This is a genomic window from Streptomyces sp. NBC_00536, from assembly GCF_036346295.1.
Lineage (GTDB): Bacteria > Actinomycetota > Actinomycetes > Streptomycetales > Streptomycetaceae > Streptomyces.
This window is the reverse complement of record NZ_CP107819.1, coordinates 1205131-1320473: the sequence shown is the minus strand read 5'-3', so window position 1 is coordinate 1320473 and position 115343 is coordinate 1205131. Positions and strand designations below refer to the sequence as shown.

General features: G+C 73.2%; 85 protein-coding genes and 2 pseudogenes (2 of these 87 only partly in view). 32 read left to right on the top strand and 55 right to left on the bottom strand.

The features are described 5' to 3' along the window. The 6 genes from OHS33_RS05465 to OHS33_RS05440 all read right to left on the bottom strand — a co-directional run. Positions 1-498: the 5' portion of a lysophospholipid acyltransferase family protein gene (locus tag OHS33_RS05465; RefSeq protein ID WP_330329238.1), read on the bottom strand. Its footprint begins 213 nt before the window's first position; the window shows 498 of its 711 coding nt (coding positions 1-498); it begins with the start codon at positions 496-498; the stop codon falls past the left edge of the window. A 48-nt stretch (positions 499-546) separates the two neighbouring features. Continuing rightward, positions 547-705, bottom strand: a complete 159-nt coding sequence (locus OHS33_RS05460) for a hypothetical protein (RefSeq protein WP_330329237.1) — start codon at positions 703-705, stop codon at positions 547-549. 32 nt (positions 706-737) lie between these two features. Then, entirely contained in the window at positions 738-1694 is a 957-nt protein-coding gene (locus OHS33_RS05455; protein ID WP_330329236.1) for a cytochrome c oxidase assembly protein, read from the bottom strand. Between the two features lie 91 nt (positions 1695-1785). Beyond that, positions 1786-2814 (bottom strand): 6-phosphofructokinase, encoded by a 1029-nt coding sequence (locus OHS33_RS05450; RefSeq protein WP_330329235.1) that lies wholly within the window; start codon positions 2812-2814, stop codon positions 1786-1788. A 190-nt stretch (positions 2815-3004) separates the two neighbouring features. Next, the gene (locus OHS33_RS05445) at positions 3005-3733 is read right to left on the bottom strand and encodes a type 1 glutamine amidotransferase (RefSeq protein WP_330329234.1); all 729 of its coding nucleotides are present in this window, start codon (positions 3731-3733) and stop codon (positions 3005-3007) included. Between the two features lie 20 nt (positions 3734-3753). Then, positions 3754-4992: a MurT ligase domain-containing protein gene (locus tag OHS33_RS05440; RefSeq protein WP_330329233.1), complete on the bottom strand. Its 1239-nt coding sequence runs from the start codon at positions 4990-4992 to the stop codon at positions 3754-3756. Positions 4993-5105: 113 nt separating this feature from the next. Here OHS33_RS05440 and def point away from each other — a divergent pair, with 113 nt between their 5' ends. Further along, positions 5106-5645 carry a peptide deformylase gene (def, locus tag OHS33_RS05435; RefSeq protein ID WP_330329232.1) on the top strand — a complete coding sequence of 180 codons (540 nt, stop codon included), beginning with the start codon at positions 5106-5108 and terminating at the stop codon, positions 5643-5645. Between the two features lie 31 nt (positions 5646-5676). Here the strand turns inward: def and OHS33_RS05430 are convergent, their stop codons facing one another. Continuing rightward, a complete protein-coding gene (locus OHS33_RS05430) occupies positions 5677-6333 on the bottom strand; it encodes a TetR family transcriptional regulator (RefSeq protein WP_330329231.1) in 657 nt (218 codons plus the stop codon). A 228-nt stretch (positions 6334-6561) separates the two neighbouring features. On the opposite strand from OHS33_RS05430, the gene OHS33_RS05425 reads away from it, so the two are divergent. Continuing rightward, positions 6562-7791 (top strand): acyl-CoA dehydrogenase family protein, encoded by a 1230-nt coding sequence (locus OHS33_RS05425; RefSeq protein WP_330329230.1) that lies wholly within the window; start codon positions 6562-6564, stop codon positions 7789-7791. A 428-nt stretch (positions 7792-8219) separates the two neighbouring features. Beyond that, on the top strand, positions 8220-8405 hold the full coding sequence (locus tag OHS33_RS05420) for a DUF5999 family protein (protein WP_330329229.1): 186 nt from the start codon (positions 8220-8222) through the stop codon (positions 8403-8405). A 170-nt stretch (positions 8406-8575) separates the two neighbouring features. On the opposite strand, the gene OHS33_RS05415 is transcribed toward OHS33_RS05420, so the two are convergent. Next, positions 8576-10600: an ATP-binding protein gene (locus OHS33_RS05415; RefSeq protein ID WP_330329228.1), complete on the bottom strand. Its 2025-nt coding sequence runs from the start codon at positions 10598-10600 to the stop codon at positions 8576-8578. 155 nt (positions 10601-10755) lie between these two features. Further along, complete coding sequence (locus OHS33_RS05410; RefSeq protein ID WP_330329227.1) at positions 10756-11736, bottom strand: fibronectin type III domain-containing protein; 981 nt, start codon at positions 11734-11736, stop codon at positions 10756-10758. Between the two features lie 238 nt (positions 11737-11974). Between OHS33_RS05410 and OHS33_RS05405 the strand changes: the two genes are divergently transcribed. Together OHS33_RS05405 and OHS33_RS05400 are read left to right on the top strand one after the other, a co-directional pair. Next, a complete protein-coding gene (locus OHS33_RS05405) occupies positions 11975-12169 on the top strand; it encodes a hypothetical protein (RefSeq protein ID WP_330329226.1) in 195 nt (64 codons plus the stop codon). 144 nt (positions 12170-12313) lie between these two features. Next, on the top strand, positions 12314-13882 hold the full coding sequence (locus OHS33_RS05400) for a hypothetical protein (protein WP_330329225.1): 1569 nt from the start codon (positions 12314-12316) through the stop codon (positions 13880-13882). Between the two features lie 155 nt (positions 13883-14037). Here the strand turns inward: OHS33_RS05400 and OHS33_RS05395 are convergent, their stop codons facing one another. Both OHS33_RS05395 and OHS33_RS05390 read right to left on the bottom strand, forming a co-directional pair. Then, positions 14038-14709: a cytochrome b/b6 domain-containing protein gene (locus tag OHS33_RS05395; protein ID WP_330329224.1), complete on the bottom strand. Its 672-nt coding sequence runs from the start codon at positions 14707-14709 to the stop codon at positions 14038-14040. Further along, positions 14693-15358 (bottom strand): molybdopterin-dependent oxidoreductase, encoded by a 666-nt coding sequence (locus tag OHS33_RS05390; protein ID WP_330334914.1) that lies wholly within the window; start codon positions 15356-15358, stop codon positions 14693-14695. The genes OHS33_RS05395 and OHS33_RS05390 overlap by 17 nt, the downstream gene beginning before the upstream one ends. A gap of 231 nt (positions 15359-15589) precedes the next feature. Between OHS33_RS05390 and OHS33_RS05385 the strand changes: the two genes are divergently transcribed. After that, positions 15590-16789: an MFS transporter gene (locus tag OHS33_RS05385; protein ID WP_330329223.1), complete on the top strand. Its 1200-nt coding sequence runs from the start codon at positions 15590-15592 to the stop codon at positions 16787-16789. Positions 16790-16813: 24 nt separating this feature from the next. Here the strand turns inward: OHS33_RS05385 and OHS33_RS05380 are convergent, their stop codons facing one another. After that, complete coding sequence (locus OHS33_RS05380) at positions 16814-17419, bottom strand: mycothiol-dependent nitroreductase Rv2466c family protein (RefSeq protein WP_330329222.1); 606 nt, start codon at positions 17417-17419, stop codon at positions 16814-16816. Between the two features lie 297 nt (positions 17420-17716). On the opposite strand from OHS33_RS05380, the gene OHS33_RS05375 reads away from it, so the two are divergent. Genes OHS33_RS05375 through OHS33_RS05350 form a run of 6 tightly spaced genes read left to right on the top strand, consistent with a single transcriptional unit; the run spans position 17717 to position 23182 of the window. Further along, positions 17717-19297: a sensor histidine kinase gene (locus OHS33_RS05375; protein ID WP_330329221.1), complete on the top strand. Its 1581-nt coding sequence runs from the start codon at positions 17717-17719 to the stop codon at positions 19295-19297. Next, the gene (locus tag OHS33_RS05370) at positions 19294-19695 is read left to right on the top strand and encodes a roadblock/LC7 domain-containing protein (RefSeq protein ID WP_330329220.1); all 402 of its coding nucleotides are present in this window, start codon (positions 19294-19296) and stop codon (positions 19693-19695) included. The genes OHS33_RS05375 and OHS33_RS05370 overlap by 4 nt, the downstream gene beginning before the upstream one ends. Continuing rightward, positions 19692-20054: a DUF742 domain-containing protein gene (locus OHS33_RS05365; protein WP_330329219.1), complete on the top strand. Its 363-nt coding sequence runs from the start codon at positions 19692-19694 to the stop codon at positions 20052-20054. The genes OHS33_RS05370 and OHS33_RS05365 overlap by 4 nt, the downstream gene beginning before the upstream one ends. Beyond that, positions 20035-20718 carry a GTP-binding protein gene (locus OHS33_RS05360; protein WP_330329218.1) on the top strand — a complete coding sequence of 228 codons (684 nt, stop codon included), beginning with the start codon at positions 20035-20037 and terminating at the stop codon, positions 20716-20718. Before OHS33_RS05365 ends, OHS33_RS05360 begins: the two co-directional genes overlap by 20 nt. After that, complete coding sequence (locus tag OHS33_RS05355) at positions 20715-21944, top strand: cytochrome P450 (protein WP_330329217.1); 1230 nt, start codon at positions 20715-20717, stop codon at positions 21942-21944. Before OHS33_RS05360 ends, OHS33_RS05355 begins: the two co-directional genes overlap by 4 nt. Beyond that, complete coding sequence (locus OHS33_RS05350) at positions 21941-23182, top strand: cytochrome P450 family protein (RefSeq protein ID WP_330329216.1); 1242 nt, start codon at positions 21941-21943, stop codon at positions 23180-23182. Before OHS33_RS05355 ends, OHS33_RS05350 begins: the two co-directional genes overlap by 4 nt. Before the next feature lie 52 nt (positions 23183-23234). Here OHS33_RS05350 and OHS33_RS05345 read toward each other — a convergent pair whose 3' ends face one another. Genes OHS33_RS05345 through OHS33_RS05335 form a run of 3 tightly spaced genes read right to left on the bottom strand, consistent with a single transcriptional unit; the run spans position 23235 to position 27009 of the window. Continuing rightward, positions 23235-24434, bottom strand: coding sequence for an ATP-grasp domain-containing protein (locus tag OHS33_RS05345; RefSeq protein ID WP_330329215.1), 1200 nt, complete (start codon positions 24432-24434; stop codon positions 23235-23237). Continuing rightward, positions 24431-25723 carry an MFS transporter gene (locus tag OHS33_RS05340; RefSeq protein ID WP_330329214.1) on the bottom strand — a complete coding sequence of 431 codons (1293 nt, stop codon included), beginning with the start codon at positions 25721-25723 and terminating at the stop codon, positions 24431-24433. The genes OHS33_RS05345 and OHS33_RS05340 overlap by 4 nt, the downstream gene beginning before the upstream one ends. Then, positions 25720-27009, bottom strand: a complete 1290-nt coding sequence (locus OHS33_RS05335; RefSeq protein WP_330329213.1) for an ATP-grasp domain-containing protein — start codon at positions 27007-27009, stop codon at positions 25720-25722. The genes OHS33_RS05340 and OHS33_RS05335 overlap by 4 nt, the downstream gene beginning before the upstream one ends. 270 nt (positions 27010-27279) lie before the next feature. Between OHS33_RS05335 and OHS33_RS05330 the strand changes: the two genes are divergently transcribed. Beyond that, the gene (locus OHS33_RS05330; RefSeq protein WP_330329212.1) at positions 27280-27555 is read left to right on the top strand and encodes a GlsB/YeaQ/YmgE family stress response membrane protein; all 276 of its coding nucleotides are present in this window, start codon (positions 27280-27282) and stop codon (positions 27553-27555) included. A 35-nt stretch (positions 27556-27590) separates the two neighbouring features. Here OHS33_RS05330 and OHS33_RS05325 read toward each other — a convergent pair whose 3' ends face one another. Both OHS33_RS05325 and OHS33_RS05320 read right to left on the bottom strand, forming a co-directional pair. Next, positions 27591-27998: a helix-turn-helix transcriptional regulator gene (locus tag OHS33_RS05325; protein WP_330329211.1), complete on the bottom strand. Its 408-nt coding sequence runs from the start codon at positions 27996-27998 to the stop codon at positions 27591-27593. Further along, positions 27995-28621, bottom strand: coding sequence for a helix-turn-helix transcriptional regulator (locus tag OHS33_RS05320; RefSeq protein ID WP_330329210.1), 627 nt, complete (start codon positions 28619-28621; stop codon positions 27995-27997). The genes OHS33_RS05325 and OHS33_RS05320 overlap by 4 nt, the downstream gene beginning before the upstream one ends. Before the next feature lie 353 nt (positions 28622-28974). On the opposite strand from OHS33_RS05320, the gene OHS33_RS05315 reads away from it, so the two are divergent. The 3 genes from OHS33_RS05315 (at position 28975) to OHS33_RS05305 (ending at position 35542) form a co-directional block, all read left to right on the top strand. Then, positions 28975-32250 (top strand): type 2 lanthipeptide synthetase LanM family protein, encoded by a 3276-nt coding sequence (locus OHS33_RS05315; RefSeq protein WP_330329209.1) that lies wholly within the window; start codon positions 28975-28977, stop codon positions 32248-32250. 59 nt (positions 32251-32309) lie between these two features. Beyond that, positions 32310-32528 (top strand): hypothetical protein, encoded by a 219-nt coding sequence (locus OHS33_RS05310; protein ID WP_330329208.1) that lies wholly within the window; start codon positions 32310-32312, stop codon positions 32526-32528. A gap of 83 nt (positions 32529-32611) precedes the next feature. Beyond that, positions 32612-35542: a helix-turn-helix transcriptional regulator gene (locus OHS33_RS05305; RefSeq protein ID WP_330329207.1), complete on the top strand. Its 2931-nt coding sequence runs from the start codon at positions 32612-32614 to the stop codon at positions 35540-35542. A 44-nt stretch (positions 35543-35586) separates the two neighbouring features. Here the strand turns inward: OHS33_RS05305 and OHS33_RS05300 are convergent, their stop codons facing one another. The 9 genes from OHS33_RS05300 to OHS33_RS05260 all read right to left on the bottom strand — a co-directional run bounded on the left by OHS33_RS05300 (position 35587) and on the right by OHS33_RS05260 (position 59482). Next, positions 35587-36843: an MFS transporter gene (locus OHS33_RS05300; protein ID WP_330329206.1), complete on the bottom strand. Its 1257-nt coding sequence runs from the start codon at positions 36841-36843 to the stop codon at positions 35587-35589. A 60-nt stretch (positions 36844-36903) separates the two neighbouring features. Continuing rightward, positions 36904-38205 carry a cytochrome P450 gene (locus OHS33_RS05295; RefSeq protein WP_330329205.1) on the bottom strand — a complete coding sequence of 434 codons (1302 nt, stop codon included), beginning with the start codon at positions 38203-38205 and terminating at the stop codon, positions 36904-36906. After that, positions 38202-45551 (bottom strand): amino acid adenylation domain-containing protein, encoded by a 7350-nt coding sequence (locus OHS33_RS05290; protein ID WP_330329204.1) that lies wholly within the window; start codon positions 45549-45551, stop codon positions 38202-38204. The genes OHS33_RS05295 and OHS33_RS05290 overlap by 4 nt, the downstream gene beginning before the upstream one ends. Before the next feature lie 22 nt (positions 45552-45573). Then, the gene (locus OHS33_RS05285; RefSeq protein WP_330329203.1) at positions 45574-51861 is read right to left on the bottom strand and encodes an amino acid adenylation domain-containing protein; all 6288 of its coding nucleotides are present in this window, start codon (positions 51859-51861) and stop codon (positions 45574-45576) included. Between the two features lie 183 nt (positions 51862-52044). Continuing rightward, positions 52045-54411, bottom strand: a complete 2367-nt coding sequence (locus OHS33_RS05280; RefSeq protein WP_330329202.1) for a lantibiotic dehydratase — start codon at positions 54409-54411, stop codon at positions 52045-52047. Between the two features lie 10 nt (positions 54412-54421). Further along, positions 54422-54685 carry an acyl carrier protein gene (locus tag OHS33_RS05275; RefSeq protein ID WP_330329201.1) on the bottom strand — a complete coding sequence of 88 codons (264 nt, stop codon included), beginning with the start codon at positions 54683-54685 and terminating at the stop codon, positions 54422-54424. Further along, positions 54682-55653, bottom strand: a complete 972-nt coding sequence (locus OHS33_RS05270) for a threonine ammonia-lyase (protein ID WP_330329200.1) — start codon at positions 55651-55653, stop codon at positions 54682-54684. Before OHS33_RS05270 ends, OHS33_RS05275 begins: the two co-directional genes overlap by 4 nt. Continuing rightward, positions 55650-57155 (bottom strand): amino acid adenylation domain-containing protein, encoded by a 1506-nt coding sequence (locus tag OHS33_RS05265; protein ID WP_330329199.1) that lies wholly within the window; start codon positions 57153-57155, stop codon positions 55650-55652. The genes OHS33_RS05270 and OHS33_RS05265 overlap by 4 nt, the downstream gene beginning before the upstream one ends. Continuing rightward, on the bottom strand, positions 57155-59482 hold the full coding sequence (locus OHS33_RS05260) for a lantibiotic dehydratase (RefSeq protein WP_330329198.1): 2328 nt from the start codon (positions 59480-59482) through the stop codon (positions 57155-57157). Before OHS33_RS05260 ends, OHS33_RS05265 begins: the two co-directional genes overlap by 1 nt. Positions 59483-59698: 216 nt before the next feature. On the opposite strand from OHS33_RS05260, the gene OHS33_RS05255 reads away from it, so the two are divergent. Continuing rightward, positions 59699-59917: an MbtH family protein gene (locus OHS33_RS05255; RefSeq protein ID WP_330329197.1), complete on the top strand. Its 219-nt coding sequence runs from the start codon at positions 59699-59701 to the stop codon at positions 59915-59917. 90 nt (positions 59918-60007) lie between these two features. Here the strand turns inward: OHS33_RS05255 and OHS33_RS05250 are convergent, their stop codons facing one another. After that, the gene (locus OHS33_RS05250; protein ID WP_330334913.1) at positions 60008-63505 is read right to left on the bottom strand and encodes a M28 family peptidase; all 3498 of its coding nucleotides are present in this window, start codon (positions 63503-63505) and stop codon (positions 60008-60010) included. Between the two features lie 273 nt (positions 63506-63778). On the opposite strand from OHS33_RS05250, the gene OHS33_RS05245 reads away from it, so the two are divergent. The 3 genes from OHS33_RS05245 to OHS33_RS05235 all read left to right on the top strand — a co-directional run bounded on the left by OHS33_RS05245 (position 63779) and on the right by OHS33_RS05235 (position 67326). After that, on the top strand, positions 63779-64738 hold the full coding sequence (locus OHS33_RS05245) for a LysR family transcriptional regulator (protein ID WP_330329196.1): 960 nt from the start codon (positions 63779-63781) through the stop codon (positions 64736-64738). A gap of 369 nt (positions 64739-65107) precedes the next feature. After that, positions 65108-66973, top strand: coding sequence for an ALF repeat-containing protein (locus OHS33_RS05240; RefSeq protein ID WP_330329195.1), 1866 nt, complete (start codon positions 65108-65110; stop codon positions 66971-66973). After that, positions 66970-67326 (top strand): hypothetical protein, encoded by a 357-nt coding sequence (locus tag OHS33_RS05235; RefSeq protein ID WP_330329194.1) that lies wholly within the window; start codon positions 66970-66972, stop codon positions 67324-67326. The genes OHS33_RS05240 and OHS33_RS05235 overlap by 4 nt, the downstream gene beginning before the upstream one ends. 78 nt (positions 67327-67404) lie before the next feature. On the opposite strand, the gene OHS33_RS05230 is transcribed toward OHS33_RS05235, so the two are convergent. Together OHS33_RS05230 and OHS33_RS05225 are read right to left on the bottom strand one after the other, a co-directional pair. Beyond that, positions 67405-68004 carry a TetR/AcrR family transcriptional regulator gene (locus tag OHS33_RS05230; protein ID WP_330329193.1) on the bottom strand — a complete coding sequence of 200 codons (600 nt, stop codon included), beginning with the start codon at positions 68002-68004 and terminating at the stop codon, positions 67405-67407. 77 nt (positions 68005-68081) lie between these two features. After that, a complete protein-coding gene (locus OHS33_RS05225; protein ID WP_330329192.1) occupies positions 68082-70148 on the bottom strand; it encodes a galactose-binding domain-containing protein in 2067 nt (688 codons plus the stop codon). A gap of 353 nt (positions 70149-70501) precedes the next feature. On the opposite strand from OHS33_RS05225, the gene OHS33_RS05220 reads away from it, so the two are divergent. Beyond that, on the top strand, positions 70502-71611 hold the full coding sequence (locus OHS33_RS05220) for a mechanosensitive ion channel family protein (protein WP_330329191.1): 1110 nt from the start codon (positions 70502-70504) through the stop codon (positions 71609-71611). A 25-nt stretch (positions 71612-71636) separates the two neighbouring features. Here OHS33_RS05220 and OHS33_RS05215 read toward each other — a convergent pair whose 3' ends face one another. The 3 genes from OHS33_RS05215 to dacB form a co-directional block, all read right to left on the bottom strand. Beyond that, complete coding sequence (locus tag OHS33_RS05215; protein WP_330329190.1) at positions 71637-72689, bottom strand: polyprenyl synthetase family protein; 1053 nt, start codon at positions 72687-72689, stop codon at positions 71637-71639. Positions 72690-72778: 89 nt separating this feature from the next. Continuing rightward, on the bottom strand, positions 72779-73846 hold the full coding sequence (locus OHS33_RS05210; RefSeq protein ID WP_330329189.1) for a tetratricopeptide repeat protein: 1068 nt from the start codon (positions 73844-73846) through the stop codon (positions 72779-72781). Between the two features lie 200 nt (positions 73847-74046). Beyond that, positions 74047-75702 carry a D-alanyl-D-alanine carboxypeptidase/D-alanyl-D-alanine endopeptidase gene (gene dacB, locus OHS33_RS05205; RefSeq protein ID WP_330329188.1) on the bottom strand — a complete coding sequence of 552 codons (1656 nt, stop codon included), beginning with the start codon at positions 75700-75702 and terminating at the stop codon, positions 74047-74049. Positions 75703-75914: 212 nt separating this feature from the next. Here dacB and OHS33_RS05200 point away from each other — a divergent pair, with 212 nt between their 5' ends. Next, positions 75915-77732, top strand: a complete 1818-nt coding sequence (locus tag OHS33_RS05200) for an ABC transporter ATP-binding protein (RefSeq protein WP_330329187.1) — start codon at positions 75915-75917, stop codon at positions 77730-77732. Positions 77733-77761: 29 nt separating this feature from the next. Here OHS33_RS05200 and OHS33_RS05195 read toward each other — a convergent pair whose 3' ends face one another. Then, complete coding sequence (locus OHS33_RS05195; RefSeq protein WP_443065231.1) at positions 77762-78700, bottom strand: DUF5829 family protein; 939 nt, start codon at positions 78698-78700, stop codon at positions 77762-77764. A gap of 198 nt (positions 78701-78898) precedes the next feature. Between OHS33_RS05195 and OHS33_RS05190 the strand changes: the two genes are divergently transcribed. After that, positions 78899-80455, top strand: coding sequence for a CBS domain-containing protein (locus OHS33_RS05190; protein ID WP_330329186.1), 1557 nt, complete (start codon positions 78899-78901; stop codon positions 80453-80455). A gap of 75 nt (positions 80456-80530) precedes the next feature. On the opposite strand, the gene OHS33_RS05185 is transcribed toward OHS33_RS05190, so the two are convergent. The 4 genes and pseudogenes from OHS33_RS05185 to OHS33_RS05170 all read right to left on the bottom strand — a co-directional run bounded on the left by OHS33_RS05185 (position 80531) and on the right by OHS33_RS05170 (position 85903). After that, entirely contained in the window at positions 80531-81778 is a 1248-nt protein-coding gene (locus OHS33_RS05185) for an MFS transporter (RefSeq protein ID WP_330329185.1), read from the bottom strand. Continuing rightward, positions 81765-83504, bottom strand: a complete 1740-nt coding sequence (locus tag OHS33_RS05180; RefSeq protein ID WP_330334911.1) for a condensation domain-containing protein — start codon at positions 83502-83504, stop codon at positions 81765-81767. The genes OHS33_RS05185 and OHS33_RS05180 overlap by 14 nt, the downstream gene beginning before the upstream one ends. Beyond that, positions 83490-84797: pseudogene (locus OHS33_RS05175) on the bottom strand (DUF6271 family protein); the annotation flags it as partial. The pseudogene OHS33_RS05175 and the gene OHS33_RS05180, both read right to left, overlap by 15 nt. Next, positions 84779-85903, bottom strand: a complete 1125-nt coding sequence (locus OHS33_RS05170) for a phytanoyl-CoA dioxygenase family protein (RefSeq protein WP_330329184.1) — start codon at positions 85901-85903, stop codon at positions 84779-84781. The gene OHS33_RS05170 and the pseudogene OHS33_RS05175, both read right to left, overlap by 19 nt. A 333-nt stretch (positions 85904-86236) precedes the next feature. Between OHS33_RS05170 and OHS33_RS05165 the strand changes: the two genes are divergently transcribed. The 3 genes from OHS33_RS05165 to OHS33_RS05155 all read left to right on the top strand — a co-directional run bounded on the left by OHS33_RS05165 (position 86237) and on the right by OHS33_RS05155 (position 88053). Then, entirely contained in the window at positions 86237-87094 is an 858-nt protein-coding gene (locus OHS33_RS05165; RefSeq protein ID WP_330329183.1) for an aminoacyl--tRNA ligase-related protein, read from the top strand. Between the two features lie 78 nt (positions 87095-87172). Next, positions 87173-87430: an acyl carrier protein gene (locus tag OHS33_RS05160; protein ID WP_330329182.1), complete on the top strand. Its 258-nt coding sequence runs from the start codon at positions 87173-87175 to the stop codon at positions 87428-87430. Further along, on the top strand, positions 87427-88053 hold the full coding sequence (locus OHS33_RS05155; protein WP_330329181.1) for a 4'-phosphopantetheinyl transferase family protein: 627 nt from the start codon (positions 87427-87429) through the stop codon (positions 88051-88053). The genes OHS33_RS05160 and OHS33_RS05155 overlap by 4 nt, the downstream gene beginning before the upstream one ends. Before the next feature lie 18 nt (positions 88054-88071). On the opposite strand, the gene lysA is transcribed toward OHS33_RS05155, so the two are convergent. Together lysA and OHS33_RS05145 are read right to left on the bottom strand one after the other, a co-directional pair. After that, a complete protein-coding gene (lysA, locus tag OHS33_RS05150) occupies positions 88072-89406 on the bottom strand; it encodes a diaminopimelate decarboxylase (protein WP_330329180.1) in 1335 nt (444 codons plus the stop codon). 12 nt (positions 89407-89418) lie between these two features. After that, positions 89419-89787, bottom strand: a complete 369-nt coding sequence (locus OHS33_RS05145) for an SAV_915 family protein (RefSeq protein WP_330329179.1) — start codon at positions 89785-89787, stop codon at positions 89419-89421. A 313-nt stretch (positions 89788-90100) separates the two neighbouring features. On the opposite strand from OHS33_RS05145, the gene OHS33_RS05140 reads away from it, so the two are divergent. Next, complete coding sequence (locus OHS33_RS05140) at positions 90101-90628, top strand: universal stress protein (RefSeq protein WP_330329178.1); 528 nt, start codon at positions 90101-90103, stop codon at positions 90626-90628. Positions 90629-90646: 18 nt separating this feature from the next. On the opposite strand, the gene OHS33_RS05135 is transcribed toward OHS33_RS05140, so the two are convergent. Continuing rightward, positions 90647-91705: a hypothetical protein gene (locus tag OHS33_RS05135; RefSeq protein ID WP_330329177.1), complete on the bottom strand. Its 1059-nt coding sequence runs from the start codon at positions 91703-91705 to the stop codon at positions 90647-90649. A 143-nt stretch (positions 91706-91848) separates the two neighbouring features. Between OHS33_RS05135 and recQ the strand changes: the two genes are divergently transcribed. The 5 genes and pseudogenes from recQ to OHS33_RS05110 all read left to right on the top strand — a co-directional run bounded on the left by recQ (position 91849) and on the right by OHS33_RS05110 (position 97786). Then, positions 91849-93900 carry a DNA helicase RecQ gene (gene recQ, locus OHS33_RS05130; RefSeq protein ID WP_330329176.1) on the top strand — a complete coding sequence of 684 codons (2052 nt, stop codon included), beginning with the start codon at positions 91849-91851 and terminating at the stop codon, positions 93898-93900. A gap of 153 nt (positions 93901-94053) precedes the next feature. Further along, positions 94054-94440 (top strand): annotated as a pseudogene (locus tag OHS33_RS05125) (response regulator transcription factor); the annotation flags it as partial. Positions 94441-94538: 98 nt separating this feature from the next. Beyond that, positions 94539-95105: a PadR family transcriptional regulator gene (locus OHS33_RS05120; protein ID WP_330329175.1), complete on the top strand. Its 567-nt coding sequence runs from the start codon at positions 94539-94541 to the stop codon at positions 95103-95105. A gap of 50 nt (positions 95106-95155) precedes the next feature. After that, positions 95156-96901: an acyl-CoA dehydrogenase family protein gene (locus tag OHS33_RS05115; RefSeq protein ID WP_330329174.1), complete on the top strand. Its 1746-nt coding sequence runs from the start codon at positions 95156-95158 to the stop codon at positions 96899-96901. A 228-nt stretch (positions 96902-97129) separates the two neighbouring features. After that, complete coding sequence (locus tag OHS33_RS05110) at positions 97130-97786, top strand: phosphatase PAP2 family protein (RefSeq protein WP_330334910.1); 657 nt, start codon at positions 97130-97132, stop codon at positions 97784-97786. A 7-nt stretch (positions 97787-97793) separates the two neighbouring features. Here the strand turns inward: OHS33_RS05110 and OHS33_RS05105 are convergent, their stop codons facing one another. The 15 genes in view from OHS33_RS05105 to OHS33_RS05035 are tightly spaced (at most 42 nt apart) and all read right to left on the bottom strand, a layout consistent with a single transcriptional unit that may run on beyond the window. Continuing rightward, positions 97794-99119, bottom strand: a complete 1326-nt coding sequence (locus tag OHS33_RS05105; protein WP_330329173.1) for a glutamate-1-semialdehyde 2,1-aminomutase — start codon at positions 99117-99119, stop codon at positions 97794-97796. A 7-nt stretch (positions 99120-99126) separates the two neighbouring features. Further along, positions 99127-99678: a dTDP-4-dehydrorhamnose 3,5-epimerase family protein gene (locus tag OHS33_RS05100; RefSeq protein WP_330329172.1), complete on the bottom strand. Its 552-nt coding sequence runs from the start codon at positions 99676-99678 to the stop codon at positions 99127-99129. After that, positions 99675-100916 carry a polysaccharide pyruvyl transferase family protein gene (locus tag OHS33_RS05095; RefSeq protein WP_330329171.1) on the bottom strand — a complete coding sequence of 414 codons (1242 nt, stop codon included), beginning with the start codon at positions 100914-100916 and terminating at the stop codon, positions 99675-99677. Before OHS33_RS05095 ends, OHS33_RS05100 begins: the two co-directional genes overlap by 4 nt. Beyond that, positions 100913-101860 carry a glycosyltransferase family 2 protein gene (locus OHS33_RS05090; RefSeq protein ID WP_330329170.1) on the bottom strand — a complete coding sequence of 316 codons (948 nt, stop codon included), beginning with the start codon at positions 101858-101860 and terminating at the stop codon, positions 100913-100915. Before OHS33_RS05090 ends, OHS33_RS05095 begins: the two co-directional genes overlap by 4 nt. 7 nt (positions 101861-101867) lie before the next feature. After that, entirely contained in the window at positions 101868-103175 is a 1308-nt protein-coding gene (locus OHS33_RS05085; protein ID WP_443065229.1) for a hypothetical protein, read from the bottom strand. 5 nt (positions 103176-103180) lie between these two features. After that, complete coding sequence (locus tag OHS33_RS05080) at positions 103181-104455, bottom strand: DUF4910 domain-containing protein (protein WP_443065228.1); 1275 nt, start codon at positions 104453-104455, stop codon at positions 103181-103183. Then, the gene (locus OHS33_RS05075; protein WP_330329168.1) at positions 104452-105477 is read right to left on the bottom strand and encodes an NAD-dependent epimerase/dehydratase family protein; all 1026 of its coding nucleotides are present in this window, start codon (positions 105475-105477) and stop codon (positions 104452-104454) included. The genes OHS33_RS05080 and OHS33_RS05075 overlap by 4 nt, the downstream gene beginning before the upstream one ends. Before the next feature lie 3 nt (positions 105478-105480). Further along, positions 105481-106134, bottom strand: coding sequence for a PIG-L deacetylase family protein (locus OHS33_RS05070; protein ID WP_330329167.1), 654 nt, complete (start codon positions 106132-106134; stop codon positions 105481-105483). Next, complete coding sequence (locus OHS33_RS05065; protein WP_330329166.1) at positions 106131-106928, bottom strand: glucose-1-phosphate cytidylyltransferase; 798 nt, start codon at positions 106926-106928, stop codon at positions 106131-106133. The genes OHS33_RS05070 and OHS33_RS05065 overlap by 4 nt, the downstream gene beginning before the upstream one ends. Before the next feature lie 4 nt (positions 106929-106932). Next, positions 106933-108177, bottom strand: coding sequence for a class I SAM-dependent methyltransferase (locus OHS33_RS05060; protein WP_330329165.1), 1245 nt, complete (start codon positions 108175-108177; stop codon positions 106933-106935). Next, positions 108177-109448 carry a glycosyltransferase gene (locus OHS33_RS05055; protein WP_330329164.1) on the bottom strand — a complete coding sequence of 424 codons (1272 nt, stop codon included), beginning with the start codon at positions 109446-109448 and terminating at the stop codon, positions 108177-108179. The genes OHS33_RS05060 and OHS33_RS05055 overlap by 1 nt, the downstream gene beginning before the upstream one ends. Before the next feature lie 2 nt (positions 109449-109450). Then, complete coding sequence (locus OHS33_RS05050) at positions 109451-110689, bottom strand: O-antigen ligase domain-containing protein (RefSeq protein WP_330329163.1); 1239 nt, start codon at positions 110687-110689, stop codon at positions 109451-109453. 1 nt (position 110690) lies between these two features. Then, a complete protein-coding gene (locus OHS33_RS05045) occupies positions 110691-112178 on the bottom strand; it encodes a right-handed parallel beta-helix repeat-containing protein (protein WP_443065416.1) in 1488 nt (495 codons plus the stop codon). A 42-nt stretch (positions 112179-112220) separates the two neighbouring features. Continuing rightward, a complete protein-coding gene (locus OHS33_RS05040) occupies positions 112221-114173 on the bottom strand; it encodes a heparinase II/III family protein (protein ID WP_330329161.1) in 1953 nt (650 codons plus the stop codon). Continuing rightward, positions 114170-115343 carry the 3' portion of a bi-domain-containing oxidoreductase gene (locus tag OHS33_RS05035; protein ID WP_330329160.1) on the bottom strand. 1028 nt of this gene lie beyond the right edge of the window, so the window shows 1174 of its 2202 coding nt (coding positions 1029-2202); the start codon falls outside the window, past its right edge — the gene reads right to left on this strand; it ends in the stop codon at positions 114170-114172. The genes OHS33_RS05040 and OHS33_RS05035 overlap by 4 nt, the downstream gene beginning before the upstream one ends.

Genomic DNA, 115343 nt, shown 5'->3' with positions numbered 1-115343 from the left:
CTTCGGGATCTTCTGTCCCGGCGGCTGGATCTCGAAGGTGCCGACCATCGCGCAGGGCACGACGGGCACCCGGGCGCCGAGCGCCATCGCGGCCACCCCGACCTTCCCCTTGTACAGCCGCCCGTCGTGCGAGCGGGTGCCCTCCGGGTAGATGCCCAGCAGCTCGCCCCGGGCCAGTACCCCGAGCCCCTCGCGCAGGGCCGCCTGACCCGCGTCCTTGCCGGTGCGGTCGACCGGGATCTGTCCCGCGCTGCGGAAGAAGGCGGCGGTGAGCCGCCCCTTGAGCCCGGGCCCGGTGAAGTACTCGGCCTTCGCGAGGAAGGTGATCCGCCGCCGCAGGATCGCGGGCATCAGGAAGTGGTCCGAGAAGGACAGGTGATTGCCCGCGACGATGGCGGCACCCTCGGACGGAACGTGCTCGATGCCCTCGATCCGCGGCCGGAACAGCAGCCGCAGCAGCGGTCCGAGGAGTACGTGCTTGAGCAGGTGGTAGAACATCCGGCCGCTCCCGTCGACGCCCCGTGGTGACCGCCATCCTACGGACGGTCAGCTGCTGCGGGAGGCGGCCATCCCCGCGGTGAGCAGACCCAGTACGACCCACCCGAACCACAGCCAGCCGTTACTGCCGAGGGCCACCGAATACGCGGCCACCGCCACCAGCGCGGCACAGGTGAGCACGGCCATCGCCTTCACAGATCCGGTCATGCCCCATGGTGGCGCGCCCGGGTGCCCCGGCGCTACTGTCCACGCGCTTGGAGCGAGGCCAGATATGCGTTGTATTCCGCCAGCTCCTTGTCGCCGTCCCGGTCGGCGGCGCGGTCGGAGCGCTTCGCCGCCCGCTGTTCGGAGTGGTACCACTGGTAGACCAGCGCGATCAGGACGAGCACCGAGGGGATCTCGCTGAAGGCCCAGGCGATACCGCCGCCCCACTGCTGGTCGAGCAGCGGGTCGACGCCGAGGCTCGCGGCCGGGTGGTCGTACGTCTTGATCATCGGCTCGCTCGCCATCATCAGCGCGATGCCGAAGAAGGCGTGGAAGGGCATGCCCGCGAAGAGTTCCAGCATCCGCATCACATAGCCGGGGCGGTGCGGCCCCGGGTCCACGCCCATGATCGGCCAGAAGAAGATCAGGCCGACGGCGAGGAAGTGCACCATCATCGCGATGTGCCCGGTCCTGGACTCCATCAGGAAGTCGAAGAGCGGGGTGAAGTACAGGCCGTAGAGGCTGGCGATGAACATGGGGATGGTGAACACCGGGTGGGTGATCACCTTCATGTAGCGGCTGTGCAGGAGCATCAGCAGCAGCTCGCGCGGCCCCTTGTGGCCGCGGGCGGCCGGGGGCAGGGCGCGCAGGGCCAGCGTCACCGGCGCCCCGAGCAGCAGCAGGATCGGGGTCAGCATGCTGATGACCATGTGCTGGATCATGTGCACGCTGAACATGACCATGCCGTAGTCGTTCAGCTTGGTGCACATCACCAGCATCACGGTGAGCACGCCGATGGTGAAGGCGATGCTCCGGCCCACGGGCCAGGAGTCGCCGCGCCCGCGCAGCCGCAGGACGCCCCAGAGGTAGAGGCCGAGCCCGAGCAGCGAGCCGATGAGGAAGAAGGCGTCGAACGAGAACTCCAGCCCGCGCCCGAGGGTGAACGGCGGCAGGTCGCCCATATCCATGCCGTCGTGCGCGAGATGGTTCATGCGTGTACTCCCTTGACTGCGGTGCCCCACCACAGTAGTGCCGCCCCCGGACGCCGATGCGTCCGGGGGCGGTGTCAGAAGGGGGGAAACATCACAGAACGGTCTCCGCCTCCGCGTACCGCTCGGCCGGGACCGTCTTCAGCGTCTGGGTGGCCTCGCCCAGCGGGACCATCACGATGTCCGTGCCGCGCAGGGCGGTCAGCATGCCGAACTCGCCCCGGTGGGCGGCCTCCACCGCGTGCCAGCCGAAGCGGGTGGCGAGCACCCGGTCGTACGCGGTCGGCGTGCCGCCGCGCTGGACGTGACCCAGGATCACCGGACGAGCCTCCTTGCCGAGGCGGTCCTCCAGCTCGACCGCGAGCCGGTTGCCGATGCCGGCGAACCGCTCGTGGCCGTAGATGTCGGTGCCGCCCTGCTCGAAGGACATGGAGGAGCCCTCCGCGGGCTTGGCGCCCTCCGCGACCACGACGATCGCGAACCGCTTGCCCGCCGAGAACCGCTCGCCGACGATGGCCGTCAGCTCCTCGATGTCGAAGGGGCGCTCCGGGACGACGATCGCGTGGGCGCCCGCGGCCATGCCCGAGTGCAGGGCGATCCAGCCGGTGTGCCGGCCCATCACCTCGACCACCATCACGCGCTGGTGCGACTCGGCGGTGGTCTTCAGCCGGTCGAGGGCCTCGGTGGCCACGCCCACGGCCGTGTCGAACCCGAAGGTGACGTCGGTCGAGGCGATGTCGTTGTCGATGGTCTTCGGTACGCCGACGATCGGCAGCCCGGCCTCGGACAGCAGGTGCGCCGCCTTGAGCGTGCCCTCGCCGCCGATCGGGATGATCGCGTCGAGCCCGAGGTCCGCGACGTGGCCGCGGGCCGTCTCGACGCCGCCGCGCAGGTGCGCGGGCTGTACCCGGGAGGAGCCCAGGATGGTGCCGCCGCGGGCCAGGATGCCGCTGACGGCGTCCAGGTCCAGCTTGCGGTAGTCGCCCTCCAGCAGGCCCTTCCAGCCGTCCAGGAACCCGATGACCTCGTCACCGTGGTCGACGACGGCGCGGTGTACGACGGAGCGGATGACGGCATTCAGGCCGGGGCAGTCGCCTCCGGAAGTGAGCACACCAATGCGCATGGCAGGCAGGACCTTTGCAACGTGGGCCGACGACCGGACCACGTCGTCCGGTTGGAACTACGGCCACCCTACAAGTCGATGCCCGCCGGACTGAACCATCCTCCACATGCTGGTCAGATCAGTCGTACGAACGCACGTCGGCCCGGATCTCCCAAGGGAAATCCGGGCCAACGCGTGGTGTCCGGGGTCGCTACGCGGGCTGCGTCGCCGACGCGATGCGCTCCGCGCGCAGCGCCTCGTACCACCGGTCGTCGACCGGCGGCAGCGCGTTCACGTCGAGGGCCAGCTTCAGCAGCAGGTCCGCGATGAGCGGGTTGCGGGCCATGACCGGGCCGTGCATGTACGTACCGAAGACGGTGTCGTTGTACGCGCCCTCCGTGCCGTCTCCCGTGCCGTTGCCGCGGCCCATGCTGACCCGGGCGAACGGGCGGGCGGTCGGGCCGAGGTGGGTGACGCCCTGGTGGTTCTCGAAGCCCGTCAGCTGCGGCAGACCGAGCCGCGGGTCGATGTCCCCGAGGACGTCGCCCACGCAGCGCTCGCCCTCACCGCGCACGGTGACCACGTCCAGCAGGCCGAGGCCCTGCTGGCGCTCGCCCATGTCGTTGACGAACTCCTGGCCGAGGATCTGGTAGCCGGCGCAGACGGAGAAGACGATCGCCCCGTTCGAGACGGCACGCTCCAGACCGCCGTCGCGCAGCAGCCGGTCCGCGGCCAGCCGCTGGGGCCGGTCCTCGCCGCCGCCGATGAGGTAGATGTCACCGGAGGTCGGGATCGGCTGGTCGCTGCGCACGTCCACGCGCTGGACGTCCAGTCCGCGCAGGCGCGCCCGGCGCTCCACCACGAGGGCGTTGCCCTGGTCTCCGTACGTGCTCAGCAGGTCGGGGTAGACCCACACCAGACGCAGGCTGTTGTCGCTCATGCTCTTGTCCTTTATGGGTACTAGTTGCCGACGCGGCGGCGCACGTCCTGGAAGGCGGTGTAGTTGGCGATCAGCTCGATCTGGCCCGGCGGCGCCAGCTGCACGGCCTCGTCGAGGGTCTCGCAGACGCGGAAGTCCAGACCCGCGACCTCCAGACGGACCGCGAGGTCGAGCTTGCGGTCGCCGATCACGAAGATCGGGTGACCGGCCAGACGCGGGTAGTCCACGTCCCACAGCCAGGAGGTGTCGGTGCCGTCGGCGCCGCGCGCATTGACCGAAAGGATCACCGGCGTGGGCGGCGGGTCGATCAGGGAAAACGTTTCGAGCCAGCCCGCCGGGTTCTTCGCGAGCAGCAGGCGCAGCTCACGGCCCTGGAAGGAGACCACGTCGTAGCGGCCGGCCACCGCCTGCACCTGGTACATGCGCTCCAGGGCGACCTGCGGGGGCACCCCGAAGACGGCGGCGACCGCGGCCGAGGTGGCGGCGTTCGCCTTGTTGGCGCGGCCCGGCAGCTGGAGGTGGATCGGCCAGGCGCTGCCGTGCGGGTCGAGCACGTGGTCGCCGCTGAGCACCCAGGTGGGGGTGGGACGGCGGAAGCCGCACTCGCCGCAGTACCAGTCGTCGCCCGGGCGCTGCATCACGCCGCCGCAGGCGGGGCACGACCAGGCGTCGTCCTTCCACTCCTGGCCGGCCGCGACCCACACCACGTTCTGCGAGGAGGACGCGGACCACACGATCAGGGGGTCGTCGCAGTTCGCGACGATGACCGCCTTGGACCCCGAGAGGCCCTCGCGCCACTTCTCCGCGAGCATGCGGGTCTCGGCGGCGCGGTCCAGCTGGTCGCGGCTGAGGTTCAGGAGCGCGATCACCTTCGGCGTCACGTCCCGGGCCACGCCCGCGAGGTACTTCTCGTCGACCTCGATGACGCCGTACTTGGCGTCGCTGCCGCCCGCCAGCGCCGAGGTGATGCCCGCGGGCATGTTGGCGCCCAGCGCGTTGGACACCACGGGGCCGCTGGCGCGCAGGGCCTCCGCGATCAGCCGGGTCGTCGTCGTCTTGCCGTTCGTTGCCGACACGAGGACGACATCGAGATGCTGTGCCAGCGCGCCGAGAAGATCGGGGTCGAGCCTGAGCGCGACCTTGCCTCCGATCACCGATCCGCTTCCGCGTCCCGCGGCCCGCGACACCGCCGCCGCGGCCTTGCCCGCCGTCACGGCCAGCTTGGCCCGCGGCGAAAGCGGCTCTGTGTTGCCTGCCATCGTCCCTCGTCCTCCTTGCGTCGGTCGGCCCCAGCCTATCCAGAACCGGTGGGAGCCCTGACCGCGGCGCCCGGTGAATCGCTCATATAGTCGCTCCGCGTACCCTTATCGGCATGCGACAGCGCCCCATCCCCGGCAATTCAGGCCTCATCCGCACCATGAGCCTGCTCGGCGATCCGGTGCTCCACTCCGCCTGCGCGGAGGTCACCGACTTCGGTCCGGCCCTCGGCCGGCTGGTCGAGGACATGTTCGCCACCATGTACGCCGCGGAGGGCGTGGGCCTGGCCGCGAACCAGATCGGTGTGAACCAGCGGGTCTTCGTCTACGACTGCCCCGACGACGAGGACGTCCGCCACGTCGGCCACGTCGTGAACCCGCGCCTCGTCGAGGCCGACGGCCTGGAGCTGATCGGCCCCGAGGGCTGCCTGTCGCTGCCCGGCCTGGAGGCCGGGACGGTCCGCTTCGACCACGCCGTGGTCGAAGGGGTCACCTCGGACGGCGCTCCGGTGAGGATCTCCGGCACCGGGTTCTTCGCCCGCTGCCTCCAGCACGAGTGCGACCACCTCGACGGCGGGGTCTACGCGGACCGGGTGACCGGGCTGCGGCTGCGCCGCCTGCGCCGCGCGATCCGCCGGGCGCCCTGGTCGGCGTAGGGCTCCGTACGCTCGTACGCCCGCCCAGGGGTCAGAAGCCGGGACCGTCCGGGCGGTTGCCCGCGGTCGCCAGCCGGCCCCACAGCAGGTCGACCAGATCGCTGACCAACTCGGCCCGCTCGCAGGGCCGTTCGCCGAGCCACCAGTCCCCGGCCGCGTGCATCATGCCGACGATCCCGTGGCCCCAGACCCGGGCCAGGCGCTCCCCGCCGGGACCGAGGTCCACGCGCTCCGCGATCACCTCGGCCAGTTCCTCGCCGAGGCGGCGCAGCAGGGGCGCCGAGTGCAGGCCGACGTCGAAGCCGCGCTCGGCGGAGTGCGTGTCCTCGGCCGGGTGCATCAGGAAGCGGTAGACCTGCGGGCGCGCCTCGATGGCGGCGAGGTAGGTGTCGAGGGTGGCCTCGACCCGGCGGCGCCGCTCGGCGGGGGCGTCGAGCGCGGCGCGCAGGGAGTCGAGGAGCGCGTCGGTGTGCCGGACGGCGAGCGCCTGGTAGAGGCCCGCCTTGTCGCCGAAGTGCCGGTAGAGGATCGGCTTGGTGATGCCCGCCTCGGCCGCGATGGCGTTCATGGAGGCCCGGGGGCCGTCCCTGAGGACGACGCGGTCGGCCGCTTCGAGCAGCTCCCGCCGCCGGTGTTCGGACGATCCCTGCTGGCCGCCCGCCGGGCCGGCCTGCCGCGTGGTCTCCATGATGTGTTTCTCTCCCCGCCCTTGCGATGTGCGTGACGCCCACGCAACGTAACACTCCGCACACCCGGTCGACCGAATCGGCGGCGGCCGCGGGCGGGGCCGTGGGGCGGAAGCGGCGGTCGGCGGCGGCGGTTGACAGTGGCTACCCGCCGGTAACACACTGTGCTCACTGTTCGATGTTACCGCGAGTAACGTCTGTGTTCGACAAGCACAGCTGGAGGGGACGACATGGCGGAGTTCACCATGGACCTGAGCGACGACCAGAAGCAGGTGCGGGACTGGATCCACGGCTTCGCCGCCGACGTGATCCGCCCCGCCGCCGCGGAATGGGACGAGCGCGAAGAGACTCCCTGGCCCGTCATCCAGGAGGCCGCCAAGGTCGGCATCTACTCCCTCGACTTCTACGCCCAGCAGTTCTTCGACCCGACCGGCCTCGGCATCCCGATGGCCATGGAGGAGCTGTTCTGGGGCGACGCGGGCATCGCCCTGTCGATCGTCGGCACCGGGCTCGCCGCCATCGGCGTCGTGGCCAACGGCACCGAGGAGCAGATCGGCACCTGGATACCCCAGATGTACGGCACCCCGGACGACGTGAAGGTCGCCGCCTTCTGCTCCTCCGAGCCCGACGCGGGCTCCGACGTCGGCTCGATGCGCACCCGCGCCGTCTACGACCAGGCCAAGGACGAGTGGGTGCTCAACGGCACCAAGACCTGGGCGACCAACGGCGGCATCGCCAACGTCCACATCGTGGTCGCCGTGGTCGACCCGGAACTCGGCACCAAGGGGCACGCCTCCTTCATCGTGCCCCCGAACACCCCCGGGCTGTCCCAGGGCCAGAAGTTCAAGAAGCACGGCATCCGCGCCTCGCACACCGCCGAGGTGGTCCTGGAGGACGTCCGGATCCCCGGCTCCTGCCTGCTCGGCGGCAAGGAGAAGCTGGACGAGCGGCTCGCCAGGGCCCACGAGCGGGCGCGCAGCGGCGGCGGTGAGCGGGTGAAGAACGCGGCCATGGCCACCTTCGAGGCCTCCCGCCCCGCCGTCGGCGCCATGGCGGTCGGCACCGCGCGGGCGGCGTACGAGGTGGCCCTGGACTACGCGAAGACCCGCACCCAGTTCGGCCGCCCGATCATCGACAACCAGGGCGTGGCCTTCCAGCTCGCGGACATGCGCACCTCGATCGACGCGGCCCGGCTGCTGGTGTGGCGGGCGTCGTGGATGGCGGTCGCGGGCAAGCCGTTCACCTCCGCGGAGGGCTCGATGTCGAAGCTCTTCGCGAGCGAGGTCGCCAAGAAGGTCACCGCGCAGGCCGTGCAGATCCTCGGCGGGAACGGGTTCACCCGCGAGTACCCGGTGGAGCGGATGCACCGGGACAGCGCGATCTACACGATCTTCGAGGGCACCAGCGAGATCCAGCGCCTGGTGATCGCCCGCACCCTCTCGGACATGCCGATCCGCTAGCGCGGCGCCGCGTTCAAGAAGTGGAGCCGGACGGCGCCCGGCGCGCCGTCCGGTGGGCGCCGCCAGAGGGCCGCTTCCGTCGGATCGCCGAGTGTGACCCCCGCCACACCCGTGCGGGCCGTGAAAGCGGGTTCCGGCGCCCGTCGGCGGCGCCGCCGTGATCACCGTCCGGGTCGGCGGCACCCGCGCACCATGGCGTTCCCGGTCGGTCGGCCCGCGCCACGCCTCCGCGGCGGGCGGCGACGTCCGTCACAGGATCCGGACAACGGGCATGAGCGCATCGTAATCGGGCATACACATCCTGAACTGGACCTCGAATATGGGTTCCATCCGGGGGTGGTGATCGGTAATACTCCTCGCCACCGTGGATCGCGGAATCGACCGGTTGACCATCGGCCCTCCCGCCCCACCCTGCGATGAGGTGCGCCATGTGCTCCCACCAGCCCCCCTGCCCGACCGCTGACAGCGCCGATCACGACGCCGCCCGCACGGTCGCCTTCCACCCCGAACAGGGCTGGAGCCTGCTGTGCAACGGCGCCGTGGTCTTCGACGACACCGGTGAACTGCTCCCCGACGGCCGCACGGTGGCTCCCCGCCGGCCGGCCCTGGTCTGAGCGAGGAGGCAGCATGCGCCAGCAGCTGATCCGCAAGCCCGTCCCGAAGCCCGCCCCCCGCGACCTCGATCTGCGCACCCCGTCCGGCCGGCCACTGCCGTACTGACGCCCGCACGGGCCGTCGGCGCCCGCCGCTCGGCCGCCGATGCCCGCCCGGGGGGCATCGGCGCTCAGCCGGTGGGCGCCGCCGCGCCGCCGCGGAAGGCGTCCTCGTAGGCCTCGTCGCCGATCGCCTCCCGCGCGCGCCGCTCGCCCTCGTCCCGCAGGGCCAGCAGCGAGGGCGAGCCGCCCATCTGCGGCTGGCCGACCGTACGCCACCACGCCTGGCCGGTGCCCAGCAGCCGGGCCGCGAGTTCCCCGTCGCCCAGCCCCGCCACCGCGGCCGCCAGCACGTCCAGGCCCAGCGCGATCCCGAGCCGGTCGCCCAGCAGCCGCTTGCCCGAGAGCATCGACCGGACATGCCGGGCCGCCTCCCCGTGGTGCCCGAGCCCGAGGGCGGCCACTCCCAGGACGTAGTCGGCGTAGGCGCGCAGCCAGCGGTCGCCCAGCTCCGCGCAGGCCTCGCGCAGCCCCCGGGCCTCCTCGGCCGCCTCCTCGTACCTGCCCTGGTCGCACAGGGCGTACGAGGCCGACAGCCGGCACAGCAGCCAGCCCGGGCCGCTGGTGCGCCCGCCGTGCCCCACCCGGGCCCGCGGCCCGGCCAGCTCCAGCGCCCGCCGCGCGTCCCCGGGCATCAGCACCGACACCGAGAGCAGGTACGCGGCCCGCAGCTCCGGCTCCGGGTCCGCCAGCCGGGCCGCCGCCTCCACGCACCGCGCGCCCAGCGCCTGGGCCGTGGGCATCTCCCCCTGGAGCATCGCCGTCAGCCCGAGCGCCCAGAGCGCCTGGAAGTGGGCGGCCCCGGTGCTCGGCGCCGCCCGCAGCGCCCGCTCCAGGAAGCCGCGGCCTTCGCGGGTGTGCCCGCAGGAGAACCAGAAGAACCACAGCGACCCGGCCATCTCCAGGGCCGTCGCCCGGTCGGTGCCCAGCAGGTGCTCCAGCGCGGTGCGCAGCTGCGCGTGCTCGGCGGTCATCCTGCGGTACCAGTCGACCTGGCCGGGACCGAGCCAGCCCGCGTCGGCGGCCCGTGCGAGGGCCGCGTACCAGTGGGCGTGCCGGTCGGCGAGCGTGCGCACCTCGTCCAGCTCGGTCAGCCAGTCGTGCCCGTACTCGCGGATCGTGTCCAGCATCCGGTAGCGGGCCCCGCTGCCCCGCTCCTCGGTGCGCCGTACGACCGACTTCGCGACCAGCCCGCCCAGCACCCGCTCCACCCGGGACGGCGGCAGCGGACCGCCCGAGCACACCGCCCGGGCGGCCGTCAGGTCGAAGTCCCCCGAGAAGACCGACAATCGCGCCCACAGCAGCCGTTCCACCGGCGCGCACAGTTCGTGGCTCCAGCCGATCGCCGTCCGCATGGTCCGGTGCCGGGGCTGGAGCGCCGCCCGGGTGTCGCAGAGCACGTCGAACCGCTCGTCCAGGCGCTGCGCCATCTCCTCCAGGCTCCACAACCGCAGCCGGGCCCCGGCGAGTTCGAGCGCGAGCGGGATCCCGTCCAGGCGGCGGCAGATCTCGGCGGCGATGGTGGCCCGGCGGGGATCGGCGAAAGCCGCGGCGGTGTCCGGGGCGGCGGCCAGGGCGTGCGTGCGCAAGAGCGTGAGGGCGTCGCTGTCGGGTCCGTCGACGGGCAGCGGGCGGACCTCGACCAGCATCTCGCCGGGGGAGCCCAGCGGTTCGCGGGAGGTGACGAGCACGGTGAGGCCGGGGGCGGACTGGAGGAGTTCGCCGACGAGGTGGCGGCAGGCGGCGACCAGGTGTTCCGCGGTGTCGAGGACGAGGAGGAGCTCCTTGTCCGCCATCCACGCGCAGAGTTCCTCGTCGGGGGAGCGCGCGGAGTGGTCGCTGAGCCCGAGGGCGTGGGCGACCGTCGAGGTGAGCAGGTCCGGGTCGCGCAGCGGTGACAGCTCCACCCACCAGACGCCGTCGCGGTGCCGCGGGGGCAGGGCGCGGGCGGCGCGCAGGGCGAGGCGGGACTTGCCGACGCCGCCGACGCCGGTCAGGGTGGTCAGTCTCCGCTCGTGTAACAAGGCGCTCAGGAGCCCGAGTTCACGCTCCCGGCCGACTAAGACCGCCGTCTCCGGCGGCAGGTTGCCCAGCACGGAGGCAGAGTCTGGCCGAGGGTCGCCATCCGGCGGACCGGACTGACCGCTGTTGATCGAGTACTCACCGAACACGGATGTATTGTGCGCGATCCGCGTTCGCGGCAGAGCCGTTCGGTGAAGATCGGCCCAACGGATCGGCCGAGCGGGTCGACCTAACCGAGGGGCACCCGGCGTTCCGCGGAGAAGGAACCCCAGTTGCCGTCGGGCAGCCGGGCGCGCAGTTTCAAGGCCCAGACGGTACCGGCCGGTTCGCTGACGGCGAGCTGGTACGCGGCCCGGCCGACGGGCACCGCTCCGGCGCCGAACTGGATGACGGTCGTGGGCTGTCCGTTGACGTACAGCTGGTATTCGGCGGTCGGTTTCCCGGTGTCGGGCGGGGTCCAGGACAGCGCGACGGCCCCGGGGGAGGCGGTCGCGGTGAAGTCGGCGGGGGAGGTGACCGGGCCCTTGCCCGTGGCGGTCGCGGTGGTGACGTCCACCGGCGGGCTGTCGGGCGAGGAGTTGTCGGCCCCGTCGCGGGCGCGCACCGTGAAGGTGTAGACGGTGTCCGGCTGGAGGCCCGTCAGCCGGGTGCCGGTCTCCGTGGCACCGGCCGTGTGGATCCGTACGCCGCCCTGGTAGACGTCGTACGCCGTCACGCCCGTGTCGTCGGTGGCGGGAGCCCAGGTCAGGACGGCCGCGCGGGCCCCGTCCGGGTGGCCGGCGGCGGTCGCCGGGGCGGTCGGCGGCCGGTGGTCCTCGGCCTTGGCGGCCGGGGTGGTGACGGCGGCCGCGGCGCTGGGCGCGGAGAGGTTCCCGGCGGCGTCCTCGGCCCGCACGGTGAAGGAGTACGCGGTCAGCGGGGCGAGGCCGGTGAGGTCCACCATCGTCTTGTCGGCCGGGACCTCCCGGACCGGGGCGCCGCCCTGGAGGATCTGATACCGGGTCACCCCCTCGCGCGGGTCGGCGGATTGCCACATCACGTGCACGGAGGTGGCGCTCCCGGCCTGCGCGGTGAGCCCGGCGGGCGGTCCGGGGGGCCGGGTGTCGGGGGAGGCGCAGGCACCGAGGGCGAGGAGGGCGGCGGCGACGGCCAGGCGGCGGGCGGCCGCGGCGGTGGGGGTGACGGGGCGGCGCAAGGGGGGCGTCCTCACGGGGTGTCGGTGCGGGACCGTCCGGGTGGGGCCGGGGCGGGTGGGGGCCGCCATCGGAACCGCAAAGGTCTAGACATATATGGCACGCCCTCGGCCGGCCGGACAAGACCCCGGACACCGCGAATTGGTGGAGATCCACCGCCGTCACGCACGGTCAACACCCGTACGGCGGACACCCGTTTCACCCGGAGGCACCCCCCGCTGCGCCACCATGGCGCCGCGCACAAGGAGGTGCCCGATGGTGATTTCGCTTTCCGTGGTCGTCCTGCTCCTCGTCCTCGCGTGGATCTTCGTACGCAGCGGCGGCCTCAAGTTCTCGCACGCGCTGGTCTGTGTCCTGCTCGGCTTCTACCTGGCGAGCAGCAGCATGGCCGCGACCATCCACAACGGTCTCGCGGCCACCGCGCAGGTGGTGGCCGACCTCAAGCCCTGACAGGGCGAGGCTTGATCGACTGTTGCGCCTTCGTGAATCATCCCGCTCTGCCATGGACTCCTCGGGTCGCCCGATCTAGCGTCTGGCCGCGGCGCGATGTCAGACGAACCGTCAACAAGACCGAAGAGAACGGAGGAAGCCCGGATGTTCCGAAGAGCGCTGCACTGCGCGGTGATGCCCGTCATCGCCGTCGCCGTGGCGATGTACGGGATCTCCCCGGCCCAGGCCGACGCGATACCCCAGGCCCCCGGCCACCGCCTGGTCAGCCAGTACGACGGCAGCCCCGCGGCCGCCGTCCCGGTGCCCGGCGAAGCCCCGCCCCAGCACCCCTTCCTCGCGCCCAACGGCCGCAGCGGAATGCACGCCGACGCGGCGGGCAGCGCCACCTACCCCTGGTCCGGTCCGCTCGGCAGGAACCCGAAGGTCACCAGCGAGAAGATCGCCGCCCTCGGCGGCGAGTGCGCCACCGCCACCTTCGACTCGGGCGGCCGCCTGGTCACGGTGTGCGGCACCTTCACCGGGTTCAAGGTCAAACTGCTCGACCCCCGCACCCTGGTCACGCTTGCGGAATACCAGCTCCCGCAGCGCTCCTCGACCGTCGAGGCGATCACCTCGCTCGACTTCTCGAAGATCTTCAAGGACACCTCGGGCGGCGCGTACTTCTACCTGGACGACCAGGACCGGGCGGTGCTGGCCGACTCCCGCCAGCACATCCTGCGCCTCGCCCACGGCCAGAACCCCGACGGCAGCTGGAAGTTCACCGTCGCCGACGACTGGGACCTCACCGGACAGGTCCCGCACGACTGCGTGAGCTGGACCAACCTGTGGCCCAGCGGCACCTGCGACCCCGTCACCTCGGTGATGCCCGACTGGGACGGCCGCATCTGGTGGGTCACCCGACAGGGCCGCGTCGGCACCGTGGACCCGGCCACCGGAGCGCTGCGCTCCGTCCGGCTGGAGGGGGAGGAGATCCAGAACTCCTTCTCCGTCGCCGAGGACGGCGTCTCCATCGTCTCGGACCACGCGCTCTACAGCTTCCGCGCCACGGCCGACGGCACCCCGCAGGTGCTGTGGCGCCAGACCTACGACCGCGGTACGGGCACCAAACCCGGTTCCGTGAACCAGGGTTCGGGCACCACCCCGGACCTCTTCGGCAACGGCTACGTCGCGATCACCGACAACGCCGACGACCGGATGAACATCCTCGTCTACCGGCGCGGCGCCGACGTCCCGGCGGACCGGCGGCTCGTCTGCAAGGTCCCGGTCTTCCGCTCCGGGGCGTCCACCACCGACAACTCCCTGATCAGCTGGGGCAACAGCCTCGTCGTCGAGAACAACTACGGCTACGAGAACCTCACCACCCTGCTGTTCGGCAAGAGCGTGGTCGGCGGCGTCAGCCGGGTCGACGTCCGGCCCGACGGCAGCGGCTGCGACACGGTGTGGGAGAGCGGGATCCGCTCGCCCTCGACCGTGCCCAAGCTCTCGACGGCCAACGGGCTGCTCTACTTCTACGAGAAGGAGCCCAACATCTGGGGGATCGACGCCTGGTACCTCAGCGCCGTCGACTTCCGCACCGGCGAGCGCCGCTGGCGGCAGCTGACCGGCACCGGACCGCTCTACGACAACAACTGGGCGCCGATCACCATCGGCCCCGACGGCACGGCGTACGTCGGCGTCTTCAACGGCATCGTGGCCGTCCGGGACGGCGGCTGAGCCGGCGGCAGGGCCCGATGGGCCCGGCGGGGCGGCCCGGCGCGCGATCCGCGCCGGTCCGCCCGTCCGCCCGGTCCGCCCGTCCCCCCGGTCCGCCCGTCCGCCCGGTCCGCCCGTCTCCCCGGTCCGCCCGTCTCCCCGGTCCGCCCGTCCGCTCAGTCCTCCCGGCCGCCCGGGAGGTGCCACAGCGGGTGCTCCCGCTCGGCCCAGTACCGGTCCACGGAGCCCGTCCGCATGCCGCGCCGGGACTCCGGATCGGCCAGCGCCTTGCCCACGTGCGCGGCGAGCACCACCCCCAGGGCCAGGGCCAGCCAGTCGTGCACGAAGGTGGCCGCCGTCCGCCAGCGCAGCGGCGCGAAACCCGTCACCCACATCAGCAGCCCGGTCCCCACCATCACCAGGACCGCCCCGGCCAGCCAGCTCGCGTACACCTTCTGCCCGGCGTTGAACTTCCCGGCGGGCCGGGGGCCCAGGCGGTCCCGGCGCAGCGCCGAGCGCAGCCACACCGCGTCGTGCGGACCGAACCGGTTCAGGCGGCGCAGATCGCCCCGGAAGGCCCGCGAGAGCAGCCCCAGCAGGAACGGAGCCGCGAGCAGCAGCCCGGACCACTCGTGCACGGTGACGACGAGGCGGCGGCGGCCGACCAGTTCGGCGAGCGGGGAGAGGTAGAGGCAGGCGGCCGAGGCCACGCACAGGCCCATGAGGGCGCCCGTGGCCCGGTGCACCCAGCGCTGGGAGCGGCTGAACCGGCGTACCCGCGCGGTGGCCGCCGCCGTGGCCGTCCCCGTGGCAGGCTCGGACGGTGGGGGCTCAGACGGTAGGGGCATCGTCGCGTCCGTTCGATTTTCCGACCCAGGCGTCGACGTCGTAGCCGAGGCGTTCCCAGTACCCGGGCTCGACGTCCCGGGTCAGGGTGATGCCGGAGAGCCACTTCGCCGACTTGTAGAAGTACATGGGGGCGGCGTACAGCCGGACCGGCCCTCCGTGGCTGTGGCCCAGCGGCTGGTCCTGCATGCGCAGCGCCACCATCACGTCGTCGCGCCGGGCCTGCGGGAGGGTCAGGCTCTCGGTGTACGCGCCGTCGAAGCAGGTGAACCGGATGGCGCGGGCCTGCGGGCTGACCCCGGCCGCGTCCAGCAGCCGGTACAGCGGCACGCCCTCGAAGGGGGTGTTCGGGACCCGCCAGCCCGTCACGCACTGGACGTCGCGCACGACCCGGGTCTGCGGGAGCCTCCCGAGGTCGTCCAGGGTGTACGTGGCGGGACGCTCGACCAGGCCGTCGACGGTGAGCCGGTAGTCCTGCGGGCCTCTCTTGGGGACGGAGGAGGCCACCGAGTAGTAGCGGAACCCGCCGCCGTTGGGCAGCAGCGAGGTGATCCCGGTGGGGTCCTTGTCCGCGGTGGCCCCGAGGACGGATTCGAAGCCGCGCTGCAGGGCCGGGGCGGCGGCCAGACCCACGGCGCCCAGGCCGACCATGCCCAGGACCAGGCGGCGGCCGACGGGGGCGCCCCGGCCGTCCGGATCCGGGCGCTGCGGGGCCGGCCGCTCCGGGTCCCGTGCGTGCTGTTCTGTGCTCACCCGCCGATTCGACCACCGTCACGGGCCCGGCACCAGGGTCCGCGGCCCGCCGTCAGACTTCCGTCACACCTGGGCGCGGACCCGGCCGCGCTGCCGGGCGCTGCGCGGGCCCGCTCGTACGATGCGGTGATGATCACCGCCGCTCCGCGCCGCAGACCGGGCTACCTCGCCGCCGCGGCCGTCTTCGCGGTCGGCATGATGGGCACCACCCTGCCGACTCCGCTCTACGGGCTCTACCGCGAGGAGATCGGGTTCTCCACCTTCGTGGTGACCATCGTCTTCGCCGTCTACGCCGTCGGGGTGCTGGCGGTGCTGCTGCTCGCCGGGGACTACTCCGACCGGGCCGGGCGGCGGCCCGTGCTGCTGGCCGCGCTCGCGCTCTCGGCGGGCAGCGCCGTCTGCTTCCTGTGCGAGAACGGGCTGCCGCTGCTCTTCGCGGGGCGGCTGCTGTCCGGCTTCGCCGCCGGGCTGTTCAGCGGCACCGCGACCGCCGCCGTCATCGAACTCGCCCCGCCCGAACGCCGGGCCCGGGCCGCCTTCGCCGCCACCGCCGCCAACATGGGGGGTCTCGGCTGTGGTCCGCTGCTGGCCGGGCTGCTCGCCCAGTACGCTCCGCACCCGCTGGCGCTGCCCTTCCTGGCCCACCTCGCCCTGCTGGTGCCCGCGACGGTGGTCGTTCTGCTGCTGCCCGAGACGGTGGAGCGGCGCGAGCGCCGGGCCCGGCCGCGGCCCCAGGGCGTGCGCGTGCCGCCCGGGGCGCGGGCGGCGTTCGCGCTCTGCGCTCCGGCCGCGTTCGCGGGCTTCGCGCTGCTGGGACTGTTCACGGCGGTGGCGCCGACCTTCGTCGCGCAGACCCTGGAGGTCACCAACCACGCGGTCGCGGGCGCGATCGTCTTCTCGGTGTTCCTGGCCTCCACCCTCGGGCAACTCGCCGCGGGCCGGCTGGAAGCGGACCGCGCGCTGCCGCGCGGACGGCTGCTGCTGGTGAGCGGCCTGGTGCTGGTCGCCACCTCACTGGGCGTGGAATCGCTGCCGCTGCTCGTCGCGGGCGGCGCCGTCGCGGGGTTCGGCCAGGGCATGGCCTTCCGGGCGGCGGTGGCGACCGTATCGGCCGCGGCCCCCGCGGAGCAGCGGGGGGCCACGATCTCCGCGCTGTTCGTCATCGCCTACTGCGGGATCTCCCTGCCGGTGGTGGGCGTCGGCGCGCTCACCCTGTGGCTGGGCCTGCGCGGCGCGGGCCTGGTGTTCGCGGTCTGCGTCGCGCTCACGGCGGCGGCCGGCCGCCGCGGGGGCGACCGGCCCGCATCCGGCCCATCAGGCCCGAACTGATCCCGTCCGGCTGGAGGTCCGGCCTCAGCTGAAGTCGAGACCGCCGGTCCGGGTGCGCTTGAGCTCGAAGAAGTCGGAGTACCCGGCGAGCAGCCGGACCCCGTCGAAGACCCGTACGGCGTCCTCGCCGCGCGGGATCGAGGTCAGGACGGGACCGAAGAAGGCGGTGCCGTCGATGTGGATGGTCGGCGTGCCGACCTCCTCGCCGACCGGGTCCATGCCCTCGTGGTGGCTCTTGCGCAGGGCGTCGTCGTATTCGGTGCGCCCGGCGGCCTCGGCCAGTTCGACCGGCAGGCCGGCCTCGGCCAGCGCCTCCCGGATCAGCTCGTCCGTGGCGGACCGGTCCTGGTTGTGCAGCCGGGTGCCGAGGGCGGTGTACAGGTCGCGCAGTACGTGTTCGCCGTGCTCCTGGGCGGCGGCGATGCAGACCCGCACGGGTCCCCAGCCGGAATCCAGCAGCCTGCGGTAGCGCTCGGGCAGGTCTTCCTTGCCCTCGTTGAGCACCGACAGGCTCATGACACGGAAATTGAGGTCCAGGTCGCGCTGCTTCTCCACCTCCAGGATCCAGCGGGAGGTGATCCAGGCGAAGGGGCAGATGGGATCGAAGTAGAAATCAACTTTGTTGGTCACCCGTCCGAGACTAGAAGGCCGATGTCCCGTCCAGAAGGGCCATTGTGCCGCCGGAAGACTGGGCCAATGGCCCGTTGGTGGCCCGGACCGGACCGGGAGGGCCCCGCAGGGCACGTTTTGACGCGCGTGGTGCGCAGAAATCCGGCGACAAATCACAGCAAGTCGGGGTGAATTGGTCAGTACTTGGTGCATTTCTCACCACCGGTTGTCTCAATCGATCACCAACTCTCCTATAGTTGCCTCTCGTTGCCACAGGAACCCTCTCTTCCATTTCTGCCCGGTTTGAGGCTTTGATTGATGACGGCGTCGCCCTCCCCCCTTCGCCCCTCCGCGCTGGCCCTGCTGCTGACCGCAGCGGTCGCCGGTGCGCTCTGCACGGCGGCGGTGGCCGCGGCCCCGTCGACCGTCCGTACCCCGCTCGCCTGGTTCTCCGTCGCGGGGGTCCTGCTGCTCGGGATCGCCGCGTTCGCGGTCACCTGGACCACGCGCGCCGCCCGGCTGCTGCGCGCCCGGGTGTCCGGCCTCACCGGTGAGGTGTCCGCGCGGGACGCCGAGATCTCCCGGCTCACCGCACAGAGCGCGCGGGACGCGGCCGCCCGCACCGCCGAGCGGCAGCGGCTCACCGGTGAACACGCCGCCGAGCTGGAACGTTTCGCCAGTGCCGGAGCCGCCGAGGCGGACCGGCTGACGGCCTCTCACCTCAGCGCGCGCGAACACCTCGGCGAGCAGCTGCGCCGGGCCGAATCCGGCCGGGCCGCCGCCATGGCCGCCGCCGCCAACGCGGCGGGCCGGATGCAGGCGCTGGCCACCGGCATGCTCGCCGACCTGCGGGAGATGGAACACCGGCACGCCGACGAGGACGTGCTCGGCGACCTCCTGCACCTGGACCACCGCACCGCCCAGGCGGGCCGCCTCGCCGACTCGATCGCGGTGCTCACCGGCGCCCGGTCGGGCCGCCGTTGGGCCAAGCCGATCGTCATGGAATCGATCCTGCGCGGTGCGATGGGCCGGATCGGCAGCTACCAGCGGGTGCGGCTGCACTCCACCAGTGAGGCCGCCATCGCCGGGCACGCCGCCGAGGGCGTCATGCACGCGCTCGCCGAACTGCTCGACAACGCCGCGAACTTCTCGCCGCCGACCGCCGAGGTCCACGTGTACGTGGAAGAGGTGCCGGCCGGGATCATCATCACCGTCGAGGACAGCGGGCTGGTGATGAGCGAGGTCCAGCTGCGCCGCGCCGAACAGGCCGTCACCGCCGAATCGCTGGACCTGGCCGGGCTCTCCGGCACCCGGCTCGGCCTGGCCGTGGTGGGCCGGCTGGCCCGCAAGCACGGGCTGACGGTGTCCTTCCGCCCGTCGGCGCGCGGCGGCACCGGCGCGCTGATGATGCTCCCGCAGGAACTGATCAGCCAGGGTCCCGCGGCGAACCCGGCCGCCGAGGGCGGGGACCCGCTTCCCATCGACGCCGCCGCCACGGTCACGGCCGCCGAGGCCGCCGTGGTGACCCCGGCGGCCCCTTCCCCCGCGGAGCACGGCGGCGCCCGTACCGGCGACAGCGCCGACGCCGGGCGCGCGGGCGCCCGTACCGACCCGGAGCGCGCGGGCGACCGTACCGCCGAGGACACCGGAGACCACCCCGCCCCCGGCGAGAGCGGACTCCCGCAGCGCCGCCGCGGCCGGACCCTGGCCGCCGCCCACCCCGAGGGAGCCGGGGCCGCCGACCGGGCGGCCGCGCGCACCTCCGCCCCCGCGGACGCCTCCCGCTCGGCCGCCCGCTTCGGCAGCTTCCGCCAGGCCGTGCGCGGCGCCGCGGCCGAGCAGCCCACAGGGCCCACGCACACCCCGCACCCCCCGCACCCGGAAGGCAACACGCGATGACCACCGCCACCACCGACGAGAAGCTCGGCTGGCTCCTTGAGGGCCTCCTGGAACGCACCCCCGGCGCCCGCCACGCCCTGGTGCTCTCCCGGGACGGCCTCAAGCTCTGCCGCACCCCGGAGCTGTCCGTCGACCAGGCCGACCAGCTCGCGGCGATCGCCGCCGGGATCCAGAGCCTGTCGCACGGGGCGTCCATCGAGTTCGGCGACGGCAGCGGCGGTGTGCGCTCCGCCATGGCCGAGTTCTACGGCGGGATCCTCTTCATCGTCGAGGCGGGCGAAGGCGCGCACCTGGCGCTGGTCGCCGCCGAGGACGCGGACGCGGGCCTCGTCGGCCACAACATGTCGGAACTGGTCGAACAGCTCGGTGAGCACCTGATCGCCAGGCCGCGGGGATGAGCCGGAGCAGGCCGGGCCGGGACGACTCCCCGGACCGGCTCTACACCCTCACGGGCGGCCGCAGCCGCTCCGGCTCGGACGCCTTCGACCTGGTGACCCTGGTCATCGCCGAATGCGATCCGGTCGTGGGCATGCAGTCGGAACACGCGGCCATCCTGCGGATGTGCCAGTACCCGACGGCGGTCGTCGAGATCGCCGCCGAACTGGGCCTGCCGGTGTCGATCGTGCGGATCCTGCTCGCCGACCTGCTCGGCACCGGCAAGATCAGCGCCCGGCACCCGCGTACGGCGAACTCGGCGTACAGCCTTCCCGACCCCGACATCCTGGAGCAGGTGCTCGTTGGACTCCGCAATCTCTGACCAGCCGGTGGATCAGCGCGCACCGCGCCCGGCCCGGCAGGCCCTCGGCAGCACCGCGGACAACGGTCTCAAGATCGTCGTCGTGGGCGGCTTCGGCGTCGGGAAGACCACCATGGTCCGTTCGGTCAGCGAGATCCGTCCGCTGAACACCGAGGAGACGATGACCAAGGCGGGCGAGTCGGTCGACGACACCGGCGCGGTCGCCGCCAAGACCTCCACCACCGTCGCCTTCGACTTCGGCCGGATCACCCTCGACGCCCACAACGTGCTCTACCTGTTCGGCGCCCCCGGCCAGGAACGGTTCTGGTTCCTGTGGGACCGGCTGTTCTCCGGCACCCTCGGGGCGGTCGTCCTGGTCGACACCCGGCGGCTCGCCGACTCCTGGTACGCCATCGACCGGCTCGAACACCACGGCACCCCCTTCGTCGTGGCCTGCAACGACTTCGGCGGTCCCGCGCACACCGCGGAGCAGATCCGCGGCGCCCTCGACCTGCCGCCGCACATCCCGCTGGTGTTCTGCGACGCCCGGTCCCGCGAGTCCAGCAAGCAGGTGCTCATCACCCTCGTCCAGCACGTCCAGCACACCCACCGGCTTCACCAGCCTCAGCACGCCCAGCACCTTCAGACGGCCGACCGGCCGACGACCCCGGAGCCCACCCCGTGACCACCCCCGAGCCCCGCCCCGTCCCCCTGGGCGGCCCCCGGTTCCAGACCGACCCCACCGAGCTGTACCGGGAGATGCGCCGTGACCACGGCGCCGTCGCCCCGGTCGTCCTCGACGGAGACGTACCGGCCTGGCTGGTCCTCGGCTACCGCGAACTGCACCAGGTCACCAGCGACCCGGTGCTCTTCTCCCGCGACTCCGACCTGTGGAACCAGTGGGACCGGATCCCCGCCGACTGGCCGCTGCTCCCGATGATCGGCCGCAAGCAGCCCTCGATCCTCTACACCGTCGGCGAACGCCACCGCGAGCGGGCGGGGGTGATCTCCGACGCGCTGGAGGCCATCGACCCCTTCGAACTCAAGGGCCACGCCGAGCGGTTCGCGGACGAGCTGATCGACCGGCTCTGCGGCAAGGGCGCGTGCGACATCGTCGGCGAATACGCCATGCTGCTGCCGCTGCGCGTCCTCGCCCGGATCTACGGCTTCTCCGACGAGGAGGGCCCCGGCCTCGTCACCGCCATGAACGACATGATCAACGGGCGCGAGGGCGCCCTCGCCGGACAGCAGCACCTCGGCGGGTCCATGTACGCGCTGCTCGCCGCCAAGTCGGCGGCGCCCGGCCCCGACGTGGCCTCCCGGATGCTCGCCAACCGGGCCGGTTTCACCCTCGACGAGGTGGCCCAGGACCTCATGGTCATGATGGCCGCCGGGCACCAGCCCACCGCCGACTGGATCGGCAACACGCTGCGCCTCATGCTCACCGACGACCGGTTCGCGGCCTCCCTCGCGGGCGGCCGCCACAGCGTCGGCGAAGCCATGAACGAGGTGCTCTGGGAGGACACCCCCACCCAGAACGTGGCGGGCCGCTGGACCTCCCGGGACACCACCCTCGGCGGGTGCCGGATCGCCCGCGGCGACCTCCTCGTGCTGGGCCTGGCCGCCGCCAACTCCGACCCGCACGTGCGCACCGACGCGGGCGCGCTGACCGGCGGCAACAACGCCTTCTTCTCCTTCGGGCACGGCGAACACCGCTGCCCGTTCCCCGCGCAGGAGGTCGCCGAGGTCATCGCGCGGACCGGGATCGAGGTCCTCCTCGACCGGCTCCCCGACGTCGACCTCGCCGTCCCCGCCTCCTCGCTGGCCCGCCGCCCCTCGCCCTGGCTGCGCGGCCTGTCCGAACTGCCCGTCTCCTACACCCCTACCCCCGCCCTGGGAGCCACCCGATGACGTGCCCGATCGACCACACCGGCGCCGACGCCGCCGCGCTCAGCCTGGACCCCTTCGTGGCCGACCTCGACGCCGAGAGCGCGGCCCTGCGCGCGGCCGGGCCGCTGGTGCGCGTCGTGCTGCCGGGCGGGGTGGCCTGCTACGCGGTCACCCACCACGCCGAGGCCCGGGCGCTCCTGACGGACCCGCGGATCGTCAAGGACATCAACGCGTGGGGTGCCTGGCAGCGCGGTGAGATACCCCTGGACTGGCCGCTGATCGGGCTCGCCAACCCGGGGCGCTCGATGCTGACCGTCGACGGCGACGAGCACCGCCGGCTGCGCACCCTGGTCGCGCAGGCGCTGACCGTACGCCGGGTGGAGCGGCTGCGGACCGGCATCGAGGCGCTGACCAAGGGGATGCTGGACGAGCTCGCCGGGGTGCCGGCGGGGGAGACCGTGGACCTCAAGGCGCGCTTCGCGTACCCGCTGCCGATGAACGTGATCAGCGAACTGATGGGCGTGGACGCCGCCGATCACCCCCGGATGAAGGAGCTGTTCGAGAAGTTCTTCTCGACGCAGACCCTGCCCGAGGAGGTCCCGCAGATGATGGCGGACCTCGCCGCGCTGTTCGGCCGGATCGTGGAGTCCAAGCGGCAGAGCCCCGGCGACGACCTGACCAGCGCGCTCATCGCGGCCTCGGAGGACGGTGACCACCTCACCACCGAGGAGATCACCAACACCCTCCAGCTGATGGTCGCGGCAGGGCACGAGACCACGATCAGCCTGATCGTCAACGCGGTCGTCGCCCTGGAGACCCACCCCGAGCAGCGCGCCCTGGTGCTGGCGGGCGAGGTGCCCTGGGAGAACGTCATCGAGGAGACCCTGCGCTGGTCGACCCCGACCTCGCACGTCCTGATCCGGTTCGCCGCCGAGGACGTCGAGGTCGGGAGCGCCGTCCTGCCCAAGGGCGAGGGCCTGATCGTCTCCTTCGGCGCCATCGGCCGCGACGAGGGCCGGCACGGGGAGACGGCGGGCGTCTTCGACGTCACCCGCACCCCGAACCGGCACATCTCCTTCGGCCACGGCCCGCACGTCTGCCCCGGCGCCGCGCTCTCCCGGCTGGAGGCGGCGGTGGCCCTCCCGGCCCTGTACACGCGCTTCCCCGGGCTGCGCCTCGCCGTCGGCCGCGAGGAACTGCGCAACAAGCCGGTCGTGACCCAGAACGACCTGTTCGACCTGCCCGTCGTCCTGGGCTGACGCCGTCGCGCGTGGGCCCCCGCGAACGGGGCCCACGCGCCGTGCTCAGTGCTCAATCCGTCGCGCGTACGCTGATCCGCAGCCGCTCCGCCAGGAACTTCAGGGCGTCCTCGCGCGCGGCGGGCGAGTCGGCCTTCACCAGGATGTGGCCGAGGCGCTGGGACGAGGAGGTCAGCGGACCCACCACGTCCCCCACCCCCTTGCGCAGCCCGACCCGGACCACCGCCGGATGCGCGGCGATCTCCGGCAGGCCGTCGACCGCCGTGATCGTGCCGGGCGGGCAGGTGGGGAAGTACGTCGCCGCATACGCCTCCGGGCGCCCGCGCAGCAGATCGCCGAGCGGTTCCCCGAGCGCGAGCCGCACCACCGCCTCGTGCAGGTCGAAGCCGTACGTCAGGCTGACCGCCTCGGCCAGGAAGTCCCCGGGGGTACGGACGGCCACCTCCATCAGCACCGGACCGTCCAGCCCCACCCGGAACTCCAGGTGCACCAGCCCCGTCCGCATCCCCAGCCCCCGCAGCACTCCCGCGGTCAGCTCGTCCACCCGCGCCGCGAGCGCCGGGTCGGTGAACTCGTACCCGCAGCGGTGCGACAGCTCCACGAAGTACGGCGGGGCGGTGGTCTCCTTCTCCGTCACGTTGGCGAAGAGCACCTCGCCCTCGTGGACGAGCGCCTCCCAGCTGTACTCCGGGCCCGGCACGGCCGCCTCGACGAGGATCTTGCCCTCGCCGCCCCGGCGCACGACGATCTCCTCCGCCTCCGCGGCGCCGGTGACCAGCTCGACGCCCTCACTGCCGCCCAGGGACAGCGGCTTGACCACCACCGGCAGCCGCTCCAGCATCCACTCCCGGGCCGCGCGCAGGTCCGGGGCGAGCAGGAAGTCGGGCTGCGCGACCCCGTACGCCCCGAAACCGGTGCGCTGCAGGGCCTTGTTGCGGGAGATCACCGCGGCGTGCAGGGACGGGCCCGGCAGCCCGAGCCGCTCCTGCGCCAGCGCGCCCGCGGTCACGTTGGCCTCCGCGAAGGCGAGCACCCCGTCGGGGGCGCGGTCGGCGAGCGCCGCCGTGACCCCGGCGAACCAGGACTCGTCCAGGGAGCCCGTCACCGGGTAGTAGGTGACGTCCTCCTCGGCCGGGCCGCCCCGCATCAGCGCGGCGTTCTCCACCGCGCGGACCCGGTGCCCGAGCCGCCTCGCCGCGTCGACGTACGGCCGCCCCATCGTGCCGACGCCGACCACCAGCAGATCCTTCACGCGACTGCCCCTTCACTCGTTGCCCGGGAGATCCGGACCTCGGCCTGCTTCCGTTCCTCTTGCTGCCGTTCCTCTTGCCGGCGTTCCAGGGCCCGGGTCACCGGCGGTACGAGGACCGAGGCCAGGCAGAACACCACGCCCAGGGCGGCCCATCCGGCCGCTCCCGTCGCGATCACCACCCCGGTCACCAGCGCCGGGCCCACGATCCGCTGCCCCGAGTTGCCGAGGCTGAACACGGAGAGGTAGATCCCCCGGCGGTCCTCCGGGGCGAAGGCGTAGCTCAGGTCCCAGCCGCCCACCGCCTGCCACATCTCGCCGAAGGTCAGCGCCACACAGCCGAGCAGCAGCAGCGCCCCGGCCAGGAGCGGGGACAGTCCGTGCGCGGCCGCCAGGGCCGCACAGCACGCGGCGAGCGCGAATCCGCTCAGCCGCAGCGCCCGGGCCGCCCCGCCGGGCCGTTCCGCCCCGCGCGACACCGGCACCTGGAGGGTGATCGACAGCGCCGTGTTCACCAGGATCAGCACCGGCACGAACCCGGCGGGCACCCCGGTCGCCGTCATCGCCCACAGCGGGAGCCCCACCGACAGCAGCGTCGTGTGCAGGTTGAGCACCCCGCCCAGCCCGGCCAGGCCCAGGTAGCGCCAGTCCCGGAAGCCCCGGATCGCCGTCAGCGGCCCCACCTTGCGCTGCGCCGCGCTGGAGCGCACCAGCCGCAGCCGGCCCAGCATGACCGCCGAGGCGAGGAACGCCGCCGCGTTGCCGAGCACGATGCCCCGGTACGCCCACATGCTGTCGGCCGCGAGCAACGGCGCCGCCAGCAGCGCGCCGACCGAGAAGCCGATGTTGCGCACGGTGCGGACGATCGCCATCGTCCGCGTACGGTCGGACTCCTCGGTGGTGTCGGAGGCCACCGCCTGCGTCATCGGCTGGGTCGCCCCCTCCGCCGCGGCGAGGCAGGAGGACACCACCAGGAACCCGGCGAAGCCGTGCACGTACGCCAGTGCCACGAACCACAGGGCCCGCCACACCTGGAGCGCGATCAGCGTGCGCCGGGCCCCGATCCGGTCGCTCAGCGCCCCGATCGGGACGGTGGCCAGGAAGCCCACGAACCCGGAGACGGCCAGTCCGGCGCCGATCTGGGTGGGGGACAGGCCGACCGAGCGGATGAAGAAGACCGTGGAACCGGCGAGGAACAGGCCGGTGCCGATCGCGTTGATCAGCGAGGTCAGGGCGAAGGTCCGCCCGGCCGCCGTGGCGGGCACGTAGTCCGAGAGCGAGATCCGCCTCATCGCGCACCGCCGCCCCGCGGCGCGGTGCGCACCGAGACCAGTGCCGCGGCCCGCTCGGCGTTGCGGGCCGCGGCCGCCGCGTCCGTACCGCTCGCGATGACGTAACCCGCCCGCTCCCACGAGCTGGTGACGGCCGGGACCACGTCACCGGGCGCCACCGCGACGTGCACCTCCTCCACCCCGAAGGCGCGCCGGGCGGCCTCCACGCCCTCCACCGCCCCGACCGGGCCGACGGGCGCGATCAGGAACCGTACGGCCGCGCCCAGCACGGGCGGGCGCTGCGGGGTCGGCGCGCTGCCGTCCAGTACGCCGAGCAGCGCGGACAGGATGTCCATCCCGTAGGCGAGGTCGATGAGCGCGGTGATCCCGCCGCCGGGCAGCCGGGCCGCGCACTCCACCAGGTGCGGGCGGCCGCCGTCGAGGATCCACTCCGAGTGCAGCACGCCCGAGCGGAAGCCCGTGGCCGACACCAGGACCGCGACCGCTCCGCGCAGCGCGTCGGCCTGCGCCGCGGGCAGCGCGGCGGGCACGGTGTGCCCGGTCTCCACGGGGTGGCGGGAGTCCTGGACCATCTTGGCGGTGATGTTGGTGAAGCCGACGATGCCCTCGTGGACCACCGCCTCGACGCTCACCTCCGGCCCGTACAGGCGCTGTTCCACCAGGTAGCGGGCGGCGTCCCGGTATCCGGCGCGCAGCGAGGGCTCGTCGGCGGTGGTGGTGTGGGCCCAGGCCGCCGCGGTGTCGTCGTCCGGTCCCAGCAGGCGCACGCCGAGACTGGCCTGGCGGCCCGCGGGTTTGAGCACGCACGCCCCGCCGTACCGGGCGCGGAAGGCGTTCACGTCCTCGGGGCTCCGGGCCAGCTGCCAGGCGGGCTGGTCCAGGTCCGTACCGTCCACCGCGGCCCGCAGCCGGGCCTTGTCCCGCAGCACGCGCGCGGCCTTGGGGCCCGCGCCGGGCAGCCCCCAGGCCTCGGCGAGCGCCGCCGCGCCCACCACGCCGTACTCCACGACCGGGACGACCGCGCGCACTCCCGGGGGCCGCGGGACGGCCGCGACGATCCGGTGCGGATGCTCCTCGTCCTGGCTGGGGGCGCCGAGCAGCGCCCCCACACAGCGGTGTGTCCCGGCCAGTCCGTCGATGCCGCGCGCGGCGATCACGGAGGGCTCCTCGACAACCAGGACGGAGTTCTCGGGGAGCAGGACGTCCAGCTTGCCGAGCATCACCGGGCTGTACCCCACCAGCACGTGGGTGATGAGGGCGGAGCCGGACGGATCGGGCAGTGTCATGGGTGCCTCGCTGCGTGACGGAGGGCGCGGGACGGGGAGGGGCCGGGGCGGGTGCGTGTACATGTGCCCGGCCTGCCCGACGACTGTGCCTTTCCGGCCACTTGACGGCATAGGCCCGTCAAGGTTCGGGTCCGCGCACCTCGGTGACCTCCTCATCCGGACCGTGCGGGTCCGTGCCGGAGAACCATTTCGGCCCGCGCGGCGTCCTTCCTGGTGAGCGCGCACACCGACGGACGGGTGCGGGCAGGCGGGATAGAGGAGTGAGCGGGTATGGGGTTCGTCAGCTGGATCATTCTGGGGCTGCTGGCCGGAGGCATCGCCAAGGTCCTGCTGCCCGGGCGCGACCCGGGCGGTCTGATCGGGACCACCCTGATCGGCGTCGCCGGCGCCTTCATAGGCGGCTGGCTGTCGGCCAAGTTCCTCGACCGGCCGGTCCAGAACAATTTCTTCGACCTGGCCACCTGGGGCGCCGCGATCGCGGGCTCGCTGGTCCTGCTCATCGCCTACCGCATCCTCTTCGGCAACTCGCGCGATGCACGCAGGTAACCGGGCCGTACGGGCCGTACCCACGGCGAAGGGCTTCAGATGAGGCTGTACTGCACCGCGCAGGCCACCGCGTGCGAGCGGTTGCGGGCGTGCAGGCGGGACATCAGCTCGTAGATGACGTTCTTGACGGTGTGCTCCGAGCAGGACAGGGTGCGGGCGATCACCGCGTTGCCGTGACCCTCCGCCATCAGGGCCAGCACCGAGGTCTGGCGGGCCGTCAAATGCGGGGCGTGCGCGGGGAGTACGGGCCGGGCCGGCGGCAGCGAGGGGTGGCCGCCGAGCAGTCGGACCAGGTCCGGATAGGGCATCTCGACCGTGTCCGGGGCCGGTTCGGGGGCAGGGGCCAGGCCGGTGGCGACCTGGGCCAGCATCCGGCTCAGCCGGCCCGCCTCCAGGGCGGGCTCGCGGGCCGGGGTGCGCGTCAGTGCGGCGACGGGGCTCACAGCATGCCCGCCCGCAGCGCGTAGGCCACCGCGTGGGCGCGGTTGCGCAGCCGGAACCGCTGGGTGATGTCGTGCACGACGGTGGTCACCGTCCGCGGCGAATAGCACAGCCGTCTCGCGATCTCGCTGGTCTCGTGCCCGTCCGCGACCATCCGCAGCACGGAGCGCTCCCGGTCGCTGAGCCCGGCCGCGTCCCAGGGACCGGCCACCCCGTCGGCCGCCGCCCCCCGGGCGCCGGAGTGTTCCAGCAGCAGGTCCAGCAGGTCCGGCGGCAGCGTGCAGTCACCGCGGGAGGCGGCCCGTACGGCCCGGGCCAGGCGGACGGGGTCCGCCTCGCGGCGGCGCAGCAGCCCCCGGGCTCCGGCGGCGATCGCGTGCAGGGCGTCGGCGGGCTCCAGCTCGCCCGCCACCAGCACCACGTCCGGCCGGGACGGGGTCTCCCGGATCGAGCGCAGTACGTCGAGTTCCGTACGGCCGACCCGGTCCACGGTCATGACGACGACGCGGGGGTCGCCGCCCGGAGCGGTCAGGGACACCTCCGGACAGGCGAGCAGGGCGCTCTTGGTACCGGCTTCGAGCACCGGATCGAGTGCGACGACGTTGACAGGGACGGGTTCTCCCACCGGGTCCTCCGAAAGTCATCCGCCTACCGGGGTGTCGGACCGGCGGAAAGGGCGCTGGTCCCCAGAGTGCGGGCGGCCGCCGGGCGGGGCATCGGGCCCGGGCCCCCACATTTGTGAAGGCGCGGCGGCGCGTGTGGCGGATCTTGTGAAGGTCCCTGCCCGGATCCCCCCGCAGGGCGTGCGCGGCGGTGCGCACGAGGCCGGCGCGGGGTGCGCCCCGGGTCCACGGGGTGTCCGTACGGGGTGTGTGGGGTGTGTGTACACGGTGTGCGCGGCGGCTCTGGGGGCCGCCGCGCGGAATATGGGGGACGTGCCCCCATGTGCGGGGCGCGCGCCTCTGCGAGTTTTCTCTTGTGACTGACACCGCCACCGCCGCAGGAACCGAGGTCGGCGGCCTGACCCACTCCTGGTGGGCGCAGGCCCTGAACCTGCGGGAGCGGCTCGCCGCACCGGGTGCCCCCGCACCCGCGCGGACCGCCGCCCCCCACGCCCGGCCCGCCTCCTGGGCCCTGGGGGACCCCGAGGCCTTCGCGGCCCGGCTGGCGAGCCTGGGGGCCACCGAGGAGACCGGGTACGCCCTCGCGGCGGAGCGGTCCTGGCGGCTGGCCGCCCGCGCCGAGAAGCCGGAGTGGGCGTCGTACATCGAGCGGATCGTGGCGGCGGCGCCCGTCGGGGGGACCGGAGAGCGGACCGCGACGGCCGGGACGGCGGACGGGACCGGCGAAGAAGCGCGGGGCGCCGCGGTGTTCCTGCCCGCGCTGCGCCCGCTGACCGCGGCGGCCTGGGCGGAGACGGCCGCGCGGATCGAGCTGCCCGAGAACGAACGGGACGCGGTCCGCACCGCGTTCGAGAGCTGGCTGGGCGACCGGCTGGTCCGGCAGTCCGCCCGCACCCTGGTCAGGGAACTGCACGCGGCCCGCACCGCCGGGCAGCTGGCCGGGGAGACCTCACGGGACCGGTTCGCCGACTTCCTGGCCCGGCTCGGCACCCGCGAAGGCCTGGCCGCGCTGTTCACCGGCTACCCGGTGCTGGCCCGGATGCTGGCCCAGTCCTGCGCCCACGCCGCCGACGCGACCGCCGAACTGGTCCACCGCTACACCGCCGACCGCGCCGCGATCGTACGGAACCTGCTCGGCGGCACCGACCCGGGCCCGCTGGTCCGGATCGACCTCGGCCGCGGCGACGTCCACCAGGGCAACCGCGCCGTCGCCCTGCTGCGCTTCGCCGACGGCGCCACCGTCGTGCACAAGCCCCGCCCGCTCGACCAGCACGCCCTCCTCGACCAGGCCGTCGCCTGGACCAACGGCAAGGTGCCCGGCCTCGGACTGCGGACCCCCCGCTCGGTGCGCCGCCCCGGATACGGCTGGCTGGAGTTCATCGAGCACGGCTGGTGCGCCTCGCCCACCGAACTGGACCGCTTCTACCGCCGCCAGGGCGCGCTGCTCGCCCTGCTGTACGCGGTGGACGGCGTGGACATGCACTACGAGAACGTCATCGCCTGCCGGGACCAGCCGGTCCTGGTGGACGCCGAGACCCTGCTCCACTCCGGCCTGCCCGCCGCGGTGACCTGCGGATCCGACCCCGCGGCGACCGCCCTGTCCGCCTCCGTTTATCGCACCTGCCTGCTGCCGAGCCTGCTCATCGGCGAACACGGCGCCATGGACATCTCCGCGCTCGGCGGCGGGGACGGCGGCGCCTACCCGAGCGACGGGATGAGCTGGGAAGCCGCCGGAACCGACGAGATGCGCGTGCTGCGGGGCCGGGTCGAGACCCCGGCCGGGCAGAACCGGCCCGCGCCCCGGGACCCGGCCGCCGGCCACGGCGACCACCGGGCCGCGCTGCTCGAAGGCTTCCGCGCGGGCTACGACGCCATCGCCGGGCACCGCCACGAACTCCTCGGCGAGGACGGGCTGCTGGCCCGGTGGGCCACCAGCGCGGGCCGGCTCATCGCCCGCGCCACCCGGCTCTACACCACCCTGCTGGAGGAGTCCACGCACCCCGGCGTGCTGCGCGACGCGCTGACCCGGGACGCGCTGTTCGCCGTGCTGTGGGCCGAATCCGAGAACGACCCGGCCCGCCGGCGGCTGATCGAGGACGAGACCGCCGACCTGTGGGCCGGAGACGTGCCGATCTTCTACCACCACCCCGCGCACACCTCGGTGCGCACCTCGCGGGGCACGCACATCGAGGGGGTGCTGCCCGCGCCCAGCCTGCGGGCCGCCCTCGACAAGATCGCCGCGATGGGCGAGGTGGACCGGCACGACCAGGAGTGGATCATCTCCGCGACGCTGGCGGTGACCGGCGCCAACCTCACCGGCGGCGGCCCCCGTTCGGCGCTCGCCGGGCACCTCGCCCCCGCCGTCGTCCCCGAGCCGTCCCGGCTGCTCACCGCCGCCTGCGGGATCGCCGACGAGATCGCGGCCCGCGCGGTGCACGGCGACGGCCGGGTCAACTGGCTCGGCCTGGAACAGGTCGCCGGTGCGCACTGGGCGGTCCTGCCGATGGGCGGCGGCCTGGCCCAGGGCTACTGCGGAGTCGCCCTCTTCCTGGCCCAGCTCGGCGCCCTGACCGGCGCCGGACGCTACACCGCGCTGGCCCGGCAGGCCGCGGCCCCGCTGCCGCGGCTGCTGGCCACCCTCGCCGCCAGCCCCGCGCTGAGCGCCGCCGTGGGACCGGGCGCCCTGCACGGACTCAGCGGCATCGTCTACACGGTGGCCCGGCTGGCCGCCCTGCTGGGCGACGGTGCGGGCGACGCGGCGGGCGCCGGGGCCGACGACGGTGCGAGCGCCGGGGGCGACCCCCTCCGCGCCTGCCTGCCCGACGCGCTCACCGCCCTCGCCCTCGCCGTCGAAGCCGACCCCGACGGCCCGGCCGATCTGGCCGACGGGCTCGCCGGAGCGCTGGCCGCCACCGTCGCCGTGCACCGCCTCACCGGGATGCCCGGCGCCGCCGTCCTCGCCGGAGCCTTCGCCGACCGGCTGCTCGCCCGTGCCGAGCCGCGCCTCGCCCGGCCCGCCGGTCACGTCCCCGCGGCCCCCGGCTTCGCCCAGGGCGACGCGGGCATCGGCTGGGCCCTGCTGCGCTACGCCGCCGCCGAGACCGAGCGGGGCCCGGCGGCCGGGGCGGCGGAGCGGGCCGAGGTGTGCGCCCGTACCGGCTCCGCCCTGCTGCGCCCCGCGCTGGACGTCGCGCTGAGCCACCCCGCCGACCTCGGCTGGCACTCCGGTCTGGCGGGCACCGCGCTCGCCGCCGCCGACGCCTTCGCCCGGGCCGGGCAGCCCGTGCCGGAGGCCGAACTGACCTGGTGCGCGGCCCTGCTGAGCGATCCCGCCGAGGCGGGGGAGTCCACCGAGTCCGCCGAGTTCGGCGATCTCAGCCTGGGCCACGGCACCCTCGGCTCACTGGAGCTGCTCAGCGTCCTCGCCGGGCAGGGCCACCGCCGGGCCGCCACCGCCCTCACCCACCGCGCCGGTCAGATCCTCGGCCGCCTCGAATGCCACGGCCACCGCTGCGGCACCCCCGACCACGTTCCCTCACCCGGACTCCTCACCGGTCTCTCCGGCATCGGGTACGCCCTGCTCAGGCTGGGCTTCCCGGAGGCGGTCCCGTCCGTGTTACTCCTCGACTGATCAACTGCTGTACCGAGCACCACACTCCACGTCAGGTTCCGAGAAAGGTACTCACCACCATGCAGGAGTTCCAGGTCAACGCCACCGCCACGGACGCCACCACCGACGCGGTCGCCGAGGTCCCCGCCGGGGACCCCGCGGGCGGCATCACCCTGTCGGGCCGCAACACGGCGTGCGCGCGCGCCCGGGCGCTGGCCGGTCTCGTCCTCACCAGCGGACTCGTGGTCGCGCTGAGCCAGATCGACACCAGCGTCTCGGCCCCCAACGTCACCTGGTAGCGCCCGGAATCCGGAGGAAGGCACGGATGAAAGGCCGACTTTCGGTGCACTGCGGACCGCACACATGAACTAGATTTGCGCTCATGCGTTCCCGTACGCGGTACATCATCGGTCGTGACTCTCAACTCTTAGAGATCAAGCAGGCATTGACCGAGGCGAGGGACGGACGCGGCGGGGTCGTCTTCCTGGTCGGCGAGGCGGGGATCGGCAAGTCCCGGCTCGCCGCCGAGGCCGTGGGAATGGCCTTCACCGCCGGTATGCGGGCACTGCGGGGCCGGAGCAGCACCACCGGCCCCACAGTGCCTTTCCGGCCATTGACCGAGGCCCTGATGGCGCTGTTCCGCGGCGGTCCGCCGGGCGGCCCGTCCCTGGACGACCTGCCGCTCGGTCCCTACCGGCCCGCGCTGGGCCGGATCATCCCGGACTGGAGCAGCGACGCCCAGGACAACAGCTCGATGGTGATCCTCGGCGAGGCCGTGCTGCGGCTGCTGATCGCCACCGGCCGGGAACACGGCCAGCTCCTGCTGCTGGAGGACCTGCACGACGCGGATCCCGAGACCCTCGCGGTCGTCGAGTACCTCGTGGACAACCTCGAATACACCAATGTGGTCCTGCTGGCCACGATCCGCACCGAATCCTGCGACGCCCTCGACATGGCCGAATCGGCCCGGCGCCGCGGCGTGGGGACCGTACTCCAACTGGCCCCGCTGACCCGGCCCGAGGTCCGCTCGGTGATCGCCGCGCAGCTGGACACCGAACCGGAACTGGTCCCGGAAGCGGCCCTCGAACGCCTCTGGGACGACAGTGCGGGCAGCCCCTTCCTCGTCGAGGAACTCCTCCAGGGCATGATCGGCAGCGGCGCGCTGGTCCGCGCCGAGGACGGCTGGCGGGTCGTCGGCGACCTGCGCAGCGACGTCTCCACCGCCCTCGCGCGCGGCATCCTGCGGCGCGTCGACCGGCTGGCCCCCCAAGGGCTGACCCTGCTGTCCGCGGCCGCCGTGATCGGCCGCCGCTTCCCGCTGACCGTGCTCCAGCGGATGACCGGCATCGACGACCGCAGCCTGCTCAGCCACCTGCACGCGGGGGTCGCGGCGCAGCTCGTCGTGCACGACGAACCCGCCCCCGACTGGTACGCGTTCCGCCATTCGCTCACCGCCGAAGCCCTGCTGACCCAGCTCACGCCCACCAACCGGGCGCAGATGTCGGGCCTGGCGGCCGACGCGGTCCAGGCGCTCTACCCCGAGCTGGAAGGCGAATGGTGCCCGCTGGTCGCGGAGTTGCGCTCCCACGCGGGTGACGAGGGCGAAGCCGGGCGGCTGTTCACCGTGGCGGGGGTACGGGCCCTGTCGGCCGGTGCCATCGGCTCGGCCGTCACCCTGCTGGGCCGGGCCGAACGGCTGCTGGCGGCCAGCGGGGACGCGGCGGGCCGCACCGCCGCCCTGGAGGCCCTGCTGCCCGCGCTCGCCGAAGCCGGCGACTTCGCGCAGGCCTTCGGCTTCGCCGAGAACCTGCACACCCTCGGCGGCAGCGGCCTGAGCGCCGAGCGCCTGGCCGCGCTGCACACCCGGCTCGCCAAGGTGGCCCACACCGCCGGGCGCTGGGAGGACGGCAACCGGCAGATAGCGCAGGCCAGAGCCCTCCTCGGGGCGCACCCCGACGAGCGCAGCACCGCCTCCATCGACGTCACCGCCGCCTACCTGGCCCTGGACACCCCCGGCCCCGACCGCACCCAACTCGCCGAGAAACTCGCCTACTCGGCGCTCCAGGCCGCCGAACGGCACGGTCTGCCCACCGTGGTCTGCCAGGCCTGGGAACTGCTCGCCACCCTGGCCCGCGAGCGGGACTTCGACGAGGCCACGGCCCTGCTGGAATCGGCCCTGCACACCGCCGAACAGCACCAGCTGCCGCTCCAGCGGATGTACGCCCTCACCCGCATCGGCGGCAACAACTGGCTGACCGAGGGCAACACGGTCCCCCTGCTCGCCGCCCGCGGCGAGGCCCAGCGGCTCGGCTCCGCCACCATCGTCTACACCATCGACGGCATCATGATCCTGGACGCGGTGCTGCGCGCCGAGTTCACCGCCGCCGCGGGGGCCGCCGAGGAATGCCTGGCCGTCGTCCAGCGGCTGCGCCTCGCCCCGGCCACCCGCTACGTGCTGATGGCCCGGGCGACCCTCGCGGCCCACCAGGGCGAGCGGGCCGAGATGGAACGGGCGCTCACCGCCTTCGCCGAATGGGACGGCAGCGGCTCCCAGGAAGAGCCGCTGACCCGGGGCCTGGCCCGCGCGTTCTGCGCGCTGCTGGAGGAGGACCGGCCCGCCGCGGTCAGCGAACTGCACACCGTGGCCGACCTGGAGAGCACCAACCCCAGCACCTACTACCTCAGCGGCCGCTACGGCATCGGGCTGCTCCTGGACGTGCTCTCCGGCGCGGCCGGCCGCGGCCCGTACGAGGAGATCGCCGCCACCGCCCCCGGCCGGATGCGCTGGAACCGGCAGTTCGTGCACTTCGCGGGCGCCGTCCTGCTCGGCCGGGAGGGAAGACCCGACCTGGCGGCCGCCGCCGTCAACGAGGCCCTGCGCACCGCGGAGCCGTATGCCACCGCCCTCCACCTGGGCCTGCGGCTGATCGCCGAGGCGGCCCACGCGGACGGCTGGGGCGAGCCGGTGGCCTGGCTGCGCCGGGCCGAACTCCACTTCCACCAGCACTCCGTGGCCCCCGTCGCCAACGCCTGCCGGGCCGCGCTGCGCCGCATGGGCGCCCCCGTGGCCCAGCGGCGCACCGGCTCGGGCAACATCCCGGACGTGCTGCGCACCCAGGGGGTCACCGTCCGCGAGTACGAGGTGTTCCGGCTGCTCGCGGAGCGGCTGGGGAACAAGGACATCGCCGACCGCCTCTACATCTCGCCCCGCACCGTGGAGAAGCACATCGCCAGCCTCGGCACCAAGACGGGCCGCACCAACCGGTCGGCCCTGTGCGAACTCTCCGCGTCGTTGCGGGCCCAGGCGGTCTGAGGCCGGCCCGGGCCGGGGCGCGGACCGCCCCGGCCGTACGGTGTTCAGCGCATCCCGCGCACCGCCCTGGAGCTGAGCACACCGAGCGCCGTCAGCGCGAGGACCGCGCCCGACACCGCGAACATCGGGCCGCTGCCGTGCTGGGCCAGGGCCCCGCACAGGATCAGCGAGAGCGGGGCCATGGCGTAACCGAGGACCATGTCGATCGAGATCACCCGGCTGAGGACCGAGGGGTCGATGGTGCGCTGGATCCAGCTGAGGCCGAAGACGCCCTGGAAGCCGATGCCGAAGCCCATGACCAGTACGGTCACGAACGCGGTCACCGTACTGTCCACCAGCCCCAGCACCCCCATGCCCACCGCGAGCCACCCGGCCAGCGCGGAGATCAGCAGGCCCACCCGGGGGAGGCCGCTGAGCGAGCCACCGACCAGGGTGCCGAGCATCGCGCCGCCCGCCAGGGCGCCGTTGAGCAGGCCCAGGGTCATCGAGCCGCCGTGCAGGTCGACCTTGGCGAGGGTGGCGAAGCCGACCGTGAAGGTACCGGCGTAACAGAAGGTCATCACCGTGTCGACGACCAGGATGGAGCGGATCCGCGGGTCCTCCAGGGCGTAGCGCAGTCCGGCGCGCATCCGGGTGAGCAGCGAGTCCCCGGCCTCGGGAGCGACGTCGGCACTGGAGTCCTCATCGGCCGCGCGCGGCACCGTCCGGATCCGGGAGACGCACAGCCCGCAGAGCGCGAAGCACACCCCGTCCACCAGGAAGGCGACGGGCGCGTCCGAGAGGGCCACCACCATGCCCCCGACGGCCGGGCCCAGGATGGAGGACACCTTGGTGCCCACCGCGAGCAGCGCGTTGGCCGGGGCCAGCAGCTCCTTGTCCACCACGGAGGGCAGGATCGAGGCCCTGGCGGGCTGGAAGAACGCGTCGACGGCGCCGAAGGCGGCGGCCGCGCAGCACAGCATCACCACGGTCAGCGACCCGGTCATCCCGATCAGCCCGACGCTCACCATCAGCGCGGCGCGCGCCCAGCTGGAGAGCGTCATCAGGGTGCGGGAGGACCACTTGTCGCTGAGCGAGCCGCCAACCATCGTCAGCAGTGCCCGCGGCACCGCCTGGAAGGCGAGGACGTAGCCGAGGGTCAGCGTGGACTGGGTCAGGCTCAGCGTGATCCAGGAGAAGGCGATGTAGCTGAAGCCGTCCCCGAGCAGGGAGAGGGACTGCCCGAGCCACAGCAGCCGGAAGGAGGGCAGTCGGGCGGGGGCGCGCAGCCGCGAGCCCGCGCTCGTCAGGGTGGAGGCCATGATCGGACCCTTCGTCGGGCCGCCGGGGCGGCCGCGGGTTCAGTGGCGGACGGACACGGGTCAGTAGCGGACGGGCAGCGCGGTCAGGGCGCGGTTGAGCAGGGACAGCTGCCAGGTGTGCCGCTCGCCGTCCAGGGCGAGGTCCGGGTAGTCGCGTACGAGCACGCCGACCACCGCGCAGGCCACCAGCCGGGCCAGCGCGGCCCCGATGCAGAAGTGCGCGCCGAAGCCGAAGCCGAGGTGCGAGGCGTTGCCCCGGGCGATGTCGAAGGCGTCGGGGTCGGCGAACCGCCCGGGGTCCCGGTTGGCGGCGGCGGTGACCAGGAACAGCCGGTCCCCGCCGCGCACCGCGCGGCCGTCGAGGTCGAAGTCCCGGGCGGCGCTGCGGATCGACATCTTCGAGGGGCCGTCGTAGCGCATCGCCTCCTCGACGGCGAGCGGCACCAGGTCCGGGTTGGCGCGGACCGCGGCCAGCTGCTCGGGGTGGCTGAGCAGGGCGAGGAGGGTGTTGACGATCAGATTGCTGGTGGTCTCGCCGCCCGCGAAGGCCATCTGGGTCAGCATCCCGACGAACTCCTCCTCACTGACCGACTTCCCGATCTGGCCGCCCGCCAGCACGGAGCTGATCAGGTCGTCCTTCGGTTCGGCGCGGCGGTCGTGGACCAGACCGGCGAGGTAGTCGTCCAGCTTCACCAGGGACTGCAGGGAGGTGCGGTACTCGCGTTCCTCCTGGGCCGCCCCGAGCACCAGGTCGCCCACGCGGGCGTTCCAGTACCAGAAGGAGGGGCCGTGCGCCTGGGGCACGCCCAGCCAGCGGGCGAAGACCAGCGCGGGCAGCGGCCGGGCGATGTCGGCGAGCAGGTCACCCCTGGTCCCGGGGACCGAACGGCGGGCCAGCATGGCCCGGGTGGCCCGCTCGACGAACGTACGGTAGCGGCCGATGCCGCGCGCCGAGAACTGCTCCTGGAACACCTGGCGCAGCCGGCGGTGCTGCGGCGGATCGTTGAAGACCATCCAGCGGGACAGGATGGAGAAGGCCCGTTCGGTGTCCTCCCGGGCGCCCTCGGGGACGGCGTCCATCAGCGGACCCACCCGCTCGGCGGAGACCGCCGGGTCGCGCAGGCAGTGCATCAGCTGGCCGTGGCCGGTGACCAGCCAGGCCCGGTGCATGGCGCTCCAGTGGACCGGGTCGTGGTCGCGCAGCGAGTTGAGGTAGCCGTAGGGCTCGGCGTTGATCTCGGGGTCGAGGAGGTAGCGCTCGGCGAAGGCGGTCCGCGGGGCGGCGGTCCGCGGCGCGGTCGGCGCGGTGGCGGGTGCGGTCAGCAGGGCGGCCGGGCCGCCCGCGGGAATCATCGTGGTCATGCCCGGGTCTCCGTCCGGATGGCGTGCAGCAGGGAAGCGGTCCGGCCCAGCAGGGGCTCGGACATCAGCGACATGTGGTCGCCGTCGGTGATGTGCAGGGTCAGCCCGCCCAGGGCCTGCTCCCGCCAGCGTTCGACGTAGGCGCGGAAGCCCACGTCGAGGCCGGGCATCGGCTCGTCCTCGGGCAGGTCGGCGGCGTGCGAGCCCACCACCAGGTGGACGTGGCCCGGGTAGGGCCGCACCTCGTAGTCGGCCAGGGCGGTGAGCAGCGAGTGCCACACCTCGATCGGGGCGTTCTCCACCAGGGCCGCCTCGCTCGGGCTCATGTCCGCGCTCAGCAGCAGGCCGGTCAGCTCGGCGGTCACGGCCTCGCGCTCCGCGCCGGGGGCCAGTGTCCGCAGCCGGTCCCGGAGCAGCTTGCCGGTGACCATCTTGGCGCTCACGGCCTCCAGTTGGCCGCGGGCCACCGCGCTGGGCAGATAGGGCTCGATCAGGGTCAGCGGTGCGACCCGGTGGCCGGCCTCGTGCAGCTGGGTGGCCATCTCCATGGCCAGGTTGGCGCCCATGGACCAGCCCAGCAGGTCGTACGGGCCGTCCCCGCCGCCGGGCCGCCCGCCGGGCGCGGTCATCTCGGCGACGTAGTTGGCCGCGATCCCGGCCACCGTGGTCGGGTCCACCCCGCCGAGCAGGCCGCGGGCCTGGAAGGCCCGGACCGGGATCCCCGGCGGCAGCGCCCGGGCCAGCCCCACGTACCAGGCGGCGCTGCCCCCGGTCGGGTGCACGCACCACAGCGGGTCGCCCGCCCCCTCGCGCAGCCGGACCTGCGAGGTCACCTCGGCGGGCGCGGTGTCCGCCGCCGCTCCTTCGGCGCGGGCGGCGAGCTGGGCGATCGTGGGCAGTTCGATCAGGTCGCGCACGGAGACGGCCAGCCCGCGGGCCGCGGCCCGGGCGGCGACCCGGACGGTGGAGAGTGAACTCCCCCCGATCCGGAAGAAGTCGTCGTGCACCCCGATCTCCGGCAGACCCAGCACCTCGCGCCACACCTCGGCGAGCAGTCGCTCGGCCGGGGTGCGCGGGGCGGTGAACTCGGCGTCCACGTCCGAGCGTTCCAGTGGCAGCGGCAGGGCCCGCCGGTCCACCTTCTTGCTGCTGTTCAGGGGCAGTTCGTCGAGGAACACGAACCGCGCGGGCACCATGTAGGCGGGCATCCGGGCGCGCAGCGCCTGGCGGATCCCCTCCGCGTCCGGCGCGGCGCCCCGCTCCGGGACGACGTAGGCGACGAGCGCCGGATCGCCCGGCAGGTCACGGCGCAGCAGCACCACGGCCTTGTTGACCTCGGGCAGGTCCCGCAACGCGCATTCCAGCTCGCCGAGTTCGATGCGGAACCCGCGCAGCTTGACCTGGGTGTCACGGCGGCCGAGGCATTCGATGCTGCCGTCGGCGTGGTAACGGCCGAGGTCGCCGGTGCGGAAGAGCCGGGCGCCGGGGACGCCGCCGTAGGGGTCGGGGACGAAGGCGGTGGCCGTCAGCGCGGGCCGGTTCAGGTAGTACAGGCCGACGGCGTCGCCGCCGAGGCAGATCTCGCCGGGGACCCCGACCGGGACCGGTTCGAGGTCCCGGTCCAGGACGTAGACCTGGCTGTTGCGGATCGGCGGGCCGATCGGCGGCAGCCCCGTCCCGGCCACGCACACCTCGGCGCAGGACCACACCGAAGTCTCCGTCAGGCCATAGGAGTTGATGAACCTCCGCCCCGGCGACCAGACGTCCGACATCTCGGCCGTGGGCGCCTCGCCGCCGGTGACGATGGTGTGCAGCAGCGGCAGCGGATCGCCCTGCTCCGCGAGCACCGCCAGGGTGCTCGGCGGCAGCGCGGCCGCGGTGATCCCGTACCCGTGCAGGGTGGCGATCAGGTCCGGGCCGGGCATCAGGGCCTCCTTGGGCGCCGTGCACAGCCGCGCCCCGTTGGCCAGGGCCCAGGTCAGCTCGCTGACGAACACGTCGAAGCTGAACGAGGCGAACTGCAGCACCCGGTCCGCGGGGCCCGGGCCGAACACGTCCCGCTGGCCGTGGATCAGGTTGGTCAGGCCGCGGTGCGGGACGGCGGCGCCCTTGGGCCGGCCGGTCGAACCCGAGGTGTAGAGCACGTACGCCGTGTTGTCCGCGTCCGTACCGGCCGTCGGCACCCCGGCGAACGCCGGGCCCGCGCACTCGGCCGGTACGTCGACCAGGACGACCGGGCCTTCGTACGGCACCAGGCCCGCCAGCGCGGACTGGGTGAGCAGCACCCGCATCCCGCTGTCCCCGGCCACGAACGCGAGGCGCTCGGTGGGGTGCTGCGGATCCAGCGGGAGGAACGCGCCGCCCGCCTTGAGCACCGCCAGCACGGAGCGCACCATGTCCGGACCCCGGTCCGCGCAGATCCCGACGATCACCTCCGGGCCCACGCCCAGCTCCCGTAGCCGGCCCGCCAGCACCCCGGCGGCCGCGTCGAGTTCGCCGTAGCCGACCTCCAGCTCCCCGTGCGCGACGGCCACCGCGTCCGGGGCGCGCAGCGCGTGCTCCGTGAACCACTCGTGGAACATCCGCGGGTCGTTGCGCATCACCGGGCCGTGTGCCCACTCCACCAGCGCCCGCTCCCGCGCGGCGCCCCGCAGCACCGGCCGGACCACCGGCCCGTCGGGGTCCCCGACCATGGACTCCAGCAGCGCGCACACCGCGTCGGCGAGCTGCTCGGCGGTGGCCGGGTCGACCCGGGTGGTGTCGGCGTCGATGGTGAAGGACTGCACGCTCACATTGATGTTGAGCGGGAACATCGTCCGGGCGATCTCCTCCGACTCGTCCCAGGTGTCCCCGGAGAGCCGGTGGAAGTTGATGTAGTTGAAGAGCACGTCGACCAGACCGGGCTCCTCGGGCCGCAGCCGCCCCAGCCGGGCCAGCGGCACCCTGCGGTGCGGCATCAGGTCCTGCTCCGCGATGAAGACCTCGCGCAGCAGGTCCATCCAGCTCTCCCCGGTCCGCCGGATCCCGAACGGAACGGTGTTGAGGAACAGTCCGCGCATCCGGTCCGCGCCCGTCTCCTCCGGGCGGCCGTTGGTGACCAGGCCGATCGAGTGCCCGGCGGACCCGCCGTCGACATCGGCCTCCGCGTCCGTGAACAGGCCCATCGTGTGGTGGAACGCGGCCAGCAGCACGGTCCGGCGCGGTACGCCCGCCCGCTGCGCGAGCCGTCCGATCGGCTCGGCCAGCGCGGCGTAGGAGCGGCGGATCTCGACGATGGCGTCCCCGTCCCCGTCCCTGTCCCCGTCCCCGGAAGGACCGGCGGCGCGGCGCCCGAAGCGCACCGGCCGCAGGTCGTCCAGCTGGGCGCTCCAGAACTTCAGGCTCTCTTCCGAGTCCACCGCGGCCCGCTCCAGGGCGACGTACTCGGCGAACCGGGGGGACGGCGGCAGGCTCGGCTCCCGCCGGCCCAGCGCCACCACCTGGCGGTGCAGGTCGAGCACGTCGGCGATGAGCGAGGTCAGGCTCCAGCCGTCCAGCACGATGTGGCAGTCGGTGACCGTGAACCGCAGCTCGTGGTCGCCGACCTGGTGCAGGTGCAGCCGGACCAGGGGAGCGCTCGCCAGGTCGAAGCGGCGGGCGAACTCCTCCTGTACGTACGCCGACACCGCGGCCCGCTGCTCGGAGCGGCCGAGGCCGCGCAGATCGGCGTACCCCACCGGCAGGTCGGCCCGCGGCCGCACCAGCTGGAGCGGCTCGGAGAAGGACACCAGGTCGACAGAGGAGCGCAGGATGTCGTGGGCGCGCACCACCGTGTCCACGGCCGTCTGGAAGGCGGCGAGGTCGAAGCCCTCGGGCACGGTGATCTTGAGGTCGGTGACGTTGTGGTACGCCCCGCGCTCCGGGTCCGCGAGCATCTCGTGCAGCATGCCGGTCTGCAGGAAGGTGAGCGGGTAGGCGTCGACGAGCCCCTCGGGCAGCCGCGCCGCGTCCGCCGGGTCCAGCTGCGAGAACGGCGCGACCGGAGGGGGACCCGCCGGGTCCTCGCCGGTGTCCGCGAGCGCGGCCAGATCGGCCAGCGTCCGGGCCCGGAACAGGTCCGCCACGCTCAGGCCCAGCCCCGCCGAACGGGCCCGGCCGATCACCCGCAGGGCCAGGATGGAGTCCCCGCCGAGGTCGAAGAAGTTCGCGGTCCTGCTGACCCGCTCGGCGCCGAGGATCTCGGACCAGATGCCCGCCAGCGCCTCCTCGACGGCGCCTTCGGGCGCGGTGAAGTCGGCCGGGGCCGAGGCACCTTCGGCCGCCACCGCGATCAGGGCCTTGCGGTCCACCTTGCCGTTCGCGGTGATCGGCAGCTTCGCGTGGCGGACGAACAGGGCGGGGACCATGTACTCGGGCAGCGTGAGGCGCAGCCGGTCGCGCAGGTCCGCCGCGTCCAGCGGCCGCCCCTCGGCCAGCACGACGTGCGCCACCAGCCGGGCCCCGCCGTGTCCGTCGGGCCGGGCCACCACCGAGGCGTCCCGGACCCCGGGCAGCACCCGCAGCGCGGTCTCGATCTCGCCCGGCTCGATCCGGAACCCGCGGATCTTCACCTGGTGGTCGGCGCGCCCCGCGTAGGCGAGCTGCCCGTCGGGGAGCACCCGGACCAGGTCGCCGGTGCGGTACATCCGGGAGTTGCCCGCGCCGTGGGCTTCGGCCGGGGCGAACGGGTCGAACGGGAAGCGTTCGGCGGTCAGTTCGGGCCGGTTGCGGTAGCCGCGGGCCACCCCGCCGCCCGCGACGTACAGCTCGCCGACCGTGCCCCGGGGCACCAGCCGGCCCGTCCGGTCCAGGACGTACCCGTGCTGCCCGGCCAGCGGGCGGCCGATCGGCGAGTACACCGCGGCGACCGTGTCCGCCTCGGTGATCAGCCGGAAGGTGACGTGCACGGTGGTCTCGGTGATGCCGTACATGTTCACCAGGGCGGGCCGCCCGGCGGCGGGAGCGGCGAACCAGTCGCGGTAGTCCCGCGCGTCGAAGGCGTCCCCGCCGAAGACCACCGTGCGCAGGGCCAGCGCGGCGAAGTCCTCGCCCTGCTGGGCCAGATGGGCCCGCAGCCCCTTGAAGGCGGCCGGGGTCTGGTTGAGCACCGTGACGCGCTCCGCGCGCAGCACGGCGTGCACCGCGGCCGGGTCGCGGACCTCGTCCTCGGTCAGCACCACCACCCGGCCGCCGGAGGTCAGCGGCGCCCACAGCTCCCAGACGGAGAAGTCGAAGGCGGGGGAGTGCAGCAGGGTCCACACGTCGTCGGCGCCGAAGTCGAAGTGGTGGTCGGCCGCGCCCAGCAGCCAGGCCAGGTTGGCGTGGGTGACCTCGACGCCCTTGGGCTGCCCGGTGGAGCCCGAGGTGTAGATGACGTACGCGAGCGAGTCCGCGTCCGGGACCACCTCTTCCGGGACCACCGCTTCGGCGGTCGTGGGTCCCGCCAGCGGGATCACCCCGACCGCCAGCCCCTCCACTGCCGCGCGCCCGGCGTCGTCGGTGACCACCCACTCCACCCCGGCGTCGGCGACGGTGAACTCCCGCCGGGCCCGCGGGTGCGCCGGGTCCAGCGGCAGGTACGCCGCCCCCGCCCGCCACACCCCGAGCAGCGCCACGGCCAGGTCCACCGACCGGCCCAGGCACACCCCGACCAGGGACTCCGGCCCGATCCCGGCGGCCCGCAGCCGCCGGGCCAGGGCCAGCGAGGCCGCGTCCAGCTCGGCGTAGGTCAGGGCGCGGCCGCCTCCGGAGACGGCCACGGCGCCGGGGGTCCGGGCGATGTGCTCCGCCAGCCGCTCCCAGGCGAGCCGGGGCGCCCGGGTCGCGGAGGCATCCCCGGCGGCCGCCACGGGCCGGTTCGCGGGGCCCTCGGGGCCGAGCAGCTCGGCGAGTTCCGGCTCCGTGAGCAGCTGCGTCCGGCTCAGCGGCACCGACGGCGTCCGGGTGAAGGCCCGCAGCACCGCCACGGTGTGCTCCGCCAGCCGGGCCATCGACTGCGCCGCGAACAGGTCGGGGCGGTAGACGAAGCGCAGGCTCAGCGCCCCCGCGTCGTCCAGGACGTCCAGCGTCAGGTCGAACTTGGCGGTGACCAGGTCGACCGGGAAGGCCGCGCCGGTGGCGCCGCCCAGGGCGTAGTGGCCCCGCTCGGCCGCCGTGTGCGTGAACAGCACCTGGAACAGCGGGTTGCGGGACAGGTCGCGGTCGGGGCTCAGCTCGTCGACGACCCGCTCGAAGGGCAGCGTCTGGTGCGAGAGCGCCCCGAGGACGCTCTCCCGGGTCCGGGCGAGCAGCTCGTCCCCGGTCGGGTCGCCCGCCAGGTCCGTCCGTACCACCAGGGTGTTCACGAAGAACCCGACCAGCTGCTCGGTCTCCGGCCGCTCCCGGTTGGCGACGACCGTGCCGATCGCGATGTCGTCCTGTCCGCTGTGGAAGCCCAGCGCGGCCTGGAAGGCGGCCATCGTGGTCATGTACGGGGTGGTGTCGGTGCGCCGGCCCGCCTGCGCCAGCGCCGCCGTCAGCTCCTCGGGCAGCCGTACGGTGTGCACGGCTCCGGCGTAGGAGCGGGTGGCCGGGCGCGGGTGGTCCAGGGGCAGTTCGAGCGGGGTCAGGCCCGCCAGCGCGGAGCGCCAGTAGGCGAGGTCGGCGCCCTCGTCGCGGCCGCGCTGCCAGATCGCGTAGTCCGCGTAGGCGATGGGCGCCGGGTCGGCGGGCGGCGCGCCGCCCGTGGAGCGGGCCTCGTGGAAGGCGCGCAGGTCACGCAGGAGGAGGTCGAGGGACCAGCCGTCCGCGACGATGTGGTGCAGGGCCAGGACCAGGACGTGGTCCTCGGCCGCGACCCGCAGCAGCGTGGCGCGGAACCCCGGCTCGACGGCCAGGTCGAAGGGGCGCAGCGCCGCCGTGCGCACGGCGTCGGCCACGGCCGCGGCGTCCGCCCCCTCGGGCAGCTCCACCAGGTGCAGACCGGTCCCGCCGGTGGGCAGCACCTCCTGGGCCGGTACGCCGTCCACGTCCGGGAAGACGACCCGCAGCTGCTCGTGGCGGTCGGCCAGGTCGCCGACGGCCGCGTCCAGCGCGGGCAGGTCCAGGGGGCCGGTGAACCGCCAGGCGGCGGGCATCAGGTACTCGGTGCCCCGCGGGTCGAGCCGGTGCAGGAAGTAGAGGCCCTGCTGGGCGGACGACAGCGGAACGCGGTCCGGGCGGGGCGAGATCCGGGGGATGCCCGCCGGGGCGGCGCCGGCCCGGCCGCGCAGTCTGCGTTCCAGCAGCTGCCGGGCCGCCGGGGAGAGCCCGCCCTGAGCGGTGGAGGGTTCGACCTGTGAAGTGGTCATGGGAATGCGGTCCTATCTCGTCTCAGAAGTCAGCCGTCAGGGACAGGTCGATCTCGTCATCGCTCATCCCGGCGATCTCCTCGAACAGCCGCTGCTCCACCAGTGCGGCGAGCAGCTCGACCGTCGGGTGCTCGAACAGGTCGCGGACCTGCACCGGGCAGTCGAAGGCGGCGCGGAGCCGGGAGGCCACCGCCACGGCGCGCAGCGAGTGCCCGCCGAGGGCGAAGAAGTCCTCCCGCACCCCGATCGAGGGCAGGTCGAGGACCTCGGCCCAGATCTGGGCCGTCACCTCTTCGGTGGGGGTCCGCGGGGCCACGGACTCGGCCGGGGCGGGCAGTTCGGGGTCGGGCAGCGCCGCGGTGTCGGTCTTGCCCTGCACGGTCAGCGGCAGGCTGTCGAGGACCACGAAGGCGGCCGGGACCATGTAGCCGGGCAGCCGCCCGCGGCACCAGGCGGCCAGGTCGTCGGCGCCGAAGCCCGTTCCGGCCACGTACCCGACGAGGGCGCGGTCCCCGCGCAGTTCGCGGACCAGGACGGCGGCGCCGCGCACGCCCTCGTGCTGTTCCAGGACGGCCTCGATCTCGCCGGGTTCGATGCGGAACCCGCGGATCTTGACCTGGTGGTCGGTCCGGCCGAGGAACTCCAGTTCCCTGGTGGGCAGTCGGCGCACGAGGTCGCCGGTGCGGTAGAGCCTGCCGCCGGTGGCGCCGTACGGGTCGGGGACGAACCGCTCGGCGGTCAGGGCGCTCTGCCCGAGGTAGCCGCGGGCCAACTCCGCTCCGCCGACCAGGAGTTCGCCCGGGACGCCGACCGGGACCAGCTCGTCGTGGGCGTCCACCACGTACAGCCGCCGTTCCCCCCAGGCCCGGCCGATCGGCACCCGGCCCGCCAGCGGTCCGGTCACCCGGTGGGAGGTGGCCGAGATGACGCTCTCGGTGGGGCCGTAGGTGTTCTCGACGGGCACGTCCGGCAGGTGGGCGAACCACTTCTCCAGGGGCGCCGAGGGCAGCGCCTCCCCGCCGGTGACGGCGAGCCGCAGGCTCTTGAGGTCCCCGGCCACCGTGTCGAGGCGGGCGGCGATCTCCTCCCAGTAGGAGGGGGTGACCTCCATGACGGTCACGCCCTCCGCCCGCACCCGCTCGGCGAGTTCCTCCACCGTCCACACCTCGTCGGGCCGGATCACCACCGTGGCGCCCGCGCCGAGGGCGGGCAGGATCTGTTCGAGGGAGGCGTCGAAGGAGTGGGAGGCGAAGTTCAGCACGCGGTCGTCCGCGGTGAGGGCGAACCGCTCGCGGGCGGCGTGGGCGTGGGCGGCCAGCGCGTGGTGCTCCACCCCGACCGCCTTGGGGCGGCCGGTGGAGCCGGAGGTGAAGATGAGATAAGCCAGCTGGCGCGGATCGGGCGTGTGCCGGGGCCCGTCCGGATCGGGCCGTACGTCCTCCACCCGGAGCACCGGCCGCCCGAGGGCCGTGGCCAGGGCGGCGCTCGGGCCGTCCGTCACGACGTACCGCACCCCGGCCCGCTCCACCATGTACCGCAGCCGCTCCTCGGGCAGGTGCGGGTCCAGCGGTACGTACGCCCCGCCCGCCCGCCAGATCGCGGCCATCGCCGCCACCGACCAGGTGCCGCGCCGCAGGCACACCCCCACCGGGGTCTCCGGACCGGCCCCGGCCCCGGCGAGCGCCCGGGCCAGGCCGCCGGTCAGGGCGTCCAGTTCGCCGTAGCGCAGGGTCTCCTCCCCGCACACCAGGGCCACCGCGCCGGCCTCGCCCCGTACCGCGAAGGGCGGCGCCGAGGCCACCGTCGGCGAGCTGCCCGCGGCCCCCGTGAGCTGGGCCCGCTCGGCGGGCGAGAGGAGTTCCAGGCGGCCGACGGGCCGCCGCGGAGCGGCCACCACCGCGGCCAGCACCCGGCCCACGTGCCCGGCGAACCGGGTCACCGTCTCCGGGTCGAAGAGGTCGCTCGCGTACTCGACGTTCAGCGCGAAGCGGTCCGGGTAGAGCAGGAAGGTGGCCGTCAGGTCGAACTTCGCCGAGCGCCACGGCAGGACGAAGTGCTCGACCTCCAGCCCCTCCACCCGCGGGCCGCCGGTCGCGCTCTCCTGGACGTCGAACATGACCTGGAAGAGCGGATTGCGCGAGGGGTCCCGCTCCGGCCGCAGCTGTTCCACCAGCCGCTCGAAGGGCACCTCCTGGTGGTCGAAGGCCCCCAGCACCGACTCCCGCACCCGGCCCAGGAACTCCTCGAAGGTGGGCTCGCCCGACAGGTCGGCCCGCAGCACCACCGTGTTCACCAGCAGCCCCACCAGCCGCTCCAGCTCCACCTGGCCGCGCCCCGCCACCGGGGTGCCCACCGCCACGTCCCGCTGCCCCGACCAGCGGGACAGCACGATCTGGGTCACCGCCAGCAGCACCATGAACCGGCTGACCCCGAACCGGCGGGTCAGCTCGCCCAGCCCGGCCGCCAGCTCCGCGGGCAGGTCCACCTCGATCGCCCCGCCCCGGCCCGACCAGCCCGCCGGACGCGGCCGGTCCGTCGCCAGCTCCAGCGCGGGCACCCCGGCGAGGGTCCGCTCCCAGTAGTCCAGCTGCCGCTCCAGCACCTCGCCGGTCAGCCGGTCGCGCTGCCAGACCGCGTAGTCCCCGTACTGCACCGGGACCGGCGCCAGCGCCGCCCGCTCCCCGGCCAGCCGGGCCCGGTAACAGGCCGACAGCTCGCCGATGATGATGTCCTTGGACCAGCCGTCGGTCGCCGCGTGGTGGAAGGAGATCACCGAGACGTGGTCCTTGGGTCCCAGCTCCCACACCCCGGCCCGCAGCAGCGGCGGGTGCTCCAGGGAGAACCGGCCGGTCGCGAAGGCGAAGGCCTCCTCGCGGACCTCCGCCAGCCGTACGGACTCCTCGCCCGCCGGGGCCCGACGCCACTGGAGCGGTACGCCGACCCCCTCCAGCACCCGCTGCACGGGCCGCCCGTCCCGCTCGGTCAGCGCCGTGCGCAGCGCCTCGTGGCGGGAGACCACCTCGTCCAGGGCGCCCTGCCAGGCCGCCCGGTCCAGGCCGCCGCGCATCCGCCAGGAGAACCACAGCACGTACGTGTCGCCCGCGTCCGACATCCGGTCCAGGAACCACATGCGCTCCTGGGCGAAGGACTGCGGCAGCGGACCCGAGCGGTCCACCGGGACCACCGCGCTCGCACCGGCCTGCCGGGCCGCCGCCACCAGCGGTCCGAAGGCCCGGATGCTGGGGTTCTCGAACAGGGTGCGCAGCTCCACCTCGCGGCCGAGCCGCTCGGCGATCCGCGAGACCGCCATCGTCGCCAGCAGCGAGTGCCCGCCCAGGTCGAAGAACCCGTCGTCGATGCCGACCCGGTCCACGCCCAGCACCTCGGCCCAGATCCCGGCGACCACCCGCTCCGTCTCATCGCGCGGGGCGATGAACTCGGCGCCGCTCACGGCCCGGTCCCGGTCCGGCCGGACGGCGGGCAGCGCGGCCCGGTCGAGCTTGCCGGACGCGTTCACGGGGAGCGCGTCGAGGGTCACGAAGTCGGCGGGCACCGCGTGGTGCGGCAGCCGCTCCGCACAGAAGGCCCGCAGGACCTGCGCGGGGACCGGGCCGTCGGCGCCCACCACATAGCCGGCCAGGGCCGTGCCGCCCTGGGCGTCCGGGCCGGCGGCCACCGCGGCCGCCACCACGCCCGGGCACTCCAGCAGGACGGCTTCGACCTCGCCGAGTTCGATGCGGAACCCGCGGATCTTGACCTGGTCGTCGGTCCGGCCGAGGAACTCCAGCTCCCCGGTGGGCAGTCGTCGTACCAGGTCACCCGTGCGGTAGAGGCGACCGCCGGCCGGGCCGAAGGGGTCGGGGACGAACCTGCCCGCGGTCAGGGCGGGCCGGCCGAGGTAGCCCCGGGCCAGCTCCGGTCCGCCGATCAGCAGCTCGCCGGGCACGCCCTCGGGAACCAGCTCGTCCCGGTCGTCCACGACGTACGCCCGGCGCCCGCCCAGCGGACGGCCGATCGGCACCCGGGACCGCTCGGCCCCGTCGGCTCCGTCGGAAGCGGGGGCCGGGATGTCGTGGACGGTCGCGGTCACCGTGGTCTCGGTCGGCCCGTAGGCGTTGACCGCCCGCACCCCCGGAACCCGGGCCTGCCAGGCGGCCAGCGCCCCTGCCGGGACGGACTCGCCGCCGAGGATCAGCAGGCGCAGGCCGGCCAGTCGGGCCGCGGAGGCGTCGGTGAGGGAGAAGGCCAGCTCGGCCCAGTAGGTCGGCGGCAGGTTCAGGACGGTGATCCCGTAGCGCTCGACGAGCGCGGGCACCCGGTCGGGCAGCCACTGCTCGTCGGGCCGCACGACCAGGCCCGCCCCGCAGCCCAGTGCCGTCAGCAGCTGGTCGAAGGAGGCGTCGAAGGAGAAGGAGGAGAAGGCGAGCACCCGGTCGGCGGCGGTGATCCCGAACTCGGCCCGGGCCGCGGCCACATGGGCGGCCATCGCGCCGTGCTCCACACCGACCGCCTTGGGGCGGCCGGTGGAGCCCGAGGTGAAGATGACGTACGCCAGCTCCCGCGGATCCGGGGTGTGCCGGGGCGCGCCGGAATCCGCCCCCTGTCCGGGCCGGACGTCCTCGACGGGCAGTACGGGCGGCCCGAGCGCATCCGCCGTCTCGCGGGACGCGGAGTCGGTCAGCACGCACCGTACGCCCGCCTCCCCGGCCATGAACCGCAGCCGCTCCAGCGGCAGCTGACGGTCCATCGGGACGAAGACCCCGCCCGCACGCCAGATCGCGGCCATCGCCGCCACGGACGGGATCCCGCGCCGCATGCACACCCCGACCGGGGTGCCGGGACGCACCCCAGCCCCGGCCAGCGCGGCGGCCAGGTCACCGGTCAGCGCGTCCAGCGCGCCGTAGGTCAGGGACTCCTCCCCGCAGACCAGGGCCACCGACCCGGGGTCGCCGGACACGGTGAACGGCGGGGCGGGCTCGGCCTCCGCGTCCGCCCGGCCCGCCAGTGCGACCAGGCGCCGGGCCTCGCCGCCGGGCAGCGGCTCCAGCTCCCGCGCGAGCGCGGCGACCGGGGCCCCGGGCGCGGCCACCACCGCGCGCAGCAGGGCGAGGTACCCGGCGGCGAACTGCTCCATCGTCGCATCGTGGAACAGTGCGGTGGAGTACTGGAGCTGGGCCGCGATGTCACCGTTGGCGCGCAGGCTCAGGTCGAGGAACACGTCCAGCCCGGTGCCGCCGAGCGGCGGGGGGACGAGCACGACGTCCAGATCCGCGAGCCGGCGCGCGGCGGGCGCGTTGTTCAGCAGGGTGAAGGAGGCCTGGGCGAGCGGGTGCCGGGACAGGTCCCGTTCGGTGACCACCTCGCCGACCACCCGGTCGAAGGGGGCGTCGGCGTGCGAGAAGTCCTTCAGCGCCCCGGTCCGCACCCGCGCCAGCAGCTCCCCGAACGCCGGGTCCCCGGTCAGATCGGTGCGCAGCACGATGGTGTTGACGAACGGGCCGATCAGCGCGTCCACCCCGGGCCGCCCCCGGTCGGCGAGGGTGGTGCACACGGCGATGTCGCCGCGCCCCGAGTAGCGGCCCAGCAGCGCCTGGTACACGGCGAGCAGCAGCATGTAGCGGGTCGCGCGGTGCGCGCGGGCCACCCGGTCGACCTCGGCGACCAGCGCGGCCGGCAGCTCGAAGCGGACCACGTCCCCCGAGCCGTCCCAGAACGCGGGCCGCGGCCGGTCGGTGGGCAGCGCCAGCGGCGCCACCCCGGCCAGCCGCTCGCGCCAGTACCCCAGCAGGCGCTCCATCCGCGGACCGTCGAGCCGCTCCGCCTCGGCGGCGGCCACATCGGTGTACTGGAGCGCGGGCGCCGCCACGGCCTCGCCGCGGTACCCGGCGTCCAGCTCGCGCAGCAGCACGTCCCAGGACCAGCCGTCGACCGCGATGTGGTGGACCACCACGAGGAGCAGGTGCTCCTCGGGGCCGAGCCGGGTGAGGGAGGCACGCAGCGGGTGCTCCGCGGCCAGGTCCAGCGGGCGGGCCAGCTCCCGCGCGAACACCTCGGCGGCGTCGGCCGCCTCCGCCGGCTCCAGGGTGATCGCCCGGGCCGGGTCCACCCGGGGTACGGGCTCCCCGTCGACCGCGGTGAACCGGGTGCGCAGCACCTCGTGCCGCGCGACGATCCCCGTCAGGGCCCGTTCCAGCGCCGGGACGTCGAGGGCGCCTCGGATCCGCAGTGCCAGGGGGAGCAGGGAGTCGGTGGAACCTCGGGTGAGCTGGTCGAGGAACCACAGCCTGTGCTGCGCGAACGATGCCTTCACTGCGGGCCTCCAAGCGGTGTTTTCCTCAACACTGCTGTCTGGAAAGGCCCGTCAGTAGGGAAGAAGACGCAGCCGCGCACGCAGCGGGCGGGGGTAGAACGCGCAACGGCGGCCCCGCCCGGACGTGTGGTGCCGTACCGGGCGTGCCGCCGTCATGCGGGGTCACCGCGCCAACCCTCGTCGCTAACCCTCGTCCACCGCCACGAAGCGCAGTTCGGAGGTGTAGGCGGCGCCCTGGTCGTCGGTCAGCCAGGCCTCCTCCGGGCTGGGCAGCATCTCCGTGATCACGGCGCGCCCGTCCGGGTCGTTGCGGGCCAGTCTGCGCAGCGCCTTGGCCAGGATGCTGAGGTACACCGGGCTGTCGAAGTCCACGTAGAACGGCCGGGTCTCGGTGGGCAGGACCACGAATACGAAGCGGGGCAGCCCGTGCCGCGCGCGCCACCGCCGGGCCCGCACGAACCGGCGGGCCTCGTCCTTCTCGTCCGCGAAGTCGATCCCGTCCTGCGGCAGCCGCCAGGTCTCCCGGGCCACCACCAGCCGGTCGACGGTCACCCGGGGGGAGTGCTCGGCGTCGTCCGGCAGGATCTGGAACAGGTCCATCGCGAGGGTGGTCAGGACGTGCGCGAACACGTCCACCGCCGCGAATTCCGCGCCGTCGGGCAGCACGGCCCGCAGCTCCCCGTCGTCGGCCCGGGTCACCGTGACGTCGGCGCTCAGGACCGTACGCGGCCGGGCCGGATCGGCGGTGAAGTCCACCAGCGCGACGTGGTAGTCCTCGGGCCGCACCAGCGCGTGCCGGGTACGGACCGACAGCCGCGAGCGGTGCTCCTTGGGCAGCAGCGGCATCAGCCGGGGCCCCGGGTGGTCGCGGTCGGTGAGCGCGGTCAGCTCCCGGGCGTCGGGGTGCTGGTGCACGAAGAGCGAGGAGCCCAGCGTGTTGGCCGCCAAGTGCAGCTCACCCAGGACGAGTTCGAAGTCCCCGCGCGCCACCGCGTCCGTACCGGTCGCGGCGATCATGATGTCGGGGCTGAGGTAGCGGGCGGCGGTCCAGCCGCCGCGCACACCGCCCCCGGTGCCCGTACTCCCTGCGCCCGCGGACCCCTCCCCGAACCGTTCGGCCACCGGACCCGCGATGTCGGCCAGTGTCAGCCGGACCCGGCGGGCATCCGGCGACGGCGACAGGACCGCGGCCCAGCGGGCCCGGAACTCCCTTTGCAGCGCCTCTGTTTCGGTGCGCGCCGCCCCGTGCAGGATCGGCATGCAGGCGAACCAGAACGCGGCCAGGTCCACCGGACCCCGCGCGGCGAGGCGCTCGTACACCTCCGTCGCCCGCGCCATGACCGCATCGGCCAGCCGGGCGGTCAGCCATCCGGCGCTGGTGAGCAGCGGCTCCAGCGGGGCCAGGGCCTCGTGCACGGCCCGGCCCAGGGTGGCCGTCGCCGAGCGCCGGCAGTCGGAGTAGACCAGGGCCCGGCAGGGCGCCGTACCGGCGGACTTCTCGCGGACGGCGGCGGTCTCGGTCAGCGCGACGAACTCGCCCTCCAGCGCGCTCATCGCCTCGACCAGGGCCTCGGGTCCCTCGGCGGCGGCCACGAGGTCCCGGCCCCGCTCCAGCACGTCCAGCGCGGCCAGGGCGCGCCCGCGCGCCCCCGGATCCGCGATCCGCTCCAGCCAGGCCCGCAGGTACCGCTCGGGGCGGGCATCGGCCGGTACCTCCAGCTTCCACACCACCCACCGGCGGGCCACCAGGGCCGCCAGCTCGGCCGGCACGTCCGTCCCCGGCAGCGCGGCCGCGATCTCCCGCGCGGTCCGCACGCCGTCGCACAGCGCCAGCACGGCCGCGGCGGCGGCCCCGGCGAGCTGCGGCGGGCGGCCCGGGACCAGCACCTCGGCGCCCTCGATGCCGGTGTCGCCCGCGGTGTCCCCGACGTCCGCGAGGCGGACGAAGGGCACCCGCCGGGGAGCCACCCCGTCGCGCAGCGCGGGGTCGGCCCCGACCGCCGCGGCGAGCGCGTCGATCGCCCAACTGGCGAAGTACACCCGGGAGTCGGCGATCAGGCCGGTCCCGGGATCGACGGCGATACCGTCCGGGCCCTCGGCGCCCAGGTCCCAGCGGCCCCAGCCGACCGGGCCGAAGAAGCCGATGGTGTCGTTCTTGACGCAGAAGCGCTGCCAGTAGTGGGCGACGAGTTCCTCGCGCTGGCGGGGCATGCTGGTGCGGCCCGCCGCGGTCGGCGTCCAGTTCAGGAACGGCGCGATCCCGGAGCTCAGCACCGGCCGGTTCTGCCAGGCCACGGCCTCCCGGAAGGCGGGCAGCCGGGCGATGTCCTGGAGGGCGTGCGCGTTCTCCACGGCCGCCTCGGCGAACAGCGCCCCGAAGGCGGCCCAGTCCTCCCCGGACAGCTGCTCGCCGTCGGGGAACTTGTCGGCCGCCGCGGCCAGCCCGGCCGGGGCCAGCCGCAGCACCCCGCGGGCCGGGAAGCCCGGACCGCGCAGCGCGAACTGCTCCCACAGCCGCCACCGGCCGCCCGGCAGATAGGTCTCGGTCATGGTCTGCCCCTCAGGCCTGGACGAGGTCGGCGTCGACGACGGACGCCAGGTCGGCGGGCGAGGGATAGGCGAAGACCAGCGCGACCGGCACCTCGACCCCGAGGGCCTCCTCGATCCGCGCGGTGATCCGGAAGGCGGTCAGCGAGTCGCCGCCCCACTCGTAGAAGTCGCTGTCCTCGTGCAGGGACTCCTCGCCCAGGGTGTCGCGGTAGATGCCGAGCACCAGCTCGGTCAGCTCGGCGCCGGTCAGGGTCGGGTTGACTGACGTGGTCATGAGATCTCCTCCAGATACGGTTCGGTGGCCGCGGCGGCGGTGAGCGCCGCGGTGGTGTTGCCGCCCGAGACGATGGCGACGGCGCGCCCGGCGCCCCGGCCCGCGCGCAGGGCCCCGGCCAGGGCGACGGCCCCGCTGGGTTCGGCCTCGATCCCGCGCCGCCGCAGGAAGGCGGCGGCGGCCAGGATCTCGGCGTCGGACACGGCGATCAGGTCGTCGACCCGGTCCCGGATCACGGGGAAGGTGACCGCCCCGGGCTGCTGCGCGCGCAGCCCGTCGGCGACGGTGTCGCTCGGCGCCAGCCGGACGGGCCGGCCCGCCGCCAGCGACCGGGCGTAGCGGGGGGTCGCGGCGGGCTCGACGCCCACCACCCGGACCCGGTGGCCGTGCGCGGACAGGCAGACCCCGGCCAGCAGCCCGCCCCCGCCGGTCGGCACGTAGAGCGTCTCGACGTCGGGCACCTCGGCCAGGATCTCCGCCCCGACCGTGCCCTGACCGGCGATCACGAGTTCGTGGTCCGAGGAGGGGACGAACACCGCGCCGCTCTCCCCGGCCAGGTCCAGCGCCCGGGCGTCCCGCTCGGCGACCCCTCCCGGCACGGAGACGATCCGCCCGCCCAGCGCCCGGATCAGCGCGGCCTTGGCCGGGCTGGCCCCGGCCGCCATGACCACGGTGACCTCCACGCCCAGCGGGGCGGCCAGCCGGGCCAGCGCGATCCCGTGGTTCCCGGAGGACCCGGTGACGATCCGGTCCGCGCCCAGCGCCAGGACCGCGTTGGCGGCCCCGCGCAGCTTGAACGAGCCGCTGTGCTGGAGGTGTTCGGCCTTCAGCAGCAGCGAACACTCCGCGCGCCGCCGCCCCGGCCCGCCCAGCCCGGGCAGCAGGGGGGTGCGCCGTACGTGCCCCGCGAGCCGTTCGGTGGCCGCGTCCACATCGGCCGGGCCCAGGGTGTCGATGGTCACGGTCATGACCGGGTGCCTCCGCTTTCGGCCAGGGCACGCCGGTCGGCCTTGCCCCCGCGGGTGGTGGGTAGTTCCGTCAGCCGGACGAACCGGCGCGGCATCAGGTGCGGCGGCAGGAGGGCCACCAGGTGCAGGCGCAGCGCCGAATCGGGCACCCCGGGGTCGCCGGTGACGTGCGCGGTCAGGAACACCCGGCCGTGGCCGTCGGTCGCGGAGGTCACCACCGCGCCCGTCACCGCCGGGTGGGCCAGCAGTGCGCCCTCCACCTCGGCCGGGTCGACGCGGTAGCCCCGGATCTTGACCTGCCGGTCCCCGCGCCCCAGATAGGCCAGGCCCCCGGGGCCGCGCCGGGCCAGGTCCCCGGTCCGGTACAACCGGGCGCCGGGCGGCCCGAGCGGGTCGGGGACGAAGCGCTCCGCGGTCCGGCCGGGCAGCCCGCGGTACCCCCGGGCCACCCCGGTCCCGCCGATGTACACCTCCCCGGCGGTCCCGTCGGGCACCGGCGCGAGCCGCTCGTCCAGCAGCCGTACGACGACCCCGTCGATCGGGGTGCCGATCACGTCGGCTTCGGTGTCCGCAGCCGCCGGCACCGCGTACCGGGTCGAGGTCATCGTGCACTCGGTCGGACCGTACTGGTTGACCAGCACGCCCGGGACCAGCGCCCGCCCGCCCGCCGCCAGGAACGGCCGCAGCGACTCCCCGCTGGACACCACCAGCCGCAGCCCCGCCAGCAGGGCGGCCGCCTCCGGCTGTCCGGCCAGGAACGACAGGAAGGACGGGGTCACGCTCAGCAGCGTGTTCACCCCCTCGGCGCGCACCACCTCCCCGAACTCCTCCGGCCGCAGCACCGCCGAGCGCGGTACGACGACGAGCCGCCCGCCCGCCAGCAGCGGCGCGAAGGTGTCGCGTACGGACGCGTCATACCCCAGCGGCGCGACCTGGAGGGCCACCGTGTCCGGCCCGAGACCGTAATCGCGGGCGACGAACCGCAGGTACCCGTCGAGACCCCTGTGCTCGACGAGCACCGCGCTCGGCTCCCCGGTGGTCCCCGAGGTGTGGCTGACGTACGCGAGTCCGCGCCCGTCGGGCCCCGTGGCCGGTCCGGCGTCCGGCGCGGCAAGAGCGCCGGGCCGGTCCAGCAGCACCCGCGGCCCCTCCACGGGCAGGTCGAGCCGCGCCGACAGCCGCGAACAGGTCAGCAGCATCCCGGCGCCGCCGCTGCGCACCAGCGCCGCCAGCCGCGGCGCGGGCTGCTCCGGGTCCAGGCTGAGGAAGGCGGCGCCGGAGCGCACCACGGCCGCCATCGCGACCACGGCGTCCACCCCGCGCTCCACGGCCACCGCGCACACCACCTCGGGGCGGGCGCCGCGCGCCCGCAGCACTCCGGCCAGCGCGTCGATGCGGGCGGCCAGCTCGGCGTACGTCAGCTCACCGGCCGGGGTGGTGAGCGCGACCCGGTCCGGGTGGCGGGCCGCGTGCGCGGCGATGTCGTCGACGAAGGTCCGCATCACGCGTCCCCGCCCGTGCCCGCGTGCACCGCGGTCTGGTCGACCGCGACGAAGCGCAGTTCGGAGGTGAAGGTGTTGCCCTGGTCGTCGGTCAGCCAGGCCTGTTCCGGGGTCGGCAGCATCTCGCTGACCTTCAGCCGCGCGTCCGGGTCTTTGCGGGCCAGCCGGCGCGCCGCCTTGGCCAGGATGGTCAGGTACACCGGGCTGTCGAAGTCGACGTAGAAGGGCCTGGGTTCGGTGGGGGAGACCACGAACACGAAGCGCGGCAGGTCGTGTTCGCGCTGCCAGTGCCGGGCCCGGACGTACCGCCTGGCCTCCGACTTCTCCTCGGCGAAGGTGAGTTCGGACGCCGGGAAGGACCAGGTCTCGCGGGCGACGATCATCTTGTCGATGCTGATCCGCGGGGTGTGGTCGCCCTCGGGCCGGATCGTGAACCGGTCCATGATCCGCTGGGTGAGGGTGTTCGCGTAGACGTCGAGCAGGGGGAAGGCGGTCCCGTCCGGCAGCACCGCCGTCAGGGCGCCCTCCCGGTCCTCCACCGCGACGTCCGCGCTGAGCACGGTGCGCGGCCGGTGCGGGTCGCCCGTGTCGTCGACCAGCGAGACGTAGTAGTCCTCCGGCCGGTCCAGCGAGGGCCTGCTGCGCGTGGACCACTTCAGCGGCAGTTCCTTGGGGAGCATCGGCAGCAGCCGGGGTCCGGGGAAGTCCCGGGTGGTCTCGGCGATCAGCTGCTCCCGGTCGGGGTGCTGGTGGACGAAGAGCGAGGCGCCCATCGTGTTGAGCGCGCTGTGCATCTCGCCGAGCACGAGCGCGAAGTCGCCGCGGGCCACCGCCGCCGCGTCCTCGGCGAGGACCAGCACGTCGGGGCTGAAGTAGCGGGCCAGCGACCAGCCCGCGCCCGGCTCCTCGAACTCCTCCCGCACCCGCTCGGCGATGTCCGCCGAGGACACCCGCACACTGCGCGCCCCCTCGCCCACCTGGAGGATGCGGGCCCACTTCGCCCTCATCTCGGCCTGGATGACGTCCAGATCGGCGCTCGCCTCGGCGTACGGCGACGGCAGACAGGCCAGCCACATCGCGCCCAGGTCCACCGGGCCGCCCGCGTGCAGGCGCTCGTACACCTCGCGCAGCCGGACGCCCACCCGCTCCGTGAAGCGGTTCGTCATCCAGCGCGCCGAGGTCAGGCACTGGGCCAGCGGGGTCAGTTCGTCGAGCAGCGCGGTGCCCAGGGTGGCCGTCGCCGAGCGCCGGCAGTCGGAGTACACCAGGCCGCGGCAGGGCGCGGTCCGGGAGCCCTTGGCCCGCTGGCCGTCGGTGTCGGTGATCCGCGCGAAGTCCGCCTCCAGCGCGCCCATCGCCTCGCCCAGCGCCTCGGCGTCCAGGCCCGCCGCCTGCACCGCGTCCCGCCCGCGCTCCAGCGTGCCGAGCCGTTCCAGGGCGGATTCCCGCAGCTCCCGGTCGCCGACGCGCTCCAGGATGGCCCGTAGCTCCCGCTCGGGGTGGGTGCTGCTCGGCACCTCCAGGCGCCAGTGCACCCAGCGCTTCGACCGGAGCCACTCGACGGTGTCGGCCGCCTCCGCCACGGTGATCCCGGCGGCCGCGGCGATCGCGGCCACCGGCCGCGTCCCGTCACACAGGTCGAGCACGGCCCGCGCGGCGTCCGTGATGGGCTGCGGCGGGCGGCCGGGCAGCCGCACCGTACGCCCCTCGGCGCGGACGAAGGACACCCGGCGCGGCGGGATCCACGCCTTCATCGCCGGGTCCGCGCCCAGCGTCTTGGCGAGCGCGTCGATGGCCCAACTGGCGAAGTACACCTGGGAGTCGGCGAGCAGACCGGTGCCGGGATCCACGGCGATGCCCTCGCTCGCGAGGTCCCAGCGGCCCCAGCCGACCGGGCCGAAGAAGCCGATGGTGTCGTTCTTGACGCAGAACCGCTGCCAGTAGTGGGCGACGAGTTCCTCGCGCTGACGGGGCATGCTGGTGCGACTCGCCGCGGTCGGCGTCCAGTTCAGGAACGGGGCGATGCCCGTGCGCAGCACGGTCCGGTTCTGCCAGGCCACCGCGGCGCGGAAGCGCGGGGCGGCGGCGATCTCCTGCAGCAGTCCGGCGGTGCGCACGGCGCCCGTGTCGAAGGTCTCGGTGAAGGCCTCCCATTCGGGCCCGGCCAGCAGGTCCCGCGGCCCGAACTTGTCGGCGGCCACGGCCAGCCCGGGAGGCGCCATCCGCAGCACCCCCGAGGCGGGGAAACCGGGCCCGCGCAGGGCGAAATGCTCCCACAAGCGCCACCCACCGGTGGGCAGGTGCACGTGGTCCGGGACGTCCGTCATGGCGGAGCTCCTTCCAGGCGGTACTGACTCCGCGCCGGGTACCGTCTCTGGCGTCACCCTGGCTGCCTGGAACCCTGCCGCCGCCGGCCGCGCGCCACCAGGGAAGGACGGGCAGCGGGAGGCACCGTCACTTCTGCGCGTTTGTCTCTGTGGCGGCGCGCCGCCGGGGGGCAGGCTGGGCGCGTCGAGGCGATCGAACGCGGGAGGGCCCAAGCGATGAGTGCCAGCGGTGAGAGCGGCTACCAGGTCGTGCGCAACGAGGAAGAGCAGTACTCCGTCTGGCGGCTGGACCGCGAACTGCCCCAGGGCTGGCGGGCCGAGGGCACGTCCGGGACGAAGCAGGAGTGCCTGGACCACATCGACGTGGTGTGGACGGACATGCGCCCGCTGAGCCTGCGCCGCCGGATGGCCGACGCGGCGGCGGCCGGCGCCTGAACCGGGACGCACGAGAAGGCGCCCGACCGGGACGGATGTCCGGTCGGGCGCCTTCCCCTGTGTGGCCCCACGGGGGGACTCAGGCGGGCGTCAGCTCACCTGGAGGGTGACGTCGTCCACCACGAAGGAGGTCTGGAGGGACTGGTCCTCGACCCCCTGGAACTGGAGGGTGACGTTCTGTCCCGCGAACCGCGAGACGTCGTAGGTCTTCAGGACGAAGCCCGCCGACGCGTCCACATTGGACAGGGTCTCCAGGGTCTGGCCGCCCACCGACACCGTGAGGGTGTCGTAGACGACGTTCTCCGTCTCGGCCGTGTCGATGTGCAGGTAGAAGGAGAGCCGGCCGGCCGAGCAGCCCGCCGGGAGGGTCAGGGACTGCGCCGCGCTGTCGGTGCGCGGGCTGCCCCAGCCGTTCAGCCACGCCATGTAGGCGCCGCTGTGCGGGGCTTCGCCCGCCTGGTTCGTGATGACGCCCGAGGTGGAGGTCCACGGGGCGGCGCCGTTCTCGAAGCCGCCGTTGGCGACGACCTGGCGCGGGGTGCAGGTCCCGCCGCCGCCCCCGACGGTCAGGGTGTAGGTGGTGCTGTGGCTGGTGGTGCCGGTGCCGGTGACCGTCAGGGTGTAGGTGCCCGGGGTGGTGCCCGCGCCGACCTGGACGGACAGGGTGGAGGAGCTGCCGGACTGCACGGAGGCCGGGCTGAGCGAGGCGGTGACGCCGGTGGGCGCGCCGGAGACCGACAGGTTCAGGGTCTGCGGACTGCCGCTCACGGTGGTGGTGTTGACGGTGGAGCTGACGCTGCCGCCGGGGTTGGCGCTGCCGGCCGCCGGTGAGGTGCTCAGCGAGAAGTCCTGCGCCGGGGTGTCGCCGCCGACGGCCTGCTTCCAGATCGTGTAGGCGACGCCGTCGGCGCTGCGGTCCAGGACCGTGGCGCTGACGTTGTTCGTGGTGTCGCAGGCGCTGTGGTAGCAGGAGTCGTAGGCGGCGTTCGCGGTGCCGCCCCACTTGGTGGCCTGCGCCGCGGTCTTGCGGGCGCTGGCCCCGGCCGCGTAGCCGGAGGTCGGGATCCCGGCCTGCTGGAAGGAGTAGTCGTCACTGCGGCCCTGGCCCTCGACGTTCTCCTCGGGGGCGAGGTTCAGCGAGGTCCAGTACGCCTTGAGGGGCGCCGCTGTCGTGGAGCCCAGGTTGTTGATGAAGTAACCGGCGTTGGGGGAGCCGACCATGTCGAAGTTGTAGTAGCCCTTGATGGCGGACTTCTGGGCGCTGCTCAGCTGGCCCACATAGAACTTCGAGCCGTTCAGGCCCTGTTCCTCGTCGGTCCACCACGCGAAGCGCACGTGCTTGGTCAGGGTCGGGTTCCGCTGGGCGAGGACGAGCGCGTTCTCCAGCAGGGTCGCGGAGCCCGAGCCGTTGTCGTTGATGCCCGGGCCCGCCGAGACGCTGTCGAGGTGCGCGCCGAACATGACGGTCTGGTCGGCGGGGCCGCCCGGCCAGTCGGCGATCAGGTTGTTCGACGGGTAGGTGCAGGAGGTGCAGCTCTGCTCGGTGACGGTGTAACCGGCCGCTTGCAGCTTGCCCTTCACATAGGCCAGCGACTGGGTGTGACCGCCGCTGCCCGCCCGGCGGTTGCCGCCGTTCTGGGAGGCGATCGTGTTGAGCTGGGAGAGGTGGGCCTGGACGTTCGCGACGTCGATGTTCGGGGCGTCGGGGCCGGGCGTGGTCCCGCCGACGGTGAGCGCGTAGTCGACGGTGTGCGACAAGCCGGATCCCTGGCCCTTGACGGTGACCGTGGAGGGCCCCGGGGCCGCGCTGGAGGAGGCGGTGAGGGTCAGCACCGAGGACTGGCCGGACGGCACGGTGGCCGGGTTGAAGGAGGCGCTCACCCCGGCCGGCAGTCCGGTCGCGGTGAGGGTGACCTGCTGGGCCGAACCGGTGGTGGTGTTCGTGGCCACGGTGGTGGTGACCGAGGCGCCCTGCTGGACGGTGCCCGCCGAGGGGTTCAGGACCATCGAGAAGTCGTCGTTCTGGCCGCTCGGGGTGCAGGTGGTGTCACCGGCCTGGGCGGGCACGCTGATCGCGTCCCACGCGGCCTTCGTCCGGTTGAACAGGTTGCAGGTGGTGGGGTCCAGCGACTTGGCCGCGCTGAGCGTCGCCGTACGGTACTTCTTGTAGCTCATGCTGCTGGTCTTGAGCAGCATGCCGCCGTAGAAGATCTTGCCGGCGTTCTGTACGCCGACACCCGTGAGGGTGCTCTGGTTGCAGGTGCTGCTGTTCGGCTTGCCGCCGCCGGGGCTGGTGCCCTCGGCCAGCAGGTAGAACCAGTGGTTCAGCGGTCCGGCCGCGGCGTGCACCTCGGTGCCGGGTATCGCGGAGCTGTAGCAGGCCGGGTCGTTGTTGACGGCGGGCGGGTTGTACATGTTCCGGATCGGGCCGCGGCCCTGGAGGTTGATCATCTCGCCGACGGTGTAGTCCGGGACGTCGTACGGCGAGGGCTCGTTGATGTACGCCTCGGTCAGCGCGCCGAAGATGTCGCCGGTGCCCTCGCCCAGTCCGGCCTCCTGGCCGCTGGTGCCGCCCGGGGTGTTGCTGTCGATGGCGTGCCCGTACTCGTGGGCCACCACGTCCACACCGGCGATCCACTCGTTGGCGCTGTTGTGCCCGATGGTGACCGAGCTGCCGTCCCAGTAGGCGTTCAGGTCGGACAGGCCCACATTGCCGGGGAAGCTGCGGCCGTTGCCGCTGACCCCGTTGCGGCCGAGCCAGGAGCCGAGCATGTCCCACTGCTTCTGGGCGGCGAACATGAGGTCCGTACAGCCGGTCTCCTTGGAGGTCGGGTTCCCGGTGCCCCAGGAGTCCGACGACTTGGTGAAGACGCTGCCGCTGCTGTAGTCCGCGCAGCTCAGGCCGCTGCGGTTCGGGTCGCGCAGGGAGTACGTGCCCCCGGACGCGGTGGTGTCGATGGTCAGCGGGTTCGGGCCGTTCCACTTGCTGGTGCCGCTGCCGGCCACCACCTCGTCGTGGCGGTCGACCACCTTGCCGGTGCGGGCGTCGACGAACACGTGCATTTTGCTCGGCGCGGTCGTGGTCCGGCCGGACAGCACGGTCTCCCAGGCCAGCACGGGCCGGTCGTCCTTGAGCCGGACCACGAGCCTGGTGTCGAGAACCTTGTCGGTCTTGGCCAGCTGCGCGCGGGAGGTGGCCTCCGCGGCCTTCGCGGAGACGGTGGGGGTCGTCGCCACGTCGATCGCGGTGGTGGAGGCCGACTGGAGGGCGCGGACCCTGCCCTCGCCGTCGGCGAGCACCACCGCGTCACCGCCGACCACCGGGAGACCGCGGTAGGTGCGCTCGTAGGCCACCGAGTACAGGTCCTGTACCCACGGGGTGACCATCCGCCGGTCGTACTGCTGCTGGGGGGAGTTGACCAGGGTGTCGAGGCCGCTGCGGACGGCCGCGTCGGCGGCGGCGACCGCGCGGGCGGCCGACCTCGCCTGTGGGGGCTGGACTTTCGGGGGCTGCTGCGCGGCCGACGCGGTACCGGCCAGTGTGCCGGCGAGGCTCGCGGTCAGCGCCATCGCTGCCACGGTCGCCATCCATCTGGTGGGCTGCAAGAGTCCACTCCGATCGTGTGTGGGGGGTCCGGTGAGGGGTCTGGCTGTGAAGGGCCTGGGCAGAGCCCGTGCGCGACCCAGGCAAAGGCCGTGCGGTTCCTGTGAGTTGACTGTGAGATTGCTGTGCGGGGGATGTGCGCCGGGCGGGCGGTTCGCCGCCGAGTATGGGCGTGGACATGGCGAGATTGGGACATCCCTGCACGCATAAGACCCGCGTTATGGTGCGGGCCGCGTCACGCTGCGTAAGCTGCCGCAATGCAGCTTGAGTTAAGACATCTGCACACCGTCTGCCAGATAGCGGAAGCCGGGAGCCTGGGCGGCGCCGCCCGGCGCCTGGGCGTGTCCCAGCCCGCGCTCTCCGCCCAGCTGCGCCGGATCGAAGGGGTCACCGGCGGTGAACTCTTCGTCCGGGGACGGCACGGCGTGGAGCCCACCGCGCTCGGCCACTTCGTCCTCGCCAAGGCGCGCCGGGTCCTCCACGAGATGGACGCGCTCGGCGCCGAGGCGCGCGCGATCGCCGGGCACACCCCGCTGCGCCTCGGCTGCATCATGCTCGTCCTGCTCGACGGCCTGCTCGCCCGCACCGACCTGGACCTGTACGGCCGCGAGATCACCGTGGACCTGGAGGACTCGGTGACCGCGCTGGTGCGGATGCTCGGCGCGGGCCGCTACGACGTCATCGTCTACGGCGAGGTCAACGACCACGAAGTCCCGCTGCCCGGTGGGGTGATGGGCCGCACCCTGGTCCCCCGGGAGCCCTTCTGCATCCGGCTCTCCGACCGGCACCCGCTGGCCGGGCGGGACGCGCTGGACCTGGCCGATCTCGCCGACGACCCCTGGATGACCCTGGTCGAGGACGACGACGGCGGCCCCGAAGCCCTCGTCGAGGCCTGCGCGAAGGCCGGGTTCGCCCCCCAGCTGCGCTACCGGATCACCGACCGGATGATGCAGTACGACCTGATCGCGGCCGGCCGCGCGGTCTCACTGTGCCAGCCCACCGCCCCGGCCGTACCCGGCACGGTGATGCGCCCGCTGACCGGCGAACCGGTGGTGGGCCGCATCCGGCTCGCCTGGAACCGGGCGGCGGTCTCCGGCCTCCAGGCCGAACTGCTCTACCGGGCTGCCGCGGGGGCGTACCTGGCCAATATGGACAACAACCCCTTCCACCGCGCCTGGTGGGACGCCCACCCGGAGGTCCATCCGGCGGAAGCTTGAAGTCGCACACACGACGGACACCGCCCGCCCCCCCGGTCGGGGGCCGGACGGTGCTGGCTCCGCAGGCGAAGCGCGCGACGCCGCTCGTTCGGCCGCGACGCACGCCGACAATGCGGCGGCCGCTGCCGAAGAAGCTGCCAGGCACGCCGGCGAGTCGGCGGCTGCAGCCGCCGAGGCCAACAAGCCGCGGCGGCTGCAAAGACAGCCGCCGATGCGGCCGGCGCGGCGGTCGCGACGGCCAAGAAGGTCTTCGAGATCGCCCGGGATACCGAGGCTGCCGACCTGGCGAACCGCACCGACGCCGCCATCGAGCGCGCCAAGTCCAACAAGGTACGGACCGATGCTTTCATCGCGGCGTCGGCTTCCCAGATGCTCGACGGTCTCAGTCTCGACGCGACCGCCGATGCCCTGAAGGTCGAGGCGGAGCGTCCCGACGTCGACGTTAAGGCGACCGCTGCCAAGGGGCGCGCGTTGGTGCTCAAGGCGCTGAAGAACACTGGCCCCTGGAGCCAGAGTGCTGCGGCGGCCGCACTGGGCGGCACCGACCAGGACGTTCTGGACTACCTGCGCACCCGGTGGAAAAAGGCCGGACAGGACGAAATCCGCGGCCGGGTCCTTGAACTGAGCGGGCAGAGCCCGTACCCCTCGGTCCGTACCGCCGCTACCGATGCCCTCAAGGGCAGTGACCAGCAGCTCGCGGAATTCTATGCCAACGGTCAGTACGCGGTCGGCACCGACGACCTGGCGGTCCGTGTCTCTCAGATCAACAACACAGGCGGCCCGAGTGTGAAGGAAGCCTCCAAGGCGGCCCTCGCCAACGGCTCTGGCAAGGCCCTCGCTGTGTTCCTGGCCAACGGCCAGTACGCTGCACGCCAGTCGGACGAAGAGGTCACTGCCTCAAAGCTTGTCACCACCGGTGGCCCAGAGGTGAAGGCCGCGGCGAAGATCGCGCTTGCCGGTCCGGCCGACCAACTGCACGAGTTCGTGACCGTCGGCCAGTACATGGCGGACCGCAAGGACCAGCTTGCCGAGAACCATATAAACCAGGTCTCGCGCCTGATCGCAGAGACCTCCGTGGTCGCGGCCAAGGCCGAGCAGAACCGCTGGAAGGCCGCCGAGGCCGCCGCGAAGGCCAACCAGGCGGCCGCCGAGGCCAGCAACGCTGCCCAGGAGGCTCAGAAGTCCGCCGAGGCGGCCGGGAAGTACGCGACGGACGCAAAGAACTCCGCCAACGCCGCGCAGGCTAGTGCCACCAAGGCAGCGAACTCGGCCGCCACCGCCCGCAACGCGGCCGCGCAAGCCGACCGTGAGGCCGACGCCGCGGCAGAGTCCGCAGCGCAGGCCGCGTTCTCGGCCCAGTACGCCCGGACCTCCGCAGCCCGCGCGGATGCGGCGTCCGTGACTGCGCGCGAGGGCGCGAAGGCCGCGGGTAAAAGTGCTGAAGAGGCCAACACACTCGCGTCGGAGGCCTGGACCGAGGTCCAGAAGAAGCGCGAGGTCGAGGTGGCCGAAGCGCGTCGACTGGCCGAGGAGCAGCGCAAGAGGCAGCAGGAGGCAACGACGAGGAAGCCGCGAGCCTGTGTACCACACCCCACCCGCGAGATCGCGGGCCTACTGCCCTGCGCGCTCGCTGGTGGTGACTTCGTCATTGAGATGCCGCCGATCGACCCCACCATGACGAAGATCGTGTGGGAGGTCACGGGGCTCAACGACATCAAGCGGTGCATCCAGGACCCGGGCCTCTTCGACTGCTCAATGGCTGCCGTCAGTGTGCTGCCGATCGGCAAGCTGAAGCTGGCCACCAAGCTGGACGACGGAGTCGAGGCTCTGGTCGACGTCTCCCACTACAGCAGCTTCGCGGCGGTCAGCCGAGACACGAAGGTGCTGGACGAGTTGGCGGCCAAGGGGACGAAGTTCAGCCGCGAGAACGTGGTCGCGGCGGCCAAAACGGCCGACGGAAAGATCGTGTTCTTGGAGACTGGTGGTCCGAGGGCCGGTCTCGAACACGTCATGAAGCACGGAGACGAGTTCGTCGACGCCGGTGTGGCGGTGAAGGACATTCCCGAGTTCATCATCAAGGCGGTCACAGAGGGCAAGGTCGTCGGTCAGCAGCGCGCCGACCTGACCCGCCCGATCTACGAGGTAACGTTCCAGGGCAAGACTCAGCGGGTCGCCGTCACCACGGGTGACAACGGCTTCAGCGTGGGAGCCAACATGAGGAGCGCGGGAAAGTGACGTCGCACGATGGGTCGAGGCGCGTCCGGGTACTCGCGGACTACCAATGCCACCCCCTCTGGCTTTCCGGCTACCCGGACGGGTACGTGGGCGACATCGCACCGGAGGACGAACTCCTGAACCTCTCGCCGGAGCTGGTCCGGGGACTCACGGCGTGGGCCGCGGAATTCGACGCGATCCTGTGTTGGGAGGACCCGGGCTCGTCCGATTTCCCGTCGCCCGAGGCCGAGCAGGCCTTCGCCGAGAAGGGTGAGGCACTCGCCCGCCAGGTCGCGCGTGAGCTCGGTCCCGAGTGGAGTGTGAAGTACCACGACCTGCGTCTCGGCGCGGATCGGAGCATCCCGGCTTCCTGATGCGCGTCGCGCCCGATGACCGGGGCGGTCCGCCGGTTCGTCCAGCGGTCCGCCCCGGTCCGGGTGGTAACCGTGTGCTCATCGGTCGTGCACGAGGTGCGCGACGTGGGCCGTGATCATGTCCAGCATCTCCGCGGCTTCCGTGTCGCCGCCGCCGAGCACCAGCAGGTTCAGCGTCACCCCGTCGGTCAGCGCGGCCAGGTACCGGGCCAGCACGGGCACGGGCACGCTCAGCTCGAACTCCATCGTCCGGCGCAGCTGTTCGAGCAACTCGGTGTAGGTGGCGCGGTACAACTCATGCTGTCGGCGGGCCAGATGCTCGAAGCCGGGCTGACGCAGCGCGTACTGGGTGAGTTCGTAGGTGAGCATGTGCTCGTCCGGGTGGGTCGCCACATGGGCCCAATAGGCCTGGAACCCCGCCCCGATGGTCTCGCCGAGCGTCCCGCGCGGGCACAGTGCTTGCCGCACCATGGTGGTGCTGTGCGCGGTGATCGCTTCGATGACGGATTCGAGCAGGGCCTGTTTGGAGTCGAAGCAGTAGTGGAAGACGCTCAGCGACACGCCCGCCTCGGCGGCGATGGAGCGGGTGGTGGTCCGGGAGACGCCGTCGCGGGTCATCGCGCGGATCGCGGCCTCGGTCAGCTGCCTGCGGCGCTCGGCCAGCGGCATCCGTGCCATGGCGGTCTCCTTCGCTCGGGTGCAGCGCGGACGCCCGCCCCCGGCAGCTGCCGGGAGCGGGCGTCCACGTGATCGCGTCAGCTGCTGTATACGCCGACTTCGTGCAGGGAGTAACCCCATTGGGTGCCGCGTCCCACCCCGTGGACGCGGACGTAGCGCGCGGAGACCCCGTTGAACAGGGCGGTGTCCAGGCCCCCGTCACCCGTCGTCGTGGACCAGGCGGTCTGCCAGTTCGCACCGTCGGTGGAGACCTCGATGCGGTAGGCCTTGCCGTAGGCGGCCTCCCAGTCCAGCGTGACCCGCTTGACCAGGCTCGCGGAGCCGAGGTCGATCTGGAGCCACTGGTCGTCGTTCCATTCGCTCGCCCAGCGGGTGCCGGTGTCGCCGTCCACGGCCCGGCCGGGCGCGAAGCTGACGAAGGGGTTCCACCATTCCGCCGAACTGGCCGAGGCGGCCGCCCCGGACGCGAGGTTCACCCCGGCCCGGTGCTGCTCGGAGGCGCCCCAGGTGCGCAGGTAGGACTCGGCGCCCCGGAACAGGTCGTCCACCACGTCCTGGCCGCCGACCTGCCGGATGTCCTCCAGCCAGTCGGGGACCATGCCGTAGTGCGCGCCGCCGTCCGTGTTGAAGTCCCAGGTGCGCTGGCCGGTGGTCAGCTTGTCGATGACGGAGCCGCCGTCGGCGCTGCGGAAGGGGTACTTCACCGGGTTGGGGACGTCGGCGCCGCGCGGGGCGGGCCAGCCGCCGACCCCGTTCATGTCGGTGCCGTAGCCGTAGCCGACGTGGTACTTCTCGCGCAGCGCGTCCTTGCTCTTGGCCTCCGCGCTGAAGGCCTCGGCGCCGCTCATGTACTGGGCGGCGAACCCGCCGAGCTTGTACAGCCGCTCGGTCCAGGCGCTGTCCATCCAGCTGTGCGAGGAGAGGACGCCGGGGTAGGAGGCGGACTCCAGGATGTCGAAGGCGCGGCCCGCGGCCTTGACGCTCATGTGGTCGACTTCGAGCATCATCTTGCGTTTCATCATGCCGCGTACGGCGTATTCGCCCAGGTCGGTCAGCCCGCGGGTGTTGCACTGCGCGTCAGCGGCGTACGAGGGCACGGCCACGCCCGCCGGAAGCTCCTTCTGCGCGGTGGGCGCGGGCGCCAGGCCGATCGGGTTGTCGCGCTGCGGACCGGCGCACTTCTCCGTCTGCCAGAAGGTCCCGGTCGACAGGAACTGGCCCACGTTGATCGCGGTGCCGAGGGCGCCCTCGTCGAAGCGGACCCCGCACAGGGCGTTGTCGAACTTGTGGCACAGGAACATGCTCCGGACACCGAGCGCGTGCAGTTCGTCCAGTCCCTTGTCGATGTCCGCCTTGCTGCACTGCGCGATGTCCAGCACCTGCTTGCAGCCGAAGGGTTCGGAGGTCTCGACGCCCAGCACCACGGCCAGCTTGCCCTGCTGGACCACGTCGCGGGCCTGGGCGGAGTCGGTGACGATCCGGAACCAGCCCTTGCCCGGGCCGCCGTACATCGCGTCGACGTACGCCTGCATCTCGTACGATTTGCGCGCCTCCAGGCGGATGGCGTCCATCTCGTCGCAGCCGCGGTCCTTGAAGAAGTAGACCGAGCAGATCACCCCGTTGGTGACCAGGTCGTTGACGAGCACCCGCTGGCCGCCGCGCCAGGCCCGCTCGATCCAGGCGTAGTAGTTCTGCTGGTGGGTCAGCGAGTCGTGGGCGGGCCAGTCCTTGAAGGTCGGCCAGCCCACCGGGTCGTGCTTGCCGTCACCGCCCTTGGTGATGTAGTCGAAGATCGCGAGCGAGCCGTCCGGGTAGTGCTCCGGACAGTCCTTGAGCGCGTCGGCCACGCCCAGGTCGGAGAACGGCTTGCCGCAGATGAGCCGCCCGCCGAAGCCCTCGTTGGCCATGATGTGGTCGTGGGCGTCGACGAAGCCGCGGACGTTGCCCTGGGCGTCGGTGCCCTTGAACGGCTCACCGGTGACGTTGATCCCGGAGTCGGGCGCCGGCCGGGCGACCGGGTTCCACCAGCCCGGGTCGGCGGCCGCGCTGGACGCCGGGCTGAGCGCCATCGCCAGCAGGGCGAGGAGCAACGACAGAACCAGGACCGGCTTGCGCCGGGTGTACGGGTGTCGGGTCAAGGCCATCACTCACGTCTCGGGATGCGGAGGGGGGTGATTGTCATGTTCCACACAAACAATGCGACGAGGGTCCCGGCTGCCGCGTGGAGAGTCAAGGGTCCGGGACAACCGACCTGATGGACCGTCCGATCCGTGGGTCCGTACGGGCGGGAGCACTCGGGCGGCCCGCCTGCGGGGCCCGTACGGGCCATGGGGCAGGATGGCAGCCCGTTCGGAATGCGTACATCCGCATCCGAACAGGACGGCACACACGACGAACTGACAGGTGACAAGTTGACGACACCCCCGACACCCCCGATACCCCGGCCGACGGCGCCCGCCGCCGCCATCCCGGTCCGCCCCGGAGCGGAGGCCCGCCGGTGACCCGGGACCTCGTCGTCCACGACTGGCTGATCGCGGGCATCGCGCTGGCCGCCGGCGCCCTCGGCGGGCTGCTCGTCCGGGCCCTCCTGCGCTGGCTGGGCAAACACGCCGAGCGGACCCGCTGGAGCGGCGACGACCTCATCGTCGACGCCCTGCGCACCCTCGCACCGGGCGCCGCCCTCATCGCGGGCGCCGCGGTGGCCACCGCCGCCCTGCCCCTCACCGCGCGGACCGCGGGATTCGTGAACCACTCCCTGACCGCGCTGCTGATCCTGCTGGCCACGCTCGGCGCCGCCCGGGTCGTCGCCGGGCTCGTCCAGTCACTGGCGAACTCGCGCACCGGCGTCGCCGGATCGGCCACCATCTTCGTCAACATCACACGGATCGTGGTCCTCGCGATGGGCGCCCTGGTCGCCCTCGAAACCATGGGCGTGTCCATCGCGCCGCTGCTCACCGCCCTCGGAGTGGGCGGCCTCGCCGTCGCCCTGGCGCTCCAGGACACCCTCGCCAACCTCTTCGCGGGTGTGCACATCCTCGCCTCGAAGACGGTGCAGCCCGGCGACTACATCCGGCTCAGCGGGGGAGAGGAGGGCTATGTCGTCGACATCAACTGGCGCAACACCGTGGTGCGCAACCTGTCCAACAACCTGGTCATCATCCCGAACGCACGGCTCGCCCGGACGAACATGACCAACTACACGCAGCCCGAGCAGAAGCTGTCCCTCCTGGTCCAGGTGGGCGTGGGCTACGAGAGCGACCTGGAGCACGTCGAGCGGGTCACCCTGGAGGTCGTCGACAGCGTGATGGCCGACATCAACGGCGCGGTGCTCGACCACGAGGGGGCCGTCCGCTTCCACACCTTCGCGGACTCCCGGATCAACTTCACGGTGATCCTCGGCGTCGGCGAGTTCAGCGACCAGTACCGGATCAAGCACGAGTTCATCAAGCGCCTGCACCACCGGTTCCGGACCGAGGGCATCTCCATCCCCGCCCCGACCCGTACGGTCTCCCTCCAGGGGGACGCCCCGCAGCCGCCGCCCGCGCCCGCGCCGGTGCCGCACCAGCGCGAGGCGCCGCGCGGGACGGTGGCCACCACCGCCCCCTGAGCGGGCCCCGCCCCCTCGCTCCCGACTATCCGGCGTGCCGCAGGAGGGACTCGGACAGCGCGACGAACTCGTCCACGGCCGGGGTGGCCAGCGGCGCCGCGTACAGCTCCTCGAACACCGCGTCCAGCAGCCGGCGCGCCTCGGTGAGCGCGTACGCACGGCCACCCGCCTCCTCGACCAGCCGCGCCGCGCTCCGCACTTCCGCCTCCCCGGCCGGTCCCTCGCCGCCCAGCAGCTCGGCCAGCCGGGGACCGGCCGCCGGGTCCTGCGATATCGCGGCCAGCACCGGGAGGGTCTTCTTGCGGCGGCGCAGATCACTGTGGGCCGGCTTGCCGGTGGCGCGCGGGTCGCCCCAGATCCCCAGCAGGTCGTCGATCCCCTGGAAGGCCACGCCCCACTGGCGCGCCGCCCGGGAGAGGGCGGCCACCTGCTCCGGCGGCGCACCCGCGAGCACCGCGCCCAGGCTCATGGCGGACCCGAGCAGGGATCCCGTCTTGCGCTCGGCCATCGCCCGGTATTCGGCGAGGTCCACGGCCCCCGGCCCGGTCCAGGGACGGTTCTCGAAGAGCAGGTCGTCCGCCTGCCCGTGCACCAGCTCGCCCAGGGTCACGGTCAGCTGCCGCAGCGCCGCGCCGCCCCGGTCGCCCGGGGCCTCGGCCAGGGTCCGGATGGCCAGCGCGAACAGCGCGTCGCCCGCCAGCACCGCGGGTCCGGTACCGAAGGCCTTCCATGAGCTGGCGCGGTGCCGCCGCCGCTCGTCGCCGTCCATGATGTCGTCGTGCATCAGCGAGAAGGCGTGCACCAGCTCGATCGCCACGGCGGCCGGAACCGCGACCTCCGCGGCCGCGCCCACCGCCTCCGCCCCCAGGACGGCGAGGGCCTGCCGGAGCCCCTTGCCGCCCTGATCGTCGGTCGGGGTGCCGTCCTCGTCGCACCAGCCGAAGGCGTGGGAGACGATCCGGCCGGGTGCCGGATGCAGCTCCAGGACGGCCTTGCGGAGGGCGGGCTCGACCAGCCGCTGGGAGCGGAGCAGGATCGCCCGGAGCGTGGTGGCGGGCGGACCGGTCTGCGCGGACATGGGCGGGGCTCCTGTCGTGGGCCGTGCGGGCGGGGTGGGCCGTGCGGGCGGGGTGGTCGGGGCGGGCTGTACGGGCTGTGCGGGCGGGGTCAGCGGACCGGGGCGGTGTCGGCGGCGGTCGTTCCCGTCCCCCCGGCGGCGATGCCCAGCTCCGCACGCGCCTTCCCGATCATGGCACGGGCGTGCTGCAGCCCGATGCCGACCAGTGCCCGCTCCAGTACGTCGAGGTCGGCCGCGGTCTCCTCCGGCGCCCGCCCCAGCCGGGCCCGCGCCTTGGCCAGCCCCAGCCCGGACAGCGCCTCCCCGCGCGGTTCGTCCATGGCGCGGAACTCCCGCAGCGCCTCGGCGTAGCACTCCTCGGCCTCCGGATAACGTCCGGCACGGTAGAACACGTTCCCGCGCATCTTCAGGTTGTACGCCAGCGCGCTGACCAGCTGGATCTCCCGGCAGATCCGCTCCGCCTCGGACAGCAGGACCAGCGCCCGCTCCGTCTCGCCCCGCGCGGACCGGACGTCGGCGATCCCGCGCAGCGCCCAGGCCCGGCCCCGGTCGTCACCCGCCGCACCCGCGATCTCATCGGCCTCCTCGAACAGGGCCAGCGCGGTGTCGAAGGAACCCGCGCCGCGGTGCATCTGCGCGATGCCCTCCAGCGCCCACACCGTGTGACGGGCCTCACCGCGGCGGCGCGCCTCGGCCAGCAGCCGCTCGTGGAGTTCGGCGACGGCCGCGTGGTCGCCCTGTATCCGGCCCGTCTCGGCGAGTCCGGCCAGCGAGTAGCCGCGGGCCACGACGTCCCCGCCGCGCTCGGCCAGCTCGGCGGCGAGGGCGAGCCGGCGCCGGGCCAGCGAGAGGTCGCCGCGCTGCCGGGCCAGGGTGCCGCCGCTCCACACCGCCCACGCCATGGCGCCCTGGTCCCCGGCCGTACGGGCCGCCCGGTAGCTCTCCTTCCACGCCCGCTCGGCCTCCTCGACCCGGCCGAGCCGCCTGCTCGCCTCGGCGACGGCGAGCCCCGCGTGCGCCGACTCGGCCCCGCCACCGCCCTCGTCGGCCCGGCGGCGCTCCTCCAGCGCCTTCGCCAGCACCTCCTCCAGGGAGGTGTTGACGGAGAGTTCGCCTAAGGAACCCCGGTATTCGGGCGCGAATGCCTTGCCGTACATGGTCGTCTCGCTTCTCGGTCGTCGCGACGGAGCGGTGAACTCCGCATTGATTCCGCGTTGATTCCGCATCGATCAAGAAGCTACGAGAAGGGCCTGCCCGGGGGAGTCCCCCTCGGAGTCGATGTACGCGTACATCTCAAGCCGGACAAGGACCGGTGTCCTCGATCCAAAGGACCATGTCCGGAAATGCACCCTACGCCTCAACTCTCCTGGAGGTAGGCGGCGATCAGGGCCAGGTCATTGGCGATCGACAGGATGCCGCTCGGGTCGGTCGTCGGCGTCGAGGCACCGGTGACCCCGGCGTAGAAGACGTCGAAGTGGCCGTCTCCCCGGGCCAGATAGCCCGCGATCGTGATGGCGCCGACGCCCAGGCGGTCGTTGAGCGCGTCCAGCCCGACGGCGGCTCCGGTCTTGGCGAAGACCTTCCCGCGCGCGGGACAGTCGCGGCAGTTGTCCGCCAGCAGGCCGTCGACGCCGAGGACGGGCAGCGACTCGCGGAAGAGCCGCGCGTCGGGCGTGCGCATCCAGTACGTCAGCATCTGCGTCACGGCCTGCGGCGTGGACCGGTCGACGGGATTGCCGCCCCGGCCGTCCAGCAGCTGCACCTGCTTGCGGTCGACGCCCGCCCCGTCGAGGAACGCGGCCAGGACCGGGAACCCGTCCATGCAGACGTGGCTGCCCGTCGTGACCGCCATCAGGCAGATGCCCAGGTTGGCGCCCAGGTTGTGGCTGACCTTGAGGATGAGCCGGGCGTACTGCGCGTACGGCGGCGAGGTGTACACGGCCACCCGCTGCCCGCCCCGGTAGTCCGCGGGCAGCCCGGCGGCCGGGTTGGGTCCCGTCGGGGCCGCGCTGACGCGCACCCCGGCCCGGCCGAGTGCTTCGATCAGCGCCGTGCGGCCGAAGGCCGCCGGGTCGGTGACGGGGGAGACGCGCAGCACCGGGGCGGAGCCCAGGGCGACCGTGCCGGACAGCTGGATCCGGGTGCCGTTGCCGGAGGCCGTCACCGTGACGGCGGACGGCTTGCCCGCGGCCACGGTCTTCACCGTCGAGGTGACCTGGTACGGGGCGACCTTCGGCCGCCAGTCCAGCCGCGCGGGCGCGTCGGCACGGTCCCCCGCGGTGCTCGTCAGGTCGATCAGGTTGTCGTTGATGATCAGCGGGGTCGGGGTGGGCACGAGCACCGGATCGGCCTGGAAGAGCCGCTGGTCGACGATCACGTTCCCGTCGACCCGGGTGATGCCGGAGCGCCGCACCTGCCGCGCGATCTGGTCGATCCCGGCGAGCGGGTCCTCCGGTGTGAGCGTCGCACCGGGCACGTCGTTGGCGTAGGTGTGGTCGAGGGAGGTGAACGCGACCGTACCGTCCGGGGCGGTCCTGCCGCCCATGGTGAGGTCGCCCTGGGCCACCAGGTCGAGGTCGCCGGTCAGGGTCGCGCCGCGCCGCTCGCCGACGGCGTAGAGCGGGGTCTCGAAGCGGTGGCCGGAGCCGAGGGTCTTCCACGGCCCGGACACGCTGAACAGCTTGGCCGTGGACCCGGGGATGAAGAACTGCCCGGGGAAGCTGCTGTGGACCACGCGCCCGGTGTCCGGTTCGATCTGCAGCAGGCCCCACTGGGCGTTGCGGTACTCCGGCTTCCGCATGATCTCCGTGATCCGCGGATCGAGCGCCGCCGAGCCGGAGGGGGTGGCCGAGCCGGAGGGGGTGGAGGTGGGAGCGGGAGTGGGGGTGGGCGTCGGGGACGGCGCGGCCGCCGCCGCGCCCGAGGTCAGCGCCACCAGCAGCAGGGCCGCGCACCCGGCCCCCGCACGGCGCCGCCGCCGTCGCGGGGACGGCGCGCTCAGTCTTCGCACCACGGCAGGCCCCGTTCGTCTCGGCGGACTCCGGCGCATGACCCGGCAGAGGTACCCCGGGCCATCCTCCAGCGTGGCACGCCCCCCTCCGGCCCGCACGTCGTCATCCCCGTCGTCACCCACGGTGTCACCCACACGGAAAACACTTGGACGGCGCGGTCGCCCCCGCGGGACACTGCGGTTCCGCGTCCGCCGCACGAGCGCACAGGGTGGCCATGGGATCGTCCGCACCAGCACGAGGGGCCCCGTCCCGCGGGGGCCCCGTGGTCCTCGCACTTCGTTACTACGGACGGGAGTTGGCGCGCCGACGGTGGCTGACGGCCCCCAGCATGCTGCTGCCCGCCCTCGGCAACATCGGCATCAACTACATCGCCCCGCTGATCGTCGCGAAGCTCGTCGGCCGCATCGCCGGGGACACCGCTCCGGCCCTCGCGTCGATGCTCCCGTACGTCCTCGCGTTCGCCGGTGTCCTGCTGCTCTCCGAAGCGTTCTGGCGCATCGGTCTGCACTGCCTGAACCGGCTCGACGCGGGCGGCATCGAGAGCCTCTATGTGATCGGCATGGACGAGCTGTTCGCGAAGGACGCCGCGTTCTTCCACGACAACTTCGCCGGATCACTGACCAAGCGCGTCCTGAGTTTCGCCTCGCGCTTCGAGGAACTCGTCGACACCCTGACCTTCTCGGTCGTCGGCAGGTTCGTCCCACTGCTCTTCGGATCGGTGGTGCTCTGGCACTACGACCCGCTGCTCGTCGTGGCCCTCCTGGCCATGATCGCGCTGACGGCCGTGTGCGTGATCCCGCTCGTCCGCCGCCGGCAGGCCCTGGTTGACCGGCGCGAGGCGGCGATCGCCCGGGTGTCGGGACACGTCGCCGACACCCTCATGAACATGGACACGATCCACGCCTTCGCCGCCGAGGAGGGCGAGGCCGCCGAGCACCGCTCCCGCGTCGCCGAATCGCGCGGGCTCATGCTCCGCTCGTGGGACTACGGCAACCTGCGCATCGACACCGTCGTCGCGCCCCTGTCCGTACTGACCAACGCCCTGGGCCTGCTGCTCGCGGTCGGGATCGCCGCGGACGGCCACGGGGTGGAGGCGGTCGTGGTGGCCTTCACGTACTACTCCAACGCCACCCGGATCATGTTCGAGTTCAACCAGATCTACCGCCGCCTGGAGAGTTCGATGACGGAGGCCGCGCAGTTCACGGAACTGCTGCTGCGGCCGCCGACCGTGGTCGATCCGGAGACTCCCGAGCCGGCGCCCACCCGGTCCGCCGACATCAGCTTCGAGCGGGTGACCTTCGCCCACGCCGGGGCGGCGCCGCTCTTCGAGGGCCTGGACCTGGCCCTGCCCAGCGGGTCGAAGACCGGTTTCGTGGGGCGGTCCGGCGGCGGCAAGACCACCCTCACGCGGCTGCTGCTGCGGATGACGGACCTCGACGCGGGCCGGATCCTGATCGGCGGCCGGGACATCAGCAGGCTGAGCCGACGGGACCTGCGCGGCCTGATGGCCTATGTGCCGCAGGATCCGGCGATGTTCCACCGCACGCTGCGGGAGAACATCGCCTTCGCCCGGCCGGACGCCACCGAGGCCGAGGTCCGCCGCGCGGCCGACGCGGCGCACGTATCGGAATTCGCGGACGCCCTGCCGTGCGGGCTCGACACCATGGTCGGCGAGCGCGGAGTCAAGCTCTCCGGCGGACAGCGCCAGCGCGTCGCGCTCGCCCGGGCGATCCTGCGCGACGCGCCGATCCTGCTGCTGGACGAGGCGACCAGCGCGCTGGACTCCGAGAGCGAGATCCTCGTCCAGGAGGCGCTGTGGCGCCTCATGGAGGGGCGGACGGCCCTCGTCGTGGCGCACCGCCTCAGCACGGTGGCCCACATGGACCGCCTGGTCGTCCTCGACCGGGGCCGGATCCTCGAACAGGGCACGCACCAGGACCTGCTCACCGCCGAGGGCGCCTACGCGAAGCTCTGGCAGCACCAGTCGGGCGGTTTCCTGGACGACAGCGCCGCCCCGACCGAGCGGCGCTGACGGCGTACGTCGTCACGCGCCGCCGGGTGTCACCGGGCGGCCCCGAAGGTCCACACGGCGTGGGCGCCCGGGCCGACGGCGAGCGTCGAGTGGCCGAGGCGCTCCTCGTGGCGGTACCCCACCGGGTGGTTGAGGGACATCTCCACCCGGCGCAGCCCGGCGTCCTCGCGGGCGACGGCATCCAGGTGGATGGCGGTGCCGCCGCCCTCGGCGACGACGCCGCCGCCCGGGAGGGTCCGGACCGTGAACCCGCCCGCCCGGAGCAGGGGAACCGTCTGGGCGAGGTCGCGCGCGGTGATCCCGAGGCGGATGGAGGTCACGTCCCGCATGAGGTGGTCGCGGTAGTCGTCGGACAGGTACCGCTCGCGGCCGACGTCACCGGGGAAGGAGGCCGGTTCGGTCTTGCCGCGCGGGTCGGCGAAGTACTCGGGCCGGTACTCCATGCCCCAGGCGCCGAAGCCGTCGTACTGCTCGGAGGTGAGGACGGCGTCGAACCACGGCACCGGGACGCCGTCACCGAAGTCGCGGGTCTGGCGGAAGGAGACGGGCTTCGGGACGCCCAGACCGGGCAGCCGACCCGTCACCGTGGCGAGGTCACCGGCGCGTTCGGCCGAGAGCCCCAGCCCACCGGCGCCGAGGAGCCCGTCCTGGCCGGGGACGTCACCGACACCGAAGAGTTCGAGGTAGGTCTCGCGGCCCGTCAGATAGCGGCCGGTCCACTTCTCCCCGCCCGCCCCGGTCGTGGTGCGGACCTGGAAGTTCGCGAAGTCCCGCAGATAGGCGGAGTGTTCGATGGCGTCCGCGGTCTCGCGGTCGAGCACCCCGTAGGCGTGGTTGTAGAAGAGCAGCTGACGGCCGGTGGACGGCCCGTCCCCGTCGGCCCAGGCGACGCTCGTGGCGCCCCCGGCCCACCCGGTGAGGGCCACGGCGAGGATCATGAAAATGTGCAGTACACGACGCAATGACATGAGGGCGATCGTAGATCGCGGGCCACGCCGCCCGCCGCTTGTTCGAAGCGTGTCGAACGGAGTGGTTCGGTACCGGAAATGGCGATTCCCAGCCATCTCGTGGCCGCGGGTGAGCGAATCAGATCCTTGCTCACTACTGTTTCGCTTCCGGCCAGCGGCGGACGGTCGAAGGATTCGAGCACGGGGTGGGGCGGGGTCGTGGCAAGGGCGTGGACGGTCAGGGGCGGGAAGCAGGGCGAGCGGGAGCAGGCAGCGCTGGACGAAGGACTGGTCCTCGCGGGCTGGGAAAGCCTGGGCGACCTCTCGGGCTGCACTTCGATCGAGGAACTGGGTGAGCAGCTCCAACGCACCTACCCGGACGAGGCTCCCCGAACTGTCCGGAGCTGGACGCACCAGTTGTGGCGATTCCTCAAGATGGACACCGGGGACCTCGTCGTCATGCCGCGCAAGTTCCGGTCGGTGATCGCGATCGGTCGGCTCAGCGGTGAGTACGAGTACCGCGGCCAGAACCCGCCCGGTTTCCGTCACGTCCGCGAGGTCATGTGGGAACGCCGCGACGTGGAGCGGGCCGCCGTCAAGGGGGACCTGCGGGACAGCATGGGGTCCTTGCTGACCATCAGCGAATTGAGCCGTGGCGACGCGGTCCGGCGCGTGGAGGCACTTGCCGCGGACGGTGTGGATCCCGGCTACCACGGCTACATCGAGCCGCCGACCGGGCCCGTTGAGCTGGAGAGCGATGTCGAGGAGTCCGGGAGCCGCCAGCTGACGGCCCGGGACCTGATCGGGCTGTGGGGTTGGTCCCGGCGGACCGTCGATGTCATCGACCTCGTCGACCGTGAACTGGGCACGCGGGGGTTGCGGGTGGATCCGCACTTCACGGACGTACGCATGGACGGGATCGTCACCGTGTCCGCCGTCGCCGCGGCGAACCCAGAGGCCGACGTGGCCGCACCGGAGGGCGGGCACACCTACCAGGACTCCGCCGTGGGCACGGCAGGCGGGTCGGACCAGGCGGACCTCGCCTGGCGCATCGGCAGTCTGCCGTTCGTACGCGATGTCGTCACCATCGAGGAACAGGCGCCCTTGAGCCGGGCCGTCACTCGCATGATCCAAGGAGACTTCTCGCAGCTGCCGGTCGTCGGGCCGCACAACCGGCTCATCGGCGCGGTGACATGGGAGGGCATAGCGCGCGCCCAGCTCGGGCGGCGCGAGGGCACCATCGCCGAGGCGATGCACCGCCATCCACGGACCGCGCGGGAATCCGAGGAACTCTTCGGGCGCATCGGGGACATCCAGCACCGCGGCTTCCTGATCATCGTGGATGCCGAAGGTGTCGTGGTGGGCGTTCTCACCGCCTCCGACCTGGCCGCCCAGTTGAAGCTGCGGGTCGAACCCTTCACCCTCCTCGAAGAGGTGGAGCGCAGACTGCGCCGTGCGGTCGGCTGCTTCACCCTTGAGGAACTGCGCGCGTCGCACAAACCTCATATGGCAGCGAAGATCCACTCGGCTGCCGATCTGACACTCGGCGCCTACCGCTTTCTGATCGACGACGACGCCCGCTGGGCGAAGCTCGACTGGCCGTACGAGCGTGAGGACATGGTCGACCGGCTCAAGACGGTCAGCGCTTACAGGAACGCCCTGGCGCACTGGGACGTTGACGCCCCCGAACAGGACGCCCCGGCACTGGATGCAACCAGGCAACTGCTCAAGCTCCTGCAGGTCATCGACCGTGACCCCACTCCCGGCGGCGCCTGACCGCAGGGGGTGGAAGGACCGCCGGCGGCTGCTGACATCAGCAGCCGCCGGGACCGCTCAGCGAACGTCACCCTGTCAGGCGCCCTCCGGGGCGGCGCGGCCCAGGGCGCGGATGGCGGGGACGCAGAGCATGACGGCCATGAGCACGAGGCCGACCGCGGAGGAGAAGAGCAGCACGCGGTCGGCGCCGAAGGATTCGGCCGCCGGGCCCGCCAGCACCCGGCCCAGCGGGATGACCATGATGGATCCGGCCACGTCGTAGGCGGAGACGCGGCTCAGCACCGCCAGCGGGATGTGCGACTGCACGCTCGTCGCCCACATGACCCCCCAGAAGGCGAATCCGCAGCCGGCCAGCACCCCGGTGAGCGCGGTGGCCGTGAAGGACCAGCCGAGGGCGGGCGCCAGCGGGTTGAGGGAGAAGAAGAACATGGCGCAGGCCCCCGCCACGAGCGGGCGGGCGGGCCGCACCCGCATGCCGAGCAGGCCGCCGATGATCGTGCCGGCGCCGTCGGCGGAGGCGATCCAGCCGTATCCGCCGGCCCCGTGCTGTTCGGTGAGCAGCGCCGCGCCGAGCGGCAGCGCCGGGCCGAAGACGAAGAGCCCGTAGACCGCCCAGACAGCGATGACCCCCCAGAGCCAGGACCGGGAACGGAACTCGTGCCAGCCCGTGACCAGCCGGCGCGACAGGGGTTCGTCGCTCTCGTCCCGGGCGGTGCCCAGCCCTCGCAGCGGCGTCAGGCCGAGGGCGCTGAGCGCGTAGAACACCGCGATGACCACGAAGGATCCCGCCACGTCCCAGTAGGCCACCAGGAGACCGGCCACACCGGGGCCGAGCAGGGTGCAGATCGCCTCGGAGATCCGCAGCAGCGCGTTGGCCCGCTGGATGTCCTCGGCGACCCGGGGGACCAGGCTCGCCAGACCGGGCTGGAACATGGCGGTCGCGGCGCCGCTGAGCGCGAGCAGCGCCATGATCTGCCACAGCCGTACGTGGTCGGTGGCCAGCAGTGCCGCGAGGGCGAGCATGGCCACCATCCGCACCACGTCGGCGCCGACCATCATCACCTGCGGGGTGAACCTGTCGGCCAGCACTCCGCCGACGAGCACGAGCAGCACGATCGGAGCCATCCACGCGGCCAGCGCGTAGCCCACTCCGCCCGCCCCGTAACCGGCCCCCAGCACGGCGGTCGTGAGCGAGACCATCAGCATGCCGTCGGCCAGCAGCGAGGTGCTGCGGGCGGTGAAGAACAGGCGGAAGCGACCCGACCGCCACGGGCTGGGGAGCGCGATCCGCTCCGGCCGGACGGTTACCTCATCCATCGTCATGTGACATCCGCCGTTCCCGGCCGTTCCCTTCCATGAGGATCTGCTGCCGCAGCCATGCGCTGCTCCGGCCGGTCTGGGCCGGCGGGTCCTGGACGATCACGTACCGCCGCGGCGCCAGGACACCGGGACGGCCCGGGAGTACGTCCATCAGCGCGGCGTGGGCCCCGGCCGGGGTGAGCGGGGCGCCGCCGGAGGCGATGTACGCGGTGAGGTGCGTCTCTTCCCGGTCCTCCGTGGTGACGTGCACGGGGAGGCCGCCCAGCGCCGCGCCGAGGGCCTCGGCCACGACGGGCGGCGAGACCCAGGAGCCGTCCACCCGCACCCAGTCCGCGTCGCGTTCGACCGGGCGGACCCCCGTCACCCCGGTGAGCGAGGCGAGGGGTACGTCCCCGGCTCCGGCCGCCTCCAGCAGCCGGACGAGACCGGTGAGGAAGCCCTCCGCCTCGTCCCGGCCGAACAGCGTGGGGTCGGCCCACATCGCGATGCGCAGCACGGGATCCGTCTGGTGGGCGAAGGCCAGCACCCGGGTCGGCAGCACCTGCTCCGGGCCCCAGGCCAGCTCCGGCTCCTGGTCCGGACCGGCGCCGTCCTCGGCGGACGGCAGCGTGGACAGGAGCGTGCTCACGTCGTTGAACACGACGTCGCGCGCGAAGTGGCTGCCGCGCTCGAAGGTGACCCGCCCGATCATGTCCCACAGCCGGACGGAGTCGAAGCGGCTGTGCCGGTAGGCGTTGAGCGCCGCCCCCCACGCCTTGCTCAGCAGCGCGTCGAAGGACGGCACGTCGACGTCGAGGGAGAGCAGCGCGTCCTGCGACACGGTGTTCACCGAGCGGGCCAGCCGGGGCAGGAACCGGTTGGAGGTCGGCGCCGCCACGACACAGGTGCGCTGGCCGGCCCGGTGGGCGATGAGCGCGCACCACGCCGTCAGCAGCACGGTCGACGGGAGGCCGCCGGTACGTTCCACCACGCGGGCCAGGGCCCGGGCGCCCCGCGCCGAGCGCAGGGTGAGCTGGGCCATCCGCGCTTCGGTGCCCGTGGCGCGGGGTTCCGCGAACATCGCCTGCGGGCCGGTGCGCAGGATCTCCTCCCAGTACCGCAGCGAGGCTTCGGACTTGCGCAGCCCGGCCGGGGTCGCCTCCTCGGCGGCGAGGTCGAGCGGGGTGAAGGCCGTCAGCGGCGGCAGTGTCCCGCCGGCCAGCAGGGTGAGCCATTCCTCCCGCAGGACGCCGAGGGCACTGCCGTCGGCCACGGCGTGGCTGGACACCAGGGCGACGAAGACCGGGGTGCCGTGCACGGCGACGAGGGAGATCCGCAGGGGGAAGTCCCGGTCGAGGGCGTAGCGTCCGGCGCGGGCCGCCTTGGCCAGGGACTCGGCGTAGTGTGCCGGTTCCGGGGGGAGTTCCTCGTGGTCGAGGACGGTGACCGTGAACTCCCCGTCGGCCGCGACCACTTGTTCGCCGGGAGCGCCGTCGTGGGCGGCGGCCGGGAAGGTGGTGCGCAGCGCCTCGTGCCGCACCACCAGCGCGCGCAGCGCGTCGAGCACCGGATCCAGCCCGGTCCCCGCGGGGACCGGCCACACGTCGTGGATGTTGATGTGCGCCGGGTCGTCCCGCAGGATGCAGCGGATCATGTTGGCCTGCCCCATGGTGACGGGGCCCCGGCGCTCCGCGCCGCCCGCGTACGCGACGGTGACGGTGCGGGTGCCCGTCGGCCCGGTGGGCCTGATTCCCTCGGCCGCGCAGGCGCGGACCAGGGGTTCCCAGGCGTCGATGAGCAGGGCGAACGCGTCCATGTCCTGCCGCGCTTCGTCCAGGAGCCGTTCGCGACGGGTGGCGAGCGCGTCCGCGACGGCGTCGTAGCGGCCGCCGAGCTTGCGGTAGGAGCGGTCCAGGACGTCGAGCCGTTCGGCGCTCTCCGACCGGTCCAGCAGGGCGCTCTCCCGTACGAACCCGGCGACGGCGGCGGCGCGGACCCGGCCCCCGGCGTCGAGGAGTTCCCCGCCGGCCGCGGCCATCCGGGCGTACACGGCGTTGAAGTACCCGGTGGAGAGCAGGTACTTCGCGAACCGCTCCTGGTAGGCGAGGAATCCCTCGTCCGAACGCCGTTCGTTGGTGTGGTAGTTGACGATGTGCCGGTTGTGCAGGACACCGGGGAGCCGTGCGTCGTCGACCAGGTGGATGAGGAAGTAGTCGCTGCCGATGGTGTCGGTGGCGGGCGGCAGGGGCACCCGGCCGTAGACCGCCCGGTCGAAGCCGATGTTGCACATGTCCACGCGCATCGGGCTGACCTGGGTGAGCGTGGTGTGGTCGGCGCTGAAGGGGGTCGTTCCGGCGCCTCGGAAGGACTGCTCGATCAGGTTCCTGCGCCAGATCTCCGCGAGCCCGGCGGGCACCGACAGGCCGATGACGTCCTCGTAGACCGCGGGGTCGAGCCGTCGTATCTCCTCGACGTCCACGGACATCTCGCCGATGAAGGAGCCGCCGACCATGGCCACCGGCCGGTCCGCGTGCGCGGGGGCCAGCCGGCTCCGGGACACCAGCCCCGCCACCTCGGCGGCGGGCCGCCCCAGGGCGGTCAGCTCGTGGTGCAGGGGGAAGACCGGTTCCCCGTCCAGGGACTGGTAGTGGCTGTCGGAGTCGCGGCGGTGCACCGACGCGCAGCCCAGGGCCTCCGCGATCAGGAAGGCGCGGTTGGTGCAGGCGCCGTAGGACACCCGGGACGGCAGCATCAGGTCGAGCAGCCGCTCCGGCCCGGCGACGCCGGAGCGGGCGATCACCCGGCGCAGGAAGCTCCGCTGCTCGTCCTCGTCGAGGTGGTGGACGACCACGCCGGGCGCCGCGGGCAGCGCGCGCACCGCCGCCCGGTGCTCGGCGAGCACCGCGGGGGCGGAGGAGTCCAGGATGAGCAGGTGCACCTCGACGCCGAAGTGCCGGGCGCCGTAGGCGGCTTCCGCGCCGATCGCCCCGATGGTTTCGGCGCAGGCGCGGTTGGTGGGGAGGGTCAGGCAGACACGGCGCACGAGGGCTCCTCGCTCTGCCCGGTGTGCGTGCTCGTGCTCGCGTCGGAATCGGAGTCGGAGTCGCTGTCCATCCACGAGGTGAGCCCGAGGAGGCGGCTGCCGAGCGGATTCAGGGTGGCCGTGGGGTAGCGCTCGGACTCGGGGCGCACCGGGTCGCCGACCAGGGTGCGGTTCCAGCGCGGGGTGCGCAGGTGGCGCCAGGATTCCACGCGGGAGCGCCGCAGCCGCTCGTGCTCCTCCAGCGCGGGCATCATCGACAGGTACTGGACCGCCCGGGCCCCGTCCTTCGAGGTGTTGCGGGCCACGCCGTGCGCGAGGAGGCCGTTCCAGATCAGCAGGTCGCCGGGGTGCAGTTCGGGCCGGACGACGGGGAATTCGGTGCGGTCCACATCGGGGCGCAGCGGGTCCCGGCCCGCGGGCTGGGCGGTCTTCCACTCCTCGAACCGCCGGAACAGTTCCGGGTTGCACTGGAATCCGCCCAGCTCGGCGCTGGTGTCGTTGAGCGCGATGATGCCCTGCACGCGCTGCGGGGGGACGCCGAGGGTGGTGTCGATGTCCCAGTGCAGCTCGATGTCGAAGCCCCGGTCGGTGGGGTCGATCAGGGCCCGGTCGCGGTTCTTGACGTTGGGCGGGTTGAGGTTGAGCCGGTCCAGGGTGACCCAGAGTTCCTCGCAGTCCCAGACGTCCACGAAGGCGTCGTACACCCGCTGGGCCTGGCGGCTGTCCCAGAGCAGCTGGTGGTGGTACGCCTCCACGAAGCCGTAGACGTGCAGCTGCTGGTCCAGCTCGGAGCGGAACGGCCGGTCCTCGTGCCAGGTGTCCGGCCGGTCCGGGTCGAGCCCCTGGAACTCCCAGGTGAAGTCCAGCAGACGGCGCGCCTCCGGGGCCGGTATCGCCTCCCGGACGATGACGTACCCGTACGTCTGCCAGTGGGCGAAGTCCGCTTCGGACAGCACCCGCAGCGGCCGCGACTTGGTCAGCTCCCGCAAGGTGGTCTGGGCCAGGTAGGACTCGCCGTCCGCGCTGAAGTAGGGGCGGTCGGACGGCGCTCTGTGCAGCGTGGGGCGGGGGCGGCGGGGGCGACTGTCTGGGGCAGGTGTCGTCATGTTCAGCAGGATTGGTTTAGACCATAGCTGCTGTCAAGTGGCGTCTCAATATGCTGATTGCGTTGCTTTCGGGCCCGAAACGCCCCTGTCGACGATGATCGCCGGTATGACAACTTTGGTCTAGACAATGCCCGAGTGGCTGGCTTAGTGTCCTGGTAACGCAGCTCCTGTCCATGACGGAGCGTCAGCCGCCCTCCTCGCTGTGCCGAGGCCAACGGCGGCCGTGTCCGCGGCCGTTCGCACCGATGCGAGCACGCCGCGACACGCCCCTTCCGCCCATTTCCGGCCGACGCCCTTGACGACTGTTCATCCACGCCCAGAGGGAGCGGATTCATGAGCACACCCAGCATCACCGCCTTGCCGGACGGCGGTCTGAAGAACCCCGGTCCGGGCCTGATCACCCTGGACCCGGTCCACACCGCCCTGCTGCGCGGTCTGGACGACCTGCTCACCGGACTGGCCGCACGGCTCGCCGCCCCCGAGGTGATGGGGCCGCCGCTGCTGGCCGCCGAGGGCCTCGCGCGACTGGACTACTTCCGCAACTTCCCCCATCTCGGCGTGTCCGCCGGGCGTTTCGCCCCGGAGGCCTTCGATGGACTGGCGGCCGGTGAGGCGCCCGGGGAACTCTCCCTGCGGCCGACCGGCCACCTGCTGCCGTCCGCCACCTGTTACGGACTGCTGCTCTCCCTGGAGGGCCGGGACGTCGGCGAGGACGGGCTCCGGCTCTCCGCGACCGGCCGTTGCTTTCGCAATGAGACCCACTACGACGGACTGCGCCGCCTGTGGGGCTTCCACATGCGCGAAGTCCTGTACCTCGGCACGAAGCAGGGGGCCGTGGAGCACCTGGACCAGGGCGCCGAGTTCATCCAGGACGTGGCCGGACGCCTCGGTCTGGAGCTGACCCGCGCCGTGGCCGACGACCCGTTCTACGACAAGGGCGGCTCCCGGGCCCGGCTGATGGCGCTGGACCCGGTCAAGCACGAGTTCAACGCCCCCGACGGCACCGCCATCGCATCCGTGAACCGCCACCGCAACTTCTTCGGCGAGCGGCTCGGCATCCGCGCGGGCTCGCACGGACCGGCGTACAGCGGCTGTGTCGCCTTCGGCGTCGAGCGCTGGGTCCACGCCATGATCCTCACCCACGGCACCCCCGAGCGGGCGCTGGAACGACTGAGCGACGCCCGGGCCTGAGCCGCCCCCACCCACCCCGTACCGGGCCCGTACAGCGCCCGCACCGAACCCGTACCCAGCAAGGAGAAGTCCCGCACCATGGAACGCATCGCCGCGTGGCTCCACGAGAAGAACCCCGGCCTCGAAGGAGCGATCGAGGCCGACGAGGACCTCATCGAGGCCCGTCTCATCGACTCGATGGACTTCTTGGAGTTCATCGACCTCCTGGAGGAGATCTCCGGCAGCACCATCGACCTCCAGGAAGTCACCATCGACGACTTCCGCACGCTCGCCCGCGTCCAGCAGCGCTTCCTGAGCGCCGCCGCACTGGCCGACGCCTCGTCGTCGGCCGGGTGAGCCGGGCGGGCCAGGAGCGCCCGGCGGGCCGGACGGTGGTGGCCGTGGTGGCCACCACCGGCGAGGTGCTGGCCCGTCCGGAGCTGCACGAGGGCCTGCTCGCACCGTGGGAGCGCGAGCGCCTGGACCGGATCCGGGTGCCGGACCGCCGCGACGACGTGGTGGCGGCCCGGCTGCTGGTGCGGCTCTGCGCCGCCCGGTTCACCGGCCTGGCACCGCAGGCGTCGTCCCCGGCGCAGTACTGCGCCGAGTGCGAGCGGCCCGGGCACGGGCGCCCGTACCTGCCCGGCCACCCCGATGTCGGCGTCAGCCTGAGCCATGCCGACGGGCTGGTCGCGGCCGCCGTCGGCCCCGGTGCGGTCGGCGTCGACGTGGAGCCCGCCGCGCGCCGTCCCGGCCCCCTGGCGGTGCTGAGCCGGATGCTGCCCGCGGCGGACCTGCGGGAGGCCGCCGGCCTGCCCGACCCCGGCCCGGCGCTGCTGCGGCTGTGGGTCCGCCGGGAGGCCCGGCTGAAGGCGGGAGGTGGCGACGTACAGCTGCTGGAGTGGACGGACGAGCGGCGCGCGGCCGTGGTCGCGGTGGCCGGCGCCGCCCCGGCCACGGCCTTCACCCTTGACGGGTGACCCCGTACCGCAGCGGGCCTACGCGCCGACGTCCCGGCCGCGGAAGTCCTCCAGCGTCTCGCGCCGGACCAGGAGCCGGGCCGTGCCCTCGTGCACGGCGACGACCGCGGGGCGCCCGACGAGGTTGTAGCCGGAGGCCATGGACAGCTGGTACGCGCCCGCCACCGGTACGGCGAGCAGGTCCCCGGGATGGACGTCCCCCGGCAGTTCCACATCGGTCGCCAGCACGTCGCCCGCCTCGCAGTGGCGGCCGACGACGGTCGCGGTGCACGGCCCGGCCGTCGAGTGGCGGCCGATCAGGCGGGGCGCGTAGCGCACCCCGTACAGGGCGGGCCGCGGGTTGTCACTCATGCCCCCGTCGACCGCCACGAACACCGTGTCTCCCGTGCGCTTGACGGCGAGCACCCGGTAGACGGCCACACCGGCCGGGCCGACGACGGCCCGCCCCGGCTCGACGGCGAGGCGCGGCACGCTCAGCCCGGCGGCCGCGCAGCCCTCGGCCAGCTCCGCGCGGAGCCCGCGCGCGAGCGCGGTGAGGTCGAGGGCGGGCTCGCCCGGCCGGTAGGCGACGGCGTGGCCGCCGCCCATGTCCAGCTCGGGCAGGATCACCCCGTGCGCGTCCCGGATCCGCGCCATCAGGCCCACCAGGCGGCGCAGCGCCACCAGATAGGGCTTCACGTCGGAGATCTGCGAGCCGATGTGGCAGTGCAGTCCGGTGAGTTCGAGCTGGGGCTGGCCGAGGACCCGGGTGATCGCGTGCTGCGCGCCCCCGTCGGTGAGGGACAGGCCGAACTTCTGGCCGTCCGTACCGGTACGGATCTTGTCGTGGGCGCCCGCCGAAACGCCGGGCACCACCCGCACCATGACCTTCTGGTGCCCGCCGGGGCCCATGGCGGCCGCGATCCGCGCGATCTCGGACGGACCGTCGATCACGATCCGCCCCACGCCGAGCCGCAGCGCCGCCTCCAGGTCGCGGGGCGACTTCGCGTTGCCGTGCAGCACGATCCGCTCGGGCGGGAAACCGGCGGTGACGGCGAGTTCCAGCTCCCCGGCCGAGCACACGTCCAGGCCGAGCCCCTCCTCGTCCACCCAGCGCACCATGGCGCGGGAGAGGAAGGCCTTCGCGGCGTACAGCACGTCGGCGTCGGGGAACGCGTCCCGGTAGGTGCGGCAGCGGGCGCGCACCTCGCCCTCGTCCAGGATGTACACCGGTGTGTCGAAGCGGTCGGCGATCTCGCCGAGCGGTACCCCGCCGACGGCCAGGCCGCCGTGCGGGAGCGGGGTCGTGGACGCGGGCCATATGGACAGCTCGCCGGCATTGGCCGGAGCATCGGCCGGGGCGGTGATGGTCATGTGCGATCCCTTTCAGGCGGTCCGGGCGGTGGTCTCGGGCGCCTGCGGAGCCGGTTCCTCCGCGGGCCCGGTGGCCGCGGGGGCGACGGACGCGACCGGGGGAGCGGTGAGCGTCGGGTCGACCGTCAGCAGGTCCGCGCCGAGCGGTGCGGCCATCGACCGCAGCGCGGCCTCGGAGAGCCGGATCCAGGGCTGGGCGGCGCCGAGGGTGGCGGCCAGCCGGTCCGGGCTGGTGAAGCCGACGGCGGTGCGCGTTCCCAGCGGGGTGCGGAACAGCCGCACCACCAGGTGTGCCCCTCCCGGCCGGGTGGGTACGTACAGGAGCCCGGCCGGGACCGGTTCCTCGGGCTCGGGATCGTCGGCGTACTGGATCAGACACATGGGGCCCTCCCGGCGCGGTACGAACGGCAGTTGACGCCCGGACCGCGGGGAGGCGGCCCGGACGTGGCTTCCGAAGCTATCCCCGCGGCCGGGCCCGCGCGCCCACCCCGTAACGCGACCCATACGGCGACCGGCCGTGTCCTGACGGATCACTGACGGTGCGCGCCGGGCGGCATCAGGAACCCGTAAGGGTTACGGATCTCCGCGTCAGGAAGGCGTCAGCGACCGCGCCCCCGCGCCGCCGCGGCCCTTCCATGGGACCGGTGGAGGCGGGGGACGGACCGCGCCGGGGCCGTGGGAGAGGGAGGACGCCGTGCGAGGAGCCGCACCGAGGGTCGTGGTCGGGGCCACCGGGAGTCCGGGGAGTCTGGCGGCCCTGCACCGGGCCGCCGCCGAGGCCCGCGTGCGCGGCGCCGAGCTGTGGGTCGTCCTGGCCTGGCGGCCGCCGGGCGGTGACCTCGGGAGCCGGGGCGGCGCCGGAACCACGGTCCTGTCGGCCTGCCGCACCGCGGCCGTCGACCGGCTGCGCGAGGTCCTCGACACCGCCTTCGGCACCGCGCCGCCGGGCGTCCCGCTCGGCGGCGTCGCGGTCCGGGGAACCCCGGGCGCGGCCCTCGTCGACGCCACCGCCCGCGACCCGGCGGACCTGCTCGTGGTGGGCACGGGATCCCGCGCCCCGCTGCGCCGCCTGGTCCGCCCGTCCGTGGCCCGCTACTGCCTGGCCCACGCCACCTGCCCCGTCCTGGCCGTGCCCCCGTCCCCGCTCCAGGCGGCCCTGGACTCCGTACACCGCCGCAACCTCTGGCACCTCCCCCTGGACCCCCGCGAACTCACCCCCTGACCGGCCGGGCGGTCCGTCTCAGCCGGAGTGGACGGTGGCGGTGGGGCGCTCGCCGTTCTGGGCCTGCTGGGCCCGCTCGGCGACGGTCCTCGCGACCGTCTCCAGCATGGTGGTGTCCACCCCGTGGCCCGTCACGCGGACGCAGACGGCGCCGACGCGGAACTTCAGGGCGAGGGCCGTGCCTTGGGCCAGCGCACTGGTGTTGTCGCCCACGGGAGGGAAGGACGTGGTCGTCCAGCCGTGACCCGGACCCGTTTCCCACGTGGTGATCGTCGTGGCGGCCTCGGCGTCCTGCGTGGGAAACACTTCGATCCCGATTCCACGGGTGCCGGCGGCGCCGCCCGTTCCGCCCGTTCCGGTCGGCGCTCCGAAATCGGCTTCCACCCGGTAGGGAGCCCGCTCGCACGCCGGGCTGGGATCGCAAGACCCGTCAAGGCGGTCGACCTTGGCGGGGGAGACGAGGGACCATCCGGCGGGCATGGCGCCGATGTCCGGGACGATCAGGGTGCCGAGCGCCTCGGGAACGAACGCCACGGCCTTCTTCCGGTCCCCGGCCGTCTCCTTCCCCGCGTCGGCGCCCGGGCCGCCGCTCCCGCCCCCCGGGCGGGCCCCGGCCACACCGCCCGGGCCCGGCGCGTCCGCGGGCGGGTCGTCCCCGGCGAACAGGTGCACGGCTCCGAAGACCGCGAACGCGATCAGTGCCAAGAGGACCACCGCCAGACCGGCCAACGACGTGCGGTTGTTGTTGTTCGTCGTGATGCTCAGCGGGCCGAGCGCGATCTGGCTGCGCTTGAGCGTGCTCCCCGTGACGTTCACTCCACCGGTGTTCTGTGTGTGCGTCACCGTCAGCGCGGTGTTCAGGCGCCCCTCGAAGGCCGGATCCGCGGCCAGCTCCGTTTCGATGGCCGAACTCAGCGCGGCGACGTCGTTGTCGGCCAGCGCCCGCGCGCCGTGCTCCGACCCGCCGAGCCGGGCCCGTACGAGAGCGGACACCGCCTCGGTGACGGCCTGCCCCACGCCGGTCGCCATGCCCGCGACGATCCGGGCCGCCAGTGCCGCCAGGTCACCCGTTTCCATGTGATCCCCCCTCGGTTCCTCGCTCTCACCCCAGTGTCGCCGTGTCCGCGTCAAAAAGAAGCGGGATCGTCCGCGCGCCCGGAGTTGTCCACAGGTTCCGGCGGGCGGAGCCGGGTGTCGGCAGGTGCGGCTAGGCTTCACGGATGGCCCTTCCGGACGCTTCCCCCGACCTCTCCGATGCCCTGCAGGTACTGCACCGCGTCTTCGGATACAGCTCCTTCCGCGGTGAGCAGCAGGAGATCATCGAGCAGGTCGTCGGCGGCGGTGACGCCCTCGTCCTGATGCCGACCGGCGGCGGCAAGTCGCTCTGCTACCAGATCCCGGCGCTCGTCAGAGAAGGCACGGGCGTCGTGATCTCGCCGCTCATCGCGCTGATGCAGGACCAGGTGAACGCGCTCACCGCGCTCGGGGTGCGGGCCGGATTCCTCAATTCCACACAGGACTTCGAGGAGCGGCTGGCCGTCGAGCGGGCCTTCCTCGCCGACGAGCTGGACCTGCTCTACCTGGCCCCCGAGCGGCTGCGCACCGAGAGCGCGCAGCGGCTGCTCGACCGCGGCAAGGTCTCGCTCTTCGCGATCGACGAGGCACACTGCGTCGCCCAGTGGGGTCACGACTTCCGGCCCGACTACCTCGCCCTGTCGATGCTGCACGAGCGCTGGCCGAAGGTCCCGCGGATCGCCCTGACCGCGACGGCCACCGCGGCCACGCACGCCGAGATCGTGACCCGGCTCGGTCTGGAAGACGCCCGGCACTTCGTCGCCAGCTTCGACCGGCCGAACATCCAGTACCGCATCGCCCCGAAGAACAACCCGCTCAAGCAGCTGCTGGAGCTGATCCGCACCGAGCACGACGGGGACGCCGGAGTCGTCTACTGCCTCTCGCGGTCCTCGGTGGAGAAGACCGCCGCGTTCCTCGTGGAGCAGGGCATCGACGCCGTGGCCTACCACGCGGGCATGGACGCCCGGGCGCGGGCGGCGAACCAGTCGCGCTTCCTGCGGGAGGACGGGATCGTGGTGGTGGCCACGATCGCCTTCGGCATGGGCATCGACAAGCCGGACGTACGGTTCGTGGCCCACCTCGACCTGCCGAAGTCCGTCGAGGGCTACTACCAGGAGACCGGCCGCGCCGGCCGCGACGGCGAGCCCGCCACGGCCTGGCTGGCGTACGGCCTGCAGGACGTGGTGCAGCAGCGCAAGCTCATCGAAGGCTCCGAGGGCGACGAGGCGCGCCGCCGCTCCCTGGGCATGCACCTGGACGCCATGCTGGCGCTGTGCGAGACGGTCGACTGCCGCCGGACCCGGCTGCTGGAGTACTTCGGGCAGTCGGGCGAGCCCTGCGGCAACTGCGATACGTGCCTGACGCCCGCCGAGTCCTGGGACGGCACGGTCGCGGCGCAGAAGCTGCTGTCCACCGTGTGGCGGCTGGCGAACGAACGGCGGCAGAAGTTCGGCGCCGGTCAGATCATCGACATCCTGCAGGGCAAGAAGACGGCCAAGGTCATCCAGTTCGACCACGACGCGCTCTCGGTGTTCGGCATCGGGGTGGACCTGAGCACCGCCGAGTGGCGCGGGGTCGTGCGCCAGCTGCTGGCGCTGCGGCTGCTGTCGGTGGAGGGCGAGTACGGCACGCTCGTGCTCTCGGAAGGCAGCGGTGAGGTGCTGGGAGGGCGCCGCAGCGTCCTGATGCGGAAGGAGAAGGCGGTCGCCGCGGCGGCCCGCAAGGAGTCCGGATCGCGCTCCGGGAAGGGCGCGCGCGTCCCGGTCGACCTGCCCGCCGCGGCCGAACCGGTCTTCCTGGCCCTGCGCACCTGGCGGGCCGCGACGGCCAAGGAGCAGGGCGTACCGGCGTACGTCGTCTTCCACGACGCCACGCTGCGCGAGATCGCGACCCGGCTGCCGGCCTCGGCGGAGGAGCTGGGCACCATCGGCGGCATCGGTGAGGCCAAGCTGACCAAGTACGCCGAGGGCGTCCTCGCCACCCTGGCGGAGTGCGCCGCGCCGGGGACGGCCGGGGCGGGCTCCATCGCCCCCGCTGCTCCTGCCGCTCCCGCCGTCCCGGCCCCTGCCGCACCGCCCTCCGCCGCACCGTCCCGGCCCGGGCGCGCGGCGGCCGAAGCGCGGCCCATGGCGTCCGACGCCGACGAACCGCCCTTCGACCTGGACGAGATGGACCCGCCGTGGGACGACTGGGAGTAGGCCGTAGCGAGCGCGTCAAGGCCGGGCGCGCCGCCGTAAGGACGTCGTCAAGGCCTGCCGCGCCTGCCGCTACCGGCTCCTTCCGCGGGGCACCGTCGTAGGCGGGGACCCCATCAGGGCTCCCGGCCATGACGACAGGAAGGCGGCACGCCGATGCCCCGGGTGCTGGTGGTGGATGACGAACCGCGGCTCGTGCGGCTGATGGTCATCAATCTGAAGGCGCGGAACTACGACGTCGACTGCGCGGGGGACGGGACCACCGCCCTGGACTCCGTGGCGGCCCGCCGCCCGGACGCGGTCGTGCTCGACCTCGGGCTGCCCGACATGGACGGGGTCGAGGTGATCAAGCGGCTGCGCCTGTGGTCGAAGGTGCCGATCCTGGTGGTCTCCGCCCGCCACGGTTCGCACGAGAAGATCCAGGCGCTCGACGCGGGCGCCGACGACTACGTCACCAAGCCCTTCAGCATGGACGAACTGATGGCCCGGCTGAGCGCCGTCACCCGCCGCGCGCCCGCCGACGGCCCGGCCGCCGCGGCGGTGTGAGACCAACGGGAACCGGGCCGACGCCCCGGGTGAGCCGTGTCTCACCGGGGCGTCGGCCCTTGTCTATGCAACGAGGTGCATAGAAGGATCGGGGTATGGCTCTCGATCACGCGATCCTCGTCTCCCTGCTGGAGATGCCGGGCTCCGGCTACGACCTCGCCCGGCGCTTCGACCGGTCCATCGGCTACTTCTGGACCGCCACCCACCAGCAGATCTACCGGGTCGTGGGGCGCATGGAGCAGGCCGGACTGCTCACCGTCCGCGAGGTGCCGCAGCAGGCCCGGCCGGACAAGAAGGAGTACTCCGTCGCCGCCCCCGGCCGCGCGCTCCTCTCCCAGTGGCTGCACCAGCCGATCGAACCCGAGAGCCTGCGCCACGACCTCGCCGTGAAGATCCGGGGCGCGGCCTTCGACGACCCGGCCGCGCTGATCCGCGAGGTCGAACGGCACCACCAGGTGCACGGCGAGCGGCTCGCGCACTACCTCGCCGGGGAGCTGCGCGACTTCACCGGACCCGAGGCCCCCGCCCCGCTCGACACCGGGCAGGAGCTCCAGCACGTCGTGCTGCGCGGCGGCATCGCCTACGAGCGGATGACGCTCGCCTGGCTGGACGACGTCCTCGCCACGCTCCACCGCCTCTCCACGACACCCCCCTCAGCCTGAACCCCTGCCCGCCCTCCCGCCCTCCCGAACCCTCCTCCGAAGGTGAACTCATGGCCGACTCACTGCTGTTCAACCCGCGCACCTACGATCCCGCGCACTTCGACCCCGAGACCCGCAGGCTGCTGCGCGCCACCGTCGACTGGTTCGAGGCGCGCGGCAAGCGCAAGCTGATCGAGGACTACCGGTCGCGGGCCTGGCTGGGGGAGTTCCTCGCCTTCTCGGCCAAGGAAGGGCTCTTCGCCACCTTCCTCACCCCGGCCGCCGCCTCCGCCGGGCCGCAGGGCCAGGGAGAACCGGGGGAGCAGGACCGGCGGTGGGACACCGCGCGGATCGCCGCCCTGAACGAGATCCTCGGGTTCTACGGCCTCGACTACTGGTACGCGTGGCAGGTCACCATCCTCGGCCTCGGCCCGGTCTGGCAGAGCGACAACGCCGCCGCCCGCGACCGCGCGGCCGAACTCCTCGCGCAGGGCGAGGTGTTCGCCTTCGGCCTGTCCGAGCGGACCCACGGCGCCGACATCTACTCCACCGACATGCTGCTGGAGCCCGACGGCAACGGCGGGTTCCTGGCCGGCGGGTCCAAGTACTACATCGGCAACGGCAACGCCGCCGGACTCGTCTCCGTCTTCGGCCGGCGCGCCGACGTCGAGGGCCCGGACGGGTACGTGTTCTTCGCCGCGGACAGCCGCCACCCGGCGTACCAGCTGGTGCAGAACGTCGTCGACTCCTCCAAGTACGTCAGCGAGTTCCGCCTCGTCGACTACCCGGTGTCCCCGGACGACGTCCTGCACACCGGCCGCGCCGCCTTCGACGCCGCCCTCAACACCGTCAACGTCGGCAAGTTCAACCTCTGCACCGCCTCGATCGGCATCTGCGAACACGCGATGTACGAGGCCGTCACCCACGCCCAGAACCGCATCCTCTACGGCCGCCCCGTCACCGCCTTCCCGCACGTGCGCCGTGAACTGGCCGACGCCTACGTCCGCCTCGTCGGCATGAAGCTGTTCAGCGACCGCGCCGTCGACTACTTCCGCTCGGCCGGCCCCGACGACCGCCGGTACCTGCTCTTCAACCCGATGACGAAGATGAAGGTGACCACGGAGGGCGAGAAGGTCATCGACCTGATGTGGGACGTCATCGCGGCCAAGGGCTTCGAGAAGGACACCTACTTCGCCGAGGCGGCCGTCGAGATCCGGAGCCTGCCCAAGCTCGAAGGCACCGTCCACGTCAACCTCGCGCTGATCCTCAAGTTCATGCGCAACCACCTGCTGGAACCGGTCGACTACCCCGCCGTGCCGACCCGCCTCGACGCGGCCGACGACGCCTTCCTCTTCCGGCAGGGACCGGCCCGGGGCCTCGGCTCCGTCCGCTTCCACGACTGGCGCACCGCCTACGACGCCTACGCGGACACCCCGAACGTCGCCCGCTTCCGCGAACAGGCCGACGCCCTCTGCGCGTTCGTCGCCACCGTCGCCCCCGACGAGGAGCAGAGCCGCGACCTGGACTTCCTGCTCTCCGTCGGCCAGCTGTTCGCGCTGGTGGTCTACGGCCAGCTGATCCTGGAGCAGGCCCGCCTGACGGACCTGGACGCATCCGTGCTCGACGAGCTGTTCTCCGTCCTCGTGCGCGACTTCTCCGGACACGCCGTCGAACTCCACGGCAAGGACTCCGCCACCGAAGCGCAGCAGGCCTGGGCGCTGGGCGCCGTACGCCGCCCGGTCGTCGACGAGGACCGCGCGGCGCGGGTCTGGGCCCGTGTCGAGGCCCTGTCCGGGACGTACGAGATGACGCCGTAGCTTTCCCCGGGATCCAGCGACCGGGGCCGGTTGTTGGTTAGGGTGACGAGCGGAGGCTGATCCCGATGCCCGTGGAAGAGCGGTTGTCCGCCGGGCAGTTGTGGTCATCGGAGGGTCGGCCGGACACAGCGGGGGGCGCCTGTGGGATCGCTCGTGCGGGGCCCGTCCGGCCAGGGCCCGTCCGGCCAGGACTCAACCGGCCAGGGCCCGACCGGACGGCGCGGGCCGGTGACCGGCCGGGCGGAGCCCGCGGTGCTGCCCCCGCCGCTGCGCGGGTGGCTCGGGCTGGTCGCGGCCCTCGCCGCGCTGCTGGTCACCGGGCTCGGGTTCGCGTACGCGGGCCGCGGCCGCCCCACCGAGGTGGACGCGCGGATCCAGTCGGTGGTGGACGGTGTGCGGCCGCCCTGGTGGCAGGTCGCCCAGGTCATGGACTTCCTGGGGGAGCCCACCGGATCGGTGCTGCTGGTCGGGGCCGTGGTGACGGGCCTGCTCCTGCTACGGCGCCCCCGTGCGGCCGTGCTCGCCGTCGCCGGAGTCGCCGTGGCCGTCGGCACGACGACGCTGCTCAAGCACGTCGTGGGACGCACCATCCACGGCGGCTACCTGTCCTACCCGAGCGGGCACACCGCCTTCCTCACCGCGCTCGCCCTCGCCCTGGCGCTGTTCGCGAGCGGCCGGTTCGGCCTCGGCCGGACGGCCGGCACGCTCCTCGTGCTCCTCGCGGGGCTGGTCGCCGGGGCCACCATGGGCTGGGCGCAGGTGGCCCTGGGAGCGCACTACCCGACCGATGTCCTCGGTGGCTGGTGCACCGCGCTGGCGGTGGTGCCGGCGACCGGATGGGCGGTCGACCGGACGGCCGACTCCACGCGCCTCGCCCGGAGTTGACGCTCCGTCACACCCGGCGGCGGAACACGGGTTTCACCGGCCGCCCGCCCAGCCAGGGCGCGGGATCACCGGCGTCCAGCGCCTTGCGGTACACCGCGCACGCCTGGGCCACCACGTCGACGGTGTGGTCGATGTCGGCGTCGTCGAGCGCACTGCTCACCACGAACGACGGGGCCAGCACCCCGCCCGCGAGGAGCCGCCGCAGGAACAGGGTGCGGTACTGCTGCGACGGCCGCCGCTCCTCGTCGAGGGTGGCGAAGACCAGGTTGCTGGCCCTGCCCGCGACGACGACGTGGTCGCCGACGCCCATGGCGGCCGCGGCCTCGCGGACACCGGCGGCCAGCCGCTCGCCGAGCGCGTGCAGCCGGGCGGTGATGCCCTCCTCGGCATAGGTGCGCTGCACGGCCATGGCGGCGGCCAGCGAGTGCGTCTCCGCACCGTGCGTGGTGGACAGCAGGAACACCCGGTCGCCGGAGTGCCGCAGCCCGCCCCGCTCCATCAGCTCGCGGCGCCCGGCCAGCGCCGAGACGGCGAACCCGTTGCCCAGCGCCTTGCCGAAGGTGGAGAGGTCGGGGACCACGCCGTACAGGCCCTGGGCCCCCGCCTCGGACCAGCGGAAACCGGTGATCATCTCATCGAAGACCAGTACGCAGCCGTGCCGGTCGGCCAGTTCGCGCAGCCCGGCGAGGTATCCGGGCGGCGGTTCGGCGTGGCCGGCGGGTTCGAGGATCAGGCAGGCGACCTCGCCCTCGTACCGGGTGAGCAGTTCCTCGGTGGCCGCCAGGTCCCCGTACGGGAACGTCACGGTGAGGTCGGTGATCGCCGCCGGTATCCCGGCGGACATCGGCGTGGTGCCGATGAACCAGTCGTCGACGGAGAGGAACGGCTGGTCACCGCAGATGGCCACCCGCGCGCGCCCGGTGACGGCGCGGGCGAGGCGCACCGCGGCGGTGGTGACGTCGGAGCCGTTCTTCGCGAACTTGACCATGTCGGCGGTCGGCACCGTGGCCAGGAAGCACTCCGCGGCCTCGACCTCCAGGATGGACGGCCGGACGAAGTTGCCGCCGCGGCCGAGTTCCCCCCGCACCGCTTCGAGCACGCGCGGATGGGCGTGCCCGAGGCTGACCGACCGCAGGCCGGAGCCGTACTCGACGTAGCGGTTGCCGTCGACGTCCCACACGTGGGCGCCGCTGCCGTGGCTGATGACCGGGGCCAGGTGTTCCGGGTACTGGTCGTCGCCCTTGGCGTAGGTGTGCGCACCCCCGGGGACCATGGCGTGCAGCCGCTCGTTCGCCATCAGCGACCGGGGCAGGGAGAACTCTTCGGTGGTCAAGCTGACTTCACCCCTCCTTCTGCCGCAGGACCTCGGCGAGGCTCGGTGCCTTGCGGTCCCGCTCCGACATCGATACCACAGGCAGCGGCCAGGGTATGGAGAGTTCCGGATCATCGAAGGCGATCGTCACGTCCTCGGCCGGATCGTGCGGGCGGTCGATGCGGTATGAGACATCGGCGGTCTCGGTCAGAGTCTGGAAGCCGTGCGCGCACCCCGCCGGGACGTACACGGTCGCCTGCGTCTCGCCGGACAGGTCGAAGAAGGCCCGGCCGAGGTAGGTCGGCGAATCGGGCCGCAGGTCCACGACCACGTCGAAGACCCTCCCGTACGAGCATCGCACCAGCTTCGCCTCGCCCGCACCCGAGCGCAGGTGCAGGCCGCGCAGCACCCCCCGGACCGAACGGGACAGGCTGTCCTGGACGAAGGCGTCCGGGTCGAGGCCCACCGAGCGGACCACCTCGGCGTCGAAGGTGCGGCAGAAGAAGCCGCGTTCGTCGGCGTACGGCGTCGGCTCGAACAGGAACGCGCCCGCGATCGCCGGGACTTCGGTCGTCTTCATGGGGTCTCCCGCAGGGCGTGGGTGGGGTCGGCCGCCGGGAAGAGGGCCGCGGTCAGGGCGGTGAACTGGCGCTCGACGAGCCGGGCGGCGGTGAGGTTGCGCTCGGCGAGGGTCCGCCGCACTTCCGCCGACCGCAGCTCCAGCGACCTGAACTGTTCGAGCAGCCGGTCGGCGTCGACCTCGCGCGCCGGGTGGGTGTAGGCGCCGAGCCCCATCGACTCCATGAGCGCGTCGCTCTTCGCCGCATAGCTGAGCGCGAGCGTGGGCGTACCGGTCTTCAGCGCGCAGATCAGATTGTGGTAGCGGACGGCCACCACCGTGTCGGCCGCCGCCATCTCCTTCATCAGGTCGGCCAGTGAGGCCGTCTCGGCGGCGGTGACCAGCGGCGAGTCCACCGCGTCGAGGATCGCGGCGACCACCGGTACGTCGACCCCGTCACCGGTGAGCAGCCGGACCGGCCTGCCGTCCCCGGCCAGGGTACGGACGAACCTGATCGTCCCGTCGAGGTAGCGCCGGTGGATCTCCTCGGCCCGGGCGCGGTCGTCGTTGCCGCCGTGGAAGGCCATGACGCCGACGCAGACCGGGCCCGGCGGGACCGGGACCTCGTCGGGTCCCCGCCCCGGCAGCGCCGGCAGGGAGAAGGCGAGGTCCGGGTAGACCTCGTCGCGCGCGGTGTCCACGCCCATCGCCCGCATCGCGTCGCGGGACGGGGCGTCCCGGTACGACCGGTAGTGGGCCAGTCGCGCCGACCAGCGCACCAGGGCCCGGGTCGGCCGGTTGCCGATCGCGGCGGCGCCGACGCTCACCAGCGCGACCCGGGTGCCGAACAGCCGGCCGGACGCGCAGAGCAGGAACAGCGCGTACGGGAAGCCCCACGGCCGCAGCGGCAGCGTGGCCTCCAGCACGCCCATGCCCGGCACGATCACCACGTCGTGCCGGCGCACCCAGGAAGCGGTGCGGACGGCGTCGATGGCCTTGCCCAGCCCCTTCGCCACGACCGAGCCGGCCCGCGAGGCGGTCCGGTACTCCCCGCGGTACCAGTGCAGCCGCGTCGCCGGGATCCCGAACCGGGCGGTGACGGCCTCGGGCCCGCCGCACAGCGCGTCCACGGCCGCGTCCGGGTGCGCGGCGCGGAGGTAGCCGAGCACGGCTTCGAGCGACCCGTCGTTGCCGAGGTTCCCGGAGCCGAGCAGGCCGAACACCCCGACGCGCACCGGAGTTCCCTTCCCGGGCGTCATCCCTGCCTCCCCTCACGGCCGGCCACGAGGGCGTCGACGGAGACGGTGAGCAGGGCCGGGTCGACCGGGGCGCGGTCCTCGACCCGCTCTCCGGCGCCCGGCCGGACCCGGCTGGCCATCCACGCGGCGAGGTGGCGGTAGCACGCGCGCCGGTCGGCCGAGGACAGCGGCGCCCGGCGGACCGCCGAGACGAAGCCCCCCACGTACTCGGCGAGCAGCCGGGGCGCCGGGTGCAGCGGACCGGCCCGGCGCGGGTCCAGGTTGACGCACCGCGACCGCAGGCTCGGATTCGCCCGCTCGGCGCGGCCCGGGTGGTCGCGGCGGAAGTACAGCAGCTCCGGCACCTGGTGGAAGGCCCCGTGCAGGGTGATCTCGGCGACGAACGTGCGGTCCGCGTGGTGGTAGCTGTCGAGCGGCTTCACCCGGCGCAGCACGTCGGCGCGCATCACCCCGTAGAAGTCGTCGCCACCCGGCTCGAACAGCAGACTGCGGAAGCGCTCCGGCGGGTGCGGGGAGCCGGTGGCGAGCGTGTACTCGTACGGGACCTTCACCTGGCCGTCGCCGTCGATGACCGCCTGGTCGGTGTGGGCGAGGATCACCTCCGGCCGCTCGTCCAGCGCTTCCACGCAGCGCCGCAGCAGGTCCCGTCCGTACAGGTCGTCGTGCGAGGCCCACTTGAACAGCTCGCCGCGGGACTCGGTGAACACGCGGTTGTGGTTCGGCGTGGCGCCGATGTTCCTGGGCAGACGGAGGTACCGGATGCGCGAGTCCTTCTCGGCGTACCGGCGGCAGATGTCCGCGGTGCCGTCGGCCGAGGCGTTGTCGGAGATGACCAGCTCGAAGTCCTCGTAGGTCTGGCCGAGGAGGGCGTCGAGCGACTCGGCCAGATATTCCTCGCCGTTGTACACGGGCAGGCCGATGCTCAGCCTGGGTTGGGCGCTCATGTCGTCCTCACTTCATGGATCGGGTCGTCGTGGTGCCGTGGTGCTCGCGCAGGGCGGAGCGCAGCTGCTGCCACCACACGGCCGAGCTGCTCAAGGTGGCGGCGGCGACGCCCCAGGAGGAGCCGACCGTGCCCGCGATGACCGCCCCGCCGACACCGCCGCCCGCGTAACAGGCGGAGGCGAACATCTGGCAGCGCAGGCTGCGCCGGGCCGCGCCGAGCGCGCGCAGCCCGGCCGCCGCGCCGGTGCCGAGGCTGGCGCCCGCGACGCCGAGCGTGGCCGGGACGATGAGCTGCGCGGCGGCGGGCCAGACACCGCCGAGCACCAGCTCGCCGAGCCGGTCCGGCACCAGCAGCAGGGCGGCGCCCCACAGCAGGGCGGCGCCGGCCTGCCCGCCGCCGAGCAGGAGGCAGAACCCGCCCAGCCGGTGCGAGGCCTGCCGCAGCACCCGGGCCGCCTCCGCGACGGTGACCAGCGACAGCCCCATCAGCACCGCGAGGAACGGGCCGAGCAGCAGCTCGGCGCCCCGGACGGCGCCCACCGAAGTGACCCCGACGAGCGCGCCGAGCCCGTACGCCCGGATCTGGTAGGCACCGCTCAGGCCGACGTTCTCGGCCAGGTACCGGTAGCCGAGGTCGCGCTGCTCGCGCAGCCACCCGCGGGCTCCGGTCATCCGGGGCCGGATGCCGGACTGCAGGCAGCCGTACAGCGCGGCCACCGCGGCCGACCCGCCCCAGGCGAGCACGAAGGCGGCCACGCTGCCCACGCGGGCCGCCACCACCATGGCCGGGACGAGCGCGACGCCCCACACCAGGTCGTTGGCGAACGCCTTCTGCCCGCTGCCGGCGGCGAAGAACGAGTACCGCCACGCGTCCTGCAGCAGCAGCCCCGGCATCACGACGCCGAGACAGGCCAACGCGGAGCCCACGCCGCCGCCGAGGCCCAGCCCGACCGCCAGACACACGGCGCCCAGGGCCCCGCCGACGCCGAGCGCGGTACCCGACGAGCGGGCCACCGCCCCGCGCCAGGAGGCCTCCGGCACGGCGCTGAAGCGGACCACGAGCGGGTCGGTGGCGAGCCCGCGGGAGACGTTGAGGACCACGCCGTAGGTCACCCAGGCCAGGCTGAACACGCCGAAGGCGGTCGCCCCCAGCGAGCGTGCGACGTAGATCCCCACCGCGAAGTTGCTGATGCTGGAGGCCGCCTGGTCGGCCAGCCCCCACGACAGCCGGCCGACCATGGCCCGCTTGGCCGTCCGCCGGGCGGGGCCGGGCGGAGCCTCCGGAACCGTCGCTTCGTCCCCCTCTGTGGTCATCGGCGTCATGCCTTGATCAGCCCGGCGCCGCACAGGGCGTCGGCCGCGGCGGCGACGGTCTCGAACGGCAGCCCGGACCGCTCGGCGACGTCCAGCAGACCGTGCTCGCCGTCGGAGAGGCTGAGCACCCAGAGCATGGCCATCTGGGCCTGCTTCGCGTCGCTGCGGCCGCCGAGCGAGTCGTACAGCCCGCGCCGCCCCAACTGCGGTTCCCCGTAGGGGCTGAGGTTGATGTAGCGCCGGTTGCGGTCGAGCACGCCGAACGCCTCGCGGCAGACGGCGAGGGTGTCCTCCATCGCCTCGGGGAAGACGAAGTCCGGGTTGTCCGCCGAGGTGTGGTATTCGGGGTAGCCCGCGTACGGGGTCCGGCTGAGCGAGCCCACGCCGAGATCGAAGCCGGGCGAGCAGAACTGCCGCTCGTCGTAGCCGTACGGAGTGAACTCCGTGACCCGGTGCGGGCGTTCGGAGGCGGAGAGCACGTGCCGCAGCACCCGGTCGATCTCCGCGTCGCCGCGCCTGCTCTGTTTGTACGTCAACTGCCCCGAGTCGCCCGCGCAGGCCAGCACCAGACCGTGCTTGACCTGGCCGATCCGCTCCTTGTTGCGGGCCAGCCAGGTGATCGCCCCGATGGTGCCGGGCGCGTAGATGAACCGGTAGGTGTAGTACGGGGTTCGCTCGGCCAGCGCCAGCGCCAGGAAGGTCGCCACCGCGATGCCCGCCAGGTTGTCGTTGGCCAGCGACGGGTGGCAGACGTGGCAGGAGACGATCACCTCCTCGGCGACCTGACCGGGCACCACGTGCTCGGCGTAGGTGAGGTGACCGTCGGAGAGGGTGGAGTCGACGCGCACCTCGTACTCGCCGTCCGGCAGCGCGTCCAGGGTCTCCTGGGCCAGACAGAACCCCCACTCCGGCGTGTAGTAGCTGGTGCGGTACGGCACCCAGGTCGGCTGCTCCGGCAGGGTGTGCAGGTGTGCGCGCAGCTCGGCCAGGGGCATGGTCGCCGACACGGGCACGCTGTAGCCGAGCACGTGCAGGCTGGACGCGGCGAAGTCGACGACCCGCTTGCCGGTGGCGTCGGCGATGTACGCGTCCCGGATGTTCCACTCCTGCGGCACCGTCCAGTCGAGCACCTGCGTCCCGGTCGGCACCTCGTGCACCTGGAGCGGAAGGTACTCGCCGACGATGTCCAGGGTGGCGCGCACCCCGTCGCCGGTGATGCTCCGGCACAGCGGGTACAGCCGTTCCACCAGCGCGTGCATCCGCGCGCCGACCGAGGTCATCGGCGCCACCGCAGGGTGTCGTCGACCGTGCCGGCCTCGGACGCCGCGCGCAGCACGGCCAGCCGGGTGAAGCGCCGCTCGAAGTCCTCCCGGGTCAGCCCGAACTTCCGGTAGGCCTCGGCGAGTTCGAGCGCTCCCCGCCGCACCGTCCACTCGCAGTCGAAGCCGGGCAGCGCGGCGCGGAACCGGGAGAAGTCCACCCGGTACGACCGCGGATCGGCGCCGTTCTCCCCGGTGATCCGCACCTTCGAGCCGTCCACCGCCTCGGCGACCTGCTCGGCGATCTCGGCGACGGTGACGTTGTTGGTCTCGCTGCCGATGTTGAACGCCCGGTCGTGCACCGCTTCCCGCGGCGCGGTCAGCGCGGCCGTGAAGGCCCGCGCGATGTCCGCGGCGTGCACCAGCGGGCGCCAGGGGGTGCCGTCGGAGAGCACCAGCACCTCGCCGGACAGCAGGGCGTGGCCCACCAGGTTGTTCAGCACGATGTCGGCGCGCAGCCGCGGCGAATAGCCGAAGGCGGTGGCGTTGCGCATGTACACCGGGGTGAAGTCGCCGTCGGCCAGTGCGTGCAGGTCGTCCTCGACCCGCACCTTGGACTCGGCGTACGGCGTCACCGGGCGCAGCGGGGCGTCCTCGGCGACCAGGTCGTCCCCGCCCGCGGCGCCGTACACCGAGCACGTCGAGGCGTACAGGAAGCGCCGCACTCCGGCGTCGCGGGCCAGCTCGGCCAGCCGTACGGAGGCGTGGTGGTTGATGTCATAGGTGAGGTCCGGCGCCAGCGATCCCAGCGGGTCGTTGGACAGCGCGGCCAGGTGGATCACGGCGTCCACCCCGGCCACGTGCTCGGCCGTGATGTCGCGCAGGTCCACCCGGTGTCCCCGCGGGTCCGCGGGCGGCGGGCCGAGGACGCAGTCCGCGAACAGGCCCGCGTCAAGACCGACGACCTCGTGCCCCGCGGCCGCGAGCACCGGGGCCATCACGGTGCCCAGATAGCCCTGGTGTCCGGTCAGCAGTACGCGCACGGTTCATTCCCCCAGATTCAGATTCAGAGTGAGTTTGGTGACGGCGAACGCCTCGGCGTAGCGGGCGTGGCATTCGATGCCGCGGATGCGCGCGAGACCGAGGAAGGCCTCGCGGTCGTACCAGGGCCGGTGCCGCTGCGAGGGATAGTGCTCCTGCAACAGCCGCACCTTCTCCTCGGCGGTCTCCGGCGCCAGCGGCTGGTACGCCACCGGGCGGCCGAGGTCGCCGTCCCATTTGACGATCTCGTAGCCGAGCACGAGGTGGTCGCGGAACGCGGTGGTGACCAGCTTCGCCAGGCCGCGGTGGTCCTGGTGCGCGTCCTCGGTGCGCGGCGCGAGCACCAGGTCCGGCTCGGTCCGCGCGCGCAGCTCCTCGACCGCGGCCTTGGCCTCGTCCCAGTGCGTCGGCATCCGGCCGTCCGGCAACTTCAGGACGGTCAGGTGTAGTTCGGCGCCCGGGCAGAAGGCGGCGAGCGCGGCCCGCTCCTCGTCCTCCCGCTCGCCGCCACCACCGGAGAGCACCAGTACGTCGACACGGATGCCCGGCCGCGCACGGCACAGCGCCAGCAGCGTGCCACCGGCGCCGATGGCGATGTCGTCGCAGTGCGCCCCCACCGCGACGAGCCGGTCCAGGGGCCCGGCCCCGAGCCGTATCACGAGGTCCCCACCCCCGAGCCGTCCCGCTCCCACACGGCCCACGGGCGGTCGCCCACGGCGTAGGCGGCGTCGAGCGCGGCACGCTCCTTCACGGTGTCGGTCGGCTTCCAGAACCCGCGGTGCTGGTACGCCAGCAGCCGTCCTTCTTTGGCCAGTTGGGCACATCCGTCCGCGACCAGGTCCCCGTTCTCCGGTATGTGGTCGAAGACCTCCTGGCGGAGCACGAAGTAGCCGCCGTTCTCCCACAGCGGCATGTCGCTCACCGCCGTGATGCCCCCGACCAGGCCGTCGTCGCCCAGGTCCACGCAGTGGAACGAGGACTGCGGCGGGACCACCATCATCGAGGCTCCGGCGTCGCGCCGGGAGAACCGGTCGATCATCTCCGGCAGCGGGGCGTCGGTCAGCACGTCCGCGTAGTTGGCGAGGAACATCTCGTCGCCCTCCAGGTGGGGCCGCACCCGGCGCAGCCGCTCCCCGATGGGCGACTCGATGCCGGTCTGCACGAAGGTGATCGTCCAGGAGGCGATGTCGGTGGAGAGCAGCTCGGTGCGCCCGCCCCGCAGTACGAAGTCGTTGGACGTGGTCTCCTCGTAGTTGAGGAAGAAGTTCTTGATGTGCTCGGCCCCGTACCCGAGACACAGGATGAACTCCGTGTGCCCGAAGGACGCGTAGTAGCGCATGACGTGCCAGATCAGCGGCCGCGGGCCGACCATCGCCATGGGCTTGGGCACGTCGTCGGAGGCTCCGCTGCGCATCCGCAGTCCGTAACCGCCGCAGAACAGTACGACCTTCATGCTCCTACCTCTTTCCCGACGTGGGCTCGACGATGCTCAGTTCCGGTATGGGAAAGACCAGGCGGCCGCCCCAGGCGTGCACGAAGGACAGCTGCTCGACCAGCTCGTCCCGCAGGTTCCACGGCAGGACGAGGACGTAGTCGGGCCGGTCGGCGGCGATCTGCTCGGGCGCCAGGATCGGGATGCGGGTGCCCGGGGTGAACATGCCATGCTTGTAGGGGTTGCGGTCGACCGTGTAAGGGAGCAGGTCGGGCCGGATGCCGCAGTGGTTGAGCAGGGTGTTGCCCTTGCCCGGGGCGCCGTAGCCGACGACCGTCTCGCCGCGCTCGGCCGCCTCGATGAGGAACCGCAGCAGGTCCCGGCGCACCTTGGCGACCCGGGCGGAGAACTCGGTGTACCCGGACAGCTCCTGGAGTCCGGCGGCCTTCTCCCGGTCCAGTACGTCGGCCACCCGCTGGCTCGGCTCGCCCGCCGCGTCGGCGGGCCTGGCCCACAGCCGGATGGATCCGCCGTGCGTGGGCAGCAACTCGACGTCCACGAGGGCGAGTCCGCCGCTGGCGAGCGCCCGGGCCGCGGACGCCACCGTGTAGTACTGGAAGTGCTCGTGGTAGATCGTGTCGTACTGGTTCTCCTCGATCAGGGTCAGCAGGTGCTGCACCTCGATGGAGACCCAGCCGTCGTCGGCGACCAGGGCGCGCAGCCCCCGGGTGAACCCGACCACGTCGGGGATGTGCGCGTACACGTTGTTCGCCACGACCAGGTCCGCCGGGCCGTGCTCGGCGCGCACGTCCGAGCCCGTCGCCGGGTCCAGGAACGCCGTGAGCGTGGGCACGCCCTTGTCCCGCGCCGCGGCGCCGACGTTCACCGACGGCTCGATGCCGAGGCAGCGGATCCCCCGGTCCACCATGTGCCGCAGCAGATAACCGTCGTTGCTCGCGACCTCGACCACGAAGGCGTCGGGGCCGAGCGCGAGGCGCTCCACGGAGTCGGCGACGAAGGTGCGGGCGTGCTCCACCCAGGACGTCGAGTAGGAGGAGAAGTACGCGTACTGCGTGAACGTCTCCTCCGGCGTGATCAGCGGCGGGATCTGCGCCAGCCAGCACTCGGTGCAGACCCGCAGGTGCAGCGGATACGTCTGCTCCGGCCGGTCCAGTTGGTCCGCGGAGAGAAAGCTCTCGCACGGCGGTGTCGCCCCCAGATCGACGACGCTCCCCAGCGCCGCCGAGCCGCAGAGTCGGCATAGTGTCATCAATGGCCCCCATCCCTGCCCGCGCGGGAACCCCGCCGCGAGCCAGCGTTTGCTTTTCCGGCCGGCGGTATACCGTCCCCGCCGCCCGACCGCACCGCGATCGCGGTGCGGTACCCCTCCACCAGGCGCTCCAGCCCGACGGACGGGCTGAACCCCTGCTCGTAACGGCGCCGGGCCGCCTGGCCCATCTCCCGGCCCCGGACCGGCCCGGCCGTGATCCGGCGCAGGCAGTCCGCGAGCGAGGCCGGTTCACCCGGCCGGTGCAGCAGGCCGGTCACCCCGTCCTCGACGAGTTCGACGAAGGCGCCGTGACCGGCGGCGACCGCCGGGACCCCCGCCGCCATCGCCTCTACCACCACCAGGCCGAACGCCTCCAGCCAGGTCGAGGGAGCCACCACGGCGACCGAGCGCGCGACGGCCTCCCGGCACTGCGCCGGGTCGTAGAGGCCGACGTAGCGCACGTCGTCCCGGCCCGCCGCCCAGGCGGTCACCTCCCGCTCCAGCGGCCCCGTCCCCGCGATCACCAGCGGTACGCCCACACCGCCACCGGCGGCCAGCTCGTCCCACGCTGCCATCAGCAGCCGCACGCCCTTGGCCTCGGCGAGCCGGCCGAGATACAGCAGGTGCTCGCCGTCGCCCGTGCGGGTCGTGCCGGGATCGGGCACGAAGTTGTGCTTCACCGCGAGCCGCTCCGCCGGCATGCCGGAGCGCACCAGGACCTCGCGCTGCGCCGCGGAGATGCAGAAGAACCGGTCCACGCCGGACCACCACCGCCGCCGGTTGACGGACAGGCTGACCGCGAGCGGTACCGTCGCCAGCCGGGAGTCGCGGTAGCAGCCGTGCCGGACGGCGGGCAGCGGCGCCGACCCGACGCACTCGGTGCACGGCCGGCCGTCCCGCTGGAGCGTGCCCGGCGGGCAGACCTGGGTGTAGTTGTGCAGCGTGGCGACGACGGGCACACCGGCGTCGGCGCAGGCGGCCAGCACCGCGGGCGACAGGAGCGGGAAGACGTTGTGGACGTGCACCACGTCCGGCCGCTCCGCGCGGAGCCGGCTCGCGAGTTCCGTGCGGACCGCCGGGTTCCACGGCACCAGGAGCGGCAGCGCCGCCTTGGCGAGCAGGGACATGGAGCCGATGTCGTCGCTGCGCCGCTCGAACACCTCGACCCGGTGTCCGGCCCCGCGCAGCAGCGCCACCTCCTGGTCGACGACGTTGTTCTCCCCGCTCGGCTGCGCCGAGGCGTAGCGGTTGTGCACCACGAGTACGCGCATGCTCAGGTCACCTCCGATGTCCGGGCCCATGCGGGCAGGCGGCGCCGGGGCGCTCCGGGCGGAGCCGGGGGAGCGGCCGCGGCGGGAACCGCCAGCAGCGAGGCGGCCACGGTCAGGTGCAGCAGATACGGAGAGGCGTCGCCCAGCCCGGCCTCGGTGTACGACGCGATCGCGCAGTAGCTGATCAGGAAGATCGCGCAGGCCCGCTGGAGCGACGGCGGGCGCAGCAGCGCGACACCGCCCAGCACGATGATGACCGCCGCCACGAGGACGACGCCGGTCACGCCCTGCTCGTTGTAGACGGCCAGCCAGCTGTTGTCGATCGGCAGCCCGCCGAACGACTTGTCGCCCAGACCCGCGCCGAACAACTGCTCCGTGGCCGTCCGGGGGGCCGCCAGCAGGGCGTCCCAGACCTTGGCACGGCCGGTGAGGTTGGAGAAGTTCTCCTGGCTCTGCCCGCGCAGGAACCACGCCTGGAGCGCGGAGTTGAAGCCCACCGCGGCCACCACCGACAACAGCACCGCCCAGGCGAAGAACCGGCGGGCGGCCGCGCTGGTCAGGACCAGCGAGCCGATCGCCAGCACCAGCCCGATGAGCAGGCCGAGCGTGGCCGTCCGGGTATGGGTCAGCGCGAGCAGGACGAGCGAGGGCACGATCACCATCGCCGCGCTGCGCCCGTCGGTGCGGCGGCCCAGTACGAGCAGCACGGCGAGCCCGATGATCACCGCGGCGTACTGCCCGATCTGCGGCGGGGTGAGCGGCCACAGCGCGCCGACGAGCCGCCCGCCGTACAGATCGGGCATGGCCGCGCCCGGCGAGATGACCAGGCCCGCGGCCACCGAGGCGAGCACCGCGAAGTAGATCCGGATGTGGTGCCGTACGAAGGTCACCTCGCCGTCCCACCAGCGGCTGAGCAGCCACAGGGAGGCGACGAAGAGGGTCAGCCGGAAGCAGCGGAACAGGGCGCCGAACCCCGACTCCAGGTGTGCGCTGGAGATCACGCTCAGCACCAGCAGCAGGGTCAGCAGGAACAGGAAGGCGCTGGCCCGCACGCGCAGCCGGAGATTGAGCGCGAGCGCCAGGACGAAGGCCGCGACCAGCGAGCCCATGGTGGCCATCTGGATGAGGGAGCGGGGCAGCGGGACGATGGTCTTCGCCCCGGCGGAGCCGAGCGTGTTGAGGATCAGCAGCCCCCAGACGATCCCCACGGTCTTCGGTGTGCCGGTGGTGTCGCCGGGCACCTCAACCACCCCACTGCGGCTGGAAGGTGCTGCCCGCGTCCTGCTGGTACGGCGCGGCCTGCCACTGCCCGAAGTCCAGCTCCCGGCTCGGGTCGTGGGCGACGAAGCTCCACGGCCCGAGGTAGACGTTGTCGTGCCAGCGGTTCTCCTGCTTCTGGGTGATCGCCTCGGCCACCGGTTCGCCCTTGTACGGCGACCAGTCCGGATAGGTGCCGTAGTTGGCCAGCACCCCCATGCGGCCGCACTTCACCGTGCACCCGACGACGGAGGTGTCCAGCACGAAGCGGTTGCCGTGGATGTCCACCCGCTGGGTCTTCCACCGGCAGTCCGCGTAGAGCGGTGCGGCGGCGATGGCCGGCTGCGCGCAGCTGCCGTGGTCCTTCACCAGCAGCGTGCAGTCACCGGAGGAGGTGTTGGCCGGGCTGTTGCAGAACCGGTCGGCGTTCTCCCACAGGGTGATCCCGGACCAGTTGTTCTCCAGCACGTTCCGGTCGATCTCGATCTTGTCCGTGCGGGCCTTGATCCGTGGTTCGCCGCCGGACTCGGACAGATAGAGGGTCGCGAAGGGGAAGTTGTCGCCGCTGTCGGCCTTCTTGCGCCCCTCGACCCAGTTGTTCCGCCGGATCGTGTTCTTCCGGATGACCGCGTTGTAGCTGGTCTCATAGATCAGCGCGGCGCCGTCGTTGGCCTCCAGCACGTTGTCCTCGATGAGGAAGTCGTTGTTGTTGGTGTCCGCCCACAACCCGGGCCCGTGGTTCTCGTGCACCCAGTTGCCGCGGATGTCGGCTCCGTTGACGGCCCAGAACTTGACGCCTCCGGTACAGCCGCAGCCCGGCTGCTTCTGCTCCCAGTCGTCCGTGTTGTTGCCCGCGATCTCGCTGCCCTCGATCACCAGGCCGCTGATCGGGTCGCCGGCCTTGTAGGCGTTCACTCCGTACTGTCCGTTGCCGCGCAGGCAGCTGGAACTGACCCGCTGACGGGCACCGGCCATCAGCCCGGCGCCGGAGTTGTTCTGGATCGTCGTGTGCTCGATCACCCACCCGTCGGCCGAATCGTGGTTGACCACGCCCTCGTTCTGCGGCGCGACGAAACCCTGCACCGTCAGATAACGGACGCTGACGTTGCGGGCGTTGCCGCCGAAGGCGTACTGGTTGGTCTTCACGCCGTCGAGCACCGCGCCCGGCGCGCCGACGTAGCTGTCCCCCTCCTTGGGGATGACCTGGGCGAAACGGTCCGATTCGAGCTTGTGCGTCCCCGGTTGAAGCCAGAACGTGGTGCTCGGCGGGCTGTTCTTGGTCTTCGCGGCCAGATCGCCGACCACCGCGGGGTCCACCGCCACCGCGCCCGCCGGTGCCTTCGCCGGCCCGGCCGCGGGCTTGGCGCACACGTGGGCCACGGACGTGGAGGGCGGAGCGGTCGGCTTCGCCGGGGCGTCCGGAGCGCTCGTGCACCCGGTCGCCACCAGCAGGACCAGCCCCAGCGGTGCCATCGGCAACGCCCAGTGCCGCCTCTTGATCACCAAGCCTCCTTCCTAGCCCTGGAACCTGAGTACGGTGATGAACTCGCCCGGCGGGACAGCCCCGTCGGCGAAGCCGGTGCCGACCAGCGTGGTGGCGGGCACCTTCCGCCCGAAGCCGGGGGAGTACCAGCCGAGCGGAGGGTCGCTCTCGCCGCGGTGGGCCCGCCAGGACAGCTGCCCGGGCAGGTCGAGCACGGCGGAGCGGTCCTCGCCGTCCCGGGTCCAGGTGAGCACCGCCCGGTGGTCCACCAGCTCCGCGGCGATCGCCGGACCGAGGTGGAACGCGAGGCGCGCGGACCGGCGCGGACCGCGCACCTCGTCCACCACCCGCAACTCACGGGTCTCGGCGGAGAGTTCCACCCGGCGGCGGTGCACGGACCCCTGGTAGCCGTCGTGTTCGGCGCACCAGCGGGCCACGCCCTCACCCGAGGTGTCCGCGACCAGGACCCGGCTGCGGGCGTGCCGCGTCCACAGGAACGGGCCGCCGGAGCCGGACTGGTCACCGCCGTCCAGCTCCAGGGTGTTGTGGCCCAGCGTGGAGCGGAAGTACCGCCGCCACTCGGGCTGCCCGTGGTAACAGAACGTCCCCGGGTCGGCGAGCACGTCGACCCCGTCGTGCCGGACCTCCACGGACAGCGCGTCCGCGTGGGCGTGCGCGGCGATGGACAGGAACCCGTGGGGACCACCGTCGCAGCGGCACCAGATCTCCGCCGGGCCGCGCAGGATCGTCATCCCCGCGTCGGCGAAATGGGCCGGCCGGTGTGCTGGGCGGGTCACGGCCGGTGCGCCGGGCCGGATCAGCGCGGCCAGCAGTGGGGTGCGCACATCGGTGCCGGTCACCGACGGCCACCAGTCGAGTCGGCCGAACACGGCGTCCCCGGTGGCCAGCAGCGAGCCCCAGCGGTCGGTGCCCGCGCCGTCCACGACGAGACCGTGCCCGTCGTCCGCGTCTCCCTGGCGCGGCGGCCGCAGCCGCCCGTCCACGATGGCCGCGAGCGCGTCGGTCATCCGCAGCAGCACCAGCCGGACCGTCGCCGGGACCGGCACGGCGGCGGCATCCGCCTCGGCCACCGCGGCCAGGCCCAGCTCCAGCACGAGTCCGTGGTACTCGGTGGCCAGCTCGCGGTTGAGGCCGGAGCCGAAGGTGTTGCTCCGCAGGTGCCGCTCCAGCGACCGCAGCGCGTCGTCCCGCCAGCGAGCCGAGCCGGGGAACCACCCGAAGGCGCAGGCCGCGGCGAACTGCCCGGCGGCCTCGGCGATGATGTGGTTGTTCGCCGAGGAGCCCCGGCTGGGGAAGGCGGCCAGCCAGCGCTGGTGGTGCCAGATCTGGTCCAGCGCCACCGGGTTGTCCTCGAACAGCCCGGCCGCGCCCGGCCAGCCCTCCAGCAGGCGGCGGACCCACACCCACGACAGCAGCCGGATCCCCAGCTCGATGCCGCTGATCCAGTGCACCCCGCGCAGCGGCGCGTTGGCCGCCCACCAGCTCCGCAGGTGCGCGGCCACGCGCTCGGCGTACCGCTCGTCCCCGGTGAGCGCGTAGGCGGCGGCGAGCACGGTGAGGTACTGGTGCCGGGACAGCTCCCAGATCTGCTTGATGTCCCCGACCGCGTCCTCGCTGCGGTACGGCACGTCGAAGGCGTAGCCCCACGGTGCCCGGCGCCCGGTCTTCGGGTCGTGGCACCAGTCCGGGTCGGCCAGGTCGTCGCGCTCCACCCCGAAGTACTCGGCGTGCCCGGCCATCAGCCGGTCCGCCTCGGCGACGAGCCGCTTCGCGGCGTCCGGCGCCACCGCGTCGAGCGCCCCGGCGGGCAGGACCGCGGTGAACCGGGCGCCGGTCACGGCCGGGCGCCCGGGCAGCCCGGAGCGCCACCGCCGCCTGCGCACCGCGTCGCCCACCCGGCCGCCGACCTCCCGCGGCCCCATCGCGGACAGCCGCCGCAGGTACCAGCCCGCGCTCGTGGTCATCGGGTCCGCTCCAGCGTGACCGGCGCGCCGCTCGCCAGGCCGGCCTGCACGGCGAGGGTGGCCGCCGTGGTGGCGACCAGCGACTCCAGCGGCACCGGCATCGGGCCACCGGTCCGCACGGCCCGGATGAACGCGGCCAGTTCGGCGTTCTGGCCCTTGTCGCGCGCCTGCGGCAGCCGCGAACTGACCCACCGCTTGGCGCTGTTGTCGTGCACGGAGGCCCGGACGAAGTCGTCGAGCTTCAGCACCTTGCCGTCCGCGATGAGGTCCAGCGTCTCCTTGGGGAAGCCGGACGCGCCGGTGGTGACGTAGCTGATGGTGGCCGTGGACCCGTCCGGATAGCGCAGCACGACCTGCAGGTCCTCGTTGCCGGGTGAGGCGAGCGCGTACACCGAGACCGGATCGGCGTCCAGCAGCCAGCTCGCCGTGTCGATGAAGTGCCCGCCCTCGCCGACGAACCGCGAGCCCTCGGTGCCCTGTTGGAGGTACCAGCTGCCGTGCTGCAACCGCCCCGCGTTGACCAGGTAGCGCAGGCTCGCCGGACCGGTCCGGGCACCGAAGCGCTTCTTCGCGTCCTGGAGCAGCGGTGCGAACCGGCGGTTGAAGCCCACCTGCAGCCGGTCGTTGCCGGACTCCTCCACCGCCGCGAGCACACCCGCCAGCTCGTCCCCGGTGAGGGCCAGCGGCTTCTCCACGAACACCGCCTTGCCCGCCAGCAGCACCTTGCGGGTCAGGTCCGCGTGCGAGCTGTGCCGGGTGGTGACGAACACCGCGTCCACGGACTTGTCGCCGAGCACGGCGTCGAGATCGGTGGTCGCCTCGGCGAAGCCGAACTTCCGCTGCGCGTTGGCCGCGGACAGCGCCGTCGTGGTGACGACCGTGGCCAGCTCGACGCCTTCGCGCTGGGCCAGGTGCGGCAGCAGCATCGACGTCGCGTAGTTCCCCGCGCCGATGAAGGCCAGCCGCACCGGCGCCCCGGCGGACCGGGCGGGGAAGGAGTCCGCGCCGCCGCGGCGCACCGCGGGCACGGCCACCGCGGGGGCGGGGGCCTGCGCCTCCGCGGTGTCCTCGGCGGGGCCGGGATAGCGGAACAGCACGGCCACGGCCTTCAGTTCGCCGTCCTTCAGGCTCCGGTACGTCTCGACGGCGTCGTCGAACGCGGCGATGTGG

Bases quoted from the DNA above. Each gene is read 5' to 3' on its own strand.
- OHS33_RS05095 (WP_330329171.1), bottom strand. From the start codon at position 100,916: ATGACGCCCGGGAAGGGAACTCCGGTGCGCGTCGGGGTGTTCGGCCTG.
- OHS33_RS05170 (WP_330329184.1), bottom strand. From the start codon at position 85,903: ATGACGACACCTGCCCCAGACAGTCGCCCCCGCCGCCCCCGCCCCACG.
- OHS33_RS05275 (WP_330329201.1), bottom strand. From the start codon at position 54,685: ATGACCACGTCAGTCAACCCGACCCTGACCGGCGCCGAGCTGACCGAG.
- OHS33_RS05280 (WP_330329202.1), bottom strand. From the start codon at position 54,411: ATGACCGAGACCTATCTGCCGGGCGGCCGGTGGCGGCTGTGGGAGCAG.
- OHS33_RS05245 (WP_330329196.1), top strand. From the start codon at position 63,779: ATGCAGCTTGAGTTAAGACATCTGCACACCGTCTGCCAGATAGCGGAA.
- OHS33_RS05145 (WP_330329179.1), bottom strand. From the start codon at position 89,787: ATGTGTCTGATCCAGTACGCCGACGATCCCGAGCCCGAGGAACCGGTC.
- OHS33_RS05215 (WP_330329190.1), bottom strand. From the start codon at position 72,689: ATGTCCGCGCAGACCGGTCCGCCCGCCACCACGCTCCGGGCGATCCTG.
- OHS33_RS05120 (WP_330329175.1), top strand. From the start codon at position 94,539: ATGGCTCTCGATCACGCGATCCTCGTCTCCCTGCTGGAGATGCCGGGC.
- OHS33_RS05420 (WP_330329229.1), top strand. From the start codon at position 8,220: ATGTGCTCCCACCAGCCCCCCTGCCCGACCGCTGACAGCGCCGATCAC.
- OHS33_RS05455 (WP_330329236.1), bottom strand. From the start codon at position 1,694: ATGAACCATCTCGCGCACGACGGCATGGATATGGGCGACCTGCCGCCG.
- OHS33_RS05195 (WP_443065231.1), bottom strand. From the start codon at position 78,700: ATGTCATTGCGTCGTGTACTGCACATTTTCATGATCCTCGCCGTGGCC.
- OHS33_RS05390 (WP_330334914.1), bottom strand. From the start codon at position 15,358: ATGGTCGGCCTGGGCGCCGTGGGTCTGGCCGCCGCCCCGGCCCTGCAG.
- OHS33_RS05385 (WP_330329223.1), top strand. From the start codon at position 15,590: ATGATCACCGCCGCTCCGCGCCGCAGACCGGGCTACCTCGCCGCCGCG.
- OHS33_RS05240 (WP_330329195.1), top strand. From the start codon at position 65,108: ATGCTCGACGGTCTCAGTCTCGACGCGACCGCCGATGCCCTGAAGGTC.
- OHS33_RS05460 (WP_330329237.1), bottom strand. From the start codon at position 705: ATGACCGGATCTGTGAAGGCGATGGCCGTGCTCACCTGTGCCGCGCTG.
- OHS33_RS05430 (WP_330329231.1), bottom strand. From the start codon at position 6,333: ATGGAGACCACGCGGCAGGCCGGCCCGGCGGGCGGCCAGCAGGGATCG.
- OHS33_RS05425 (WP_330329230.1), top strand. From the start codon at position 6,562: ATGGCGGAGTTCACCATGGACCTGAGCGACGACCAGAAGCAGGTGCGG.
- OHS33_RS05395 (WP_330329224.1), bottom strand. From the start codon at position 14,709: ATGCCCCTACCGTCTGAGCCCCCACCGTCCGAGCCTGCCACGGGGACG.
- OHS33_RS05295 (WP_330329205.1), bottom strand. From the start codon at position 38,205: ATGACCACGATGATTCCCGCGGGCGGCCCGGCCGCCCTGCTGACCGCA.
- OHS33_RS05250 (WP_330334913.1), bottom strand. From the start codon at position 63,505: ATGGCGACCGTGGCAGCGATGGCGCTGACCGCGAGCCTCGCCGGCACA.
- OHS33_RS05335 (WP_330329213.1), bottom strand. From the start codon at position 27,009: ATGACACTGCCCGATCCGTCCGGCTCCGCCCTCATCACCCACGTGCTG.
- OHS33_RS05340 (WP_330329214.1), bottom strand. From the start codon at position 25,723: ATGAGGCGGATCTCGCTCTCGGACTACGTGCCCGCCACGGCGGCCGGG.
- lysA (WP_330329180.1), bottom strand. From the start codon at position 89,406: ATGACCATCACCGCCCCGGCCGATGCTCCGGCCAATGCCGGCGAGCTG.
- OHS33_RS05330 (WP_330329212.1), top strand. From the start codon at position 27,280: ATGGGGTTCGTCAGCTGGATCATTCTGGGGCTGCTGGCCGGAGGCATC.
- def (WP_330329232.1), top strand. From the start codon at position 5,106: ATGCGACAGCGCCCCATCCCCGGCAATTCAGGCCTCATCCGCACCATG.
- OHS33_RS05370 (WP_330329220.1), top strand. From the start codon at position 19,294: ATGACCACCGCCACCACCGACGAGAAGCTCGGCTGGCTCCTTGAGGGC.
- OHS33_RS05365 (WP_330329219.1), top strand. From the start codon at position 19,692: ATGAGCCGGAGCAGGCCGGGCCGGGACGACTCCCCGGACCGGCTCTAC.
- OHS33_RS05305 (WP_330329207.1), top strand. From the start codon at position 32,612: ATGCGTTCCCGTACGCGGTACATCATCGGTCGTGACTCTCAACTCTTA.
- OHS33_RS05300 (WP_330329206.1), bottom strand. From the start codon at position 36,843: ATGGCCTCCACCCTGACGAGCGCGGGCTCGCGGCTGCGCGCCCCCGCC.
- OHS33_RS05135 (WP_330329177.1), bottom strand. From the start codon at position 91,705: ATGGAAACGGGTGACCTGGCGGCACTGGCGGCCCGGATCGTCGCGGGC.
- OHS33_RS05060 (WP_330329165.1), bottom strand. From the start codon at position 108,177: ATGACACTATGCCGACTCTGCGGCTCGGCGGCGCTGGGGAGCGTCGTC.
- OHS33_RS05160 (WP_330329182.1), top strand. From the start codon at position 87,173: ATGGAACGCATCGCCGCGTGGCTCCACGAGAAGAACCCCGGCCTCGAA.
- recQ (WP_330329176.1), top strand. From the start codon at position 91,849: ATGGCCCTTCCGGACGCTTCCCCCGACCTCTCCGATGCCCTGCAGGTA.
- OHS33_RS05290 (WP_330329204.1), bottom strand. From the start codon at position 45,551: ATGACCACTTCACAGGTCGAACCCTCCACCGCTCAGGGCGGGCTCTCC.
- OHS33_RS05055 (WP_330329164.1), bottom strand. From the start codon at position 109,448: ATGCGCGTACTCGTGGTGCACAACCGCTACGCCTCGGCGCAGCCGAGC.
- OHS33_RS05270 (WP_330329200.1), bottom strand. From the start codon at position 55,653: ATGACCGTGACCATCGACACCCTGGGCCCGGCCGATGTGGACGCGGCC.
- OHS33_RS05255 (WP_330329197.1), top strand. From the start codon at position 59,699: ATGAGTGCCAGCGGTGAGAGCGGCTACCAGGTCGTGCGCAACGAGGAA.
- OHS33_RS05210 (WP_330329189.1), bottom strand. From the start codon at position 73,846: ATGTACGGCAAGGCATTCGCGCCCGAATACCGGGGTTCCTTAGGCGAA.
- OHS33_RS05100 (WP_330329172.1), bottom strand. From the start codon at position 99,678: ATGAAGACGACCGAAGTCCCGGCGATCGCGGGCGCGTTCCTGTTCGAG.
- OHS33_RS05350 (WP_330329216.1), top strand. From the start codon at position 21,941: ATGACGTGCCCGATCGACCACACCGGCGCCGACGCCGCCGCGCTCAGC.
- OHS33_RS05090 (WP_330329170.1), bottom strand. From the start codon at position 101,860: ATGAGCGCCCAACCCAGGCTGAGCATCGGCCTGCCCGTGTACAACGGC.
- OHS33_RS05230 (WP_330329193.1), bottom strand. From the start codon at position 68,004: ATGGCACGGATGCCGCTGGCCGAGCGCCGCAGGCAGCTGACCGAGGCC.
- OHS33_RS05185 (WP_330329185.1), bottom strand. From the start codon at position 81,778: ATGACGATGGATGAGGTAACCGTCCGGCCGGAGCGGATCGCGCTCCCC.
- OHS33_RS05200 (WP_330329187.1), top strand. From the start codon at position 75,915: ATGGGATCGTCCGCACCAGCACGAGGGGCCCCGTCCCGCGGGGGCCCC.
- OHS33_RS05045 (WP_443065416.1), bottom strand. From the start codon at position 112,178: ATGGCACCGCTGGGGCTGGTCCTGCTGGTGGCGACCGGGTGCACGAGC.
- OHS33_RS05450 (WP_330329235.1), bottom strand. From the start codon at position 2,814: ATGCGCATTGGTGTGCTCACTTCCGGAGGCGACTGCCCCGGCCTGAAT.
- OHS33_RS05115 (WP_330329174.1), top strand. From the start codon at position 95,156: ATGGCCGACTCACTGCTGTTCAACCCGCGCACCTACGATCCCGCGCAC.
- OHS33_RS05440 (WP_330329233.1), bottom strand. From the start codon at position 4,992: ATGGCAGGCAACACAGAGCCGCTTTCGCCGCGGGCCAAGCTGGCCGTG.
- OHS33_RS05400 (WP_330329225.1), top strand. From the start codon at position 12,314: ATGTTCCGAAGAGCGCTGCACTGCGCGGTGATGCCCGTCATCGCCGTC.
- OHS33_RS05405 (WP_330329226.1), top strand. From the start codon at position 11,975: ATGGTGATTTCGCTTTCCGTGGTCGTCCTGCTCCTCGTCCTCGCGTGG.
- OHS33_RS05040 (WP_330329161.1), bottom strand. From the start codon at position 114,173: ATGACCACGAGCGCGGGCTGGTACCTGCGGCGGCTGTCCGCGATGGGG.
- OHS33_RS05445 (WP_330329234.1), bottom strand. From the start codon at position 3,733: ATGAGCGACAACAGCCTGCGTCTGGTGTGGGTCTACCCCGACCTGCTG.
- OHS33_RS05310 (WP_330329208.1), top strand. From the start codon at position 32,310: ATGCAGGAGTTCCAGGTCAACGCCACCGCCACGGACGCCACCACCGAC.
- OHS33_RS05085 (WP_443065229.1), bottom strand. From the start codon at position 103,175: ATGACCACAGAGGGGGACGAAGCGACGGTTCCGGAGGCTCCGCCCGGC.
- OHS33_RS05165 (WP_330329183.1), top strand. From the start codon at position 86,237: ATGAGCACACCCAGCATCACCGCCTTGCCGGACGGCGGTCTGAAGAAC.
- OHS33_RS05225 (WP_330329192.1), bottom strand. From the start codon at position 70,148: ATGGCCTTGACCCGACACCCGTACACCCGGCGCAAGCCGGTCCTGGTT.
- OHS33_RS05260 (WP_330329198.1), bottom strand. From the start codon at position 59,482: ATGACGGACGTCCCGGACCACGTGCACCTGCCCACCGGTGGGTGGCGC.
- OHS33_RS05265 (WP_330329199.1), bottom strand. From the start codon at position 57,155: ATGCGGACCTTCGTCGACGACATCGCCGCGCACGCGGCCCGCCACCCG.
- OHS33_RS05375 (WP_330329221.1), top strand. From the start codon at position 17,717: ATGACGGCGTCGCCCTCCCCCCTTCGCCCCTCCGCGCTGGCCCTGCTG.
- OHS33_RS05065 (WP_330329166.1), bottom strand. From the start codon at position 106,928: ATGAAGGTCGTACTGTTCTGCGGCGGTTACGGACTGCGGATGCGCAGC.
- OHS33_RS05080 (WP_443065228.1), bottom strand. From the start codon at position 104,455: ATGACCTCGGTCGGCGCGCGGATGCACGCGCTGGTGGAACGGCTGTAC.